Origin of the sequence: Mesorhizobium sp. dw_380, assembly GCF_018588885.1 — a bacterium.
Taxonomy (GTDB): domain Bacteria; phylum Pseudomonadota; class Alphaproteobacteria; order Rhizobiales; family Rhizobiaceae; genus Mesorhizobium.
Map to the genome: position 1 here is coordinate 1 of NZ_JAFFIW010000017.1, position 114,683 is coordinate 114,683.

Genomic DNA, 114,683 nt, shown 5'->3' on the forward strand with positions numbered 1-114,683 from the left:
ATATCATCGCCGCTTTCGCCAATCTTCAGCGATGCAAACAAGGCGCAGCCGGCGAAGCTGCTAATCTCCCCCCTAGAGGGGGAGATGTCCGGCAGGACAGAGGGGGGCGCGACAGAACGCTGCGCGCGCCGATTGGCGCGGTTCATTACGCCATGAACCGCTTCGCCGAACTTCTCGACCGCCTGGTGCTGATGCCATCGCGCAATGGCAAGCTGACCTTACTGACCGATTATTTCCGCAGCGTCGAGGACCCGGATCGCGGCCTGGCGCTGGCCGCCATCACAGGCGACCTGAATATAGCGGCGGTCAAGCCGGCAATGCTGCGCACGCTGGTCACCGAACGCATGGACCCGGTGCTGTTCGGCTATTCCTATGACTATGTCGGCGATCTCGCCGAGACCGTGTCGCTGGTCTGGCCGCAAACGCCGGGGCACATCCCGAACCGCGAGCCGACGCTTGGCGAGGTCGTGGCCAAGCTGCAAGCGGCCAGCCGCTCCGACGGACCGAAGATACTGGCGGGGCTGCTCGACAGCGCCGGCATCTCGTCGCGCTTCGCCATCATCAAGCTGGTCACCGGCGGCCTGCGCATCGGCGTGTCGGCGCGTCTTGCCAAGCAGGCGCTGGCCGATTTCGGCAAGGTCGACGTCGCCGAGATCGAGGAACTCTGGCACGGCCTGTCGCCGCCTTACACCGCGCTGTTCGCCTGGCTGGAAGGCAAGGCCGACAAACCGCGGAACACGGCGATGGCGCTGTTCCGCCCGGTGATGCTGTCGAACCCGGTCGGCGACGGCGATCTCGAAAAGCTCGATCCGGCGGATTATGCGGCCGAATGGAAATGGGACGGCATCCGCGTCCAGGCGGTGGCGGAAGGCGGCATCCGCCGGCTCTATTCGCGCACCGGCGACGATGTCTCCGGCGCCTTTCCCGATCTCGCCGACGCGATGGATTTTTCCGCGGCACTCGATGGCGAATTGCTGGTCGGCGACCCGCGTGAGGCGACGGGAACCTTCTCCGACCTGCAGCAGCGGCTGAACCGCAAGACGGTGACGCCGAAGATGCAGCAGCAATATCCTGCCTTCATGCGCTGCTACGATGTGCTGCAGATGGGTGAGGAAGATTTGCGCGCACTGTCGTTCCGGGAACGGCGCGGCCGCCTCGAAGCCTTCGTGAAGACGCTCGACCCGAGCCGTTTCGATCTGTCGCCCTTCGTCGATTTCGCGGACTGGCAGGCACTTGAGGACCTGCGCCGGGCTCCGCCGCACCCGATCATCGAAGGCGTGATGCTGAAGCGTTGGGACTCGCCCTATGTCGCCGGCCGGCCGAAAGGCCCGTGGTTCAAGTGGAAGCGCGATCCGCACACGGTGGACGCGGTGCTGATGTATGCCCAGCGCGGCCATGGCAAGCGCTCGAGCTTCTACTCCGACTACACGTTCGGCGTCTGGTCCGGGGCCGAGGGCGAGGAGGAACTGGTGCCGGTCGGCAAGGCCTATTTCGGCTTCACCGACGAAGAGCTGAAGCAGATCGACAAATATGTCCGCGACAACACGGTCGAGCGCTTCGGACCGGTGCGCTCGGTGCGGGCGGACCGCGACAATGGGCTGGTGCTGGAAGTCGCCTTCGAGGGGCTCAACCGCTCAACAAGGCACAAATCCGGCGTCGCAATGCGCTTTCCCCGCATTTCACGGCTGCGCTGGGACAAGCCGGCCAATGAAGCCGACCGCATTGAGACGCTGCAGGCGCTACTTCAGGAAAGCTAATCCACGGCCGGAATGGAGTGATGCTCATGCATGAACGTCCACTGGCCGGCGATCTTCTGGAAACAGATGGTCAGGCGGAAATCAAGATCGCTGGACTCGGTCTTCTTCACCACGATACAGCGCATCAGGGCAATCGCGAAAGCGACATCGGCGCCGGCAGTGACTTTGAGATCGACGATGTCGAAGACCGGCCGCTCAGGCGAGGCGCCGAAGAACAGCGGCCAGGTATCCCGATAGGCCTCGATACCGCTGCACTGAAGCGGCGGCGGCACATCGAACATGACAAAGTCCGGCGAATGATGGCGCAGAATTCCTTCCATGTCCTTGCGGCGCACAGCCTCTGCCCACCGCTCGATCAGCTCGCGAACCTGTTTGGCATCTTTCGTCTGCGAAGTCGTCATTCCGCCATGCTCCCGTCGCGGGCCAGACGTCACGGTTCAATCGAGACACGGATCTCGTAGATGTCGACCGCCTTGCCCTGCTTGTCGAAATCGGAATTGATGGCGATGGTTCCAGCCGAACCCGGATGCTTGTCGGGGAACCGCACGTCGAACAGATATTCGTTGCGCTGCTGGCCGACCGCGTAGCGCTTGCGGCCGCAGTCGCCGAGCTCGCCGAAATTGCAATCGACGGAGATCTGCGTGTCCTTGCCGTCCTCGGCGCGGGCGATGATGTCGAACACGGCGTGCTTGCCGGCGAGCTTCTCCAGCACGCCCTGCCCGACGTCGAAGGCGATCGCCGAACCGGAGGCGCCGGACTGGATGCGCAGGAACGGTCCGGTATCGTCCTTCATGACCGCGGCCTTGGCATCCGACGGCGCGGCGACATGCGTCGGGTCGGTCGGCGAGAAGACGTTGATCCAGTCGTGCGACTGGTCGGCAGCACCGGGCTTCGCCGGCGCGTTGGCGCCGTCGGCCGGCGTGAAATCGTCGTCCTCGACGGTTGGCGGTGCCTCCGGGGGCGCCGTATCGAGCTGGGCCGCCGTCTTGAACACGCCGGTCTGCTTGGCGAAAAACAGGCCGATGCCGAGCGCGGCAAGCAGGGTCACGGTGAAGAAAATGGCGGTCAGCGGCAGGCGGCGTCCGCGAATGCGGCGCTCATCGCGGTCGGGCGCCACTTCGGTCGCGGAACCGGGCAGGGCGGGAGCGGACATGTCGATGGCCGGCGCACCGGGGAGCGCAGCGTCCGGCATGATGTCGGGAACGACCGGCAGCACGCGCGAGCGCGGCGTGTCGGATGCGGGCTGCGCTGGCCCTTCGACGGTGACGGCGGGCGACGGCGCCTCCTGGCCGGTCTCGATCGCGGGCGCTGTGCCAGCCGCGGGCTCGCCCGCCGGGGCGTCGACCTGCGGGGCGACATCCGGCACCGCCGGCAGGAACTCGGATTCGATTTCGGTTATCTTCGCCTGAATCGACTTGCGGCGGTTGATGGCCACTTCCACGGTCACGCTGGGATTGGCCTGGAGCGCACGATCGAGCGCGGCAAAGGCCGACCGGTAGACCCTCTCGCGGAACGCGCGGTCCTCGGCATTGCCCTTTTCCAAGGCGTTCCGGATCGCTTTTTCGATCGCGTCCAAGCGAGGTCCCTCTGCAAATCGCCCAATCCTGTGTGATGGTTAGCCGCAGGCGACCAATCAATCAACGGGCGGGCAGCCGCATTCTGCCTCGACGGGCCGTCCAAAGTCCATCTTCGCGATATTCCGGCAAACAAAATCGGATTATGCCGGTAATTCCCGCACTCAAAGTACGCAAACCCGGTTTCGACGAGGGCGAACGCCGCTCGCATGATTTGCCAAGTCGCATCTTGAATTCGCAGCCGGTTGAGTCTATCACCCAGCCATCTTGGAGGCCTTGGCTTCCCGGGCCGCTTTAGCTCAGTTGGTAGAGCACATCATTCGTAATGATGGGGTCAGGTGTTCGAGTCACCTAAGCGGCACCAACGCTTCACCTGTATCTTCGACCGGGAATTGTGCGGAACGCAGCTGCGCATCGACGTGAGACGCGCCACGGAACAGGTGCGCCGCCCCGGCGTTATGGAGTTGCTGAATAGGGGGCGCACAGTGGCTTCCAAGGCGAAAAGAAGCCCACACACGACAGGCGAGCGATCCTCGTTGGTCGACGCAGAAGCAGCCAGTCGCGCCGCATCGATGAGCGAAGATGGCACGGCGAGCCGGAGGTCGCGACGAGCAGACCGGGGTCGCGACGCGGATTGGCCATCACAAATCCCGCGACTCGGCTGGAAAGACATCTTCTGGCGGCTCTGGGAAGAATTCAACAAGGACCGGGTTCTGCTGATCGCGGCCGGCGCCACCTTCTATCTGCTGCTGGCGCTGTTTCCAGCGCTAGCGGCATTCATTTCGATCTATGGTTTTGTCGCGGACCCCGTCACGGTGGCAGACCATGTCGCCTATCTCAACGGATTGCTGCCGTCGGGTGGAATCGACCTTATTCGCGATCAGTTGCAGGCCCTGGCCAGGCAGAAGCCGAGCGCCCTGGGCACCGGTTTCTTCATCGGCCTCGGCATCGCGCTGTGGAGCGCCAACAGCGGCATGAAGGCACTCTTCGATGCGATGAACATCGCCTATGAGGAGCGCGAAAAACGCAGCTTCGTCACGCTCAACCTGATGTCGATCCTGTTCACGATCGGAGCCCTGCTGATCGGCATCGTGCTGTTGCTGACGGTGGGCGTCGTTCCGGCCCTGTTGCGCTATTTCTACCTCGATGCATGGACAGAGACGCTGGTCGCGGTGTCTCGATGGCCGATCCTGATGGCCACCATGCTGACCGGCATTTCCCTGCTCTACCGCTTCGGACCGAGCCGAGAACATGCGAAGTGGCGATGGCTTAGCTGGGGAGCCTCGATCGCCACCGTGATTTTGGTCGCCGCATCGTGGCTCTTCTCATTTTACCTGCAACATTTTGCCAATTACAACGCCACATACGGGTCGCTGGGCGCGGTTGTCGGCTTGATGATGTGGACATGGATCTCCGTCATCATCCTCATCGCCGGCGCGGCAATCAATGCGGAGATGGAGCATCAGACGGCCATCGACTCGACCACAGGCGCACCCCTGCCGATGGGCAAGCGCGGTGCGGTCGTCGCCGACACGCTGGGCAAGATCGCGGATTGATGTGTCGTTACACACCGGTCCGTGCTAACGGCACCCATGGCGTACCGCGTCTGGCGCTGCTGCAATGCGGATGCTGTATGCGGCCTGACTCCACAGCGATATGCAGATGCAAGGCGGGATGGGTAGCTTGTCAAAGTCGTGTTACTTCTTCGCCACGGACGGCAATTACTTCCCGTATGCCTGTCTCGCGGCGCTGCGCGTAGCCGCTGTCTCGGATCCGATCGACGGCTTCATCCTGCAGATGGGCGTCAGCCACAGCGATATCGAAACAGCGCGAAAGCTGCTTGGCGGTCGCATTACCTTTATCGACGTTTCGACCTACCTGTCCGATTTCGCGGCAAACAATGGCAGGCTCGGGCTTTCCACCTACATCCGTCTCTTTGCCGACCAGTTGCCCGAATTCGCGTCCTATGACCACATCGTCTATGCGGACAGCGATGTCCTTTTCAACCGCTCGATCACGGATTTGGCCAATACGGACCTGAAGGCGCCGCTTCTGGCAGCGCATGATATTCCATCTTATTTCGACATGACCTATCGGCGAAGGTTACCGTTGCGGCCGGGTGCGCCCAAATTCAACGCCGGCGTGCTGATGTTCAACATGTCACTGGTGCGCAGCGGTGGGCTGTTGGCCAGTTCCCGGCAATTCGCCGTGGATCACCCGGACATGTGCCAGGCCTTCGATCAGGATGCCTTGAACGTTGTCTTCGAAGGCCAATGGCAAACCATGCATCCTGCCTGGAATGTGATGACCAACTTCAGCGGCCAGATTCCCTTCCACCAAGCCTATGCCCGACATTTCAGCTGGGGAAAGCCATGGTCGGACAAGCCTCTTGGCGTCGAGCCGGAAGCCTTGGCTATCTATCGCGAGATGGCGAGAGCAACGCCATGGTCAAGTCGCTTCGATCGGCCTGCCTCGCACCTCGACAATTTCATCAAGCGATTAGGCCGCAAGTTCGATCCGCTGGTCAGCCTTCTGACACATGACGAAAAGCTGAAACGCCGATCGCGCTTTGATGCCGCCAAGACCAATGATTTGTTCGCATCTCATGCCGATCAGGAGCTCCTCGCCGTGCAGTATCCGGAGAAGGCGGCGGGCTACGTCTAGCAGCACATACAAGGCCGGCAAAGCATGTCCGCCATTGTCGAGACAGGGGTTTGGTGGGAAACTCGTGACGTCAGCATGGGAGGTCCAAATGCCCAATACTTTCAAGACCGGAGACGTCGTCAAGCTGAAGTCGGGAGGCCCGACGATGACGGTCAGCGACGGCGCCGCTTCCGGCATGTATCTGTGCCACTGGTTCAACCGCGAGGGTGATGTGTGGACCCCGCAACATGCGGGCTTCAAGTCGGATCAGTTGGTGGCCGCCGACCAATCGAGATAATCCAAGCCCGTTCGCCAGGAGTGGTGGCCGGCCGGGCATGAATTCGGATGGCGCCGGGCGCTGCGTCACGGACGCGCCCTCGCCGACAATCTGAGGACCGGCACGAGACGACCGACGGATTTCCGCCGTCGCCGCGTTTAACGGTTGAAGCGTGACCATGGCATGGGCCATGGGACGCGCCAACCGGAGACGCTGAAAGCATGATACGCCGTTCTATCCTTGCCACTGCCTTGAGCCTGCTGACCGCTGCTGCGGCTCTTGCCCAGACAGCGACGCAGCCCCCAGTTGCCAAGCCACTTGCCGCCACATCCCCGGCCGCCACGCCGCCAGCCGCCATGTCCCCTGCCGCGGCAAAAGCCAAGTCCGACATCACGCTGGCCAAGTTCCAGAAACGGCGCGAGAAGGCGATCATGGCCGCCGACACAGACGGTGACGGCAAGATCAGCCTGCTGGAATGGGAGGCCTTCCAGGCCAAGCGCAATGCCACGGGCGACGCCGCCCAAGCCTTCGCGCGCATCGATTCCAACCATGACGGCTTCATCGATCGCGCTGAGCTCGACGCGTTCTTCGCCAAGCGCTTCGCCAGGCTGGACAAGAATGGCGACGGCGTCCTGACGGCCGACGAGATGCCAGGCCACAAATCCGCTCCCAAGCCGGAGCAATGACCAAGAGGCTATGACGCGTCATGGATATCAGGGGTGCGCCAGCCGATGAGCGCCGATCCGGACGAGGAGCTGGTTCGTCGGGTCGGCGCTGGCGATCCCGCGGCGGTGCGGACGCTCGTCGCGCGCAAGCTGCCGCGCATCCTTTCGCTTGCCGTGCGCATGCTGGGCGACGCGGCGGAGGCCGAGGACGTCGCGCAGGAAACCTTCGCGCGCATCTGGCGCCATGCCTCGAGCTGGCGGCGCGGCAATGCACGCTTCGACAGCTGGATCCACCGCGTGACGCTCAACCTTTGCTACGACCGGCTTCGCCGGCGCCGCGAATGGGTGACCGACGATTTGCCGGAGGTGGCCGACCCCGCACCGCTTCCCGACTCCCATCCGCGGGAAGACGCACAGCGGGTCGAGCAAGCCTTGCAAGCAATCGCGCCACGCCAACGCGAGGCGATCATCCTGGTCTATTATCAGGAGATGTCCAACATAGAGGCGGCCGCGACCCTGGAGATAAGCATCGATGCCCTGGAGAGCCTGCTTTCGCGCGGCCGGCGGGCCTTGCAGACGATCCTGGCCAGGGATGGCGTCCATGACTGAGAGGAGCGCGGCTATGAATACCGGGCATTCATCGCGCCTTGCGGGCGTCCGGTGGGGGCCGGTTTGCCACGTTTCCAATCCGCGTCGGCACGCGGCGCCAAGGGGCAAGGGGAAAACAGATGGCTGAAGACATCGAGGTCGGCCCGGCAATGGATGCCAAGCGTTTCGCGGCGCTCGCCGAAGCCTATGGCGGCGATTTGCGACGCTGGCCGCACGCGGAGCGCGAAGCGGCCGCGGCCTTTGCTTCGAGCGAGGCAGGCCAGGCCATTTCGCGACATGCCGGCGCGCTTGACGCCCTGCTCGACGGCTACAGTGTCCAACACCCCAGCAAGGCGCTGCATGACGCGATCCTGCGCGTCGCCGACCGGCATCTCGCCCAGCGCCGGCGTCAACGGTTCTGGTGGCTGGGGCTGGGGCTTGCCGGCGTCGGACTGGCTGGCGCCGTCGCGGGGCTGGCCCTGGTGACCGTCGTCACACCAGAGGCTTCGCCCGACCACTACGTGCTCGATGCCAATGCGACGGCATTCGGCGATGCCGGCTCCGATGCCGAGAACAGCGAGGAGAGCCTATGAGCACGCGCTGGATCCGTGGCCTGGTCGTCGCTTCGATTGTGCTGAACGTCTTTCTGGCCGGCGCCCTCGTCAGCGGCGCCGTCTGGCTGAGAAATGCCAGGGCAGGCGCGGGTTACTCGCTGGAATCGGCCGGCGGCCGGCTTCCCGACCAGGACCGCAAGGCGTTCCGCAAGACGCTGCGCCAGGTCCGCATGGACTCCCGTCAGATCATTCTCGATGGCCAGCAGGCAAGGCAAGAGGCAGCGGAGCTGTTGCAGCAGCCCGTTGTGGATGCCGCGGCCTTGTCCGCTGCCCTTGAGCGCGCGCGCAACGCCGACGTGGCCGTGCGCACCCGGCTTGAACAGGCGATTGTCGGCTTCGCGGCGAATACGTCACCCGAAAACCGGAGCGTGCTGGCGCAGGCGCTGCTGCGCCATGTCGAACGCCGCGCCGCCGTCGCGCCAAAAAAATCGCCGTGACGACCGACGGAAAATGCTTGCGACGCCGTTAAACGAAAGGAAGGGCCAAGCCTGGCCGATCGCATGATGCGGGCGGGCTATCTTCCAACTCGAGCACTCGGAGTTCAACGATGAACCGTCTGACAAACTATGCAGCAGCCGCTGTCCTGGCCGTTAGTGGAACCGTCGCGGCAGCCGCGACGTCCAATGCAATGCCGATCGTGCCGGTCGCCAAACCGGCGGCTCCAGCGCTGGTGGAACATGTCCGCTGGGGTTGCGGTATAGGCTGGCATCCGAACCGCTGGGGCCGTTGCGTGCCGAACCGCGTCGTCGTGCGACCCTTTATCGTCGGCCCTGGCTACCATGTCTGGCATCCGCATCGTCATTGGCACCGCTGGCACCGTCACTGGTAGATACGTGCGGGGCCAGGCGGTTTCGCCGCCTGGCCCTCTCCAGCCGAAGAGACTGGATATCTTGGCGGAGCCATGCGCCCCGCGCGTGAAACGAACGATGGAAAGCTCACCATGGCTGTCCCGGCTTCGGATTCCCTTCTGCCAGATCCGGCCCTGGTTGCCTTAAACCGCTTCGGGCTCGGCGCACGGCCTGGTGATCGCGACAAGATTGCCAACGATGCGCGCGGCTCTTTGAAAGCCGAACTCAAACGGCCCGACATTGCCCTTATGTCGCCCGAAGATCCGACCCATGCAGCGCTGATGGGGAGCACATCCGCCATCCAGGCCAGCATGGCGGCGCGCATGGAGCGCAAGCTTGATCGGGAGCAGACAGCCGCGACCGGGCCGCAGGCGCCGATGACCGACCTTCCGGCAACACCGCCGGCGCAGCCAGCCAAACCCGACATTCCCCGGGTCGAGGTCACGCTGTTTCGGGCCGAGGCGCAGGCGCGTCTCGACAAAGCGCTGCAGGCCGATGTCGGCTTCGTCGAACGGCTGGTCTATTTCTGGTCGAACCATTTCTGCGTCTCGGTGGCGAAGAACCCGATCGTGCGCGCCAGCGCCGGCGCCTTCGAGCGCGAAGCCATCCGCCCTTTCGTGCTCGGCCGCTTCGCCGACATGCTGCTGGCGGTGGAACGTCATCCGGCGGTGCTGTTCTATCTGGATAACCAGCAGTCGATCGGCCCGGATTCCCGCGCCGGCAAGAACCGCAAGCGTGGGCTCAACGAGAACCTCGCCCGCGAGATCTGGAACTGCACACGCTGGGGGTCGGCAGCGGCTACAGCCAAGCCGATGTCACCAGCTTCGCGCGCATCCTGACCGGTTGGACGATCGCCGGGCGGGAAGGACGGCTGGGCGAACCCGGCAGTTCCGTCTTCAACGCCAATGCGCATGAGCCGGGCGACGCGGTGCTGCTCGGCAAGACCTATCCGGCCGGCGGCATGGGCCAGGCCGAGGCCGCGCTCAACGATATCGCCCGCCATCCGGCGACGGCACAGCACATCGCCACCGCGTTCGCCCGCCATTTCATAGCGGACGATCCGCCACCCGCGGCGGTTGCCCGCCTTGCCAAAGTGTTCGCCAAGAGCGACGGCGATCTCAGGGCACTGGCGATGGCGCTGATCGATTTGCCCGAGGCGTGGTCGACGCCGATGATGAAACTGCGCTCACCACTCGAGTATGTCGTCGCCGTCCGCCGCGCGGCTGGCCCTGGCCCGACGAATGTGCCCAACCAGTCGCTGGGCTGGCTCAACACACTGGGCGAGCCGCTCTGGCAGCCGCCGGGACCGAATGGTTTTTCCGACCGGACAGACAGCTGGGCGTCGGCCGAAGGCATGAAGGTACGCCTGGACATCGCCTGGCAGGCGGCCCGTCAGGCTGGGGATATCAGCAATCCCAACGACATGCTCGACGCCCTCATCGGCCCCTCCGCCTCGCCGGAAACGCGCCAAGCGATCGCCCGCGCCGAATCCAAGCAGCAAGGCCTGGCGCTGCTGCTGATGGCCCCGGAATTCCAGAGACGATGACGCGAGCGACGATAGTTTTGGCGCCGGCAACTCCCATGGAGACCAAGTCATGAGCCTGCTGTGTGAAACCCCTAATCCTTCTCGCCGCGCGGTGCTGATGACCGGCGGCGCACTGTTTGCCTGGGCCTATCTGCCCCGTTTCGCCCGGGCAGCCGACAATCGCGATCCGCGCCTGATCGTCATCGTCCTGCGCGGTGCGCTCGACGGCCTGTCGGCGGTCGGTCCGGTCGGCGATCCCGACTATGTCAGCCTGCATGGCGACATCGCGCTGTCGCTTGACGGCCCGCACCCGGCGCTGCCGCTCGATGGTTTCTTCGCGGTCAATCCGGCGATGCCGGTGTTCGCCAGGCTGTTCAAGGCAAACCAGGCGGCTGTGGTGCATGCGGCCGCCACGGGCTATCGCGAGCGCTCGCATTTCGATGGCCAGGATGTGCTGGAAAGCGGTTTCGCCGGCCCGGGCCATGTCGCGACCGGATGGCTCAACCGGGCGCTCGAAGGCCTGCCGGCGGGCGATCGCGTGGCGACACTCGGCGGGTTGGCCGTCGGACCGTCGACGCCATTGGTGATCCGGGGCGCCGCTCCGGTGCTCGGCTGGGCGCCGCAATCCCTGCCGGCGCCGGCCGGTGATCTCGCGGCCCGGGTTCTCGACCTCTACCAACATCGCGATCCGATGCTGGCGGTGGCCCTGCAAAAGGGGCTCGACGCCGACCGCATGGCGCTCGATGACCAGATGGACGCTAATGCGATGAAGCCGAAGGGCGGCTTCGACAGCGCCGCCGGCATGCGGCAGGCCGCGCAAGGTGCCGCCAAGCTGATCGCCGCCGATGACGGGCCCCGCGTTGCAGCGCTGGCCTTCGACGGCTGGGACACGCATGTCAACGAAGGCGGCGCGACTGGCCGGCTCGCCACGCTGCTCGGCGGCCTCGACGGCGCCTTCGAGGAATTCGAAAAGGGTCTCGGCGAGCGCTGGAAGGATACGGCGATCGTCGCCATCACCGAGTTCGGCCGCACGGCGCGGATCAACGGCACGGTCGGCACCGATCACGGCACCGGCACGGTGGTGCTGCTCGCCGGCGGCGCGATCAAGGGCGGCCGCGTCATCGCCGACTGGCCGGGACTGAAGCCGGCCCAGCTCTACGAACAGCGCGACCTTGCCCCGACCAGCGATGTCAGGGCAGTGCTGAAGGGCCTGCTCGCCGACCAGTTCGGTCTGTCGGCCGCCGTGCTCGGCGACAAGGTGTTTCCGGAGTCAGGCGCGGTGAAGCCTATGCGGGATCTCGTCGCTTGATCGCTTGAACGAATACCGGCTCCACTGTCGGCCGACGCCTTCGCTGGGCGTCGGCACGGTTTTCACCGCGCGCCATCGAGCATGCCTTGATCAGGCAGCCTCGACCTTGGCGACCGGCACGTCCTCTCCCAGCACGAGCCTGGTCACGCCGGCGAAGTCGAGCTTGCCCGAGCCGAGCACCGGGACTTTGTGGACGACGCGCACTTCGGCAGGCACCATCAGGTCCATGGCGCCATTCGCCTTGGCGAAGGCGAGGAAATCCGCGCGGGTCGCGTTGGCAGCCTCGGTGATCAGAATGAGCTTCTCGCCCTTGCGCGCATCCGCCACCGCTGCGACCGACGACAACGAGCCCTTCCACAATTCACCCGCCAGCGCCTCGACGGCGGCGAGCGAAACCATCTCGCCGCCGATCTTGGCGAAGCGCTTTGCGCGGCCGCGAATGGTGATGAAACCCGCCTGGTCGACGGCAACGACATCGCCGGTGTCATGCCAGCCATCAGGCAGCGGTTCGAGGACGCCTGGTTTGTCGGCGCGCAGATAGCCCGCCATCACGTTGGGCCCGCGTACATGCAGCCGCCCGCCATCCTCGACGCCCGGCACCGGATCGAGGCGATATTCCATGCCGGGCATGATTTTGCCGACGCTGCCGGACCGGTTGTACATCGGTGTGTTGATGGAGATCACAGGTGCTGTTTCGGTCACGCCATAGCCTTCGAGGATGCGCAGGCCGAACTTCTCCATATAGGTAGCGCGCGTCGACGCCTTGACCGGTTCAGCGCCGGCAAAGCAATAGCGCACCGAGCGGAAATCGTACGGGTGCGCGGTACGCGCATAGCCGCTGAGGAACGTATCGGTGCCGAAGATGATCGTCGCGTTCGAAGCGTAAATCAGTTCCGGCACGATGCGGTAATGCAGCGGCGAGGGGTAGAAATAGACCGGCACGCCCGAGATCAGCGGCAGCACCGTGCCAGCCGTCATGCCGAAGGAGTGGAAGATCGGCAGCACGTTGAAGACCTTGTCGCCCGAGTGGAAATCGATGCGTGAGGCGGCTTGCGCGGCGTTGGCCAAGATGTTGCGGTGGGTAAGCACCACACCCTTGGGCGTACCCTCCGAACCCGAGGTGAACAGGATCACCGCCGGGTCAGTGGCCTTTTGAGCGACCCTGGGCGTGCTCTTGCGCAAAAGCCCGAGCAGTTTGTCCTTGAGGCCGATGGTCGTGCGCAAATCGTCGAGCCAGACGATGTCGACTGACCGGCCGAGTTCTTCGACTACGGCGCCGAGCTTTGCCTGTTCGACAAAGGCGCGCGAGGTGAGAACGGTGCGCACCTCGGCGGCCTTGCAGCCGGAGAGGATGTTGGCCACGCCTGCGGTGAAGTTGATCATCGCCGGAACCTTGCCGGCCGACATGACGCCAAGCAGCGTGGCGCAAGAGCCGTTGGCATTGGGCAGCATGATGCCGAGCGTCTGCTGGCCGGCATAGAGCGTCTCGAATTTCTCACCCAGCACAGCGGCCGCCGTCAGCAGCTTGCCGTAGCTCAGCGAACCGGTGACCGGATCCTGCACGGCGAGCTGCTTCATGCCGCGCTCGGTCGCGGTCTGGATGATCTTTTCCAGCACGGTCTTGTCGATATCCTGAGTGCGGAAGACGAGGTCCGACATCACCTGGTAGAGGGCGGACCCGGCCACGGCGCGGCGATTGCGGCCCTTCAACTCCTGCGGCACCGCAAGCTTGACCGGCTCCAGAATGGTCACCTTGACCTTCGGGAACAGCTGGCGGCGAACATGCTGCGCGGTCAGCCGCGAGAAATAGCTCTTTTCCAGCCCGTCGATGCGCACCGGCACCACCATCGAGCCGGTCTTGTCGGCAACCATGGCGGCGCCGTCATAGACCTTCATCAGGCCGCCGGTAACGGTGATGCGGCCTTCCGGGAAGATCACCAACGGATCGCCGCCCTGCACGACCTTGATCAGTGTGCGGGTCGACATGGGCTTCGCCGGGTTGAGCGGCAAGGCACGAGCGAGTTTCATGAACGGCTTCATCCACCAAGCCTGGGCGATCGTGTAATCGATGGCGAAGACCGGCTCCTCATCGGTCAGCGTCAGCGCCAGCGGACCGTCGAGGAAGCTGACATGGTTGAGCGCCAGGATCGGCGCCGGGCCGGCCGCCTTGAGGTTTTCCATGCCCTCGACTTCCAGGCGGTGGAAGGCGCGGAACAGGATCGAGACGAAATCGCGGAAGGCGTTGGTCGGCAAATATTTCAGCATCAGCCAGGCGGCGACGGCGTTGGCCGCGGCGAGGCCGAACAGGATGCCGCCGGTGGAAACGCCAGCCGCCTGAATCGCGGCGACCAGGATGCCGCCGACCGTCATGAAGCCGGCATTGACGATGCTGACGGCGGCGACGACGCGGGCGCGGCGTGCTTCGGGCGACCAGGCCTGCACGGCGGCGAAGGTCGGTACCACGAGGAAGGCGCTGGCGATGGCCATGCCCGCGAGGTCGATCGCAACACGGATCGTGTTCGCCCCGGCGAAGAACAGGCCAAGGGTCTCGGCCTTCGGCGAAGGCTGCATGCTCCAGATGGTCCAGGCCAGGTGGAGGCCGAACAGCGCCAGCAGCGCGGTGCCGACCGGTGCCGGCAGAAGCACGATGCGCCCTTGCGACATCCATGCGGCGATGGCCGAACCGACGGCGATCGAGACGGCGAACACCGCGAGATAGGCAGTGACGGCGATCTCGTTGCCGCCAAGAGAATCCTTGATCAAGGTCGGCAGGATCGAAAGCACGATGGCGCCGATCAGCCAGAACCATGACGTCATCAGTCCGGCGCGCCAGATCCGCTTGTCGCCACGCAATCCGTCGACCTGCCGCCAGGTCGAGCGAAAGATGTTCCGGTCAATGATGAGGTCGGGCGCCGCCGAACCGGTGGACGGAATGTAGCGGCTGACGAACCAGCAGCTGACAGCAAGGGCCATCATGATTGGCCCGAAGACCGTGACGCCTATGCCATCGACCGAGACGACGCCGCCGGCGATGGTGCCGCCGAGGATGGCGGCGAAGGTCGCCGATTCGATCCAGGCATTGGCGCGCGGCAGTTCCTTGCGCTCGAGATGATCGGGCAGGATGCCGTATTTGATCGGCCCGAACAGCGCCGAGATGATGCCGAACATCAGCAGCGCCGTCATCAAGACCGGGATCGACGAAAGCGCGATGCCGACGACGGCGACGGCAGCGGCGGCGATCTCGGTGAATTTCAGCCGGCCGGCGATCAAGGCCTTGTCAAAACGGTCGGCGATTTCGCCGCCAAGGGCGGACAACAACAGGAAGGGGGCCATGAAGACGGCCCCGGCCAAGGTGACCAGTGACGCCGCCTTGTCGGCGGCCAGCGTGAACAGGATAAGGAACACAAGCGTATTCTTCAGGAAATTGTCGTTGAAGGCGGACAGGAACTGCGTCCAGAACAGAGGCGCAAAGCGCCTGGACAACATGAGATGAGTGTTCATGGCGATTTCCATTTGGCGGAACCCTAGAACGGTGTGCCGGTGGGCCCTGCAGGTTAAGGCGCTGTTTCAATCCCGGTGATATCAGTGAGCTGATTAAACTTCCTTACTGCGTTCGACGCTCACCCGTGGCTTTCGGCCTGCCGGAAATGAACATCGTTCACAGCCGCACCCTAGCACATCTTGAACATTGTTCAAGCAGGAAAATGAACGGCGTTCACCGCAACGGAGAACGGGCTGATCGTCAGGCCGGCGACGCCACGGCTAAGCCTCTGGCGCTCCGCGCCCATCAACGGAGCCGTCGCCTGGTGACACCTCAGGAACACCTCAGGATAAGAGCGCTCAGTTGCCGGTTGCCGGATCTGGTCCCAGCGTCGCCACAGTCTTCAGCGCGCCATCGAGCATGTCGCCCCTCTCATCCTTCAACGCTGCCTCGCGCAGGCGGCGGATCCAGTCCGCGGCATCGTCGCGGCCCTTGAGCATGGGAAGTGCCGACAGCACCCGGTCGAATTTCGACTGGGCGCGGACGTGGGTGTCGCTGTAGCCCTTGATCAGCCTGCGGCAGTTGAGGATTTCGACGGCCAGCGCATAGTCGGCCGGCACATGGCCGAGCGCCGATGCGTACCAGCGCTCGAGATGCACGGTCTCGACCCTGTGGCGCAGCAGGCGGCGGCGCCAGCGGCGCAGGCCGCCAATGAACCAGAGCGCTGCAAAGCCGGCAAAGCTGTCCGTGCGGATGCGCCGGCCATGGTTGATGCGGCGGTCGAGGAAGGCGGCGAGTTTCGGCCGGTTCTCGATATAGCTGCCCAGCCCTGCCGGCAGCGTGCCGCAGAATTCCTCGATGCGCGGATGGAAATATTCGGTGACCTGCAGGATCGAGCCGTCCTTGACGCCTACCTCGCGGCGCACGCGTTTGTCACGCGTGGAACGCGTCTTCAGGTCCGCGACGCGGATCATGTCGTCGTAGCACATGGCGTTGGCCAGATGCTTGGCGGCGGCGATGGACAGCGCATGGGCGTGGTCGGCGCTGTCCAGCGCGACGGCCTTGTCCAGCCGGTCGAGATATTCGCGCCCATAGGCGATGTCCTGATAGTCGACCACCTTTCGCAGGCCACGGAGCGCCATGTCGCGCACCGCCAGGGGCATCAGGTCGATGCGGGCGGCGAGAACCTGCCAGCCCTGCAGCAGCTCTTGCGGGCCGCTCACCCGCCCGGCGCCCGAGGCGGATGCGACAATCGCCGGCTCCGCCGGTTTTGGCGCAGGTGCGGCCGTGCCGTGCGCGCGGTCATAGGCGGCACCGAAGGCGGCAAGGCTGGCTTTCACGCCCCGGCCGCCGGCGCCGATCGCCTGCTCGTAGCTTTCGCGCGTGAACGGCAGCGCGTCGGACCCCGCCAGCGCGCCAAGCAAGCTGGCCGAGATCATCGAGCCGTTGTCGGCGGCGATCTTTTCCATGTCGAAGGCGATGAAACGTCTGGACGCCGCTTCAGCCGTCGCATGCACCTTGGAGGACGAGGCCCGGCCATCGCCAGGCTCGATCTTTTCCGACACGGCGGCGATGCGGTGCGACGAGGCGATCAGCGTGGTGCGCTCGGGCGTGACGAAGCCACGGATGATAGCGCGGCCAGCCTCCATCAGCTCGGCGGCGATCAATATGTCGACATCGCCTTGCGAGGGCGACAGCGCGAAGACCGGCAAGCGGCCGGTGTCGCGCGCCATCTCGATATAGTAGATAGTGGCGCCGGTGCGCTGGGCGACGCCGGCGACCGAGGTCGATTGCGCGACATAGAAATTGCGCTCGGCGACGTCGGTGATCCAGTCGGCCAGCACGCCACCGCCCTGGCCGCCGACCGCCAGCACGGCGAGCTTGATGACGCGCTCGCCATCCTGGGCGTCGGGGCGGGCGCGGAATGGCGGGACAGCGTCAAGCATCGGCGAAGGTCAGGCGCCGGCTTTCGCGGCGGCGCTGCAACAGGCTGATGGTGGCGCGGCGCGCGGATTCCAGGAAACGGTCCCAGCGGCTCGGATTGTGCACGACATCGGCGCGGTAGAAAGACGGGCAAAGCACCGCCGCATCGGCGACCTCGCCGCAATTGCCGCAGCCGACGCAGTTCTGGTCGATACTTGCCACCGGATCGTCGCGCAGCGGATCGTCGAGCGACTTCACCGACAGCGACGGGCAGCCGGACAGCCGCATGCAGGCATGATCGCCGGTGCAGATGTCCTCGTCGACGCCGAACTTCGGTTTGATCACGCGCTCGCCGCCCTTGATCGCCTTGTCGACCAGCGGCTTTTCGCGGCGCTGGCGGTTCAGCATGCATTCGGACGAGGCGACGATGACCTTCGGGCCCTTCTCCTCCGTCGTCAGCGCCTCGCGCAGTGTTTCCTGCATCTTGCCGACATCATAGGTGCGGTCGACATGGCGCAGCCATTTGACGCCCATGCCTTTCACCGCCTCGGTAATTGGATGCTTCGTAGACTTGGTCTTGTTGCCCGCGCGCGACGAGAGAATGTCCTGGCCGCCTGTGGCGGCCGAGTAGAAATTATCGACGATGACGATGACGCCGTCGTTCTTGTTGAACACCGCATTGCCGATCGAGGAGGTCAGGCCATTGTGCCAGAAACCGCCATCGCCGACGAAGGAGATCGACCGGCGCTTGGCATCGGGCGAATTGAACGCCGAGGCCGAGGCCGGTCCAAGACCATAGCCCATGGTGGTGGCGCCCAATTCGAAGGGCGGCATGATCGAGAACAGATGGCAGCCGATGTCGGAGGCGATGTGATGCTTGCCGAGTTCCTGCTCGACCAGCTTTGTCGCGGCAAAGATCGGCCGCTCCGGGCAGCCGATGCAGAAGCCCGGCGGGCGGCCCGGCACGACATTGATCAGGTCCGCGGTGTCAACGCCGTCGCCAACCTTATTGGGCGCACGCACCTCGCCCGGCAGAAGATGTGGCGCCTCGGCGCGCAGAAAGGCGCCGATGCCGTCAAGCATCACCTGGCCGGTGTACTCGCCGGCCATCGGCAGATACTCCTTGCCGACCAGCCTGGTGCCGCGCCCGGCCTTGTGCAGCATCGCGGCAAAAGCCTGTTCGATGTAATTGGGCTGGCCTTCCTCGACGACCAGCACGGCCTGCTTGCCTTCGCAGAAGGACAGGAACTCGTCGTCGATCAGCGGATAGACGGCGTTGAGCACATAGAGCGGCACGTCGGTGTCGCCATAGGTGTCGGCGAGGCCGAGGCGCTGGAGCGCGCGGATGACCGAATTGTACATGCCGCCCTGCATGACGATGCCGACCGAACCGTGATCCGAGCCGAAGAATTCGTTGATCCTGTTCTTGCGGATGAAATCCACCGCTGCCGGCCAGCGCTTGGCGACCTTCTCCTTCTCATGCAGGAAGGAGGCGGGCGGTAGCACGATGCGGCCGGTGTCGCGGCGCGGAGCCTCCAGCGCATCGGCCACCGTCATGGGCGGCCGCTTGTTGTCCTTGGCGATGAAATGGCCGTGGACATGGCAGCAGCGGATGCGCACCTGCAGCATGACAGGCGTGTTGGAAATCTCGGAAAGTTCGAAGCCGTCCTCGACCGCCTTGACGATCGACGGCAGGTTCGGGCGCGGGTCGAGCAGCCAGACCTGGCTCTTCATGGCGAAGGCATGGCTGCGCTCCTGCATGATCGAGGAGCCCTCGCCATAGTCCTCGCCGACGATGATCAGCGCGCCGCCGGTGACGCCGCCGGAGGCGAGGTTGGCCAGCGCATCGGAGGCGACATTGGTGCCGACGGTCGACTTGAAGGTCGCGGCGCCACGAATGGGATAATGCACCGAGGCGGCCAGCATGGCGGTGGCGGTGGCCTCCGAGGCGCTGGCCTCGAAATGCACGCCGAGTTCGCCCAGAATATCCTGCGCATCGGCCAGCACGTCCATCAGATGACTGATCGGCGCGCCCTGATAGCCGCCGACATAGCCGACACCGCATTGCAGCAGCGCCTTGGTGATGGCGAGGATGCCCTCGCCGGCAAACTCCTCGCCGGCGCCGAGCCTGAGTTTTTCGACTTCCTTGGCAAAAGACCGTTCAGCCATCTCTGCCTCCTTCCGTTGCCGCCCATAATCGGCGGCGCGTACCTCTAGATATCGTGCTTGCGAATGTTCTTCAGCATCTTCAAAAGCGTGGCGATGAGTGCTGCATATTCAGCGTCATCGATATCGTCGAACATCGCCTCGAACGCGTCATGCATGGCCGGCCAGGCGCGGGTGAATTCGGCGCGGCCCTCGTCGGTCAGGAACACATGGCGGATGCGGCTGTCGGTGACGCCCTGTTCGCGCCGCACGAACCCTTGCCCCTCCAGCGTGTCGAGCGTGCGGCTCAAGGTCGACTGCTCGATGACGGTATAGACCGAGAGGTCGTTGACGGTGACGCCGTCGGTGACCGACAGCACGGCCAGCGTGCGCACCTGCGAAATGGTCAGGCCCTGCTTGCGGAAATCGTCACGCAAGGTGGCGTTGTAGCGGCCCATGATGCGGTTCATCAGATAGGGCGCGAATTGCTGCAGGCCGATCTGGCCGAGAGTCGAAATGCGCTGGCGCTTTTCGGCGATTTTCTGTTCCATCACAGCCTCCCCGCCAGGAGAAAGCCGGAACCGCCGCCGAGACCCGCGCCCGGATGGGTCGAGGCGCCGATATGGTAGAGGTTCTTGATGCCGGTCTGGTGGTTGCGGCTAGTCTTGAACGGCCGCCACAGGAAGGACTGGTCGATGGTGGACGAACCGCCATAAGGATCGCCGCCGACCAGATTGATGTTCATCGCTTCAAGATCGGCCGGAGAATAGGCGCGGCGCGCAATCACGCTGTCCTTGAAGCCGTCGATGTGGCTGGCGAGGATCGCTTCGGCACGGTCGGCATAGGCTTCGCGCAGCGCTTCGGTCCATTGCCCGTCAGCCGGCGCCGGCAGCTTGCCAGCGGCGTCGCCCTTGATATGCCGGGGCGCCTCGGGCAGTTGCAGCCACAGGATCGCCTTGCCTTCAGGGCAACGCGACGGATCGAGCGCGTGCGGCTGGCCGACGCAGATGGTCGGAACCTCCGGCAGCATGCCGCGCGCCGCCTCGTTGCAGGCTTTCGAGACACCGTCGAGCCCCGGCGTCAGATGCAGCAGCGCCACCTTGTCGAGCCCTTCGCCCCGCCATGCCGGCGGCTTGTTCAGCGCATAATGGATCTGGAAATTGCCTTTGCCGTAGCGGTATTTCCGCGTCGCCTCGGCATCCGCCTTGGGAGCATCCGTGCCGAGCAGCCGGCCGTAAAGCTGCGTCGGCGTGACGGAGCAGATGACGCTCTTCGCGGCATGGACCATTTCGCCGGAGGACAGCCGCACACCGGTGGCGCGGCCATCGGCCAGGATGATCGAGGCAACGTCCGATTCGGTGGAGATGACGCCGCCGCGCTCGGTGATCAGCGCCTCGAACGCCGAAAGCAGGTTCTTCGCCCCGCCCTTGACGATCGGCGCGCCGGCCGCTTCCAGCGCGAAGGCGATCACCTTGGCGATCTGGCCGGAGAAGGCGTCCTCGGGTCCAAGTCCGGCATGCAGCACCCAGGGCGCCCACAGCGCCCGGATGGTTTCGGACTGGTAGGTGCTTTCCAACCAGCTGCGCGCCGGCACCAAAGCTTGGCCAAGAAAGGCGCCAAGGCCGCGCGGGCCACGCCGCCAGGCGTCGCCGGCCAGCAGCTTCGCCGTCGGATAGGACCACAGGTTGCCGCCGAGCAGGCCGAAGAGCAGGCCGGCATTGCGTTCGATGCTGCCGACATCCTCCGCGTGGTGGTCGCCGTCGCCAGCAGCGATCGCATTGAAGGCCGCGACATTGGCCGCGCGATCGGTGCTGAGCACGGCATGGCTGCCGTCCGGGCGCAACACCCCTGTCGGCGTCGCCGTGTGGCAGAACTCCAGCCCGTGCCGGGCGAGGTCGGCGCCCAATGCCGCGAAGGCCGGCGAGGTGATGAACAGCACGAAGGTCGTCGCCATCACATCATGGATAAAGCCGGGCGCGGTGATCTCCTCGGTGCGCATGCAGCCGCCGATGCGGTCGTTGCGCTCCAGCACGAGCACCTTTGCTCCCTTGCCGCCCAGCATCGCCGCGCAGACCAGCGCGTTGATGCCGCTGCCGACGATGATGTGATCGGGCGCTTTCATCGGCACGTGTTCCCCAACAAAAGGAGGTGCGCTTCAACTGTGCAGCGTCGCGTTCCTTGGCGCCCCCCTCTGTCCTGCCGGACATCTCCCCCTCTTGGGGGGAGATTGGCTGTCATCGCGGTCTTCGCCAACCTCCAATGTCGCAGGAATGAGCGGGGCGCTGAAGCTGGCAATCTCCCCCCAAGAGGGGGAGATGTCCGGCAGGACAGAGGGGGGCGCTGAAGAGTGGCGGCGTTGCAAGCCTGCCACCACCCCCCACCTGTCACCAACGCATTGCCTTCACGCATGATCTTCTCCCGAAGACCCACCTCATCCTACTGCTTCGGAACCAGCGCCAGCGCGCGGATCGGGCTGCCGGTGCCGTGCTCGATCTTCAGCGGTGCGGCGATCAGGATCGCGCCCTTGGGCGGTAGCTGGTCGAGGTTGCAAAGACTGGCCAGCCCGTAACGGTTGGCCTTGTGCATCAGCGTGTGCGCCGGGAATGGCGGCTCCATGCCGCCGGCCTTGCCGGCATCGGTGCCGATCGTCTCTGAGCCCCAGCCCTTGATGTTCTTGCTGATCAGGAACTGGATGGCTTCGGCCGTCGGGCCGGGCGTATGCGGGCCTGTCTCGTTGGCGTTGAGGAATTCGGCTTCCGAGCCGTTGCGCTTGTACCAGTCGGTGCGCATCACCACCCATTCGCCGGCATTGATCGCGCCATGCTTGGCTTCCCATGCCTTGATGTGGTCGACGGTGAGTAGGAAATCGTGGTCGGCGGCGGCTTCCTTCGAGCAGTCGATGACATTGACCGGACCGACGAAGTTCTGCACCGGAATGGTGTCCGTGGCGCCGTCGGCATAATCCTTGCCGCTGATCCAATGCTGCGGCGCATCGAAATGCGTGCCCGAATGCTCGCCGAGCTTCAGCCAGTTCCACGCCCACCATGGGCCGTTCTTGTCATAGCGGGAGATCGAATGGATCTCGACCTTCGGCGTGTCGACGGCAAGCTCCGGCGGCAGCTTGATCAGCGGTGTGTCGGGTCCGAGCGGCGCCGACAGGTCGACCACCTTGATGGCGCCTGAAAGCAGCTGGCCGGCGACTTCGCCGAGGAGTGTTTGCGTGTCCATGGTCTGTGTTCCCTCTTTTCTGACATGATCAAGGCTCGTCTCGGCCCTTAATATCCTACTAGACGAAAACATATGCATCTGCAATTATCTTTAAGCATAAAGGAAATGGGAACGGGGCGTGAGCGAGTTCGACGCCATCTTTGTCGGGGCGGGCCACAACAGTCTGGCATGCGCCGCGCATCTGGCGCTCAAAGGCTGGAAAACCGGGATTTTCGAGCGCAGTGCAACAATCGGCGGCGCCGTCCAGACCCGCGAGTTCACCCTTCCCGGCTTCCGGCACGATTTCGGCGCGATGAATCTGAGCCTGTTTGCCGGCTCCGCCTTCCACCGGAAATATGCAAATGAATTGAAAGCACAGGGCCTGGAGTTCGCGCCGGTCACCGACTGTTTTGCCAGCGCCTTTCCGGACGGACGCTGGTTCGGCGTCAGCAACGATCTGGAAATGACCGCAGCGCGCATGGCCGCTTTCTCCACCGCCGATGCCGCGACATGGCGCGGGCTGGTTGCCGCCTTTCCGGCGGAGGCCGAGCATCTGTTCCGGCTGCTGGGCTCGCCGATGAGCGCCCGCGCGCTTGCCGGCATCGCGTGGACCCTATGGCGCAAGAAGGGCATTGCCGGCGCGCTCGACACCGGCCGTCTGCTGCTTTCTTCACCCCGCGCGTGGCTGGAGGAAAACTTCGTGTCGCCTCATGTGCGGGCAACGCTCGCCACCTGGGGCATGCATCTCGACTTCGCCCCCGACATCGCTGGCGGTGCCGTGTTCCCCTATCTGGAATCGATGGCCAACCAGAGCTTCGGCATGGTGCTGGGCAAGGGCGGCGCCGACACCATCATCCGGGCGCTGTCCGGCATGGTGAAGGCTGCCGGCGGCACGATCGCCACCGGCGCCGAGGTGGCCGAGATCACGGTTTCCGCCGGCAAGGCGACCGGCGTGCGGCTCGCTTCGGGTGAGAGGCATACCGCCACCAAAGCGGTCATCGCCGGCGTCGCGCCGAAGGAGCTAACCGGCAAGCTGCTGCCCAATGGGTCCGGCGACGCCGGCTTCGACACGGCGATGCGGAAATTCCGCCATGCGCCCGGCACGATGATGATCCATCTGGCGCTGGACGATTTGCCGGACTGGCGCGCGGGATCAGAACTTCGGCAATTCGCCTATGTGCATCTGTCGCCGTCGCTAGACGCCATGTCGCGCACTTATCAGCAAGCGATCGCGGGCATGCTGCCGGACGAACCTGTGTTGGTGGTTGGCCAGCCGACCGCGATCGATCCGTCGCGGGCGCCTGAAGGCAAGCACGTTCTGTGGGTGCAGGTGCGCATGCTGCCAGCGGAAATCCTTGGCGATGCCGCCGGCAAGATCGCGCCCGCACATTGGGATCAGGTCAAGGAGGCGTACGCCGACCGGGTGCTCGACATCATCGAGACCTACGCGCCCGGCCTGCGAAACAAGATTCTGGGCCGGGCGGTGTTTTCGCCCATCGATCTCGAACGCGAGAACCCGAACCTCGTCGGCGGCGACCAGGTCTGCGGCAGCCACCATCTGGCGCAGAACTTTTTGTTCCGCCCGGCACGCGGCCATGCCGGATGGAACACACCGGTGGCCAATCTGCATCTCACGGGTGCCGCGACGTGGCCGGGCGCCGGCACCGGTGCGGCTTCGGGCTTCATGCTCGCGCAACAGCTTGGCGGGAGGTAGGAGCCGAAGATTTTATGGAGGCGACGAGAGGCAAGGCGCTGCTGCCCACGAAGCCTGAACCAATGAACTGACACTGCCGCGCAAAGACAAGAACCAACAAGGGGAACGACCATGACAATCAACAGACGCGAATTGCTGGGATACGGTGCCGCGGCACTTGGGGCGGCCGCTATCGGCCTGCCACGGAGCGCCAAGGCTGCCGGCGAACTGACCATCGCCTACAATGTCAACCTGCCCTCCTGGGATCCGACCACCGGACCGTCAGCCGTCAATCCGACCATCCAGGGCCTTTACCAGTCGGTGTTCGACCAGTTCATCCCGCAGAAGCCGGACCTGTCCTTTGCGCCCGGCCTGCTCACCGAATGGGGCTGGAACGACGACCGCACCAAGGTGATGATGACGGTGCGCGAGGGCGTGAAATGGCATGACGGCTCGCCGTTCACGCCCGAGGACGTCGTCTGGTCGCTGCAGCGGGCGGGCGACGAAAAGACCGGCAACCCGATCCAGTTCGTCTGGAAGAACGTCAACAACTTCAAGATCGACGGCAACAAGATCACGGGCGACGTGGTCCAGTTCGACCCGGTCTATTTCAAATGGATGTCGTTCCTGACCGGCTATATCCTGCCGAAAGCCTATTACGAGAAGGTCGGCGCCGAAGGTTTCGAGAAGGCGCCGATCGGTACTGGCCCCTACATGGTCGAGAAGTTCGAGCGCAACGCCTTCCTGCGGCTGAGGGCCAACCCGAATTACTGGGGCGGCAAGCCGGCTTTCGAGAATGTCACGATCAAGTTCGTCACCGATGCCGCGAGCCGCGTCGCCGAGATCGAGTCCGGCTCCTCGCAGGTGACGCTCGAAATCCCCTACGAGGAATATGACCGGCTGATCGCCAAGGACGGACTTGCCGGCTCGTGCAAGAACGTCTCCGACATTGGCATGATCTTCTTCAACAACAAGGACGCCATGCTGGACAAGAATGTCCGCCAGGCCGCCGTCATGGCGGTGGACAAGCAACTTCTGGTCAAGCGCTTGCTGCGCGGCTACGGCCAGCCGATCGATACGCTGGAAACGCCGGAATATGCGGCCTTCGACCCGTCGATCAAGGTCGAGCACAATACGGAAAAGGCGAAGGAATTGCTGGCCGCTTCCGGCTATTCGCCGAAGAAGCCGGCCAAGATCACCATCCAGACCACCAAGGGCTTCAAGCCCAAGGACTACGAGATGGTGCAGGCGATCGTCGGCATGTGGCGCAAGGTCGGCATCGAGGCGACGATCGAAGTCTACGAGATCGCCAAGCACTATGAACTGCGTGCAGCCCACAAGCTGGCACCGGCCGCCTTCTACAACTGGGGTAATGCGATTGGTGATCCGACCACGTCGACCGGCTTCGCCATGTTCGGGCCTTCCCCGCATTCGTCGTGGAAGACCGACGATCTCGATGCCAAGATCGGTCCGCTCTGGGGCGAAAAAGACGAGGCCAAGCGCATCGCCGGCTGGAAGGCGGTCGACAAATACATCGCCGAGCAGGCTTATGTGCTGCCGCTGCTGCAGTTCGCCCAGCCGATCGTGCATGCCAAGGGCGTCAAGGTGGTGCAGCATATTTCCGGCGCGCTGCTGCCGGCACTGATGACCCCGGCCTGATATCGGCCTGGAATTGCCGCGCGCCGTCGTCGTCAATGACGGCGCGCATTTTCCATTGGGCATTCGGGGCTACGGGCTCCTGCAAAGAATTACATGCTCCTGCAACGATTCCTGATCCGTCTGCTGACGATGCTGATCACGCTGTTCGGCGTGGCCGTCGTCGTCTTCGTCGTGATCCGCGTCGCGCCCGGCGATCCGATCGCCATGATGCTGCCGCCCGGTGCGACGGACGCCGACATTGCCCGGCTGCGGGCGCTCTACGGGCTCGACAAGACCATCGTGCAGCAATTCTTCATCTGGCTGTCCGGCGTGGTCAGGGGCGATTTCGGCACCTCGATTTCGCTCAGGCAGGACGTGCTCGGCCTCGTCTTCAACCGGCTGCCGGCAACGCTGGAACTCGCCATCGTCGCGCTTGTCATGGCGGTTTTGCTCGGCGGCACGACGGCGATCCTCGGCGCGCGCGAACGCGGCACGGCGGTCGAGGCCGGCATCGACATCGCCAGCGGCGCGGCACTTTCCATTCCCGATTTCCTGTGGGGCCTGGTGCTGATCCTACTGTTCGGCGTGCTGGTGCCGATCTTCGACATTTCCGGCCGCGTGTCGCCGCAGCTCGACCTGCCCTTCGTCACGCAGTTCTATTTCTTCGAGAGCTTGCTGCGGCTGCGCCTCGACCTGACATGGGACCTTCTGAAGCACATGCTGATGCCGGCCGTGGCCTTGGCGCTGCCGCTGGCGGCGATCATCTCGCAGCTGCTGAAACAGTCGCTCAAGGAAGTGCTCGACCTCGACTATGTCGTGCTGGCGCGGGTGAAGGGATTTTCGGAAACGCAGGTCATCCTGCGCGAGGCGCTCAAGAACGCCGCTTTGCCGACGCTGACGCTGGTCGGCGTGCAGTTCACCTTCCTCATCGGCGGCACCGTGATCGTCGAGCGGCTGTTTTCCTATGAGGGCCTCGGAAACATGGCGATCGACGCGGTCATCAATCGCGACCTGCCACTGATCCAGGGCATCGTGCTGGTCTTCGCGCTGCTGTTCGTGCTGATCAACCTCGCCGTCGACATGATGTATGCGCTGCTCAATCCGAGGCTGCGCCATGGATAAGGGTCATGCTTCGAGACATGGCGTGTCGCCCCGCTTGTGGCTTGCGGGCGGCTGGCTGCTGCTCGCGCTGCTGGCGGCGATCTTCGCACCGCTGGTGGCGCCGCAGGATCCGCTGGCGCAGGATTTGATGCTGGAGCGGCTGCCGCCCTTCTGGCTCGATGGCGCCGAGCCCGGCTATTGGCTGGGCACGGATAGCCTGGGCCGAGATCTTTTGTCCCGCCTGATCTTCGGCGGACGCATCGCCTTCATCGTCGCCTTCGCGGCGGCCATCGCCGCCTGCCTGGTCGGGTCGACGCTTGGGCTGATCGCTGGCTATTTCGGCGGCTGGGCGGACCGCATCATCTCGCGCGTCGTCGATGTCTGGATGGCGTTCCCGCCGGTGCTGTTCGCCATCCTGCTGGTCGCCGTGCTCGGCACGGGCTTGAGCTCCGTCATCCTCGCAATCGCGATCATCGACTGGACGCGCTTTTGCCGGGTGATCCGCGCCGAGGCGATGGGTCAGTCACGCATGGACTATGTCGAGAACGCCCGCATCGCCGGCTATGGCCGCATCGGCATCATGCTGCGCGAGGTGCTGCCCAATGTGGTGCCCTCGATCGTGGCGCTGCTATCGCTGGAGATGGGCATCGCCGTCATCGTCGAGGCGATCCTGTCCTTCGTCAATCTGTCGATCTCGACCGACGATCCGACCTGGGGCAGCATCATCGCCGAGGGCCGGCTGTCGATCCATCAGGCCTGGTGGGTGCTGGTGTTTCCGCTGATCACGCTGATCCTGACCGTGTTGTCGTTCAGCCAGTTCGGCGAAGCGCTGAAGGCACGCTTCGATCCGGTGCTGCGATGAGCGCTTGCCTCGACATCGCCAATCTGAGCGCCGTGTTGCCGAACGGCCAGCGGGTGCTGCGCTCGGTGTCGCTTGCCGTGCAGCCCGGCGAGGTGCGTGCGCTGGTCGGCGAGAGTGGCGCCGGCAAGACGATGATCGGCAAGGCGGTGCTCGGTGTCCTGCCCCTGAGCGTGCGCATCGTCGAAGGCGACATGCTGCTCGAAGGCGAAGACCTCGGCAAGCTTGAGCCCAAGGCGCGGCGCACGCTGATCGGTGCCCGCACGGCGCTGATCCCGCAGGATCCGCTGACCGCGCTCAACCCGTCGCGCCGCATTGGCCCGCAGATGACCGATCGGCTGGTGCGCATTCTCGGCTGGAGCGGGGAGAGGGCCGATAGCCGTATCCGGCAATTGCTGGACGAGGTGCAGATCCGCGATCCCGACCGCGTGCTGAAAAGCTATCCGCACGAGCTGTCCGGCGGCATGCGGCAACGCGTGCTGATCGCCGCCGCGTTTGCCGCCGAGCCCCGGCTGATTGTCGCCGACGAGCCGACCACGGCGCTCGACGTCACTGTGCAGAAGCAGATCCTGCGGCTGATCGCTACGTTGCAGCGAGAACATGGCACGGCGATCCTGTTCGTCACCCACGATCTCGGCGTCGTCGCCAAGATCAGCCAGAAGGTGTCGGTGCTCTATGCCGGCAAGGTGGTGGAAGAGGCCGACACAGCGGCTCTGTTCGCGGCACCACAGCATCCCTATACGCGGGCATTGATGGCCGCCACGCCACGCTACACCGACCCTTTCGCCTCGCTGAAGCCGGTGGACGAGGCGGTGCTGGCCGGACTTGCTTCGGAGATCGCCGAGACCGACCAGGCCTGGAGACGACCCCATGGCTGAACCGCTGCTTTCCGTGCGCGGGCTCAAGGTCGCGCTGCCCGACATGACGCGCAAGCCGCTGATCGGCCGCGCGCCATTGGCCGAGATTTTGAAAGGGCTGGATTTCGATTTGCCGAGGGGATCGGTGACCGGGATCGTCGGCGAATCCGGTTCGGGAAAATCGACGCTCGGCCGCGCTTTGGTGCGGCTGCTGGAACCAAGCGCCGGCAGCATCAGCTTCGAGGGGCGCGATATCACGCATCTGCCGGATAAAGAGCTGCGGCCGCTACGCCGTCATCTGCAGATGATCTTCCAGGATCCGATGTCGTCGCTCAACCCGCGCCGCACCATTGCCAGCATCATCGCCGCGCCGCTCAAGCAGAACGGCCTCGGTGACAACCTCAGGGATCGCGTCGCAGAGGCGTTGAAGCGCGTCGGCCTGCCGCAGAGCTTCGCAAGCCGCTACCGGCACGAATTGTCGGGCGGCCAGCGCCAGCGCGTCGGCATTGCGCGCGCACTGGCGCTGTCGCCGAAATTCGTGCTGGCCGACGAGATCGTCTCCGGTCTGGATGTGTCGACCCAAGCACAAATCCTGACGTTGCTGGAGAAGCTTGCGGCGGAGATGGGCCTGACCGTCGCCTTCATCAGCCACGATCTGTCGGTGATCCGACGGCTGTGCCGGCAAGTGATCGTCATGCGCGAGGGCGTGATCGTCGAAGCCAGCGCCACCGACGCCTTGTTCGACAAGCCCCAGCAGGCCTACACGCGCGACCTGATCGCAGCCATTCCGCTGCCCGAAATCGATGCGGGCTGGCTGGACATCCCGTCCGCCGGCAAGGCCCCGACATGAATGCATACGCACGCCGAAAAGCGGGCTTCGAACGTGCGACCGCAAATGACCCAGGTCCCGTCAATGGAGAGGACTGACATGAAGACGATACTCCGAAATGCAACACTCGCGGCTGCACTGCTAGGCAGCGTCGACATCGCCACCGCCAGCTCGATTCCCGGCATGCGCGGGCACGACCACACTGGCATCACGGTTCCCGACATGAAACAGGCGGTCGACTTCTTCACCGAAGTGGTCGGCTGCAAGAAGGCGATGTCGTTCGGCCCGTTCGCCGACGACAAGGGCACATTCATGCAGGATCTTCTGGGTGTCAATCCGAAGGCTGTCATCGAGCAGGTCACCATGGTTCGCTGCGGCTATGGATCGAACGTCGAACTGTTCAAATACACCGCGCCCGACCAGAAGGACCTGACGCCGAAGAACAGCGACATTGGCGGCTTCCACATCGCTTTCTATGTCGATGATGTCGCCGTGGCGAAAGCCTATCTCGAGGCCAAGGGCGTCAAGACCAGGATGGGGCCATTGCCGGTCAAGGAAGGACCCGCCGCCGGCCAGACCATTCTCTATTTCCAGGCGCCCTGGGGACTGCAGCTGGAAGCGATCAGCTATCCCACGGGCATGGCCTATGAGAAGGGTGCCGAGACTGTTCTCTGGAGCCCGAAGGACCCGGACAAGTGACTCTGGACGCGCGCTTGCGGAACGACACGCAAGCGCGCCGCCTGATGTTCCATGATGATTTCGACATAAAACTTTAAGCTTGAAATATCTTGCCTCCGGCGCGATACTCGAAGACGCAGCAAGCGAAGAGGAGATCGCACACATGAAGGTTGCGGTTCTCGGCGGCGGACCAGCCGGCCTCTACTTTGCCATTTCGATGAAGCTCAGGGACGCCGCGCACGATGTGACGGTGTTCGAGCGCAACCGGGCCGACGACACGTTCGGCTGGGGCGTCGTGCTGTCGGCCGAGACACTCGAAAACCTCGCCAAGAATGATCCGGTCAGCGCCGTCTGGATCAAGAAGCATTTCGCCTACTGGGACGACATCGCCGTCATCCATGACGGCGTGCGCACGGTCTCGTCAGGCCACGGTTTCTGCGGCATAGGCCGCAAGCGGCTCTTGATCCTGCTGCAGCGCCGCGCGCGCGAACTCGGCGTCAAGCTGATGTTCGAGACCGATATCGCCGACCCCAAGCCCTACATGGAGACGCATGATTTGGTCGTCGCCGCCGACGGCCTGAACTCCAGGGCGCGCAACAGCTTCGTCGATATCTTCAAGCCCGACATCGACACCCGCAAATGCAAGTTCGTCTGGCTCGGCACCAAGCAGAAATTCGACGACGCCTTCACCTTCATCTTCGAAAAGACCGAGCATGGCTGGGTGTGGGCGCACGCCTACCAGTTCGACAGCGACACCGCGACCTTTATCGTCGAGTGCAGCGAACAGACTTGGGCTGCCTTCGGCTTCGGCGCGATGACGCAGCAGGAATCGATCGCCATCTGCGAACGCATCTTCGCAAAACATCTTGGCGGCCATTCGCTGATGACCAATGCCAACCACATCCGTGGCTCCGCCTGGATCAATTTCCCGCGCGTTCTGTGCGAGCGCTGGTCATACAAGAACCTGGCGCTGATGGGCGACGCGGCGGCATCGGCGCATTTCTCGATCGGCTCCGGCACCAAGCTCGCACTCGAAAGCGCCGTGGCGCTGGCCGACTATGTCGAAACCGAGCCGGACCTCGACGCCGCCTTCCGCAAATATGAGGATGCCCGCCGCACCGAGGTGCTGAAGCTGCAATCGGCGGCGCGCAATTCGCTCGAATGGTTCGAGGAGGTCGAGCGCTATCTCGGTCTCGACCCGGTGCAGTTCAACTACTCGCTGCTGACCCGCTCGCAGCGCATCAGCCACGAGAATCTGCGGCTGCGCGATGCCGAATGGCTTGAAAGCGCGGAAGAGTGGTTCCAGCGCCAGGCCGGCGCAGGCGCCAACAGACTGCGCCGGGCGCCGATGTTCGCGCCGTTCAAGCTGCGCGACATGCGGCTCAACAACCGCGTCGTCGTCTCGCCGATGGCGCAGTACAAGGCCGTCGACGGTTGCCCGACCGACTGGCATTTCACCCATTATGCAGAGCGGGCTAAGGGCGGCGCCGGGCTCATCTATATCGAGATGACCTGCGTCAGTCCGGAGGGGCGCATCACACCCGGCTGTCCCGGCTTCTACGCGCCCGAACATGAGGTGGCGTGGAAGCGGCTGGTCGATTTCGTCCACGCCGAGACCGAGGCGAAGATCTGCGCCCAGATCGGCCATTCCGGCGCCAAGGGTTCGACCCGCGTCGGCTGGGAGGGCACCGACGTGCCGCTGGCCTCGGGCAACTGGCCGGTCATGGCGGCCTCGGCGGTCGCATGGTCGCCTGAGAACCAGGTGCCGAAGGCGATGGATCGCGCCGACATGGCCCGGGTGCGCAATGAATTCGTGGCCTCTGCCGAGATGGCCGACCGCTGCGGCTTCGACATGCTTGAGATCCATGCCGCGCATGGCTATCTCCTGTCGTCCTTCATCACGCCGGTCACCAACCGGCGCACGGACGCTTATGGCGGTTCGCTGGAAAACCGAATGCGCTATCCCCTCGAAATCTTCCGCGCGGTGCGCACCGCCTGGCCGGCGGAGAAGCCGATCTCGATGCGTATTTCGGCCAATGATTGGGTCGGCATCGAGGGTGTCACGCCCGCTGACGCGGTCGAGATCGCGCGGCTGCTGCACGAAGTCGGTGTCGATATCTGCGACGTCTCGGCAGGGCAGACTTCGGTGCTGGCAAAGCCGGTCTATGGCCGCATGTTCCAGACGCCGTTTTCCGACCGCATCCGCAACGAGGTCGGCATGGCGACGATGGCGGTCGGCAACATCTACGAGCCGGACCATGTCAATTCGATCCTGATGGCCGGCCGCGCCGATCTCGTGGCGCTGGCCCGGCCGCATCTGGCCGACCCCTACTGGACGCTGCATGCGGCGGTGACGCTCGGCGATCGTGGCGTCAAATGGCCCGATCCCTATCTGCCCGGACGCGACCAGCTCTACCGGCTGGCCGAGCGCGATGCGGCCGCGGGGCTGAAAGTATGATTGTTTTTCGTTTGCCACGTCAGCGCTGTACCCCCGCCCCTAGCCCCTCCCCACAAGGGGGAGGGGGACCAAGTCGCAATTGGCTCTGCCGGAACGGCAGAAGTTTGCAATGGATGGGTGCTGCCGTCGCCTTCTCCCTCCCCCTTGTGGGGAGGGTTTGGGGTGGGGGTACCTGGCGCCAGGTTTCGAGGATACGCGAATGACCCCCGGCAAGCACGCCCTCGTCACCGGCGGCGGCTCCGGTGTCGGCCGGGCCATAGCGCTGGCACTGGCCGATGCTGGTGTTGACGTCACCATATGCGGCCGGCGCGAAACAGCGCTTGTCGAAGTTGTGGAGCAAAGCGACCGTATATTCGGCATTGTGGCAGACGTGACGGATGAGGCGGCGATGGCCTCGCTTTACGAGACGGCGGAGGCTGCGCGCGGGCCCTTCGATATTGTCATCGCCAATGCAGGCATGGCCGGCAGCACGCCGGCGCACAAGACCACGCTGGCCGACTGGCAGCGGACGCTCGACGTCAACCTGACCGGCGCGTTTCTGACCGTGAAACCAGCACTGGCCGGAATGGCCGCGCGCAAGGCGGGGCGGATCGTGTTCATTGCCTCCACGGCTGGATTGAAAGGCTACGCCTATGTCGCGCCTTACGTCGCGGCCAAACATGGTGTCGTAGGCCTGATGCGGGCGCTGGCCGCCGAGACGGCGAAATCCGGCGTCACCGTCAATGCGGTGTGCCCAGGCTTTGTCGAGACTGACATGCTGGATGAGTCTATCCAGCGCATCGTCGAAAAGACCGGCCGCTCGGCCGGCGAGGCGCGGGCAAGCCTCGCCTCGACCAATCCGCAAGGCCGCTTCATCCAGCCGCAAGAGGTCGCTGCCGCCGTGCTGTGGCTGTGCGGCGACGCCGCGCAATCGATCACCGGACAGACGATTTCCATCTCGGGAGGCGAAACATGGTAGCCGGCCCCCTGCCCGCGCCGTCAGGACCCGGCAAGGACCGCTTGCGCCTGTGGATCAGGCTGCTGCGTGCCTCGCGCACGATCGAAGCGGAACTGCGCGAGCGCCTGAAGAAGGACTTCAACACGACGCTGCCGCGCTTCGATGTGATGGCAGCACTCTATCGCGCGCCGGAAGGCATGCTGATGAGCGATCTGTCGCGCTTCCTGCTGGTGTCCAACGGCAATGTCACCGGCATTGTCGACCGGCTGGTTTCGGAAGGTCTGGTGGCGCGCGCGCGCCGCAATGGCGACCGCCGCACCTCGATGGTGCGGCTGACGGACGAAGGCACCAAATCTTTTGCCGTCATCGCCGCCGCGCATGAGAGCTGGATCGGAGAATTGCTGGGCAAAGTCAGCGAGGATGACGCGCGCCGGCTGACCGGCATGCTGACCTCGTTCCGCAGCAACTGGGAGGGACGCGAATGACCGGGATGGCCAGGCTGAAGCCGAAGCATTTCCTATGGGAGGTCGAAGGCCGGATCGCGAAGGTCCGGCTCGACCGGCCGGAGCGCAAGAACCCGCTGACCTTCGACAGCTATGCCGAGTTGCGCGACACATTCCGCGACCTCGTCTATGCCGACGATGTCGACGCTGTGGTGTTCCTCTCCAATGGCGGCAATTTCTGCTCCGGCGGCGATGTTCACGACATCATCGGCCCGCTGGTCAAGATGGATATGAAGCAGCTCCTGGCCTTCACCCGCATGACCGGCGATTTCGTCAAGGCGATGCTGAATTGCGGCAAGCCGATCATTGCCGCGGTCGACGGCGTCGCGGTCGGCGCCGGTGCCATCATCGCCATGAGTTCCGATATCCGCATCGCCACGCCCGAAGCCAAGACCGCCTTCATGTTCACCCGCGTCGGCCTTGCCGGCTGCGACATGGGCGCCTGCGCGATCCTGCCGCGCATCATCGGCCAGGGCCGCGCCGCCGAACTGCTCTATACCGGGCGCACGATGACGGCCGCTGAGGGCGAACGCTGGGGTTTCTACAACAGGCTGGTCGATGCGGCATCGCTCGAGGCTGACGCGCTCGACATGGCGGTATGCATCGTCTCCGGACCGACCTTCGCGCACGGCATCACCAAGACGCAGCTCAACCAGGAATGGTCGATGGGGCTCGACCAGGCGATCGAGGCGGAAGCGCAGGCGCAGGCGATCTGCATGCAGACGGGCGATTTCGAGCGCGCCTACAAGGCATTCGTGGCTAAGGAAAAGCCGGTTTTCGAGGGGAATTGAGGATGAGCGGTTTGATGGAGACGTTGGCGGGACAGCGCCCCCCTCTGTCCTGCCGGACATCTCCCCCTCAAGGGGGGAGATTGGCAGCGTCAGCGTCGGTGCCGTTCCTGCAACGTTGGAGATTGACGAAAGCGTGCGCGACAGCCGATCTCCCCCCTAGAGGGGGAGATGTCCGGCAGGACAGAGGGGGGCGCCGTAGAGCGCAAGGTCTCACTAGCGGAGCCACCCATGCCTGATCGTTCCTTCCTCAACTGGCCTTTCTTCGAAGACCGTCATCGCGAACTGGCCGAACGCCTGGAAGCATGGTGCATAAAAAACCTGCCGGTCGATCACCACGACGTCGATGCCGCCTGCCGCGAGCTGGTGCAAAAACTCGGCCGGGACGGCTGGCTGAAGCCGACGGCGCTCGACACCGACAATCCTGGCCCACTCGACGTGCGCACTTTATGCATCACGCGCGAGACACTTGCGCGGCATGATGGGCTGGCGGATTTCGCCTTCGCCATGCAGGGGCTCGGCACTGGCGCACTCAGCCTGTTCGGCACGCCGGAGCAGCAGCAATGGCTGGCAAAGACGCGCGCCGGAAAGGCGATTTCGGCCTTTGCCCTGTCGGAACCGCGCTCCGGCTCGGATGTCGCCAACACCGAGATGACCGCAACCCGCGACGGCGACAGTTATATTCTCGCGGGTGAGAAGACGTGGATCTCCAATGGCGGCATCGCCGATCTCTATATCGTCTTTGCCCGCACCGGCGAGGCGCCTGGCGCGAAGGGGCTTTCGGCTTTCCTCGTGCCTGGCAACGCCAAGGGCCTTGCCATTGCCGAACGTCTCGAAGTGATCGCGCCGCATCCGTTGGCACGGCTGTCGTTCGACCAGGTCCGCCTGCCCGCATCTGCCCTGATCGGCAAGCCCGGTGACGGCTTCCGCATCGCCATGTCGGTGCTCGACGTGTTCCGCTCGACCGTCGGGGCGGCCGCGCTCGGCTTTGCCCGCCGCGCGTTGGATGAAAGTATCAAGCGGGTGGCCGAACGAAAACTGTTCGGCGCACCGATGGCCGAGCTGCAGATGGTGCAGGGCCATGTCGCCGACATGGCGCTCGACGTCGATGCGGCGGCGCTTCTCGTCTACCGCGCCGCCTGGACCAAGGATATGGGCGCGGCGCGGGTGACGCGCGAGGCGGCGATGGCCAAGCTGTTTGCCACCGACAAGGCGCAGGAGGTGATCGACAAGGCCGTGCAGCTGCATGGTGGCGACGGCGTCCGCAAAGGCCACATCGTCGAAAGCCTGTATCGCGAGATCCGTGCACTGCGCATTTACGAGGGTGCATCCGACGTGCAGAAGGTGGTAATCGCGCGGCAGGTGATGGGCGCGGCCTGACGGCAAGACATTGACGGGCATTCGATTTCGAGAATTGGTTTTTGGAAATGCCGGGAGGCTTGAAATGCACGAGATTCTGCAGCCGGAAGGCTGGGCCAAACCGGTCGGCTACGCCAATGGCGTCGCGGCGCGTGGGCGGCTCATCTTCGTCGGCGGACAGGTCGGCTGGAACGGACAGTGCCAGTTCGAAACCGACGACTTTGTCGGCCAGGTACGGCAAACGCTCGAAAACATCGTGGCGGTGCTGGCCGAGGCGGGCGCCAAGCCGCAGCACATCACCGCGATGACCTGGTATTTCACCGACAAGGCCGAATACCTGGCCAACCTCAGGGGCATCGGCGAAGCCTATCGCGAGGTGATCGGCCGGCATTTCCCAGCGATGGCCGCCATGCAGGTGATGGCGCTGGTAGAGGACCGCGCCAAGGTGGAGATTCAGGCCACAGCGGTTATCCCGGAATAACCTGCTACCATTCCGAAATGAACCGCATGCTTTGGCTATTGGCTAAAACGGCCATCGCTTCGTCATCCTGGGGCGAAGCAAGGAGCGAAGCGATGCGGCGCAGACCCCAGGATCCATGCCGCGACTTCAGAGCGCTGCCCACGGCGTAGAATTCTGCTCCGTTTCGCCCCTCGGCTAGGCCACGGCATGGATCCTCGGGTCTCCGCGACGTCGCTTCGCTCCTGCTCCGCCCGTGGATGACGAAGTTGGGAAGGCTTCGGTCAACCACTACTCGCGAAGCCCACCCTGCCTCAGCAGCGGCAGCACGTGATCGCAGAAATAGGGCAGCTCCTGCGTGTAGTTGACGAAAGACAGAGCGATGCCCTGATAGCCATGTCCGGCAATGGCGGCCATGTCGGCGGCGATCGTTTCGGGGGTTCCAATCAGCGGATAGGTGCCGGCGCCGCCGGCGAAGCGCTGCCGGTAGCGATCGTAGGCGTGCTGGTCGTGCGACTGGGAGAATTCCTTCTTGCCGGCCATATGGGCATCGACCGCGTCGTGATCGGCCAGATCGACGGCATAGCTGTTGTAATAGGCCTGCGCCTCTTCCATCGTCGGGCGGCAGACGACATGCGCGACCGTGTAGACGCCGACATTGCGGCCGACCTTGTCGGCCCGCTCGCTGATATCGGCGACATGCTTGCCAGCGTCAGACATTTCCGAAAAGGTCGTGAACAGATAGTCGCATCTGGCGGCGGCGAAATCGCGGCCAGGTCCGCCGAACGCGGCGTTCATGGTCACCGGGCGCGGAACCTGGAGGCTGGCCGGCCGGCTGACCGCCTCCTTCAGGCGATAGTAGGTGCCCTCATAGTCGAGCGGCTCAGAGAAGGCATAGAGCTTTTCGAGGATTTCGATCCATTCGGCAGCCTGGTCGTAGCCTTTCTCGACCAGCGGCGTGCCGAACATGCCGAATTCCTTCGGGTTCCAGCCGCAGACGATATTGAGGCCGGCGCGGCCCTGGCTGATGTGGTCGACCGTCGCCAGCGCCTTGGCGGCATAGAGCGGATGCACGAGCGGCACATGCACGGTCATGAACAGGCCGATCCGTTCGGTGGCCACGGCAAGCGCCGCTGCCCAGGTGAAGGTCTCGAACGACCATTCGCGCACCTTGTTGCGGCCGCCAAAGCCGCGCCAGCGGGCGATCGGCAGCATAAATTCCAGCCCGGCGCGGTCGGCGATTTGCGCCGCCGTCACATTGTCCTGCCAGCTTGCAGTCCACCGTTCCGGCACATCTGACATGGCCAAGCCGCCATCCGCGTTGGTCGAGAAGACACCGAGCTTCAGTTTGTTGGAGCCGTGCAGGGGATGCGCTTTGATCATTTTGGGAACTCGCGGCGGAAGGGCCCACACGCTAGGCCCGCGCCAAAATATTTCAAGCCTGAAATAGCTTCGCCTCGCCGCCGATTGCGGATATGAAATTGGGCCAGACGAAAGGGGATGAACATGAGCGAGTTCCCCCAGAAATGCATCGGCAAGACGAACCTTGTCGGTTCCTTCGCCGCCATCGGGGCGAGTTTCTTCGTGCTGGCCAGCGACACGATGTTTCTTGGCGCCGGCACTGCGGCCAACTACGCCGCCGCACGCGCCGAACTGGCGTGAGACGAACGCAGCCAGGCAAATACGTATCGGTGACGCAACAGGCCGGGCAAACTTTTTAAGCTTAAAACTTTCGCCTTGAAAAGCGCCTCACTTTGGATAGCATTCAAAGTCGATGGGCGGCAGCGGTGTCGAAGCCGGCCAGTCCATCGTGGTGTTCCGGGTGGGAGGGGTTCCAGTCCTTGTCGTTTCTACCGCCCCAGTTATCATCGAGCGCGCGCTATGCTTTCGGCGTGCGCGCCAGACCCGTGATCCGCATACAAAGACTATCGCCAATCGCGCGCGCATGGTCGCCGCCATGAATTGACGCCCCGCTGGGAGGTGGGACGGCAAGAAACCGTGCGGGGAAATCCCGCCCGATCAACAACCAGAGGGGACACCCCAGAGGGACCACCAATGAAGCTCACCCGTCGCAACCTCATGCTTCTCGCAGCCGCCATTGGTATCGCCGGCGGCCCTGCCACGGCCTACGCCGCCGACGTGCTCAATGTCGGCGCCTACCCGACCAATCCGCCTTTCGAATACAAGAACGAGAGCGGCACCTTTGAAGGTTTTGAAGTCGACATCGTCAACGAAGCGGCCAAGCGCGCCGGCATGACCACCGACATCGCCGACCTCGGCTTCCAGGCGCTGTTCGCCGCCACGACGTCGAAGCGCATCGATGTGGCGATTTCGTCGATCACCATCACGCCGGAGCGGTTGAAGTCGCAGTCCTTTAGCCAGCCCTATTATGATTCCGACATGGGCATCGCGACCAAGACCGACAGCGCGATCGCCACCGAGGCCGATCTCAAGGGCAAGATCGTCGGCGTGCTGTCGGGCTCGACCGGTGAGACCTGGGTCAAGGGGCACCAGGAGGCCGACGGCTTCAGCGACGTGAAGGGCTATGACACGCAGCAGAACCTTTTGCTCGACCTCAGCGCCGGCCGCGTCGATGCCGCCGTCAGCGACATTCCGGGCATGCAGTACTCCTTCACCAAGATGAAGGACCTGGCGGTCAAGCAGCGCATCAAGACCGGCGAACAGTACGGCCTGATGATGACCAAGGATCACCCGCTGCTCGGCAAGCTGAACGACGCGCTGACCGCGATGAAGAAGGACGGCACGCTGGCCGCGATCCACAAGAAGTGGTTCGGCAGCGATGCCCCGGCCGATTCCTCGACGGTGAAGGAAATGCCGCTGCCGAAGGCCTGAGCGGCAATGCATTGACATCGTGCCGGCTTTCACGCCGGCACGATTCATTTCGCGCTCCGGCACCGGCTTCCGCAGACCGTCCCGCTGTCGGGCAAGGCCAACTGGTTTCAACCTGGGCATTCTTTGCTCTGGCGTCACGGGACGCAAAACGGTTCGGGAAAGCTCCCATGTCGCTGATCGACACCTTCTTCAACGCCGACGTCATTGCGTCGAGCCTGCCGGCGCTGCTGCGCGGTTTCCTGAACACGCTGCTGCTTGGCATAATGAGCATCGGCATCGGCATTCCCATCGGGCTGGTGATCAGCCTGGTGCGGCTCTACGCGCCGAAGCCGCTGCGCTGGCTGGCGGTCGGCTACACCGACATCTTCCGCGCTTTGCCGGTGCTGGTCGTGCTGATCCTGATCTATTACGCGCTGCCCTTCCTCGGCATCCGCCTGTCGTCCTGGGCGTCCGCGGTGACGGCGTTCGCCATCATCATGTCGGCCTATTCGGCCGAAGTGTTCCGCTCCGGTATCGAAAGCATTCCGCGCGGGCAGTTCGAGGCGTCGCAGGCGCTCGGCCTGCCGTTCCTTTTGACCTTGCGCAAGGTGGTGCTGCCGCAAGCGGTGCGCGTGGTCATACCGCCAATGACCAGCAACTGCGTCTCGATGTTCAAGGACACCTCGCTCGCCTCGACCGTGGCGCTGCCGGAACTCCTGAAGGAAGCGACCAACGCGCAGTCGCTCTACGCCAACCCCTCGCCGCTGATCGGCGCCGCCCTCGTCTATCTCATCTTCCTCTGGCCGATGGTCCGTCTCGTCAGCCTGCTTGAAGACCGCTTCAAGACCGAGAAGACGCGCTGACATCCCCACTGATCAACCCGCCCAAGTCTTTCTCAGGAGCGTACCCGTGAACAAGCATCAGACCGACAATGCGAACGCCGCAGCGTTCCCCGTCGACACCGTCCGCGCCATGTTCCCCGCCTTGCAGCGGGCCGGCGATTTCATCTTCTTGGACAACGCCGCCGGCGCGCAGATCCCGCAGAGCGTGCTCGACGCGGTGACCAACCATCTGGTTTCGCACAATGTGCAGCGTGGTGGCCGCTATGGCCGAAGCGTCACCGTCGACCAGTCGGTCGCCGATGCCCGGACAAGCGTAGCACTGCTGATCAACGCCTACAGCCCGGCGGAAATCTGCTTCGGCATGAACGCCACCTCGTTCATCCGCCTGGTCAGCCTCGGCATCGGCCAGATGCTGCAGGAGCGCGACGAGATCGTCATCACCGATATGGACCACGACGCCAACATCGCCACCTGGCTGGCGCTGGAGCAGGCGGGCGCCAAGTTCCAGTGGTGGCGCATGCGCGACGACGGCAATCTGCATGTCGACGATTTGCGGCCATTGGTTTCCGAGCGCACCCGCCTCGTCGCCTGCACGGTGACGGCGCATTCGATCGGCTCGATCGTCGACGTCGCCTCCGTGGCTGAAATCGCCCATGCGGCCGGCGCCGAAGTGTTCCTCGACTGCGTGCATTACGGACCGCATGGGCTGATCGACGTGCAGGCCTGGGACTGCGACTATCTCGTCTGCTCCGGCTACAAGAACTTTTCGCCGCATATGGGCTTCCTGTGGGGCCGCTTCGAAACACTGAAGCGGCTGCCGACCTTCCGTGAGGATTTCATCCCCGACGAGCCGCCCTACAAGGTCGAGGCCGGCACCTTCATCTACGAGAATGTGTCCGGCATGGATGCGGCCGTGCAGTATCTGGAGCTGATCGGCCGCAACCTCGCGCCCTCCAACAACCGCTCGCGGCGCGAAAACATCGTTGCCGGCATGGGCGCCATCCGCGACTACGAATTGCTTTTGGCGCGCGAGATGCTTGGCGTGCTGAAGGATTGCGGGGCGACCATCTATGGCGTCGCCGACGAGGCCCGCATCCACGAGCGCGTGCCGACCTTCTGCTTCAACATCGGCAAGCTGTCACCGCAGCGGATCGTCGAGGAAATGGCCGAGATGCAGATCGGCATCCGCGACGGACACATGTACGCGCCACGCCTGATGAAGCGCCTCAACCTCTCAATGGACAGCGGCGCCATCCGTGCCTCGCTGGTCCACTACAACACGGTCGAGGAAGTGCATCGTTTCGGCGAAGCGCTGCGGGCGATTGTTGCGAAGCTGTCGTGAGCTGATCTCTTCGCGAGATGCCGGCAGGACAGAGGGGGCGCGAAGGATCGCCATCTTTCGCGGTATGGCGATCTCCGCGACGGACCTCCTTCGCCCTAGCACGACGACTCTCGAGTCAGGCAGCCTTCTTCGCCAACCTCGCCTTGATCGAGGCGACGTCGGCCCGTGGCGTCGCGGCGAACAGCGTCCTGGTGTAGCTGTGCTTGGGGTCTGAAAAGACCTCGTCTCGCGAGCCGTATTCGACCGCTTCGCCGAAATACATCACCATTACATCGTCGGCGATGTAGCGCACCACGGACAGATCGTGGCTGATAAAGACATAGGTCAGCTGGAACTCGTCCTGCAGGTCCGCGAGCAGGTTGAGCACTTGCGCCTGCACGGACAAATCGAGCGCCGAAACCGGTTCGTCCAGCACCAGAAGGCTTGGGTTGAGCATCAGGGCGCGGGCGATGGCGATGCGCTGGCGCTGACCGCCCGAGAACATGTGCGGGTAGCGATTGTAGTGCTCGTGGCCGAGGCCGACCTTCTTCAGCATCTTCATGGCGAGATCGCGCCGCTCGGCGGCCGGCTTGTCGGTGTTGATCAGCAGCGGCTCGCCCAGCACATCGCCGATCTTCTGGCGCGGATTGAGTGAGCCATAGGGGTTCTGGAAGACGATCTGCACCTTGCGGCGCATCTCCTTGGTCAATCCGCCCCTGGCGATGTCGACCTTGTTGCCGTCGATGAACAACTCGCCGGATGTCGCCGGATCGATCAGCGTGATGATGCGGGCGAGCGTGGACTTGCCGCAGCCGCTTTCGCCGACGATGGCGAGCGTCTTGCCCTTGTCCACCGTAAAGGAGACGCCCTTGACCGCGTGCACCGTGCGCGGTCCGGTGAACAGGCCGCCGCCGATGTGGTAGTCGCGGACGATGTTCTTGCCTTCGAGGACCGTGGTGCTCATGCCGAGGCTCCCGCGGCCGAGGGCGCCGGTTCGAACAGCATGTCGGAAACGGTCGGCAGCCGGTCGCCGACGGCGTTCTCCGGCAGCGCCGACAGCAGCGCGCGCGTGTAATTGCTCTTCGGCGATTCAAACAAAGACAGCACGTCGGCCTCTTCCATCTTGCGGCCCTTGTACTGGACGATGACGCGGTCGGCGGTCTCGGCCACCACGCCCATATTGTGGGTGATCATGATCAGGCCCATGCCGTATTTGGCCTGCAGCGAGACCAGCAGATCGAGGATCTGCTTCTGGATGGTGACATCGAGCGCGGTCGTCGGCTCGTCGGCGATCAAGAGTTTCGGATTGCAGGCGATGGCGATGGCGATCATCACGCGCTGGCACTGGCCGCCCGACATCTGGTGCGGAAACGAGCTCAGCCGCTCTTCCGGGTCGGCAATGCCGACCAGCTTCATCAATTCGATGGCACGCGCCCGGCGCTGGGCGCGATCCATGCCCATGTGGAAGCGCAGCACCTCCTCGATCTGGAAGCCGACCGTGAAGCACGGGTTGAGGCTGGCGATCGGCTCCTGGAAGATCATCGAGATGTCCTTGCCGACGATCTTGCGGCGTTCGGACGGGCTGAGCTTCAACAGATCGACGCCGTCGAAGGCCATGCGGTCGGCCTTGACGGTCGCGGTGTTCGGCAACAGCCCCATCACCGCCAGCATCGCCACCGACTTGCCGGAGCCGGACTCGCCGACTATCGCCAGCACTTCGCGCGGCTCGATCGAAAGGTCGATGCCTTGCACGGCCATGAACGGACCGGCCGCTGTGTCGAAGGAAACGGTGAGGTTCTTGATCTCGAGCAGAGACATACTCACGACCTCTTCAGCTTGGGGTCGAGCGCGTCGCGCAGGCCGTCGCCGATCAGGTTGATGGCAAAGACGGTGATCAGGATGGCAAGGCCGGGGAAAGTCACCACCCACCAGGCGCGCAGGATGAACTCGCGCGCTTCGGCAAGCATGGTGCCCCATTCGGGCGTCGGCGGCTGCGCGCCCATGCCGAGGAAGCCAAGGGCGGCGGCCTCGAGGATGGCATTGGAGAAGGACAGCGTCGCCTGCACGATCAGCGGCGCGATGCAGTTGGGCAGGATGGTGACCAGCATCAGCCTGAGATGGCTGGCGCCGGCGACCTTGGCCGAGATTACATATTCGCGGTTCTTTTCCGCCATCACCGCGGCGCGGGTGAGCCGGGCGAAGTGCGGCTGCAGCACGAAGGCGATGGCGATCATCGCATTGACGAGACCGGGGCCGAGCACCGCCACCAGTACCAATGCCAGCAGCAGCGAGGGGAAGGCCAGGATGATGTCCATGATGCGCATGATCAGCGTGTCGACCCAGCCGCGGCAATAGCCGGCAAGCAGGCCGAGGACGACGCCGGAGATCAGCGCTGATGTGACGACGACGAAGCCGATGGCGAGCGAAAAGCGCGAGCCGTAGATCAGGCGCGAAAGGATGTCACGGCCGACGGCGTCGGTGCCGAGCAGGAACTGCGCATTGCCGCCCGCCTGCCAGGCCGGCGGCGTCAGAAAGAAGTCGCGGAACTGATCGTCCGGCGAATGCGGGGCGAGCAGCGGCGCAAAGAGGGCGATCAGGATCAGCAGCGCGAAAACGAAGAGGCCGATCACCGCGCCCTTGTTGACGGAGAAGTAGTGCCAGAATTCCGCGAACATCTGCAGCCGCGCGTCCTGCGGCTTGACGACGGTCGCGGCTTCGATTGTGGCTGGGCCTTCGTTGGTCATGTCAATTCGCCCGTATGCGCGGGTTGATGACGGCGTAGAGCACGTCGACGATGAGGTTCACCGACATGACGATCAATGCGATCAAAAGCAACCCGCCCTGCACGGTGAAATAGTCGCGCTTGGAGATGGCGTCGATCATCCATTTGCCGATGCCGGGCCAGGAGAAGATGCTCTCGGTCAGGATGGCGCCGGTCAAGAGCGTGCCGACCTGCAGGCCGATGGTGGTAACGACCGGGATCAGCGCGTTGCGGAAGGCATGCAGGCCGATGACGCGGCGCGGCGCCAGGCCCTTGGCGCGCGCGGTGCGCACATAGTCCTCGCCAAGCACCTCGAGCATGGCCGAACGCGTCTGCCTGGCGATGACGGCGAGCGGAATGGTGCCGAGCACGATGGTCGGCAGGATGAGGTGCGACAGCGCCGAGCGGAAGGCGCCCTTCTGCCCCGAGATCAAGGAATCGATGGTCATGAAGCCGGTCACCGGCTTGAAGAAATAGAGAAGGTCGATGCGGCCGGAGACCGGGGTCCAGTGCAGCGTGCCGGAGAAGACGATGATCAGCAGCAGCCCCCACCAGAAGATCGGCATGGAATAGCCTGCCAGCGCCGTGCCCATGGTCAGCTGGTCGAACCAGGAGCCGCGGCGGATCGCGGCGAAGATGCCGGCGGCGACACCGAAGAGGATGGCAAAGATCATGGCGAAGATGGCGAGTTCGACCGTTGCCGGGAACCGCACCAGGAAATCCTTGAGCACCGGCGTCTTGGTGGAAAAGGAGGTGCCGAAATCACCGCTGAGGATGTTGGTCAGGTAGGTCAGGTATTGTTGCCAGATCGGCAGGTCGAAACCGAACTGGTGCATCAGCGCCGTATGGCGTTCGGGCGACAGGCCACGTTCGCCCGCTAGCACCAGCACCGGATCACCGGGCAGGATGCGCACGAAGCCAAAAGCGAGGATGGTTATCCCGATGAAGGTCGGGATGATGAGGGCGAGCTTGCCGAGGATGTAACGCAGCATGGCGGGCGAGGTGGGGCGGCACCGTGCGGCGCCGCCCCGTTTCGCGAACCTTATTCGGCGATATCGACGCCGTCAAAGCGGTGGATGCCGAGCGGATCCATCGCAAAGCCGGAGACGGTCTTCTGCATCGGCATGAACACCTTGGAATGAGCGAGCGTCGCCCACGGTGCCTGCTGCTTGAAGATGACCTGTGCCTGTTCATAGAGCTTGGTGCGCTCGGCCTGGTCGGAAACCGTCTTGGCCTTGTTGATGAGCGCATCGAAGTCCTTGTTGCACCATTCCGCGCGGTTGTTCGAACCGACGGAAGCGCAGCTCAGGAGCACGCCGAGGAAGTTGTCCGGATCGCCATTGTCGCCGGTCCAGCCGACGATGACGGCGCCGTCGTGATCGACCGCGGAAGCGCGCTTGAGGTATTCACCCCAATCGTAGCTGACGATGTTGACGGTGACGCCGACCTTGGCAAAATCGGCCTGGATCAGCTCGGCGGTGCGGCGTGCGTTCGGCATGTACGGGCGCGACACGGGCATGGCCCAGACGTTCATCTTGAGGTCCTTGACGCCGGCCTCTGCAAGCAGCTTCTTGGCCGCATCCGGATCGTACGGATCGTCCTTCACGTCCTTGTTGTAGGACCACATGGTCGGCGGGATCGGGTTGATCGCCACCTGGCCGGCACCCTGGAAGACGGCGTCGATGATGGCCTTCTTGTTGATGGCCATGTTGAGCGCCTTGCGGACGCGCACATCGTCGAACGGCTTCTGCTGGGTGTTGTACATCAGCGCACCGACATTGAGGCCTTCCTGCTCGTCGACCTTCAGGTTCGCATCGGCCTGCAGGCCGGCGATGTCGGCCGGTGCCGGATACGACATGATGTTGCACTCGCCGGCCTTGAGCTTCTGCGCGCGCACCGCCGGATCGGTGGTGATGGCGAAGACCAGGTCGTCGATCTTCTGCTTGCCGCCCCAATAGTCCGGGTTGGCCTTGTAGCGGATGGCGGCGTCGGTCTGGTAGTCGACGAAGATGAACGGACCGGTGCCGATCGGCTTCTGGTTGAACAGTTCAGGCGTCTTGTCGGCCTGCAGCTTGTCGGCATACTCCTTTGAGACGACCGAGGCGAAGTCCATGCCCAGCGTCGGAATGAAGGTGATCGCCGGCTCCTTGAGGGAGAACTTCACCGTCAGGTCATCGACCTTTTCGACCTTGGTGATGTTGTCGCCGAACTGGTCATTGTAATACTGGTAGGCAATGCCCGGAATGTACTGGAACCAGGGGCCGCTCTTGTCGACCTGGCGCTGGAACGAGAACACCACGTCGTCGGCGTTGAAGTCCCGCGTCGGCGTGAAATAGTCGGTGGCGGCGAACTTGACGCCCTTGCGCAGCTTGAAGGTATATTCCTTGCCGTCGTCGGAAATCGTCCAGCTTTCAGCCAGGCCGGGCGAGATCGTGGTCTTGCCGTGATCGAATTCGACGAGGCGATTGAAGACGGTACGCGAGGACGCATCGAATGTCTGTCCCGCGGTGTACGGCGCCGGGTCAAAACCCTCTGGCGAAGCTTCGGCGCAATAGACCAAGGTTTTCGCATTGGCCACGCCGCCCAGGACGCTTGCAGCCAGCAACGCGGCTGCAAAAGTCAATTTCTTCTTCATTGAGCACTCCCTGATGTTCTTCCAAGCCCCTCTATCAGGCTCGCGAAGCGCGCATATAAGCACCGTTTTTCCGGCTTTGGAACACCCCGTTTGCTTACCCCGCGGGAAGCGGGAAAAAAATCCGCGTTTTTGCTAAATGGCAGAAAAAATTAGCAGTTTTTTCCATTCACGGTATTATTAACGACTGCATTTTTTTATTGATCTGGCATCTGGCGACACGGGCGCAGCGTCCGCCTTCATGCGCCCGCGGATGTGGAAAGAGGCTGGTTCCAAGTGTCGCCGCGGGAAAGATTTTCGGCGGCAAATCTTTCGGTGCGTTGCCGCAAGGGCAAGACTTGCACCGCCGCCGATAGAGGCAATACATAGATGGACATGCTGGCGGCAGCGGAGGACGTCCCTGTCAATTCGGGGCGAGCGCGGCACGGGCGTAGAAGAACAAGGATCGTCGAGGAGGAACGGGTGGCAAAAGCATCGAAGGCGTCGGCCAAGGCAGTCTCGAAACCAGCCGCCGCCGACGGGCAAGGCAAAACTGCCAAAGCCGCGACCGCCAAGGCAGAGGCGAAACCCGCCAAGGCGGCAGCAGCAAAGGCGGCCCCAGCCAAGGCCGTCGCGAAGCCAGCGGCGAAAGCCACCCCGGCAAAGACCTCGCCGACGAAGACTTCTCCGGCCAAGACTTCTCCCGCAAAGACGTCTCCCGCCAAGACTGCCCCGGCAAAGGCCACGTCGGCAAAGGCTGGGGCGACGAAGGCCGCCTCGCCAGCCAAGGCGGCATCGACCCCAGGCAAGCGACTGCCGAAGGCGCTCACCGAGCTCGCCGCCGGGCTGCCCGAAAAACCATGGCTGAAAAGCTACCCCAAGAACATGCCGACCGAGATCGGCGCCCTTCCCTACAAATCCATCGGCGACTTCCTTGTCGCCGCCTGCAAGCAGTTTGCCGGCCAGCCGGCTTTCACCTGCATGGGCAAGTCGATCACCTATGCCGAGCTCGAGCGGCTTTCGGCGGCATTCGGCGCCTATCTGCAATCGACGGGACTGCAGAAGGGCGCGCGCGTCGCGCTGATGATGCCGAATGTGCTGCAGTATCCAGTGGCGATGATGGCCGTGGCCCGCGCCGGCTACACGGTGGTCAACATCAATCCGCTCTACACGCCGCGCGAACTGGAACATCAGCTCAAGGATTCCGGGTCGCAGGCGATCGTCATCCTCGAAAACTTCGCGAACACGCTGCAGGCCGTCGTAGCGCGGACCTCGGTCAAGCATGTCGTCATCGCTTCCATGGGCGACATGCTCGGCGGCCTGAAAGGCACGATCGTCAATCTGATCGTGCGCCGCGTCAAGAAAATGGTGCCGGCCTGGTCGTTGCCCGGTCATGTCAAATTCACCGCGGCCTTGAAGGCCGGCCGCGGCATGAATTTCAAACCGGCCACGGTCGCGGCCAATGATGTCGCCTTCCTGCAATATACCGGCGGAACCACCGGGATCTCGAAAGGCGCGACCCTCTTGCACAGCAATGTGCTGGCCAATGTCGCGCAGAATTCGCTGTGGCTGCAGGACGCCTATACCGTCAAGCCCAAACCCGCGCATCTCAACCTCATCTGCGCACTGCCGCTCTACCATATCTTCGCGCTGACCGTGAATGCGCTGATGGGCATGCAGATGGGCGGCCAGAACATACTGATCCCCAATCCGCGCGACATTCCCGGCTTCGTCAAGGAGATGGGAAAGTATCCGATCCACATCTTTCCCGGCCTCAACACGCTGTTCAACGCGCTGCTCAACAATGAGGATTTCCGAAAACTCGACTTCAAGCCGCTGCTGCTGACGCTGGGGGGCGGCATGGCGGTGCAGAAGGGCGTCGCCGAACGCTGGAAGGCGCTGACCGGCTGCCCGGTCAGCGAAGGCTATGGCCTGTCGGAAACCTCGCCGGTGGCAACCGCCAACAAGTTCAGTTCCGGCGACTTCACCGGCACCATCGGCCTGCCGCTGCCGTCGACCGAAATCGCCATCCGCGACGATGACGGCAACAATGTGCCGCTCGGCGAGGTCGGCGAAATCTGCATCCGCGGTCCACAGGTGATGGCCGGCTACTGGAACCGGCCGGACGAGACCGCCAGGGTGATGACCGGGGACGGCTTCTTCAAGTCGGGCGACATGGGCTTCATGGACGAACGCGGCTACACCAAGATCGTCGACCGCAAGAAGGACATGATCCTGGTCTCCGGCTTCAACGTCTATCCGACGGAACTCGAAGAGGTCGTGGCCTTGCATCCCGGCGTGCTCGAGGTGGCGGCGATCGGCGTGCCAGACGAGCATTCCGGCGAAGTGCCGAAGCTGTTCATCGTCAAGAAGGATCCGGCCCTGACCGTTGAAGCCATCACCGCCTTTTGCCGCGAGAACCTGACCGGTTACAAGCGGCCCAGATACATCGAGTTCAGGACCGAATTGCCGAAGACTCCGGTCGGCAAGATCCTGCGGCGGGCGCTGCGGCAATAGGAACGATCTTGGATAGTGATCTTGCCGGCGACACTGGGCCGGATCATGGATTGCGCCTCGACCCCGGCGAATTCATCAAGGCGAACATGCGCCTTGTCCCGGTGCCGGCGCTTCCCGAAATCCAGTTTTATACCGCACACCCGGGCAGCGGATTGAGGCGCCTCGTCGATCCTGAAGATGATGTCAACGAGGCGGAACCGCAGCCGCCCTACTGGGCCTATGCTTGGGCCGGCGGCACCGTGCTGGCACGCTACATCCTCGACCATCCGATCACGGTGGCGGGACGCCGCGTGCTCGACCTCGGAGCAGGTTCCGGCATTGTCGGCATCGCCGCCGCGAAGGCCGGCGCGCGCGAAGTGATCGCCGCCGAGATCGACCGCAACGGCGTCGCCGCGCTCGGCCTCAACGCAGCAGCTAATGGCGTTGCCATCACGGTGGTCGGTGGCGATGTCACCGCGGGTTCGCCGCCCGTGGTCGATCTCGTGCTCGCGGGCGATGTGTTCTACGGCCATGACGTGGCCAGCCGCGTTATGCCTTTTCTCGACCGCTGCCTCGCGGCCGGAATCGAGATCCTGGTCGGCGATCCTGGCCGAGCCTGTCTGCCGCGTTCACGGCTGCGGCTGCTTGCAGAATATACGGTGCCGGATTTCGGCGAGGCGAAAGACGCGGCCCCAAGCCCAAGCGGCGTCTTTCGTTTCAAGACCGAAGCTGGCGGTTAGAGCAATTCCAGGAAAAGTGTGAAACGGTTTTCCGTCCGGAATTGCGTCAAAACAAAGAGCTAGAGCGATTCACTGTTTCCGTGAAACGGTGAATCGCTCTAGACGGTCTCCTTGACCCGTGCCGAAAGGAAATCCGGCAGGTCGGCAACCGAATCCAGGATGATGTCGGCGATCTCGGCCAGCGATTCGCGGGTGCCGGTGCCGGAAAGCACGCCCACCGCTAGGCCGCAGCCACCGGCGCGCGCCATTTCGAGATCGTGGCGGTTGTCGCCGACCATGGCGACCTCTGCCGGCCTCAGGCCGGTGAGATCGCAAAAGGCCTGGATCGTGTCGGGCGCCGGCTTCGGATTGGCCACCGCGTCGTAGCCATAGGCCGCGTCGAACAGCTGGGCAACGCCGAGGGTGACCAAGGTCTTCTCCGCGCCGCTGGTCGAATCGTTGGTGGCGACGCCAAGCCGGTAGGGTCTCCTGTGCAGGATGCCGAGCGTCTCGACGATCCCAGGCAGCGCCACCGCCATCGCGGAGCCCTGGACCGAGGTGATCTCGTTGAAGCGGGCGACGGCCAACATCTGGTCCTCGTTGGACAGCCTCGGAAACCACAATTCGACAACATCGAGATTGGTGCCGGAGGCAAAGATGGAGTCCGGCTTGAAGCGCCGGTTGGCGAAATCGAAGCCGGCGGCCGCGAGCAGCCTGTCGGCCTTCCAGCGATCGCCATCGGCGGCATCCATGGCCATGAAGTCGGCGACGCCGAGCCATGTCGCGTTGAAGTCGACAAGTGTCCCGTCCTTGTCGAACAATATCCCCTTGATGTCTGCCAAACTTTTCACTCCGAACCACGCAATTGGTGGATGTATCCCACAAGGCCAGCGGTCGACGCGTCACGCTTGGCGGCACTTTCCTTGCCCTCAACGACAGGCAGAAGGCCGGTCGCCAGCTCCTTGCCGAGCTCGACGCCCCACTGGTCGAAGGAATTGATGTTGAACAGCGTGCCCTCGACGAAGACGCGGTGCTCGTAGAGCGCGATCAGCCGGCCGAAGGTGCGCGGGTCGAGCTTGCGATAGAGGATGCTCACCGAGGGCCGGTTGCCGGAGAAAACGCGATGCGGGGCTATTCTGTCGACATCGGCCGGCTTCATGCCCTTGGCCAGCATCTGCGCGCGCGCCTCGTCCAGCGTGCGGCCCTTCATCAGCGCTTCCGACTGCGCCAGGCAGTTGGCGAGCAGCAGGTCATGCTGATGCTTGAGGTCAGGCTCGTGACCGACGGCCGCGGCGAGAAACTCGACCGGGATGAGGTCCGTGCCCTGGTGCAGGAGCTGGAAGAAAGCGTGCTGGCCATTGGTGCCGGGCTCGCCCCAGACCAGCGGCCCGGTCGGCGTCGCCACGGGCGTGCCGTCAAGCGTGACGCCCTTGCCGTTCGATTCCATATCGAGCTGCTGCAGATAGGCCGGCAGCCTGGACAGGCGCTGGTCATAGGGGATGACCGCGCGGGCCGGATAGCCACAGATCACACGATGCCACCAGCCGACCAGCCCCAGAAGCGCCGGCAGGTTCTTCTGCAATGGCGCGGTGCGGAAGTGCTCGTCCATTTCGTGGGCGCCATCGAGGAAGGCGCGAAAATTTCGCGGCCCGATGGCGATCATCACGGGCAGGCCGATCGCGCCCCAGACCGAATAGCGGCCGCCGACCCAGTCCCAGAAGCCGAAGACGCGATCCGCTTCGATGCCGAACTTCGCCACCAGGTCGAGCGCCGTCGAAACGGCGGCGAAATGCTTGCCGACCGCTTGCTTGCCGAGCGCCTTCTGCACCCAGTCGCGCGCCGTCTGCGCATTGGTCATCGTCTCGACCGTGGTGAAGGTCTTGGAGGCGACGATGAACAGCGTGGTTTCGGCGGACAGGCCCTTCAGCGTGTCATGGATATGGGCGCCGTCGATGTTGGAAACGTAATGCGCGCGCGGCCCGTCATGATAGGGCGCCAGCGCCAGCGTCGCCATGGCCGGGCCGAGGTCGGAGCCGCCGATGCCGATGTTGACGATGTCGGTGATCTTTTTGCCGGTGGCACCCGTCGCCTTGCCGGAGCGGACGGCATCGGCGAAGGCGCCCATCGCGTCGAGCACGGAAATGACATCCGCCTTGACATCCTGGCCGTCGACCATGACGCCCTTGCCGCTGAGGTTGCGCAGCGCCGTATGCAGCACGGCGCGGTCCTCGGTTATGTTGATCTTTTTGCCAGCGAACATGGCGGCGCGGCGGCCTTCGAGATCGGCGGCGCCGGCGAGCTTCTCCAACAGATCCATGGTGGTCGCGTCGACGGCGCATTTCGACCAGTCGAGCAGCATGTCGTCGTCGGTGGCGGAGAACGTCGCGAACCGCCGCGGATCGGCGGCGAAGGCCTGGCGCATGCTGGCAGGTGCCGCGGCGCGATGATCGCGCAGAGCGGCAAGCTGTTTCTGGAAGGCTGACTGATCCACTGGCGGGGGACTCCTGGCGTTTTGGACGCACCATATCAGACCGGATGTTTCCGGCGCGTGTCGTCGCGCCACAACTATTGAGCCGAATTCCGTCCGGTCAATACGCGGTGATGACGCATCGCATCACGATGCGATGACAGAATGTGTCATCGGCGTGGGCCACCAGGACGGCAACAGCCCCCGATTTCGGCCGAAGGATCACTGGCATAAATCCCAAAGATCAGAAAAATTGATTGGCGCAACCCCTTGTGCCACCGTTACATTTGACTGGTCCAGCTAAACGAAAAAAGCTGGCCATCGAGGAACATCTCCCATGCCACAGAGAAACGACACGGCGATATGGTCCGGCCTGTTCCGGATTTCGGCTGAATCAGGCCAAACCTTGCAGGCGCAGATCCGCCAAGCCATCGTGGCTGCCATTCTCGACCGTCAGATCGCCGCTTCGATGCCGCTTCCATCCTGCCGGATTCTGGCCGAAAAACTCGGTGTGGCACGCGGAACAGTGGTGCTGGCCTTCCAGCAGCTCGTCGACCAGGGCTTCCTTGTGGCGCGCGAGCGGCGCGGCCATTTCGTCAATCCGGACGTGCTGGCGACACCGGCCAAGCCGCACCAGAAGGCGCCCGACCAGGCCAACGAGATCGACTGGAAGGCTCGCCGGCAGATCGCCGCCAGCGACATGCCGCCGCCGGCCAAGCATGAGAACTGGATCAAGTCGTCCTACCCCTTCGTCTATGGCCAGTTCGACCCGGCGCTGTTTCCGACCGCCGAGTGGCGCGAGTGCAACCGCATGGCGCTGGCCGTCCTCGAGATCCGCAACTGGGCATCCGACATGGTCGATCGCGACGATCCGCTGCTGATCGAGCAGATCCAGGCGCGGCTCTTGCCCAGGCGCGGCATCTTCGCCAATCCGGACGAGATCATCGTCACGCTGGGTGCCCAGAACGCGCTCTATATGCTGGCGACACTTTTGATGACCAAAGGCTCGAAGGTGGCGATGGAAGATCCTGGCTACCCCGACGCGCGCTCGATCTTCCGGCTTGCCGGCGCCGACATCCAGCCGGTTCCGGTCGACCAGTCCGGCATCGTAACCTCTTCTATTCCCAATGATTCCGGCTTCGTCTTCGTCACGCCAAGCCATCATTGCCCGACCATGGTGCCGTTGTCGGCGGAGCGGCGGCAGGATCTGCTGGCGCGTGCCAACCGCCACAACCAGATCATCATCGAGGACGGCTATGACAGCCAGCTTCTCGACGAGGCGCCGCAGCAGGCGCTGAAGAGCCTCGACCGCTCCGGCCGTGTCGTCTATGTCGGCTCGATGTCGAAGACGCTGGCTCCGGGCCTCAGGCTTGGCTACATCGTCGCCTCTGCTGGACTGATCGCGGAACTCAGGGCGCTGCGCCGCTTCATGCTGCGCCATCCGCCGGCCAACAACCAGCGCGCCGTCGCGCTCTTCCTGTCGCTCGGCCATCACGAGGCGCTGGTGCGGCGGCTATCGAGCGCCTTCGACGAGCGGCGCAAGCGCCTGGTCCATGCGATTTCCGCTTTCCTGCCGGAATGGCGTTCGACCGACTCGGCCGGTGGCACGTCGCTCTGGCTCGAAGGGCCGCGCGGTACCGATTCCCGCAGTTTGGCCGAGGCGGCCGCCTCGCGCAGCGTCATCATCGAGCCTGGCGACCGGTTCTTCGACCGCACCGAAAAGCCTTCGCGTTTCATGCGGTTGGGCATTTCCTCGATCGCGCTGCAGCACATCGAGCCGGGCATCCGCGAACTCGCCACCGCGGCCGGACGCAGACCGGCCGCCGCCTGATCCATCGTCGATATTTCGTGACCGGAGCCGTTCGCAGCGGCTCCGGTCACTTTAGCTCTGGCACATGCAACTGGGCCAGCTGGCTCATAGGATGGACCAGTGCCGGCGGCATAGTCGGCGTCAGGGGAAGAAGCAGGCCGATGGTGGACCAACCGCCACGAGTTCCTGCCGACGAAGGTGGAGTGCTTCCATGCCAGTGGCTGTCGAACAGCAGGACATGCCGGCGAACCGTCGTCCACAGCGCTCCGGTCTTCGCGAAACAGGACATGCCATGCGATCAGCTCCTCTGACGGAGGATACCAAGCCGCAGCACCAGACCATCGAGGGCGGCAGCTACGGGCCGCTGCGCGGGGATGACTGCGAGCGCATCCACGAGGGCGTGCTGACACTCCTGGAGACGGTGGGCTTCGCCAATGCCATCCCGTCCTGCATAAAGGTGCTGACCAGGGCGGGGGCGATCCATGGCGACGATGGCCGTGTCCGCTTTCCGCGCGCGCTCGTGCTCGACACCATCAAACGGGCGGCACGACATTTCACACTTCATGGCCAGGACGCCAGACACGACATGGTGGTCCAGGGCAAGCGCGTGCACTACGGCACGGCGGGTATCGCCGTGCATCTGGTGGATCTGGAGAAGCGCGAGTACCGCGAATCCAAGCTGCAGGACATTTACGATGCCGCCCGCATGGTCGACGGGCTGGACAACATCCATTTCTTCCAGCGGCCAATGGTGGCGCGCGACATCGCCGACCCGCTCGATATGGATTTCAACACGCTCTATGCCTGCGTGATGGGGACATCGAAGCACGTCGGAACGTCGTTCACCGTGCGTGAGAACGTGAAGCCGGCACTCGAAATGCTCTATGCCATCGCCGGCGGCGAGGAGAATTTCCGCGCCCGGCCATTCGTTTCCAACTCCAACTCGTTCGTCGTGCCGCCGATGAAGTTCGCCGAGGATGCCTGCGGCGTGCTCGAGGCTTGTGTTGAAGGGGGCATCCCGATCCTGCTGCTCTCGACCGGTCAGTCCGGCACGACGGCACCCGCGGCGATGGCCGGCGCCGTCGTGCAAGCGGTGGCCGAGGTGCTGGCCGGCCTGGTCTATGTCAACGCGCTCAAGCCTGGCCATCCGGCGATCTTCGGCGCCTGGCCATTCATGTCGGACCTGCGCACCGGCGCCATGGCCGGCGGGTCGGCCGAGCAGTCGGTGGCAACGGCGGCCTGCGCCCAGATGGCGCAATTCTACGATCTGCCCGGCGGCTCGGCCGCCGGTATGACGGATTCGAAATTGCCCGACATTCAGTCGGGCTACGAAAAGGGCATCACCAATGTGATGGCCGGCCTCTCCGGCCTCAACCTGATTTACGAGGCGGCCGGCATGCATGCCTCGCTGCTCGGCTTCTGCCTGGAAAGCCTGATCATCGACAACGACATGCTCGGTCATTGCCTGCGCTGCGCGCGTGGCATCGAAGTGACTGACGAGGCCCTGTCGATCGACAGCATCGCCGAGGTCTGCCTCAAGGGCCCGGGCCACTACCTCGACAACGAACAAACGCTCAAGCTGACGCAGACCGAGCATTTCTATCCCGCCCTCGGCGATCGCTCCTCGCCGAAGGAATGGAATGAAAAAGGCCGGCCTGATATATTGCTGCGTGCGATCACCGAGAAGAAACGCATTCTTGCCGAACGATTTCCGCGCCATGTGCCAAAACAGGTCGACGACAGATTGCGTGCCCGCTTCGGCAACCTGATCCACCTGCCGCGCGCGCTCATGGGCGGCTGACGGAGACGAGTTCGTGCAGCCATACAGCCACCACCCAGAGCCAATTCCTGTGGGAAAACCGCTTCACACTTTTCCTGGAATTGCTCCAGGACCAACCATCGGGCAGAACGACAAATGAGTGTGCATCCTATCCAGCAAGCCCACACCGACGGCGACGCCATCGATCGGCTGGTGGCGTCTCACCAGCCCGGCCACGGCCTGATGCGTGCCTTCTATCATGACCCGGCGATCTTCGAGCGGGACATGGAACGTATCTTCCGCCGCCACTGGCATTGCCTGGCCCATGCCAGCGTCATTGCGAACCCGGGCGATTTCGAGCTGTTCAAACTGGGCGACGAGGCGGTCATCCTGACGCGCGGCATGGATGGCGCCGTGCACGCCATGCTCAATGTCTGCCGCCACCGCGGCGCCGAAGTCTGCACCAAGGAGAAGGGCAACGCGAAGATGTTCGTGTGTCCCTACCACGCCTGGACCTATTCCAATGACGGGTCGCTGCGCGCTGCCCGCCTGATGCCGAAGGATTTCGACCGCACGGCGCACGGCCTGAAGAAGCTTCATGTCCGCGTTGCCTCCGGGCTGGTCTTCATTTCCTTCGCCGAGACGCCGCTCGATTTCGATCCGATCGAACAGTCGCTGCGCACAAGCTGCGGCCAGTATGGCTGGGGCGACGCCAAGGTGGCGTATCGTCAGTCCTATCCGCTCGACGCCAACTGGAAGCTCGCCGTCGAGAACTATGTCGAATGCTACCATTGCGGCCCGGCGCATCCTGAATATTCGCAGACGCATGCGCTGGAAAAACCGGCCGAAATGATCGAGCAGCTCAACGCGGCGATGGAGCAACGCACCTGCGCGCTCGGCATCGAGATCGGCAGCGCCAACCGCTGGCAGAACTCGGCGGCCGGTCAGGAAGCAATCCACACCTTCCGCTATGCGCTCTATGATGGCGTTTCGAGCGGCAGCCAGGATGGATCGCCGGTGGCTCCGCTGATGGGCCGCTTCACCGACTATGACGGCGGTGTCACCTCCATCCACCTCGGCGGCACGACCTTCCTCGTCTGCTATCCCGATCACGGCATGATCTACCGCTTCATCCCGAAGACGGCAGGCACCTGCGAGATGGAACTGATCTGGCTGGTGCGCGGCGACGCGGTCGAGGGCCAGGACTACGATCTGGAGAAGCTGACCTGGCTGTGGAAGGTCACCACCGAAGAGGACAAGAAGATCATCGAGCACACCGCCCGTGGCGTGCGCTCGCACTATTTCGTGCCCGGCCCGATCGCGCCGATGGAATACAACGAGCTCCGCTACATCGGCTGGTATCTCGAGGAGATCAGCCGGGCCTGATCGGCCCGGCTCCCGTGAGGAATCACGCAGATCTTGCCCTTCGCGTCATTCCGCGCTGAGCCCGTATCGGTCGACGACTTCGGCATTGATCAGCTTGGCATGCAGCGTCATCAGCACGATCTGCGCGTCGAAGCTGTCGCCGGCTTCAAGTGCCGCCTCGATGCGGCGCTCGGCTTCCAGCGTCCGCTCATGGCCATTGGCTTGCTCGAAGGTTTCGGGACCCGCGATGCAATAGCTGCACAATTGTGCCACCGACGCATAGGTGCCCGGCGGCGGCTCATCGGGCCAGCGATCCTTCATAAGATTGACGATGGTGAGCTTCACGCCCTCCGGCACAAGGGCGGGGTGGAGGTCGGCGCCGCGCAAGGCCGCATCGAGCTGCCTCAGATCGCCCGAGCGGCCGAACATGCCGAGGAAGCCGAGGGAAGACCGTCGTTGCGCCATGATGTTCCAGTCCGTTTCCAACCACTTAGGTGGTTGGCAGGCGGATTACAAAGGCAGCGGAAACCTAGCTACTTACCGCCAACAGCAGGACACCGGCCAGAGCCGATCCGGCAAGCGTCGGCAGCATGCCGATCTTAAGCCTCAGGATAGCGATCATGGCGGCCACGGAAAGCAGAGCCGCACGCCAGTCGATCGACGAAAGCACCGGCACATTCATGCCGAGGTCCATCGCCCGCACCTCACGGAAAACGACGTGCAAGGCGAACCACAAAGCGAGGTTCATGATGACGCCGACCACGGCCGCAGTGATCGCGCCGAGCGCGGCCGACAAAGCCTTGTTGCCGCGCAGGGCCTCGATATAGGGCGCACCGAGGAATATCCAGAAGAAGCACGGTGTGAACGTCACCCACAGAGTGAGCAACGCCCCCAGCGATCCGCCAAGTAGCGGGTTCAACGCCCCGGAATGGCGGAACGCGGCGATGAAGCCGACAAACTGCAGCACCAGGATGAGCGGACCTGGCGTCGTCTCCGCAAGCCCAAGCCCGTCGACCATTTCGCCTGGCGCAAGCCAGCCGAAGGACTGGACCGCTGCCTGTGCGACATAGGCAAGCACCGCGTAGGCGCCGCCAAAGGTGACGACCGCCATCAGGCTGAAGAACCTGCCTATCTCGGTCCACACGCTCGCAGAGCCGGTGGACCACCAGATCAGCAGAACAGGCCCGAACCAGATCGGCAGCCAGATCGCGATAGTGCGCGGCGCATGCCACGTCGTTGGGTTGACATGGGCCAATTCGCCACGCTCGAACATCAGGTCGACCGCTCCCTTGCTATCGGCGACGTCGCTTTTGCCAAGCGCGGAGCCGGAAAACAGACCCGGCGCGATGCGGTCTCCCAGCCATCCTGTCAGGCCGGCGAGCAGGATGATGATCGGGAACGGCACGTTCAACGCATAGATGGCGATGAAAGCCGCGACCGCGATCGCCACCATGATCGGGTTTTTCAGGGCACGCCGTCCGATCCGGATCACCGCCTGGACGACAATGGCAAGCACTGCCGCCTTCACGCCGAAGAACAACGCCGCGACGAGCGGTATATCGCCATAGAGCATGTAGAGGCTGCTCAGGATCAGCATGACGAGCGCGCCCGGCACAACGAACAGGGTGCCGGCGACGAGGCCGCCGATCGTCCGATGCAGCAGCCAGCCGATATAGATGGCGAGCTGCTGGGCTTCCGGGCCAGGCAGCAGCATGCAGTAATTCAGCGCATGCAGGAAACGCCGTTCCCCGATCCAGCGCCGCTCCTCGACCAATTCCTTGTGCATGAGCGCTATCTGGCCGGCCGGTCCGCCGAAGCTCAGCAATCCGATTTTCGCCCAGACCTTCGTGGCCTCGGTGAAGGTCGGTGCAGCCGGCGCTTCGACGGGACCCGCCCTCTCTTCCGGGGCAAGAGCGCTCATGACGGTTTGCCTGCAACGGGCCAGTTGTGCGTTTCCTCAGTGGCGTCGCGACACCAACGGAAGAAGGCATCGTAGAGCAGCATGCCGGCCTCCAACTGCTCCAGATCGTCGCGGAACATCCGCGACAGGCCAAGCGAGGCCGCCAGAAAACCAGCCGCCTGGGGCACCAGGTCCAGTCTGGCGGTATCGGCGGCGCGCACGATCAGCGCAAGGCGATCGAGCACCTCGGATTCCAGTCCGAACTCCTCGATCATCGTGTCGAAGGTGCAGCGTTCGCCGCGATGGCTCCAGAACACATCGTCAATGTCGAAGGGCACGGCCTGAAAGCGGTCGGCCACGGCAGGGACTTCGGACGCTTCGACAAACAGGAAGATCGCCTGGGGATCGACGAAACGGCGGATCAGCCAGGGGCAAGCGATGCGGTCGACCTTCGGGCGGGCTCGCGTTACCCATACGGTGCGGCCCTTTTCGTCGCGCGGCGGCAAGGTGTCGGTGCGGACCAGAAGCCCCCCGGCATCCCGCCAGGCTTCGAACCCGCCTTCGAGGTTTTCGGCGGAAATCCCCTCATGGCGCAGCCATGCGGTTACGCCTTGCGAGAGCTTTTGCCCTTTCTGGCAGACGACGGCCACCGGCTTGCCGGCGAAATCGGGCGCCCATTTCGAAACGGTTTTGAAATCGCGCCGGGTCGAGGCCGGCAACAGGCGTGGATCGGCGTCGAAATCCTCGTCGATGCGGACATCGATGATGACAGGCGCGCCCGGCAGACCGATGAGACGGGATAGTTGCGGTACCGTGATAGCGGTTGTTGACGGCATGGCGTCCACCTCCTGATAGAGAAGCCTGGACGCGAACGTTGGGCTGACGCCTCACGGGGTCGTCGCGATGCACCCCTTGCCATGATGGTGGATTTGTTGGGCGCGCTTGTCAAGGATCGTGAGCGGTCTCGACCTGCGGTCGGGACGCGCCCACTAAACGGGAAGACGACTGCCGGCCTGATTGGGCCGCCAGCCGTCGCTCCAGCATCAAATTTTCGGCAGGAATAATCGATGACTGCCCCCGGGAATAATCGATGAGTGTTCCCGGGGCAGTCAGTGATTGTCCCCGGAGCAATCAGTGATTGTCCCTGGGAACGCCGCTGGTATGCGCGACATCCTGGTATTTTATCGCCGGCTTCAGCACCATTCCCTCGGAGAACTGGTCGACCATGCCGCGCTGGATCTCCTGCCATGGCGTCTGGTGCTTCGGATAGTGATAGCCGCCATCGTTCTGCAGCTCGGCGCGGCGCCGCGTGATCTCGTCATCGGTGACGAGGATGTCGGCGGTGCCTTTGCGTAAGTCGATGCGCACACGGTCGCCGGTCTTGAGCAGCGCCAGGCCACCGCCGATCGCGGCTTCCGGCGAGGCGTTGAGGATCGACGGCGAGCCCGACGTGCCCGACTGGCGACCGTCGCCGATGCAGGCCAGTGCATGGATGCCCTTCTTGATCAGATAGGCCGGCGGCTGCATGTTGACGACCTCGGCACCGCCGGGATAGCCGACCGGGCCGGCGCCGCGCATGAACAGGATCGTGTGCTCGTCGATGCCTTGCGCCGGATCGTCGATGCGGGCGTGGTAGTCTTCAGGGCCGTCGAAGACCATGGCGTTGCCTTCGAACGCTTCCGGGTCCTTCGGATTGGACAGGTAGCGCTCGCGGAATTCCGGCGAGATGCCGCTGGTCTTCATGATCGCCGAATCGAACAGATTGCCCCTGAGGTTGATAAAGCCGGCATTGGCCTTCAGCGGCTTGTCGACGCTGCGGATGACGTCGGCGTTTTCGACGACCGCCGCCTTGCAATTGTCGCCGATCGAATTGCCATTGACGGTCAGGGCGTCGGGATGCGGCAGCAGCCCGCCCTTCATCAGTTCGGCGACCACGGCCGGCACGCCGCCGGCGTGATGGTAATCTTCACCCAGATACTCGCCCGTCGGCTGCAGGTTGACGATGAGCGGCACCTTGAGGCCGATATTCTGCCAGTCGTCATTGTCGAGCGGCACGCCGAGATGGCGGGCAATGGCGTTGAGATGGATCGGCGCGTTGGTCGAGCCGCCGATCGCCGAATTGACGACGATAGCGTTCTCGAAAGCCTCGCGCGTCATGATGTCTGACGGTTTCAGGTCCTCATGCACCATGTCGACGATGCGCTTTCCCGTCTCGTAGGCGATCTGTCCGCGCTCGCGGTATGGCGCGGGGATCGCGGCCGAGCCCGGCAGCTGCATGCCAAGCGCCTCGGCCAGCGAGTTCATCGTGGTGGCGGTGCCCATCGTGTTGCAGTAGCCGGTGGACGGCGCCGAGGAGGCGACGATGTCCATGAACTCGTCATAGCCGATCTCGCCGGCCGACAGGCGCTGGCGCGATTCCCAAACGATGGTGCCGGAACCGGTGCGCTTGCCCTTGTGCCAGCCATTGAGCATCGGGCCGACCGACAGCGCGATGGCCGGAATGTTGACGGTGGCCGCCGCCATAAGCAGCGCCGGCGTCGTCTTGTCGCAGCCGATGGTCAGCACGACACCGTCGAGCGGATAGCCGTAGAGCACCTCGACAAGGCTGAGATAGGCGAGGTTGCGGTCGAGTGCCGCGGTCGGGCGCTTGCCGGTCTCCTGGATCGGATGGCAGGGGAATTCGAAGGGGATGCCGCCCATCGAGACGATGCCTTCGCGCACACGCTTGGCGAGTTCGATATGGTGCCGGTTGCAAGGCGAAAGATCCGAGCCGGTCTGGGCGATGCCGATCAGCGGCTTGCCCGACATCAGTTCGGCTCGCGTCAACCCGTAATTCAGGTAGCGCTCGAGATAGAGCGCGGTCATTCCCGGATTGTCGGGGTTGTCGAACCACTCCTGCGAGCGAAATTTCTTCTTTCCTGTGGGGGCGCCAGCCATCATGGTCTCCGTATTTGTATGACAAATCGATATGACAACGCGTGGATGCAGGCAAGGGGCACGCGTGATCTGAATCCAGACTTTGGTGCGATAGACATGTATCGGGCCGCACGCTAGGACCAATGCGACATTGGTAGTCCGGGAGGTTTTGATGGCTTTGGTGATCGAAGGCGAGGAACGCATCGCCGCACCCGTCCAGAAAGTATGGGAAGCCTTGAACAATCCCGCGGTGCTGAAGCAGAGCATTCCCGGCTGCCAAAGCCTGGAGAAGAAATCGGACACCCAGATGGCGGCGACGGTCGTGTTGAAGATCGGCCCCATCAAGGCGACCTTCAACGGCGAAGTGACGCTGAAGAACCTCAAGCCGCCGCACGCCTACACCATCCATGGCGAAGGCAAGGGCGGTGTTGCCGGCTTCGCCAAGGGCGGTGCCGACGTGACGCTGACCGAGGACGGTCCGAATGCTACGGTGCTCAAATATGCAGCCAAGGCCGAAGTCGGCGGCAAGATCGCCCAGCTCGGCAGCCGGCTGATCGAGTCGACCTCGAAGAAACTGGCCGGACAGTTCTTTTCGAGCTTTGGCGAGAAGGTGGGCGAGGCTTAGTCGCGCCTCGCTTGAACGACGCCTGGTTATCCAGCGCTGGTGCCGCCCCTCATTGTCGTGCCGGACATTTCTCCCTGTATAGTGACGGGGAGAAGAGGCCGTTTCCGGTGGTTTCGCCAATTGTCAGCGGTGCTGGAAGAGCGGCGAGATCGCGACAACTCCCTTCTCCCCGTCACTATACGGGGAGAAGGTGCCGGCAGGCGGATGAGGGCAGCGCTGACCGAACGAAATTACTCGAACACGATGCTCGGCACCGCCGCTTCCGCCGCGCCGCGCTCTTCATTGACGCGATCCCAGACTTTTGAAGCTATCTCCCGGTAGATCTTCGCTTCGGCGCTGTCGGGCTTCGATGCCACAACCGGCGAGCCTTCGTCGGAGCTTTCGCGGATACCCATCTCCAGCGGCACTTCGCCGAGGAAGGTGACGCCGAGACGCTCGGCCTCGCGGCGCGCGCCGCCATGGCCGAAAATATCGTAGCGCTTGCCGGTATCCGGCGCCAGGAAGTAGCTCATGTTCTCGACGATGCCGAGCAGCGGCACGTCGACCTTCTTGAACATGTTCAGCCCCTTGCGGGCGTCGATCAGTGCCAGATCCTGCGGCGTCGAGACGATGACGGCGCCAGCCAGCGGCACCTGCTGGGCCATGGTCAGTTGGGCGTCGCCGGTGCCGGGCGGCATGTCGACGACGAGCACGTCGAGCCGGCCCCATTCGACCTCGCGCAGCATCTGCGTCAGCGCCGACATGACCATCGGGCCGCGCCAGATCATCGGTGTCTCCTCGTCGACGAGGAAGCCCATCGACATCACCTTGAGGCCGTAATTCTCCATCGGCTTCAGGATCTTGCCGTCGACCGTCTGCGGCCGGCCGTGGATGTTGAGCAGCCTGGGCATGGACGGGCCGTAGATATCCGCGTCGAGCACGCCGACGCGCAAGCCATTGGCGGCAAGGCCGAGCGCCAGGTTGACGGCCGTGGTCGACTTGCCGACGCCGCCCTTGCCCGAGGCAACCGCGATGATCGCCTCGATGCCGGGCACGCCGCGCTTGCCCTGGCTGTGCGAGGCAGGGGCATGCGGAGCAGCGCGCGGGGCGGAGGGCGGAGCCGGTGGTGCAGGCCTGGGTGCGGGGCGCGACGGAACCGGCGCCTCCATCCCGCCACCCTTCTTTTCCGCCGTCAGCGCGACCACGGCGCCGGCGACCCCAGGGATTGCCTTGACGACCCGCTCGGCGGCGGCGCGCAGCGGTTCCATCTCCTGCGCCCTGGCGGCGGGAACCGTGATCGAGAAGAACACTTTTCCGTCGGCGATGAAAATCTCGGAAACCATGCCGAGGTCGACGATGTTGCCGGTGAAGTCCGGCCCGTTGACCGTTTTCAGGCGTTCGATGACGGTGTCCTTGGTGACGGGCATGATCTTTCCTCGGCGTTTCGCACCTCAGATAATGTAGTTTTCGGGCAGAACCAAGCAGCCGCCTCGACGCACCCCGGCCGCACCGGGTTTCCGCGAGCGAGAGTTCCAGCGGGCACCCGTCGCCAAACAGGGCGCGCGACCTATTTCCATGAGCAGCATGAGGGAAGACAATCAGGGAAGGATATGATCATGCTGGCAAACAGCAACGCAACCGCCAATCTCGCGGTGAAGGACCTGGCCAGAGCAAAGGCCTTTTATGAAGGGACACTGGGCCTCAAGCAGGTCGACGATATGGGTGGCGAACTGATCGTCTACAAAAGCGGCGATACGGTCATCAACGTCTATCGATCCCAGTTCGCCGGAACCAACAAGGCGACGGCGGTGACCTGGACGGTTGGCGATCAGATCGAGACCGTCGTCAAATCGCTGAAATCGAAGGGTGTCGCCTTCGAGCACTACGAAATGCCCGGGCTGACGATCGAGGGCGACATCCATGTCGGCCAGGGCATGAAGGTCGCATGGTTCAAGGACCCGGACGGCAACATCCTCAATCTCGTGAACCGGTAGATCGCAATTGCAGGCTCTCCTGGCGCCGCGATGCTCCCCTTAACCCGCCAGGTTGACGGCGAGATAGGTGAGAGCCGAAATCGCCGCTGTCGCCGGCAAGGTGACGATCCAGGCGATGACGATGTTGCCGGCGATGCCCCAGCGCACCGCCGAAACGCGGCGGGCGGCGCCGACGCCGATGATGGCGCCGGTGATCGTATGCGTGGTCGATACGGGAATGCCGAGCCAAGTGGCGGCGAACAGCGTGATGGCGCCGCCAGTCTCGGCGCAAAAGCCCTGCATCGGGTTCAGCCGGGTGATCTTCGAGCCCATCGTGTGGACGATGCGCCAGCCGCCCAACAGCGTGCCCAGCGCCAGTGCCGACTGGCAGGTGAGGACGACCCACAGCGGCACGTAGAATTTCTCGCCGAGCATGCCTTGCGAATAGAGCAGCACGGCGATGATGCCCATGGTCTTCTGGGCATCATTGCCGCCATGTCCGAGCGAATAGAGCGAGGCGGAAAAGAACTGCAGGATGCGGAAGGTGCTGTCGACGGCGAACGGCGTCTGGCGCACGAACAGCCATGACACCACGAGAATCAGGACGAGCGCCAGGACAAAACCGGTTGCCGGCGACAGGGCGATCGCGGCGACCGTCTTGCCAAGCCCCGACCAGACGATGGCTCCGGTGCCCGCTTTTGCCACACCGGCGCCGACAAGCCCGCCGATCAGCGCGTGCGAGCTACTCGACGGAATGCCGGCGATCCAGGTGACGATGTTCCAGACTATCGCGCCTACGAGAGCCGAAAAGATCACCGCCGGCGTGACGATGTTGACGTCGACAATGCCTTTGCCCACGGTTTCGGCGACATGGAGGCCGAAGAACATGAAGGCGATGAAGTTGAAGAAAGCCGCCCAGAACACCGCATAATGCGGCCGCAGCACGCGCGTGGAGACGATCGTGGCGATGGAGTTGGCGGCATCGTGCAGGCCGTTGAGAAAATCGAAGAACAGCGCGACGGCGACCAGCCCGGCCAGTAGGGGAAAGGCGATGGTGGCTTCCATTGCCTAGACGTTCTCGATCACGATGCCACTGATCTCGTTGGCGACGTCCTCGAAACGGTCGACCACCTTTTCCAGCTGGCCGTAGATCTCGCTGCCAATCAGATAGGCCATCGGGTCGCTGCGGCCATGTTTTCTGAAAAGATCCTTCAGCCCTTGTTCGTGCAGATCGTCGGCCCGGCCTTCCGCATGCATGACCTCCTCGGCAATGGCGTTGAGACGTACGGTGTGCGTGCCGACCTTGGCGAGCAGCGGAATCGCCTCCGCGACCAGCTTGGCGGCAGCCACGATGATGGCGCCCATTTCCTGCATCAGCGGATCGAATTCCCTCTTTTCGAACAGTCTCACCGTCTTGACGGTCTTGTGCATCATGTCGATGGCGTCATCCATCGACTGGATCAGGTCCTTGATGTCGCCGCGATCGAAAGGCGTGATGAAGGAGCGCCGCACGGCAAGCAGGACTTCCGCGGTGATGTGATCGGCCTCGTCCTCGAGATCGATGATCTTCTGGCCCCAGCGATCGATATCCTTGCCCTGGAGGAGCTGCTGCAGCGCCTCCGCGCCGCCGACCACCGTTCGGGAATGCCGCTCGAACAGCTCGAAGAAACGATCTTCGCGCGGCAGCAGCTTGCGGAACCAGCCCAGCATGTCAGTCTCCCATCGCGGCCGGTTCACGACCGTTTCACTGACATAGCGCCGCACGACGCCGCGGGGAACCGTAAGCCGGCTGAAAAGATGTGGATGCGGAGCATTACGCATACGACTTGCAGCAAAGCACAAATTGCCCGAGCCTGCGTGACGACCGGAAAGATGGCATGATCGACAAACTCGAATTCTTCATAGCGCTGGCCAAGGAAGAGCATTTTGGCCGGGCGGCGGAAGTGTGCGGCGTCACCCAGCCGACGCTTTCGGCCGGGATCAAGCAGCTGGAGGGCCAGCTCGGCGTCATGCTGGTGCTGCGCGGCTCGCGCTTCCAGGGCCTGACGCCGGAGGGCAAGCAGGTGCTGGTGTGGGCGCGCCGTATCGTCGGCGATTCGAGGACCATGCGCGAGGAGATGCGCGCGGCGCGCCACGGCCTTGCCGGCCGCATCCGCATCGCCGCCGTCCCGACGGCGCTTGCCATGGTGGCGCGTCTGACGACACCGTTCCGCGCAAAGCATCCCGGCGTCACCTTCTCGGTCCTGTCGCGCACCTCGATCGAAGTCCTGTCGCTGCTCGGCAATTTCGACATCGATGCCGGCATCACCTATCTCGACAACGAACCGCTCGGGCGGGTAACCAGCGTGCCGCTCTATGACGAGCGCTATCAGCTGATCACGGCGGTCGGAAATCCCTATTCCGACCGCGACAAAGTGACATGGGCGGAACTCAGCAGCCTGCCGCTCTGTCTGCTGACGCCGGACATGCAGAACCGCCGCATCATCGACCAGCATCTGGCCGAGGCCGGCGTGCAGATGCGGCCGACGCTGGAATCCAATTCGATGATCGTGCTGTTCTCGCACATCCGGACCGGCAAATGGTCGTCAATCATGCCGCTCAACCTCGCGGAAACATTCGGCTTTTCGGAGCCGATCCGGGCCATCCCGATCGTCGAGCCTGATGCCAGCCACACGGTCGGCCTGGTGGTGGCGCCGCGCGAACCGCACACGCCGCTGGTGCAGGCGCTGCTGGACGAGGCGATGGCGCTGGCAGACGATTTCCGCGCCCATCGCTAGGCTAGAAGTGCTGACTAAAGGCGCTTGATAGAAAATTTCTATCAAACAACGGAACAGCTTTATTGATTCAGCGGGTTTCCTCTGATTTTGTAAAGGCTTAGCGGCAAAAGCCATCGACCAGGGAGGGCGCTGCATGACGATGCAGCCTGCAAGTACCGAGATCGCATCACGCACGGCGGCGATCATCCAGGATCTGAAAGGCCTTGAAGGCCCGCTGCTGCCGATCCTTCACGGCATCCAGGAAGAGTTCGGCCATGTGCCGCAGGACGCCCTGCCCGTCATCGCCGACGGGCTGAACCTGTCCAGGGCCGAAGTGCACGGCGTCGTCACCTTCTATCATGATTTCCGTGCCCGGCCGGCCGGCCGCCACGTGCTCAAGCTTTGCCAGGCGGAAGCCTGCCAGTCGATGGGTTCGGATGCGGTTGCCGCCAAGATCAAGCAGCTGCTCGGCATCGATTTCCATGAGACCACCAGCGACGGATCTGTTACACTGGAGCCGGTCTATTGCCTCGGGCTTTGCGCCTGTTCGCCTTCGGCGATGCTTGACGGCGAGGTGATCGGGCGGCTCGATGACGACAAGATCGACGAGATCGTTGCCGAGGTGCGCTCATGATCCCCCGCATCTACATTCCCGGCGATTCCGGCGCACTGGCGCTTGGTGCCGAAAAGGTCGCCAAGGCTGTTCGCGCGGAACTCGCCGAGCGCGGCATCGAGGCCAAGATCGTGCGAAACGGGTCGCGCGGCGCCTATTTCCTCGAGCCTATGGTCGAGGTGGCGACCGCCAATGGCCGCGTCGCCTACGGGCCGGTCAAGCCCTCCGACGTCAAGAGCCTGTTCGACAGCGGCTTCCTCACCGGCGGCTACCACAAGCGCTGGCTCGGCGCGCCGGACAAGATCCCCTTTCTGGCCAAACAAACCAGGCTGACCTTCGCGCGCTGCGGCATCAACGACCCGCTGTCGCTCGACGCCTATAAGTCGCTCGGCGGGCTGAAGGGCCTGCAGAACGCGGTGGCCATGGCGCCGGCCGAGATCGTCAAACAGGTCACGGAGTCGGGCCTGCGCGGCCGCGGCGGCGCCGGTTTCCCGACCGGCATCAAATGGAAAACGGTGCTCGATACGGCGGGTGAGCGCAAATACATCGTCTGCAACGCCGACGAGGGCGACAGCGCCACGTTCGCCGACCGCATGATCATGGAAGGCGACCCCTTCGTGCTGATCGAAGGCATGACGATCGCCGGCATCGCCACCGGCGCGACCAAGGGTTTTGTCTATATCCGCTCGGAATATCCGCATGCGGTGGCTGTCATGAACAAGGCCGTCGAAATCGCCCGCAAGGCGGGCGTGCTCGGCCTCAACGTGCTCGGCTCGCCCAACGCTTTCGACATGGAAATCCGCGTCGGCGCCGGCGCCTATGTCTGCGGCGAGGAAACCTCGCTGCTCAACAGCTTAGAAGGCAAGCGCGGCGTGGTGCGCGCCAAGCCGCCGCTGCCGGCGATTCAAGGGTTGTTCGGCAAGCCGACGGTGATCAACAATGTCATCTCGCTGGCTTCCGTCCCTGTCATCATGGACAAGGGTGCCGCCTTCTACAAGGATTTCGGCATGGGCCGCTCGCGCGGCACGATCCCGATCCAGATCGCCGGCAACGTCAAGCATGGCGGCCTGTTCGAAACGGCTTTCGGCCTGACGCTGGGCGAGATCGTCGACGATATCGGCGGCGGCACCGCCACCGGCCGGCCGGTGAAGGCCGTGCAGGTCGGCGGCCCGCTCGGCGCCTATTTCCCGCGCGCGCTGTTCGATACGCCGTTCGACTACGAAGAATTCGCCAAGCGTGATGGACTGATCGGCCATGCCGGGATCACCGTGTTCGACGACACGGCCGACATGCTGAAGCAGGCGCGTTTCGCCATGGAATTCTGCGCCATCGAGAGCTGCGGCAAGTGCACGCCCTGCCGCATCGGCTCGACGCGCGGCGTGGAGGTTCTCGACAAGGTCGCCGCCGGCATCGAGCCGGAAAAGAACCTCGCGCTGGTCACCGACCTCTGCAACACGATGAAGTTCGGGTCGCTCTGCGCGCTGGGCGGCTTCACGCCCTACCCGGTGATGAGTTCGATCACCCATTTTCCCGAGGATTTCAAGCCTGCGCCCGCGCGCGTGGCTGCTGAATAGGAGCTGGCGGATGAACATCAAGGCCGACTTCCCGACACTCATCGAAGAACTCGATTACGGAACCCCGGAATCGAAGGCGCAAAAGCAGGTCACGCTGACCGTCGATGGCCGCAGCATCAGCGTGCCGGAAGGCACATCGATCATGCGCGCGGCGATGGAAGGCGGGGTCGAGATCCCAAAACTCTGCGCCACCGACATGCTGGACTCGTTCGGCTCCTGCCGCGTCTGCCTGGTCGAGATCGAGGGGCGCGGCGGCACGCCGGCGTCCTGCACGACGCCGGTCGGCGAAGGCATGGTGGTCAAAACGCAGTCCGAGCGGCTCGACGCCATTCGGCGCGGCGTCATGGAACTCTATGTCTCCGACCATCCGGCCGGCTGGAACGAGAAGGCTGGAACAGGCGCCAGCGAATTCGACGCGGTGGCGAAGTCGGTCGGCCTGGCCGAGAACCGCTACGGCATCGAGGGCCGCAACCACGTCAAGCAGGAAAATGGCGTCGCGCCCGGCCATGGTTCGCTGGCGGTCGATTACATCGCCCGCGATGAATCCAATCCCTATTTCACCTACGATCCGGCCCAGTGCATCGTCTGCTCGCGCTGCGTGCGCGCCTGCGAGGAGGTGCAAGGCACCTTCGCGCTGACGATCGAAGGCCGCGGTTTCGAATCGCGCATGGTCGCCGGCATGCACGAGGATTTCATCGCCTCCGAATGCGTGTCGTGCGGCGCCTGCGTGCAGGCCTGCCCGACCGATGCGCTGCGCGAGAAGACCGTGCTTGCCAAGGGCCTGCCGGAGCGCTCGGCTGTCACCACCTGCGCCTATTGCGGCGTCGGTTGCTCGTTCAAGGCCGAGGTGAAAGACGACGAAGTCATTCGCATGATGCCCTACAAGGAGGGCAAGGCGAACCACGGCCACTCCTGCGTGAAGGGCCGTTTCGCCTATGGCTACGCCACCCACAAGGACCGCATCCTGTCGCCGATGATCCGCGAGAAGGTCAGCGATCCCTGGCGCGAAGTGAGCTGGGAAGAGGCGATCGCCCACACGGCCAAGGAATTCCGCCGGATCCAGTACCAATACGGACGCACCGCGATCGGCGGCATCACCTCGTCGCGCTGCACCAACGAAGAGACCTATCTCGTGCAGAAGCTGGTGCGCCAGGGCTTCCGCAACAACAACGTCGATACTTGCGCGCGCGTCTGCCATTCGCCGACGGGTTACGGGCTCGGCCAGACCTACGGCACCTCGGCCGGCACACAGGATTTCGATTCTGTCGACTACACCGATGTCGCCGTCATCATCGGCGCCAATCCGGCTACGGCGCACCCGGTCTTTGCGTCGCGGCTGAAGAAGCGGCTGCGCCAGGGCGCCAAGCTGATCGTGCTCGATCCGCGTCGTACCGAAATGGTCAAATCGGCGCATATCGAGGCGGATTATCACCTGCCGCTGAAGCCCGGCACCAATGTTGCGGTACTGACGGCGCTGGCGCATGTCATCGTCACCGAAGGCCTGTTCAACGAGGCCTTCATCCGCGAACGCTGCGACTGGACGGAATTCCAGGACTGGGCGTCCTTCGTCGCCTTGCCGGAAAACAGCCCTGAAACCGTCGGCAAATTGTCGGGCGTCGATCCCGAGCTGATCCGTGGTGCCGCGCGTCTCTACGCCACCGGTGGCAACGGTGCGATCTATTACGGACTGGGCGTGACGGAACATAGCCAGGGCTCGACCACCGTGATGGCGATCGCCAACCTCGCCATGGCGACCGGCAATATCGGCCGACCAGGCGTCGGCGTGAACCCGCTGCGCGGCCAGAACAACGTGCAGGGCTCATGTGACATGGGCTCCTTCCCGCACGAACTGCCGGGCTATCGCCACATCTCGGGCGACGCCGTGCGCGACATCTATGAGAGCCTGTGGGGCGTGAAGCTCGACGACGAGCCGGGCCTGCGCATCCCCAACATGCTGGATGCCGCGGTCGACGGCTCCTTCAAGGGCATCTACATCCAGGGCGAAGACATCCTGCAGTCCGATCCTGACACCAAGCATGTCGCGGCCGGCCTCGCGGCGATGGAATGCGTCGTCGTGCACGATCTCTTCCTCAACGAGACCGCGAACTACGCGCATGTTTTCCTGCCGGGCTCGACCTTCCTCGAGAAGGACGGCACCTTCACCAATGCCGAGCGCCGCATCAACATGGTGCGCAAGGTGCTGGAGCCGAAGGCGCGCTATGCCGACTGGGAAGCGACACAGGAGCTTGCGCGCGCGATCGGGCTCGACTGGAATTACCGGCACCCCTCCGAAATCATGGACGAGATCGCCCAGACGACGCCGAGCTTCGCCGGCGTCTCGTTCGAGCTGCTCGACCGTGTCGGATCGGTGCAATGGCCCTGCAACGAGAAGGCCCCGCTCGGCACGCCGATCATGCATGTCGACGCTTTCGTGCGCGGCAAGGGCAAGTTCATCCGCACCGAATATGTGGCGACCGACGAGCGGACCGGGCCGCGCTTCCCGTTGCTGCTCACCACCGGCCGCATCCTCAGCCAGTACAATGTCGGCGCGCAGACGCGGCGTACCGACAATGTCATGTGGCACAGCGAGGATCGGCTTGAGATCCATCCGCACGACGCCGAGAACCGCGGCGTGCGCGATGGCGACTGGGTGCGGCTGACCAGCCGTTCGGGCGAGACGACGCTGCGGGCGCTGATCACCGACCGGGTGTCGCCGGGCGTGGTCTACACGACGTTCCACCATCCGGACACGCAGGCCAATGTCATCACCACCGACTTCTCCGACTGGGCGACCAATTGTCCGGAGTACAAGGTGACCGCAGTGCAGGTCGGCGCGTCCAATGGCCCGTCGGACTGGCAGCGCGACTATGACGAACAGGCGCGCAACAGCCGCCGTATCGCACCGCTGGAAGCGGCGGAGTAGGGCTTTGGTGTCTCGTCGAGGCGCCCGCCGGCCTATCAGCCAGATTTCCCGCCTGGCACACCGCGCCGGCGGCACGGCTGCCGCCGACCGGATGGTGCCGGAAGAAACGCCGGTGGCGTTCTCCTTTGCCGGCACAACGCATGCGGTGATGATGGCGAGCCCCGCCGATTTCGAGGATTTCGCGCTCGGCTTCTCGCTGACCGAGGGGATCATCGCTTCACCCGAAGAGATCGAGGCGATCGACGTCGAGGATCACGGCGCCGGCATCGACATCCAGATCCGGCTGAAGGACCAGGCCAACACACGCTTCGAGGCGCGGCGCCGAAGGCTTGCCGGGCCGGTCGGCTGCGGGCTGTGCGGCATCGAGTCCATCGAGGAAGCGATGCGTTCGGTCGATGCCGTCGGTGCGTCAAAACTTACGCTTGCTGCCGACGATATCGTGCGCTCCGTCAAGCTGCTGTCGAAGGTGCAACCATTTCATGCCGAGACCGGCGCCGTGCATGCCGCAGGTTTCTATGCCCCCGGCAAGGGCGTCGTCATGGCGCGCGAGGATGTCGGCCGGCACAATGCGCTGGACAAGCTGGCCGGTGCATTGGCCAAAGCCGGCATCGACGGCACTTCGGGCGCCGTCGTGGTGACCAGCCGCGTCTCGGTCGAGATGGTGCAGAAGACGGCGGCCATCGGCGCTGCCTTCATTATCGCCGTCTCGGCGCCGACAGCACTTGCCATTCGCACCGCGCAAGAGGCCGGCATGACGCTGGTGGCGCTGGTGCGCGGCGACGATTTCGATGTTTTCACCCACCCCGAGCGGGTGGTCTTGGGAGTTGCCCAGCATGTCGCATGACGAAGACCACATCACGAGCACCAGCGAAAAGCTGGTGCGCATGGCCAACCAGATCGCGGCCTTTTTCCATTCCAGGCCGCGTGAGGAAGGTGTTGCCGGCGTCGCCGAGCACATCAACAAGTTCTGGGAACCGAGGATGCGGCGCCAGTTCTTCGAGATGCTGGACAGCGGCGGCGAAGGCTTCGACGAACTCGTCGTGGTGGCCGCGGCCAGGATCAAGCGGCCGATCACGCCGGCCGAGGCCGATCTCAAGCTCGGGCTGAAGCCCTCCCCGGCCGACATCGCCGCCTCGCAGAAATAGCCGCAGGGCCGCGCGAGCTTATATTCCTGCCTGCTAAAGTTTAAGCTGCCGCTATCGAAGCGGCTCTGCTATGGTCGACGATCAGAAATCGTCAGGCCGGGCGGAAGAACTCGTGAGGCCGATCGAGACCCGATATGCCCTCAGTGGCGAGGTGCGGATCGCCTATCAGGTGGTCGGCCAGGGTTCGTTTGATCTCGTCTTCGTGCCGGGCTTCATTTCCAATCTCGACCTGCATTGGGAAGACGAGGGCTACACCAGGCTCTTGAAACGGCTTTCGGCGTTCTCGCGGCTGATCCTGTTCGACAAGCGCGGAACCGGGCTGTCCGACCGTGTCGATATCCATCACCTGCCCAGCTTAGAGACCCGCATGGACGATGTGCGCGCGGTGATGGATGCGGCCGGCAGCGGCCGTGCCGCAATCCTCGGCGCCTCCGAAGGCGCACCTATGGCGATGCTGTTCGCCGCCACCTATCCTGAGCGGACACGCGCGCTCGTCCTTTATGGCGGCTATGCGCATTTCCACAAATGGGTGATGCCGCCGGAGCGGCTCGAAGCCTTCATCGCAATGGCCGAAACGGCCTGGGGCACCGGCGCCACCTTGCCCAATTTCGCGCCGGGCAGGGTCGATGACGCCCGTTTTTCAAACTGGTGGGCGCGCTTCGAGCGCCTGTCGGCGAGCCCGACCGCGGCAGCGGCCCTGGCGCGGATGAACGCGGAGATCGATATACGCGGCGTGCTGGCGGCGATCGGCGCGCCGACGCTGCTGATCCATCGCCGCAACGATGTGCGGGTCGATCCCGACGCCAGCCGCTTCCTGGCGAGGAAGATCCCCAACGCGCGGCTGGTCGAAATCCCGGGACGCGACCATCCGATCTGGACCGGCGATGTCGACCGGGTGGCCGACCTGATCGAGGAATTCCTGACCGGCGAGCGAGCCGTGGCGGAAGCGGAACGCGTCCTTGCCGCGCTTCTTGTGACCCGAATCTACGATACGGCCCGGCTCGGCGATCGGATGTGGAGCGAACGCAGCCAGCATTTCCATGAGACATGGCGGACAGTTGTGGCGCGCCATGGCGGGCGCTGCGTCGATATGCACGGCGAAATGATGATTTCACGCTTCGACGGCCCCGGCCGTGCCTTGCGCTGCGCGGCGGCGCTGCGTGACGCGGCGCAGCAAATCGGCGTGGCGAGCGCACAGGGGGCGCATGTCGGCGAGATTGAGCTGCGCGGCCCCCCTGCAGGATTGGCAAGCCGCGTGGCGATACAACTCGCCGCTCACGCCGGGCGCGGCGAGATACTGGCGTCACGACTGGTCGCCGATCTTGCAGTCGGCTCGGGACTTCATTTCGCCGATGGCGGGCGTGTCGGCATCGACGAACTGGACGAGCCGCTGGCGCTTGTGTTCGCAATGTCCGAACAGCACCTGGAACCGGCCTGCCGGCCCAAGGTCAAGGCGGCCGAACCGGCTTGCCTGACCGCACGCGAGAGCGAGGTCGTGAATTTGATCGCCGACGGCAAGAGCAATGCCGCTATCGCCGCCGAACTCAGGCTGAGCGAGCACACGGTCAAGCGCCACGTCGCCAACATACTGCTCAAGCTCGACCTGCCATCGCGAGCGGCAGCAGCGGCATTTTCCGCCAGGCAGACTGGCCCGGACGGGCCATGAGAGCCATGGCGCTTTCGGGCGAAGCGGGCCACCGATGTAAGGGCTATCAATTTCCCCATGCAGGCCAAGGCGGATATTGCCGGGAAAGGCGCTGCGAACGGAGGATTAAATGCTCCAGTCAAAACTGAATGTCAGATCGCTTGTGATCGCGGCAGGCATTGGCGCGCTGTTCACGTTCGCTCCGGCGAGAGCCGAGGACGCATCGGCGACGGCTGCCTATAAGGACATCCAGGCGACGCTTGGCTCGGTGCCGGACATGTTCAAGACGCTGCCCGACGTCGCCATCGCCGGCGCCTGGGCCGAGATCAAGGGCGTCCAGCTCAACCCGAAAACCGCGCTCGACGGCAAGACCAAGGAGCTGATGGGGCTCGCCGTCGCGTCACAGATCCCGTGCCAGTATTGCATCTATTTCCACACCGAGGCCGCCAAGCTCAACGGCGCGAGCGACGAGGAGATCAAGGAGACGATCGCGATGGCGGCAATCGTGCGCCATTGGTCAACGATCCTCAACGGCAGCCAGGTCGATCTCGCGACCTTCAAGAAGCAGACCGATGATGTGTTCGCCGCCGTCAAGGCGAAATCGCAGTGAAAACCGCTGCCTGGCGATGAGCGCCGGGCGACATTCATGAGCATCAACCGCCCGATCGTGAAGACGGGCACATGGAGGATAAAATGCTGACCAAGACTCACGCTGTGGATGGCCCGGCGATCAAGAAGGCGATCGAAGCCCGAGATGGAAAGATGCTGTCGAGCTTCTATGCCGACGATGCGCTGGTGCGGGTGATCGACCGCAACAACCCGCCGAGCAAGCCACGCGAAATCCGCGGGCGCGCGGCGATCACGACGTTCTGGGACGACATCTGCAGTCGCGCGATGACCCACAAGGTCGACACCACCATCGCCAGCGGCGACAGCCTCGCCTTCACCCAGGCCTGCGCCTATCCGGACGGCACCAAAGTGTTCGCCGCGGCGATGCTGGAGCTGAAGAACGGGCAGATCGCACGGCAGACCGTCGTGCAGGCCTGGGACGAGTAGATCAACCGCGGAGCCTGTCCATCCCGACGGAATCGGGATGGAGCTCTGTTTCAGTGCTGGAGCATGATCTTTTCCAAAAACCGAACACCACTTTTCGGGACCATGCTTTGGCCGCAACCAGGAGGAGAAGAAGATGTTCAGCGCCAGATGGCAGATCGACGCCAAGTTCGGACAAAAGCAGACCGTGCTCGAACTGCTGAAGAAATGGGAAAGCGAGATCGGCTCGCAGGTCGGCCTCGCCGACCTGCAATTCCAGATCATGACCGGATCGATCGGTGCCCGGGAAGCGACGGTCGAGTCGCATCACCAGGTCGAGAGCCTGGCCCAGTTGGAGGCGTTCTTCGCCAAGATCGCCAAGATCGACGCGCATGCCAAATGGGGCAAGGAGATGGAGCCCTATGTCGTATCAGGCACCAGCCTGTGGCAGATCTACCGCATCGTCGAATAGGTTGATTGTGGAATAGCCGCGGCCGGGCGCTAAGGGGTGGCGGCGGGCACGAGAGAAGGTGGGGCGGCCGCCTTCATCATGCCGTGAACCCCCAGCGCATGATGCCGAAAAGTGCGGCGGTTTTCGGACGACATCATGCTCTATCTCGTCGATTTGGGACGAGAGGGCATGCCCCCACGGCCAGGTCCGAGCTCAGCTTCGGGCCACCCGGCCTATGGCTCTCCCGGGCCATAGGTCAGTGGCCCTTTCGGGCGAAGCAGTGGGGATCGGATCGGTGCAATGTGCTCTTCCTGCACATCCAACGCATCCGTCCGGTGAGGCGGCACAAACGAAGCAACAAAATGCGTCGCCGCGACGCCGCAAGTCGCCGGCGCAATCAAGGGAGCAAACCGATGACCGATGAAACCCATGCGAAACTGCGTGAGGGCCTGCGCGGGGAACTGATCCTGCGTGACCATGCCGGATATGATGAGGCGCGCAAGGTCTACAACGGCATGATCGAAAAGCATCCGCTGCTGATTGCACGCTGCGCCGATGTCGCCGACGTGATCACTGCCGTGAAATACGCGCGCGAAAACAATCTCCTGATCGCCGTGCGCGGCGGAGGCCACAACGGCGCCGGGTTGGGTAGTTGCGACAACGGTCTCGTCATCGACCTGTCGATGATGAAGGGGGTCCATGTCGACCCGAAAACGCGCACTGTGAGGGTCGCGCCCGGCTGCACTTCGGGCGACGTGGACCATGCCACCCATCCTTTCGCGCTCGCTGTTCCGTTCGGCATCGTCTCGACCACGGGTGTTGCCGGCCTCACTCTCGGCGGAGGGACGGGCTATCTCACGCGCAGATACGGTCTCACCATCGACAATCTGATCGAGGCCGATCTGGTGCTGGCCGATGGCAGCGTGGTGAGGGCCAGCAAAAGCGAGAATCCCGACTTGTTCTGGGCGCTCCGGGGCGGCGGCGGCAATTTCGGCGTCGTGACCAGCTTCCTGTTCCAGGCCCATCCTGTGAACATGATCTTCGGGGGCCCGGTATTCTGGGAGGCCAAGGACGCTCTGGCTGTCATGCGTACCTATCGCGACTACCTGCCGGAAGCACCGGAAGATCTCGGTGCCTTTGTCGGCCTGAAGTCCGTCCCGTCGACCGATCCCTTCCCGCGCGAGCATTGGGGCAAGCGCGCCTGCGCCATCATCTCCTGCTACAACGGCACGGAGGAAGACGGTCGCAAGGCCATGGCGCCGCTGTTGGATACCTTGCCGCCGCCGATCTTCAACTGGATGGGCGTGATGCCGTACCCGGCGCTGCAGGCGCTATTCGATCCGCTGCTTCCGAAAGGCTTGCAGTGGTATTGGAAGGGCGATTTCGTCAAGTCGCTTCCTGACGAAGCCATCGCGACCCATATCGTGCAGGCCGCCGAGGCGCCCAGCGAATTGTCGCTCATGCATCTTTACCCGATCGACGGCGCCGTGCGCCGCGTCGGCAAGGACGAGACTGCCTGGAACGCTCGCGACGCAAGCTGGTCAATGGTCATCGCCGCCATCGATCCCGATCCCGGCAAGGCCGCCGACCTCACCAAGTGGGCCAAGAACTATTGGGCGAGCATCCATCCCCACAATGGCGAAGGCGGCTACGTGAATTTCATGATGGAGGACGAAGGGGAAGCGCGCGTGCGGGCGAGCTATGGCGCCAATTATGAGCGGCTGAGCGAGGTGAAGCGGACCTATGACCCATCCAACGTCTTCCGGGTCAACCAGAACATCAAGCCCGCGACATCGGCGGAAGGCAGGACGGCTGCCTAGACTGCAATCTAATGCGGGAACCGCAAATGGTGGAACGGCACGCTGACGACCCCTGCCACTGAAGGGGTCGTCAGCACCGCCCGGCGATGGCCTGCTTGACAGAAAGAGGACAAATTACCCGTGCGCCACCATGACGTGGCGCACTGCGGTGTAGTCCTCCAACGCATAGAGCGACATGTCCTTGCCGTAGCCGGACTGCTTCAGCCCGCCATGCGGCATTTCGTTGGTCAGCATGAAATGGGTGTTGATCCAGGTGCAGCCATATTGCAGGCGGGCGGCCGTCGCCATGGCGCGTGAGACGTCCTTCGTCCACACCGACGACGCCAGGCCATAGTCGCTGTCATTGGCCCAGTTCACCGCCTCGTCGACTTCCGTGAAACGGGTGATCGACACAACCGGGCCGAAGACTTCGCGGCGCACGATCTCGTCTTCCTGCAGCGCACCGGCAACGACGGTCGGCTGGTAGTAGAAGCCGGTGCCCTCGCCCGGCTTGCCTCCGGTGGTGATCTCGATGTGCTTCAGTTCCGAGGCGCGCTCGACGAAGCTCGAGACGCGGTCGCGCTGGCGGCGCGAGATCAGCGGCCCGATCTCGTTCTCCGTATCGTCCGGGCGGTTGAATTTGATGGTCGAGACAGCCGACGAAAGGTCGGCGACCAGTTTGTCGTAGACTTTCTTGCCGGCATAGATGCGGCAGGCAGCGGTGCAGTCCTGACCGGCATTGTAATAGCCGAAGGCGCGCAGGCCTGCGACGACGGCGCCAAGATCGGCGTCGTCGAAGACGATGACCGGCGCCTTGCCGCCAAGCTCAAGATGCGTGCGCTTGACCGACTTGGCGGCCGCCTGCAGCACCTTCTTGCCGGTGGCGACATCGCCGGTGATCGAGATCATGTTGACTTTGGGGTGATTGATCAGCGTGTTGCCGACGCTGTCGCCACGGCCGAGCACGACATTGACGACGCCTTCGGGCAGGATTTCGGCGAGAATCTTCGCCAGCTTGAGTGCCGTCAGCGGCGTCTGCTCCGACGGCTTGAAGACGACGGTGTTGCCGCCGGCGATCGCTGGCGCGAGCTTCCAGGCCATCATCATCAGCGGATAGTTCCAGGGCGCGATCGAGGCGACGATGCCGATCGGGTCGCGCCGCACCATCGAGGTGTGGCCTGGCAGATATTCGCCGGCTACGACACCCGGCATCGAGCGGACAGCGCCGGCGAAGAAGCGGTAGCAGTCGACAATGGCCGGTATCTCGTCATTAAGCACGGAATTGATCGGCTTGCCGCAGTTCAGCGCCTCGAGAGCGGCGAATTCCTTGGCCTCGGCTTCAATGCGGTTGGCGATTTTGAGCAGATAAGCCGAACGCTGCGCCGGCGTCGTGCGCGACCACAAGACGAACGCTTGTTCGGCCGCCGCCACCGCCGCCTCGATCTGCGCCTGACTGGCTTCGGGCAGGTTGAGGATGGTCGCCCCGGTCTTCGGATTGAGGATCTGCTCCTCCGCGTCCGTGCCCTTCTCGAATTTCGAGCCGATCAGCATCTGGGTGTCCATTGGGTTCTCCTTGAGCAGAAGCGAGTAGCGAGTAGCGAGTAGCGAGTAGGGTTTGACCGTCGACGTCCCCTATTCGCTATTGGCTACTCCCTATTCGCCGTTTTTCATTTCCCGCTTCCGGCGATCTGGTCGCCGTCGCGGGTGAGGTAATAGGCAAACAGGATGGGCAGCAGCGTCACCAGCACGACGACCATGGCCACGACATTGGTGACCGGGCGCTGGCGCGGACGGATCAGTTCCTCCAGCATCCAGATCGGCACGGTCTGCTGCTGGCCGGCGGTGAAGGTGGTGACGATGACTTCGTCAAAAGACAAAGCGAAGGCCAGCATGCCGCCGGCAAGGAGCGCCGTGGCGATGTTGGGCAGCACGATGTGCCGGAAGGTCTGGAAGCCATCGGCGCCGAGATCCATCGAGGCTTCGATCATCGAGCCGGAGGTGCGGCGGAAGCGGGCGACCGCATTGTTGTAGACGACGACCACGCAGAAGGTGGCGTGGCCGAGCACGATCGTCCAGAACGAGAAGGGAATGTCGGCGAGCGCGAAGGCTGAGCGCAGGGCGATGCCGGTGATGATGCCGGGCAGCGCGATGGGCAGGATAACCAGCAGCGAAATGGTTTCGCGGCCGAAGAATTTTGTCCGCGACACCGCGGCGGCGCACAATGTTCCGAGCACCAGTGCGATCGCGGTCGAGATGGCGGCGACGCGCACCGACAGCGACAGCGCCTCCCAGACATCGGGGCGGTTCCAGGTGACGGCGAACCACTGCGTGGTCAGCCCGGGAGGCGGCCAGACGAAGCTCTTCTCTTCCGTCGTGAAGGCATAGACGAAGATCAGCAGGATCGGCAGATGCAGGAACAGCAGGCCGCAGGCGGCAGCGATCTTCAGGCTGACAGGGGCCGATTGTGAGCGATCAGAGCGCATCGAAAGCCCCCATGCGCTTGGCGCCCCAGAGATAGAAGCCCATGATGACAATGGGCACCACAGTGAAGGCGGCGGCGAGCGGTATGTTGCCGGCGGTGCCCTGCTGCGAGTAGACGGCCTGGCCGATGAACAGGCGCGAGGTGCCGATGATCTGCGGGATGATGTAGTCGCCCAATGTCAGCGAGAAGGTGAAGATCGAGCCCGCGACAATGCCGGGCAGCGCCAGCGGGAACAGCACGTTGCGGAACGTCTGGCCGGGCGACGCGCCGAGATCGGACGAGGCCTCGACCAGATTGCCGGGCACGCGCTCGAGCGCCGCCTGAACCGGCAGGATCATGAAGGGCAGCCAGACATAGACGAAGACGATGAAGGTGCCGGTGAACGACACCGACAGCGAGTTGCCGCCGACGACCGGCAACGCCAGCCAGGCATCGAGCACCCACAGCAAATGCAGCTTGGCGAGCAGCCAGGTGAGGATGCCTTCCTTGGCCAGGATCAGCTTCCAGGCATAGATCTTGACCAGGTAGCTCGACCACAGCGGCAGCATGACGCCGAGATAGAACAGCGCCTTCCAGCGGCCGCGCGCATAACGGGCGGCATAGTAGGCGATCGGAAAGGCGACGATGGCCGAGGCCAGCGTGACCAGTGCCGCCATCGTCACCGTACGCAGGATGATGTCGAGATTGGAGGCCTGGAGCAGGTCGCCATAGGTCTTCAAAGTGAACTGGCGGTTGATGAGGCCGGAGAACTCGTCGATGGAAAAGAAGCTCTGTGCCAGCAGTGCGAAGAGCGAGCCGATATAGACGATGCCGAGCCACAGCACCGGCGGCAGCAGCATGAGAAGCAGAAGCAGTTGCGGCCTGCGCCAGAAGAGGTCCGACAGCGCACCGCGCATGCCGCCGCTGCCGGGCAGGATGGCGGGGGCGGGATTGGAGTTGAGCGCGGCGATCGTCATGGCGCGCCTACGATGTCGATTGAATCAATGGCGGCAAGGCCGCGCTCTACGTCGCCCCCCTCTGTCCTGCCGGACATCTCCCCCTCAAGGGGGGAGATTGGCAATTTCTCGGCCTCGCCAATTCTGCGACGCTGGAAATTGGCGAAACCGGAGGGGGCAGCCGATCTCCCCCCTTGAGGGGGAGATGTCCGGCAGGACAGAGGGGGGCGCTTAGCGCAAACGTTCATCATGCCGGCTCGTCCATCAGGTGCAGGCTCTCGCGGTTGAAGGTCAGCACCACCGCCTCGCCTTCCTCCGGCAGGGCGGTGCCGGCCGGCACCACGGCGTGCAGCTTCAACCCGTCGGCATCGAGCGCCAGCCTGGTGGTGGCGCCGAGATAGTTGGTCGAGACGAGGCGCGCGGCGACGCCTTCGCCGCTGGCGGCGCGGCCGACGCGGATGGATTCGGGGCGAAGGCTCCCCCAGCGGTGCTGGCCGGAATAGCGCTGGACGAAGTCCGGCGGCAGCACGTTGGAGGAGCCGACGAAATCGGCAACGAAGCGTGTGCGAGGCCGCTGATAGATGTCCTCCGGCGTGCCGATCTGCATGATCCTGCCGTCGTTGAAGACGGCGACGCGATCGGCCATCGACAGCGCTTCGCCCTGGTCATGGGTGACGAAGACGAAGGTGATGCCGAGCGCCTTCTGCAGCGACTTCAGCTCTTCCTGCATGTTCTCGCGCAGCTTGAGGTCGAGCGCGCCGAGCGGCTCGTCGAGCAGCAGCACCTTGGGCTGGTTGACCAGCGCGCGGGCGAGCGCGACACGCTGGCGCTGGCCGCCGGAAAGCTGGCCGGGGCGGCGGGCGCCATAGCCGGGCAGCCGCACCAGAGACAGCGCTTCCTCAGCCGCCTTGTGCCGCTCGGCCTTGCCGACGCCCTTGACCATCAGTCCGTAGGCGACGTTGTCGAGCACATTGAGATGCGGGAACAGCGCATAGTCCTGGAAGACGGTGTTGACGTTGCGGCGATAGGGCGGCACGCCCTCGGCGCGTTCGCCGAAGATCGAGATCGACCCCGCCGTCGGCTGCTCGAAGCCTGCGATGAGGCGCAGGCATGTCGTCTTGCCGGAACCGGACGGCCCGAGCATGGCGAAGAACTCGCCCGGCGCGATGTCGAGATCGACCGCGTCGACGGCACGAACGCTGCCGAAATGGCGCGAGAGTTTTTGGAACGAAACGGCTGGGGTCATGGGCTGTCAGTCTGTTGCCGGGTCAAACGAAGACGAATTCGCGCGCCGCTTCACCTCCCCCTCGATGGGCGAGGTCGCGGCGAAGCCGCGGGTGGGGGTGATTTCACAAGCAAAACCGTGTCAGAGCAGACCCCCACCCCGACGCTGCGCGTCGACCCTCCCCACAAGGGGGAGGGTAAGAGAAATCACCGTCCGCCGATGACGCCGATATAGTCCGACACCCAGCGGTAGTACGGCACGCACTGGTCGTTCTGGGTGACGCATTTCGAGACCGGCGTCTTCCAGAACTTGATCTTGTCGAAATTGTCGTAGCCGTTGGTCTTGCAGCCTTCCTCGCCGAGCAATTCGTTGCCCTTGCAGGCGGCTGGCACGACCGGCAGCGAGCCGAACCAGGCCGAGACATCGCCCTGCACCTTCGGCGACAGCGAATGTTCGAGCCACATATAGGCGCAGTTCGGGTGGGCCGCATCGGCTTCCATCATGGTGGTGTCGGCCCAGCCGGTGACGCCTTCTTCCGGCACGGTCGAGGCGACCGGCTTCTTGGCGGCGACCAGCGTGTTGACCTGATACGGCCACGAGCCCGAGGCGACGACGCCTTCATTCTGGAAATCGTCGACCTGGATGGCGGCATCGTGCCAGTAGCGCCCGACCAGCGTGCGCTGGACGCGCAGCAGGTCGAGCGCTGCCTTGTACTGGTCCTCGTTCAGCTCGTAGGGGTCCTTGATGCCGAGTTCCGGCTTGTGGAACATCAGATAGTTGGCGGCGTCCGCGATGTGGATCGGGCCGTCATAGGCCTGAACGCGGCCCTTGTTGGACTTGCCGTCGGGCAGCTTCATCTCCTCGAAAACGACGTTCCAGCTCTTCGGCGCTTCCTTGAACACCTCGGTGTTATACATCAGGATGTTCGGCCCCCACTGATAGGGAACGCCGTAGTGGACCTTGTCGACCGTGAACCAGGGCGCGTCCTTCAGCCGGTCGTCGACCGACTTCCAGCTCGGGATGAGATCGGTGTTGATCGGCTGCACGCGCTTGCCGGCGACGAGGCGCAGCGAGGCATCGCCCGAAGCCGTGACCAGATCGAAGCCGCCCTCGTTCATCAGCGAGACCATCTCATCCGACGTGTTGGCGGTCTTGACGTTGACCTTGCAGCCGCTTTCCTTCTCGAAGGCAGTGACCCAGTCATAACCCTTGTCGGTCTCGCCGCGCTCGATATAGCCAGGCCAAGCAACGATATTGACCTGGCCTTCGCCCTTGCCGAGTTCCTTGACCTGGGCGATGGCCTGGCCGGAGAAGGTCAGCGCGACCGTCAGCGCAGTGCATGACTTCAGGAATGAATTCATCATCGATCTCCCATTTGAGGGGCCGCGCTGCTGTGGCGGCTTTGTTCCCTGGAGGGAAAGTGCTTTGAAAACTCCGGTTTCGCAAATTCATTTATCAGAAGGGCGGTATCGGTTTTTCCGATAGGTAGCGCTGGATCAGAGGCGCTGACGGACCATCCGTTGCGACTGGGCAAGCCCGATGAAGTCGCGCGCCGCCTGCGGCAGGCCTGAGCCGCGCCGCCAGACCATGCCGACCTGCACCACCGGCAAAGAGCCGGAAATGTCGCGCGATTCGATGCGGTCGCCTTCCAGCGACCATGGTCGATATACGAGATCGGGCAGCAGCGCGACACCCGCACCGGTGGCGACAAGGCTGCGCACCGCTTCCACGGACCGGGTGCGGAAGGCGACATACGGCTTGGCGCCGATAGCCGTCAAAAGCTTGCCCGTATTCTCCTCGATCTCGTCGACGGTGAGCATGATCAGCGGCTCGCCGGCAATGTCGCCAATGCCGATGATGTCGGCGCCGGCGAGCGAATGGCCGAGCGGCAGCCACAGGCGGTAGGCCGAGACCTCGAGGATTTCCGATTGCAGCGCGGTACGGTCGCGCAGATTGGATGTAACCATGACGGCGATGTCCAGCTTGCCGCCGATCAGGAGATGTTCGAGGTAGTCGCCATTGTCCTCGATTGCCGAGACCTCGACGCCCGGATAGGCGCGGCGGTAGCGGGCAAGCAGGTCCGACAGCACATAGCCGGCGACCAGCGAGGTGACGCCGAGCTGCAGCCGGCCACCGGCCGCCGCCTGCTCGCCGGAAAAAGAGCGGCGTGCATCGGAAACGTCGGCGAGGATCTTGGTCGCGTGGCGCAGGAACTGGTGGCCCTTATGGGTGATGTTGAGGCCGCGCGGGTGGCGCTCGAACAGTTCGACGCCAAGATCGCTTTCGAGTTCCTTGATCGCTTCGGTGACGGAGGATTGCGAGATGGAGAGGTTTTGGGCGGCACCCGAGACCGTACCTTGCTCGGCGACGGCGATGAAGAACTGCAACTGGCGGATGGTGAAGGCCATGGCCGGACTAAACACCGGCGCAGCGCCGAAGAAAAGCCGATGATAGAGCTTATCCCGTGACCGGGAGATTTGGCGATCAGCCGAGCATCAGCCCGATCCGCCGCCGCCAGGCGGGGCCGTAGCGCAATGCCAGCATGAAAGCCGTCTCCAGCGCCACGACGATGACAATGATGCGCAAGCCCACCGTGAAGCTGTCCCGGCCACTGCCGCGCAAGAGATAGCCGGTCAGGAGAAAGCCCGTATTCCAGATGATGGCGCCAAGCAGTGTCGCGATCGCGAAGGGCAGAGCGGGCAGACAAAGCGCGCCTGCAGCGATCGGCAGGTAGTTGCGCACGGTCGGAATGAACTGCGCCAGCAATGACACCCGGACATGATTGCGGCGATAGGCCTGGCCGAGCTTGCGGTAGGTTGCGGGGCGCAGGAAGACATATCTGCCAAACCGGTCGACCAACCTGTCGGCGCGGTCAGATCCGATCCGGCGGCCAACCGAATACCAGACCACGCAGCCGGCGAAGGAGGCAAGCGTCGTCACCATCAGCAGGATCGCCACCGTCGCACCATCAGGCGCCGCCGTCATGCCGAGGAACAGCAGCAATACGTGCGAGGGCGGAATCGGCAGGATCTTCTCGGTGAAGGCGAGGCAGAAGACGCCGAACAGGCCGAAGCCGAGAATGGCCGACAATGGACCCGTCATGCGAAGCGCCAGTCGTAGGTTCCAGGTGTCTTGATCCTGGCGAGGCGATAGACCGTCGCCGGCGGGAAATTGCGGAAGGTATGACCGACCCGTGTGACCTCGAGATCGAGCCGGTCGAGCAGCGACTGGTCGAACGGGCAGCGCCGCCCGTACGTGAACTGATAGAGCGCCCCGCCCGGGCGAAGGTTCGCAAAAACGCCTTCGAGAATGGCGAGCGTCTTGCGCGGCGAAATCAGGCGGAACGGCAGCCCGCTGACGGCAGCACCAACCACCGGCCTGTGGAATAGCGACAGATGGCGCAGGCTGACGGCATCCATTTCGAAAATCCGGGCGGCGGGAAAGCGACGCTTGAGCAGGGCTGCGAAATCCGGATCGGATTCGATCAGCGTCAGGTCCTCCTCCCGCACCCCGCGTGACAGCAGCGCCCGTGTGAACGGGCCGGTTCCGGGACCGAGCTCCAGCACGGGACCTGTCTCGGGGCCGATGTCGCGCGTCATCAAAGCCGCCAGGCTGGAGCTGGACGGCGTGACGGAGCCGGTTCTGAACGGCGCCACGGTCCATGCCACGAGAAACGACAGAGCATCATGTGCTGGCATAACAACCTCGATTCCGAACAGCGGTACGCCAAACAGTTTAGCGCGGCCACTTGATTTCGTTTCAACGTCGGACCCGAACCTGTTGCATATTCGGGCCCGACGCCTTGACGCCGGCATGGCGGTTCGTGCCGACCGGCGCTGTTTGCCGTGACTGGATTGCATAGACATTGCGCAATATAGCGGACGCAAAGAAAGCGCTTGTCGACCTCGGTCCGTTCGGCTTTGCCATGTTTGCGCAATGTTGGCGCGGTAGCGCCCGAAGCAATGTCGTTACCTAGGAATGATGGATGCGTATCTTGCTGGTCGAAGACGAACCCGAGATGGTCTCGGCGCTGCGTGCCGCGCTGAAGCGCCACGACATGGTGGTCGATCACGCCGGCACACTGCTGGAGGCGGAGGGCTTCGTTGCCGTCGACAGCTATGACGCCATCCTGCTCGACCGCCAGCTGCCGGATGGCGACGGGCTGTCGCTGGTGCCAAGATTGCGCTCGGCAAGGAACACGACGCCCGTGCTGGTGCTGACGGCGAAGGGCGACACATCGGACAAGGTCGATGGACTGGACATGGGCGCGGACGACTATCTGGCAAAGCCGTTCGCCTTCGAGGAACTGCTGGCCCGCTTGCGCGCGCTGCTCAGGCGCCCGGCACCGATGCAGTCGCAGTTCATTCGCGCCGGCCATCTGGTCCTCGATGTCGGGCATCGCGAGGCCGCGATCCGCGGCGAGCCGCTCAGCCTGCCGCGGCGCGAACTGCTGGTGCTGGAGGCGCTGATGCGGCGCACCGGCCGCATGGTGCAGCGTGAGGCATTGATGGAAGCGGTGTTCGGTCTCGACGACGAGATCCAGTCCAACGCGCTCGACACCCACGTCTCGCGCCTGCGCCGCAAGCTCGGCGATGCGAACAGCGGCGTGACGATCAACGGCATTCGCGGCGTCGGGTATCTCCTGCGCGAAACGACATGAGCTTCAAGCGATGAGTGTCAAGCGCCCGCGTTCGCTCAAATGGAGCTTGGTTCTGCGCATCGCCTTGCTGCAATGCGCGATGCTGACGCTGATCATCGTCGGCATTCTCGGTGCGATGCTCGCCACCGGCCTCATTCCAAACGACTATGAGGACGGCACAATGGACGTGCTGGCGGATGCCGTGGCGCGTGACGCCGGCGGCAAGCTTGTCCTGCGCGAGACCTCCGATCTGGCGAAGCTGCGATTGGATGTCCCCAACCTCTGGTTCATCATCCGCGACAAGCAGGGGCAGCGGCTGCAGGAGGGCATGGTGCCGGCCATCTTCCAGCCTTTCGCCGGGCTGCTGGACAACATCAGCGATGCCCGTATCGACCATGCACTCGGGCAAACGGCGCCGCCGGAGGGCAAGATCCGCTGGACCGACACCGCGGCCGGCAATGTCCAGATCTTCACCGGCACCAAGGGCGGGCTTTCGCTGCTGCGCCTGCTCGGGCAGGCGCCGCAATTCTTCCTGCAGGGCATATTGCCGCTCGCCGGGCTTATGGCGCTGGCCACGCTGTTCGCCACGCCATGGGTGGTGCGCGGCGCACTGTCGGGTCTTGGCCATGCGGCCGCCGAGGCCGAGCGCATCGACATAGACCAGCGTGGCGCGCAGCTGCCGCTTAAGGATGTGCCGAAGGAAGTGACGCCGCTGGTCAAGGCGGTGAACGCCGCCCTCGCGCGCCTCGACAAGGGCTATGAGCGCCACAAGCGTTTCCTCACCGATGCCGCCCACGAACTCAGGACACCGGTCGCCATCCTCAACACGCGCCTTGCCTCGCTGCCGCCAACACCTGAGCGGGCACGGCTGCTGCAGGATGCAGCACGGCTTTCGACGCTGACCGACCAGTTGCTCGACCTGCAGCGCCTCGACCGGCAGGCATCGCCTTTCGAAAAGGTCGACCTCGTGGCGATCGCGCGCGGCGTCATCGTCGATCTCGCGCCGATGGCGTTCTCGGCCGGATACGAGATGTCGTTCGAGCCGGAAAGAGACACGGTCTTCGCCACCGGCGACCGCACCGCGATCGGCCGGGCGGTGACCAACATCGTCCAGAATGCCATCGAGCATGGCGGCCGCACAGGCAAGATCACCGTCGGCGTCACAACGCCCGCCGTCATCGAAGTGCGCGACGAAGGCGACGGCGTGCCGCCCACCGAGCGGGAACGCATCTTCGAGCCCTTCTACCGGCTACGCCCGCAGGATCACGGCGCCGGACTTGGCCTCAACCTCGTGCAGGAAATCATGCACTTGCATGGCGGGCGCATTGATATCCTCGACGGCAAGCCAAGCGGCGCCTGTTTCAGGATGAGTTTTCGCGCCTTGCCGGCATAGCACCGGCGCAAGCCACACTGGCGTGTGCGCCCACCAATCGCTGTATTTGGCTAGAAGCCGGCTGCGTTGCTGGCGATGCTGAGCCGCGCGCCGGCCTGTGCGAGGGCGGCGGCAATGTCATGCGGCGGCGAGCGGTCGGTGGCGAGTTCGGAAAAGCCGTCGAAACCACAGACCTGGACCAGGCCCTGGCGGCCGAACTTCGTGTGGTCGGTGACGACAAGCGAGCGCTGGCCGCGCGACAGCACCATGCGGGCGAATTCCGCCTCTTCGAGATCATAGTCCATGACACCGGTCACCGCGTCGACGGCACCGGTGGATATGACGGCGTGACTGACCGAGAAGCGGCTGACGAACTCGATGGCCGAGATTCCGAAGGCGGCGCCTGAATCGCTGCGCAATTCGCCGCCGGCCATGTAGACCTTATTGCCGTTGATGGTGGCCAGCGTGCGGGCGATGTCGGAAGAGTTGGTGACGACAGTCAGCCGCCGGTGGCCGAGCAGTTCACGCGCCAGGAACGAGGTCGTCGTGCCGGTGTCGAGCATGATCGACTCGCCGTCGCGGATGGTGGCCGCGACCATGCGGGCAATGAGGCGCTTGGCGTCGGCGTTCTCGCGCATGCGCCGTTCGAATGGCGCTTCGCCGATCATCGACGGCAGGCCGACGGCGCCATGCATCTTCAGCACCGAGCCGTCGCCGGTGAGCGGCTTGACGTCGCGGCGCACGGTCTCGAGCGAAACGCCCAGTCGGTCGGCCAGGCTGGCGATGGTGACCGTCCCCTCTTCCTGCAGCAGCCGCAGGATCTCGCCGTGACGCTTGGATTGGACCATTTGGGTTCCCGGGCTCAGCCTTTTGACCGATTCTAAGGTAATTCAAACGCTTTTAAAGCGATCGCCCATGCTTTCGGGCAAAACACCCAAAAAAAGTCACAGCTTTTTGTTGACAGCCGGGCAACCCTGGCGTGAAATCCCAAACGCAAGAGAGTTCGGAGCTGCAACGGGAGGATGATGGCAGAGCCGCAACTCGGCGACCAGGCAGGCTAGAACGTGTCTGGCGCAAGGGATTTTTCAGATCCGCGGGGGCGGATGCCGGGCTCAAAAACCTGGCCAAGGGGCTCGTCGGTGCGGTGCGGGATACCGATCCTGGCATCCCGCACCGACGAGATTTTTGCGTGTTCCCCGCTGTTGTTGCGCTGCCCATGACGCCTTGTCGAAGCCCAGCAAACCAGGCCAGCAAACCGGGGATGTCGCCGTGATTGCCGAGGACCGCATCCGCGCCCTGCCCTGCTGGACCGGCGCCATCGAGATCGCCCCCCTGCCCGGCGGCCTGAGCAACGCCAACTACGTGGTCAGCGACTCCGCCGGCAAACATGTCGTGCGCTTCGGCCAGGACTATCCGTTCCACCACGTCTTCCGCGAGCGCGAGGTAATGACCGCGCGGGCTGCACATGCCGCCGGTTTCGCGCCGGCGTTCCACTACGCCGAACCGGGGATCTTGGTGACGGCGTTTCTTGGCGCCAAAACTTATCTGGCCGAGGACGTGCGTGCCAATATCGGCCGCGTCGCGGCACTGATGCGCGGCTTCCACCGGGAGATGCCCAACCATATCTCCGGCGCCGGCTTCATGTTCTGGGTTTTCCACGTCATCCGCGACTACGCACGCACGCTTGAGGAAGGCGGCAGCCGCAAGCGCAGCGACCTGCCGCGCTTCCTGGCACTGGCCGACGAGCTGGAGCGGGCCCAGAAGCTGCTGCCGATCGTCTTCGGCCACAATGACCTTTTGCCGGCCAACATCCTCGACGACGGCAGCAGGCTGTGGCTGATCGATTTCGAATATGCCGGCTTCAACACGGCGATGTTCGACCTTGCCGGCGTCGCCTCGAACGCCGGCATGAGCGATGAGGAATCCTTCGCCTTCCTGACCGCCTATTTCATGAAGGAGCCGGACGAGGCGATCCGCCGCTCGCATGCCGCCATGCAATGCGCCTCGCTGTTGCGCGAAGCGATGTGGAGCATGGTGTCCGAGCTCTATCTCGACGCACCCGGCATCGACTACGTCGCCTACACCGAGGAAAACCTGGTGCGGCTCGACGCGGCGCTGGAAAACTACCGGACAAAGTACGGGATCCTGAAATCATGACCTTGCCTAGCCAGGCCGCGATCGTCGTTATTGGCGGCGGCATCATCGGCTGTTCGACGGCCTATCATCTGGCGCGCGATCACAAGGCCGACGTGGTGCTGCTCGAACAGGGCAAGCTGACCTCGGGTTCGACCTGGCATGCCGCCGGCCTGGTCGGGCAGTTGCGCTCGTCTGCCTCGATCACCCGGGTGCTCAAATATTCCGTCGACCTCTACAAAGGGCTGGAGGCTGAAACCGGGCTCGCCACGGGCTGGAAGATGACCGGCTGCCTGCGGCTTGCCACCAATGCCGACCGCTGGACCGAGTACAAAAGGCTGGCGACGACGGCGAAGAGCTTCGGCATGGACATGCAGCTTTTGTCCCCGGCCGAGGTCAAGGCAATGTGGCCGCTGATGGAAACCGGCGATCTGGTCGGCGCCTCCTGGCTGCCGACGGACGGGCAGGCGAGCCCTTCCGACATCACGCAGTCGCTGGCCAAGGGCGCGCGCATGCATGGCGCCAAACTTTACGAGGATGTCCGCGTCACCGGCTTCGAGATGAAGGGCGGCCGCATCACGGCAGTGAAAACCAATCAGGGCGATATCGCCTGCGACAAGGTGGTGAACTGTGCCGGGCAGTGGGCGCGGCAGGTCGGCGCCATGGCCGGCATCGACGTGCCGCTGCAGCCGGTCAAGCATCAGTACATCATCACGCAGAAGATCGACGGGCTGGCGACCGACGCGCCGACGCTGCGCGATCCCGACCGGCGCACCTATTTCAAGGAGGAGGTCGGCGGGCTGGTGATGGGCGGCTATGAGCCGAACCCGCAGGCCTGGACGACAGGCCTCCCTGGGGGCGACGTGCCCAACGACTGGGAATTCCGGCTGTTCGACGATGACTACGACCATTTCGAGCAGCACATGGCACAGGCGATCGCGCGGGTGCCGGCGCTTGAAACCGTCGGCGTCAAGCAGATGATCAACGGACCGGAAAGCTTCACGCCGGACGGCAATTTCATCCTCGGCGCGGCGCCCGAATGCACCAACATGTTCGTCGGCTCCGGCTTCAATGCCTTCGGCATCGCGTCGGGCGGCGGCGCCGGCTGGGTGCTGGCGCAGTGGGTGGTCGACGGCGAGGCGCCGCTCGACCTTTGGGTGGTCGACATCAGGCGCTTCTCCAACCTGCACCGCGACCGGCAATGGGTGTGCGAGCGCACGCTCGAAGCCTATGGCAAGCACTACACGATCGGCTTCCCGCACGAGGAGTATCTTTCGGGCCGGCCGCGCATCGTTTCGCCACTTTACGACAGGCTGAAACTGCAGCGCGCCGTGTTCGGCTCGAAGCTCGGCTGGGAGCGGCCGAACTGGTTTGCGCCGGAGGGCGCCGAGCCGCGGGACATCTATTCGATGGGCCGCCAGAACTGGTTCGCGGCGGTCGGTGACGAACATCGCCATGTGCGTGAAAAGGTTGGCATCTTCGATCAGTCGTCCTTCGCCAAATACGAGCTGAGCGGGCCAGATGCAGCCAAGGCGCTGGACTGGATCTGCGCCAACGATGTCAGCAAGCCGGTCGGCAGGCTAACCTACACCCAGCTTCTCAACACGCGCGGCGGCATCGAGGCCGATCTGACCGTGGCGCGGCTGGCCGAGGAGAAATTCTACATCGTCACCGGCACCGGTTTCCGCACCCATGATGCCTCGTGGATCCGCGATCATATCGGCGAGGGCCTCGATGCTGGGCTGACCGACGTCACCGAGGATTTCGGCACGCTGTCGCTAATGGGTCCGCGTGCACGCGACGTGCTTTCCGATGTGACCGACGCGGATGTGTCGAATGCAAGCTTCCCGTTCGGCCATGTGCGCGAAATTGCCATTGCCGGCCACACAATTCGGGCGCTGCGCGTCACCTATGTCGGCGAGCTCGGCTGGGAACTTCATGTGCCGATCGCCGCCACCGGCGAGGTCTTTGATTCACTGATGGCGGCGGGCAAGAAGCACGACATCCGCCCGGTCGGCTACCGCGCGCTGGAATCGCTGCGGTTGGAAAAGGGCTACCGCGCCTGGGGCTCCGACATCACGCCAAACGACACGCCGCAGGAGGCCGGGCTCGGCTGGGCGGTCAAGCTGCGCAAAAACACCGATTTCGTCGGACGGCGCGCACTCGAGAAGATCGGCGGCGCATCACTGAAGAAGCGCTTCGCCGGCTTCACGGTCGACGATCCGGAGATCGTGCTGCTTGGCCGCGAGACGATCCTGCGCAATGGCGAGCCCGTCGGCTATCTGACCAGCGGCGGCTATGGCTACACGGTCGGCAAGAATATCGGCTACGGCTATGTGCGCAACGCCGAGGGGGTGAGCGACGATTTCCTCGCTGCGGGCGACTACGAGCTGGTGGTCGCGATGGAGCGGACGCCGGCAAACATTCATCTGGAGCCGATGTACGATCCGGCAGGCACCAGGGTCAAAGCGTAGATCGATTCACGCGCAGGGCGAGGCCGCGACTGGGGACCGTGTCGGCCTCGCCGGGCATGGAGACGTAGGGACGGGTTTCTTCGACGCGGGTGACGTAGCCTCGCGCCTCAAGCTCGGCGATGCGCGCGGCAAAACCTTGATCCCACAGCGTGTTCTTGACCGTCAGCACGATCACCCCGCCGGGCCGGCAGATGCGGATCAGCTCGTCCAGCCCCTCGGCACCGACATGGCCCGAGGTGAAAACGCCAGCCGAGACGATGCCGGCATAGGCATCGTCGGCAAAGGGCAGCCTGCCGCCCAGCGCCAGGCAATGCAGCGCGGAATAAACGCCCTTGCGGGCGGCCTGATCCAGCATGCCTTGCGAGATGTCGAGCGCCTCGACTTCGGGATAGCCCGCGATATCAAGCCATTCGCCGATCAGCCCGGTGCCGGCGCCGGCGTCGAGCAGCGGGGCTGAGCCGCGCGGCAAATGGCGGGCCAGCAAGGCAAGGCAGATCGTCGGATGACGGTAGCCGGCGGCCGACATGTCGGCGTCATAAGTCTGCGACCAGCGGTCATAGAGTGCCGCCACCTCTTCCGGGCGCTTGGCCGCGTAGGCCTCGCCAAGCGCGCCTCGATGTTTGCTGTCCGCCACGTGTCCACCAAATTCCTTGTCCTGCCGGGATGATAGCCAAACGACGAAATTTGTGGAACCGTTGTGGCGAGAAATAACGGCGTGGGGCGCATGCATGTCGACAGACGAGGCGCGAGCAAAACTAGCCGCCATTCCGGTGCTGGCCGGCTACACCGGGCCGCTGGAACGGCTCGGCGGTCTCACCAACCTCGTCTTCAAGGCCGGCGCGTTCTGCCTGCGCATTCCGGGCAAAGGCACCGAGGAATACATCAATCGAACCAATGAAGCCGTGGCCGCGCGTGAAGCGGCAAAGGCCGGAGTCAGCCCCGAGGTGCTCTATGCGGACGCCGGCACCGGCGTGATGGTGACGCGCTTCATCGCCGGTGCTGAGACGATGTCGCCGGAGAAATTCAGGGAACGGCCGGGCAGTCCGGCCCGTGCCGGCGAGGCCTTCCGCAAGCTGCACAAATCCGGCGCGGTGTTTCCGTTCCGCTTCGAACTGTTCGCGATGATCGACGATTATCTCAAGGTGCTGTCGACCAAGGACGTCGGCCTGCCCGCCGGCTATCACGACGTGGTGCGCGAGGCCGGCAGCGTGCGCTCGGCCCTTGCCGTCCATCCGCTACCGCTCGTCGCCTGTCATTGCGATCCGCTGTGCGAAAACTTCCTCGATACGGGTGAGCGGATGTGGATCGTCGACTGGGAATATTCGGGGATGAACGACCCGCTCTGGGACCTCGGCGACCTCAGCGTGGAAGGCAAATTCGACGCTGCCCAGGACGAGGAGATGATGCGTACCTATTTCGGCGGCGAGGCGAGGCCGGCGGAGCGAGGCCGCATGATCATCTACAAGGCGATGTGCGACCTCTTATGGACGCTGTGGGGGCTGATCCAGCTCGCCAACAACAATCCCGTCGATGATTTCCGCGCCTATGCCGACGGGAGGTTTGCTCGCTGCAAGGCGTTGATGGAGACGCCGGAGTTTTCACGGCACCTGGTCGCGATAGAGAAAGGCTAGTTTACACCCTTCGGCACGTTCTCGGGCGGCACCGAGGTGTCGACCACTTTCTGGCGGTGGAAGATGAACAGGCCAGCCAGAACGACGATGCCCGAGCCGATCAGGATGCGCGGGCCGGGAACGTCGCCGAAGAACACCAGCCCGAACACCACCGCCCACAGGAGCAGCGTGTAGTGCAGCGGCGCCAGCGTCGAGGCCGGTGCCAGCTTGAGCGCCCTGGTGATCATCAGATGCGCGCCGCAGGAGACGATGCCGAGCAGCAGCATGGCGCCGAAATCGAGCGCCGAGGGCGTGCGCCAGGCGCCGATGGTCAGCACGCCGCCGACCACCAGCGTGCCGATCGTCTGCCATGTCACCAGATTGGTGTCGCTGGTGCCGCGCAGCCGCCGGTTGAGGATGATGGCGAAGGCAAAGGCAAGGCTGCCGGCAAGCGCGAAGCCCGACGACAGCGAGAACGCGGCCGAGGAGGGTTTCAGCATGATAACCACGCCGCAGAAGCCGAGCAGGATCGCCACCCAGCGGCGCCAGCCGACCTTTTCGCCAAGCAGGAGGTGCGAGAGTGCGGCGACATAGATCGGCCCGGCCATGTAGAAACTCATGACATCGGCAAGCGGCAGATAGACGACCGCGGCATAGAAGAGCGCGGTGTCGAGCGTGGTCATGATGACACGCAAGACCTGCAGCTCGAGCCGTTCCATGCGGAACAGCTTGGCGGCGCCCTGATGAGCGATCATCGGGCCGAGCACGAAGAAGGCTCCGATGGACCGGATCAGCACTACCTGGCCGACGGAGAAGCTGGCGACCAGCCACTTGCCCATCGCGTCGTTCAGCGCGAACAGGAAGTCGCCGGCCAGCATGAGCAGAATGCCGGCCAGAAGCACGTTCCTGATTGTGGAATTCTGCGCCACGGGTTGTGTCATGCCGATCCCAATTCCTCCCTTTCGTAGCTGCGTCCTAGACGGAAGCGGCCGCTTTGACGAGGAGAATCCGGGAAATCGCGGGACCAGAACCGGGAATCGGCTGGGCCTAACCGGCCTTGTGCCTGCGATTCACCACCGCCGGCCTGCCTGCCATGGAAAGCCTGGTATCCTGCCTTGTGCGTTCCGCCACTACCTTGCCCCTGGCGATGACGCAAATCCGTTCGGCGCGCAGGCGCAGGGCCTCGATCGGATTGCCGGCATCGAGAACCACGAGGCTGGCGCGCTTGCCGACCGCCAGGCCGAGATGGTCGAGACCCATGATCGCGGCATTGACGTTGGTGACCATGTCGAAGCAGCGCGCCATGTCGGCCGGGCTCGACATCTGCGCGACGTGCAGGCCCATGAAGGCGACATCGAGCATGTCGGCGGTGCCCAGCGAATACCAGGGATCGAGCACGCAGTCCTGGCCCCAGCCAACGCGGATGCCAAGCGCCTGCATCTCCTTGACCCGGGTCATGCCGCGTCGCTTCGGGAAGGTGTCGTGCCGGCCCTGCAGCATGATGTTGATCAGCGGATTGGGGATGGCCGAAACGCCGGCCTCGGCGATCAGCGGCAGAAGCTTGGAGACATAGTAATTGTCCATCGAATGCATCGAGGTCAGGTGCGAGCCGGCCACCCTGCCCTGCAGTCCGAGGCGATCGGTCTCATAGGCCAGTTGCTCGATGTGGCGCGACAGCGGGTCGTCGGTCTCGTCGCAATGCAGGTCGACCATCAGGCCACGTTTTGCCGCGATCTCGCAGAGTTCGGTCACCGAGCGCGTGCCGTCGGCCATTGTGCGCTCGAAATGCGGAATGCCGCCGACGATTTCGACGCCCAAGTCCAGCGCCCGAATGGTGTCTTCGCGCGCCTTTGGCGAGCGGTAGAAGCCGTCCTGCGGAAAAGCCACGAGTTGCAGGTCGATGTAAGGGGCGATCGTCTTCTTGACGTCGAGCAGGGCTTCGACGGCCAGCAGCCGGTCATCGCAGACATCGACATGGGTGCGAATGGCGAGCAGGCCCATCGACACCGCCCAGTCGCAATAGGCGAGCGCCCGGTCGCGCACCGCCTCATGCGTCAAAAGCGGCTTCAGTTCGCCCCACAGCGCAATGCCTTCGAGCAGCGTGCCCGAGGCGTTGATGCGCGGAATGCCATAGGAGAGCGTGGCATCCATGTGGAAATGCGGGTCGACGAAGGGCGGCGAGACCAGATTGCCATGGGCGTCAATTTCGGTCCGCGCGGAACCCTGCAGCATGGGCTCGATTGCCGCGATCGTCTCACCGCTGATGCCGATATCGGCAATCCCGCCATCCGGCAGCGTGCCGCCACGAACGATGAGGTCGAAATCCATCTGTCGTCATCCCCTTGAAGAATCAGCTTTCCATCGTGGCCCAAAAGACAGCATGCCGCAGCCGTTTCTTTCCAGAAGCCGCCAAAGGTTCCCTCCGGCCGCAACTCCCTCTATAAGCCGCCTTCGTCATCCCGGCATCAAGGATCAGCCGTTGTTTCGTTTCTTTCGTTCGACGGAAAACCAGCGCCTCGTCGCAAGGCTGCTCAGGGAATCCTTCCGGCAGCATATGTTCGGATATGGCGCCGCAATCCTGTCGATGCTGGTGGTGGCCGGCATGACGGCTGCCAGCGCCTGGATCCTGCGCGAAATCACCAATGAATTCGTGATCGACAAACGGCTTGACCGCGTCAACATGATCGCCGTGGCGGTCGCCGGGATCTTCGTCGTCAAGGGCCTCGCCAATTTCGTCCAGGCATACTTCATGAGCCGGGTCGGCAATGCCATCATCGCCGAACGGCAGCGCAAGATCTACGATCGTATCCTGGCGCAAGGCATCGAATTCTACCATTCGACCTCGTCGTCCGACCTGATCACCCGCATGACCAACAATGCCCAGGCGGCACGCAACGTGCTCGACCTGATCGTCACCTCCTATGTGCGCGATCTGGTGACCTTGGCTGCCCTGATTGGGGTCATGGTCTGGCAGCAGCCGGCGCTCTCGCTGATCTGCTTCGTCGTCGGCCCGGTGGCCATCTACGGCGTCAACCGCATCCTGAAGCGTGTGCGCAAGTTCGCCGCGATGGAGTTCCGCTCGGTCGGCCAGATCGTACAGGTGATGCAGGAAACCGCGATCGGGGTGCGCGTGGTCAAGTCCTTCAACCTCGAAGGCCTGATGCGCAAGCGCATGTACAAGGCGGTAGCCGACGTCGAGGATAGGGCCAACAACATCGCTGCGCTGGAAGCGGTGACCAGCCCGGTGATGGAGACGCTGGCCGGGCTGGCGATCGCCGGCTCCGTCATGGTCAGTGGCTTCCTGGTGCTGCAGGGCGGCCAGATGCCTGGCAATATCATGGCCTTCATCGCCGCGCTGCTGCTGGCCTATGAACCGGCAAAGCGCCTGGCGCGCGTCCGTATCTCACTGGAAAGCGGCATTGTCGGCGTGCGCATGATGTTCCAGTTGGCCGACGAGCCGCTGACGCTGGCCGAGAAGCCGGACGCGACGCCGCTTCGGGGCGGACCGGGCGAGATCCGGTTCGACGCCGTCAGCTTCGCGTACCAGAACGGCCCGCCGGTGCTGGACCGGTTCGACCTGACCCTTGCACCCGGCAAGATGACGGCGCTGGTCGGACCTTCCGGCGGCGGCAAGTCGACGATCCTGAACCTGATCATGCGCATGTACGACCCGAAGAGCGGCAAGGTGCTGTTGGACGGCCAGGATATCTCCCATGCGACGCTCGCCTCGCTCAGGGAAAAGATCGCCTATGTCAGCCAGGACACGTTCCTGTTTGCCGGCACCATCATGCACAACATCCGGCTTGGGCGGCAGGGCGCGACCGACGAAGAGGTGATCGCCGCGGCCAAGGCGGCCAACGCGCATGACTTCATCATCGCGCAGGCGCAAGGCTATGAGACCGATGTCGGCGAAAATGGCGGCCTGCTGTCAGGTGGCCAGCGCCAGCGCATCTCGATCGCGCGCGCCATGCTGCGCAACGCCGAAATCCTGCTGCTGGACGAGGCGACCAGCGCGCTCGACGCCGAATCCGAAGCGCTGTTCCGCGACGCGCTGCAGCAGCTGACCGAAGGCCGCACGACGATCGTCATCGCCCACCGGCTGTCGACCGTGCACCAGGCCGACACGATCGTTGTGCTGGAGGGCGGCAAGGTGGTGGAGAGCGGGGCGCACAAGACCCTGCTCAAGCAAGGCGGGCTTTACCAGAAGCTTTACGAGTATCAGCTGATGCCGTGAGGCGCCTCACCCTCCCCCTTGTGGGGAGGGTCGCTGCGAAGCAGCGGGGTGGGGGCGGCGCCGACCCCCACCCGGACCTTCGGTCCGACCTCCCCACAAGGGGGAGGCAGGGGCTGCTGCTAATTACTCCGGCACGTGCCTCACCGCGCCTTTGTCGGCGCTTGTCGCGAAGGCGGCGTAGGCGCGCAGCGCGGTGGTCACCTTGCGCTTGCGTTTTTCCTCGGGCTTCCAGGCGAGGGCGCCCTTGGCCGCCATCACTGCCCGGCGGCTGGCGAGTTCGGCGTCGCTGACAGCAAGGCGGATGGTGCGGTTGGGGATGTCGATCTCGATCGTGTCGCCCTCTTGCACCAGCCCGATCGTGCCGCCTTCCGCCGCCTCCGGCGAAACATGGCCGATCGACAGGCCGGACGTGCCGCCGGAGAAGCGGCCGTCGGTGACCAGCGCGCAGGCCTTGCCGAGGCCCTTCGACTTCAAATAGCTGGTCGGATAGAGCATTTCCTGCATGCCGGGGCCACCGCGCGGCCCCTCGTAGCGGATGACGACGACATCGCCGGCCTTGATCTCGTTCGACAGGATCGCCTTGACGCTGGCGTCCTGGCTTTCGAACACCCGTGCCGGCCCGGTGAATTTCAGGATGGACTCGTCGACGCCCGCCGTTTTCACGATGCAGCCATCGAGCGCCAGATTGCCCTTCAGCACGGCAAGGCCGCCATCTTTCGAGAACGGCGTCTTCGCCGAGCGGATGACACCCGTTTCACGGTTCGTGTCGAGCTCGTCCCAGCGGCGGTCCTGGCTGAAGGCGACCTGCGTCGGCACGCCGCCAGGTGCCGCCAGGAAGAAGTCGCGGACATTCTGGCTGGTCGTGCGGGAGATGTCCCAATGATCGAGCGCCTCGCCGAGGCTTGATGTATGCACCGTCGGCAGGTCGCGGTTGATCAGCCCGGCTTCGTCGAGCTGGCCGAGGATCGCCATAATGCCCCCGGCGCGGTGGACATCCTCCATGTGGACGTCGGACTTGGCCGGAGCCACCTTGCAGAGCACCGGAACCCGCCGCGACAACCGGTCGATGTCCTCCATGGTGAAGTCGACTTCGCCCTCATGCGCGGCGGCCAGGATGTGCAGCACGGTGTTGGTCGAGCCGCCCATGGCGATGTCGAGTGTCATGGCGTTCTCGAAAGCGCCCTTCGAGGCGATGCGGCGCGGCAGTGCCGTCTCGTCGTCCTGCTCGTAATAGCGCTGGGCGAGATCGACGACGAGATGGCCGGCCTCGACGAACAGTCGCTTGCGGTCGGCATGCGTCGCCAGCGTCGAACCGTTGCCCGGCAGCGAAAGCCCCAGCGCCTCGGTCAGGCAGTTCATCGAATTGGCGGTGAACATGCCCGAGCAGGAGCCGCAGGTCGGGCAGGCCGAGCGCTCGATGACCTTGACGTCCTCGTCGGAAATCTTGTCGTCGGCGGCGGCGACCATGGCATCGACCAGATCAAGCGCCTGTGTCTTGCCGGCCAGCACCACCTTGCCGGCCTCCATCGGCCCGCCGGAGACGAAGACGGTCGGGATGTTGAGGCGCAGCGAGGCCATCAGCATGCCGGGGGTGATCTTGTCGCAATTGGAGATGCAGACCATGGCGTCGGCGCAGTGCGCATTGACCATGTATTCGACGGAATCGGCGATCAGCTCGCGCGACGGCAGCGAATAGAGCATGCCGTCATGGCCCATGGCGATGCCGTCATCGACGGCGATGGTGTTGAACTCCTTGGCGACGCCGCCGGCCTTCTCGATCTCACGCGCGACCAGCTGGCCGAGGTCCTTCAGATGGACATGGCCCGGCACGAACTGGGTGAAGGAGTTGACCACGGCGATGATCGGCTTGCCGAAATCACTGTCCTTCATGCCGGTGGCGCGCCAGAGGCCGCGGGCGCCGGCCATGTTGCGGCCATGGGTGGTGGTGCGGGAGCGATAGGCAGGCATGTTTTTTCCCTGGTGGCTGGCCGCAGCCGAAGAAGGGCGCGGCGGCGCTGAATTCGGATCGCAGGCCTTATAGACGCCATAGCTTGGTCTGGCCACATTTTTGCGCTGCGCCAGATTCTTCCGAAAAACGAGAGCCTTCTGAAAAAATCGCATGCCCGGTGTCGGATCGCGCGGCGCGCGGCCGTCCTTGGGCAGACGGCAAGGAATGGCACCATTGTCGGAGTGAGCCGTTTCACCGCAAGAGCAAAGAGCAACCCGAGGAGCACGACATGCAAAAGATCACTACCTGCCTGTGGTTCGACGGCCAGGCCGAGGAGGCGATGAACCACTATGTCTCCATCTTCAAGAATTCGAAGGTGCTGAGCGTTATGCGTTGGCCGAAGGGCCACGCCGATGAAGGCAAAGTGCTGATGACCACGTTCGAGCTCGACGGCGTGCCGTTCCAGGCGCTCAATGGCGGCCCGCAATTCAAGTTCAACGAGGCGATGTCGCAGTCGATCGACTGCAAGACGCAGGACGAGGTCGACTATTTCTGGGAGAAGCTCACCGAGGGCGGCGAGCCGGGCTTCTGCAGCTGGCTGAAGGACAAGTTCGGCGTTTCCTGGCAGGTCGTGCCGGAGCAATTGCCGAGGCTGCTTCTGGATCCGGACAGGGCCAAGGCCGGCCGGGTGATGTCGGCGATGATGCAGATGGGCAAGATCGACATCGCCAAGATCGAAGCGGCTGCGAAGGGGTGAGAAGCGGTCCGCGGAGCGGACGAAAAGCCAATTGCTTGGCTTTTCGAGCTTCGAACGCCCGGAGCCTGCGACGGGCCGGGCACATGGTCCTTGAGGTCGCCGCTGCCCCTCATCCGCCCTCCGGGCACCTTCTCCCCGTGAACGGGGAGAAGGAAGAGGCCCCCTACGCCGCCTTGTCGCGGACCTGATAGTCCTTGATGGTGGCGAAGCGGATCGCTTTCCAGCGTTCGGCTTCATAGTTGAGCGAGAAGGCGTGCTGGGCGAGGAACACCGGATCGTTGTCGAGATCCCTGGCGATGTCGCCGCGATGCGCTTCGATGAAGCGGAGCACCTCGGCCTTGTCGTCGGCCGATATCCAGCGGCAGACCGAAAAGCGCGACATTTCGAATTCGACCGGCAGCGTGTATTCGAAGTTCAGCCGCTCCTTCAACACGTCGAGCTGCAGCGCGCCGACGACGCCGACGATGGCGGGTGAACCGTCCTCGGGCGAGAACAGCTGCACGACACCCTCCTCGGCCATCTGGTGCAGCGCTTCCTTGAGCTTCTTGGCTTTCATCGCATCGCCGAGGCGCACGCGGCGCAGGATTTCCGGCGCGAAATTTGGCACGCCACGGAACAGGATCTCCTCGCCTTCGGTCAGCGTGTCGCCGATGCGCAGCGTGCCATGGTTGGGAATGCCGACAACGTCGCCGGCAAACGCCTCGTCGGCGGTGACGCGGGTGCGGGCGAAGAAGAATTGCGGCGCCGACAGGCTCATCGGTTTGCCGGTGCGCACCAACTTGGCCTTCATGCCCCGCTCGAGCTTGCCCGAGCAGACGCGCACGAAAGCGATGCGGTCGCGGTGGTTGGGGTCCATGTTGGCCTGGATCTTGAAGACGAAGGACGTCATCTTATCCTCGGTCGCCTCGATCGTGCGGGTGTCGGCCTCCTGCGCGCGCGGCGGCGGGCCAAAGGCGCCAAGCGCCTCAATCAGGTCGCGCACTCCATAGTTGCGCAGCGCCGAGCCGAAATAGACCGGCGTCAGATGGCCCTCGCGAAAAGCGTCGATGTCGAGCGGGCGGCAGGCTTCTCGCGCGAGCTCCAGTTCCTCGATGAACGCTTCGCGCTCGTTCTCCGGCAGCAGCCCGGCGACGCGGTTGGAATCGGGACCGTGGACGGGCGTGCGTTCCTTCTCGTCGTCGCCCTTGCGCACCGCGTTCAGCGCCAGGTGGTAGGTGCCGGAAAAATTTTTGCCACGGCCGATCGGCCAGGTGATGGGTGCCGTGTCCAGCGCCAGCTTCTGCTCGATCTCGTCGAGGATCTCGAAGGGATCGCGGCTCTCGCGGTCCATCTTGTTGACGAAGGTGATGATCGGGATGTCGCGCAGCCGGCAGACCTCGAACAGCTTGAGCGTGCGTGGCTCGATGCCCTTGGCGGCGTCGATGACCATGACGGCCGAGTCGACCGCCGACAGCGTGCGGTAGGTGTCGTCGGCGAAATCCTCGTGGCCGGGCGTGTCCAGGAGGTTGAAGACATTGTCCTCATATTCGAAGGTCATCACCGAGGTGACGACCGAAATGCCGCGCTCGCGCTCGATCTTCATCCAGTCGGACCGGGTCTGGATGCGGTCCTTCTTGGCCTTGACCTCGCCGGCAAGCTGAATGGCGCCGCCGAACAGCAGCAGCTTTTCAGTGAGCGTCGTCTTGCCGGCGTCAGGATGGGCGATGATCGCGAAGGTGCGGCGGCGCGCCACTTCCTCTGGTATTGCTTCGGGCATTCTCTGGGATTTCCGTGTGACAGGCCGGGCTTCTAGCAGCGCAGTGCCGGGCTGTCGACCTGTCCGGCGGCACGGAAGCCGCCGGAAGCCCTGCTTGCATCAGGCCAATTCGGCCGCGCGGCTCGCCTGAACGACCTCAGGGAGCCAATCGGCAATGGCGTTGCCTATCGCATCGGCATGATCCTCCTGCAGATAGTGCGCGCCGCGTCCGAGATTGGTGAACCGGCAGTTCTTCAGCCCGGCCGCGAATTCTTTTGCGGCCTGCGGCGCAATCAAGGCGCCGGGATCACCCGCAAACAGCAGTTTCGGATAGGTGGAGAGCCGAAGTGCGCGATGGTCGTGTTCGCTGATGGCGGCAACGTCGGCGGGCTGGCCCTCGATGGGCAATTCCCGGGGGAGGCGCAGCACCGGCTTGCGCGATTGCGGCGTCGGGAACGGCGCCCGGTAGGCGGCCATCTCCTCATCGCTCAGTGTACGCAGCACCGAGGCCGGCAGCACTTTTTCGACGAAGACGTTGTCGTCCAGGGCCAGCTTCTCGCCGACGCCAGGCGTGCGCAGCGCCTTGAACAATTCGCGGGCTTGCGGGCGCTGGTGAAAATCCTCCCAGCGCTCGAAGGGGCGGATGAACTCCATGAAGGCAAGGCCGAGCACGCGTTGCGGCCGCCGCGCCGCGAGATGGAAGGCCAGGGCCGTGCCCCAATCCTGCGCAACCAGCACCAAATCCCTGATGTCGAGTGCATCGAGGAAGGCGTCGAGATAGCGGACATGGTCGAAGAAGCGATAATCGATATCGGGCTTGCCGGACTGGCCGTAGCCGACCAGGTCGGGCGCGATGCAGCGGCCGAGCGGCGCGACATGCGGGATGATGTTGCGCCAGATATGGGACGAAGTCGGATTGCCATGCAGGAACAGCACGGTCGGGCCGGACGTTCCTGCCTCGACATAGGACATGGTGCAATCGAGCACGGCGACCTGTGAACGTCTCGGTACGGTGGCGCCAGCTTGAGACATATCGGTTTTCGAACTCATGGGGTCGTCTCCCTAGCAAAAACTGTGCTGAAGATGATTTTCTTGAACCGCTCGAGCGGTGCGGCGCTGCGTTCAACTTTCATGCGCAGCATGGCGCCCTGCCAGGACGACAGCAGGAAGTCGGCAAGGTCCTCGGCGTCGAAGGCCTTGGAGATGTCGCCGGCCGCCTGGCCTTCGGCGATGCAGGCCGCAAAGGGCTGGCGCCAGCGTTCGAAGATGGCGACGAGCTGCAGGCGCAGCGGCTCGCTGTGGACCGCGGTCTCGAGGCTGAGATTGCCGATCATGCAGCCACGCGCCCAGTCATGCGCTTCGAGCTTCGAGGTGATGACGTCGAGGTAGCGCCGCAGCCGGCCGATTGGCGGCGTGCCGTCCTGCGCCAAAGCTTTTTCGACCAGTGTGCCGACATAAGCGAAGTAGCGGTCCAACACCTCGCCGGCAAACTCCTCCTTGGAGGCAAAATGATTGGTGAACGAGCCCGGCCGGGCGTCGGCGGCGGCAACGATGTCGCGCACGCCGGCGGCGGCATAGCCTGAATTCCAGATAGTCCGGAAACCGGCGTCGAGAAGCTTTTCGCGGAGTGACTGTCTAGCCATGCCGAGAATAATACGTACGTACGTATTGATGTCAAGATGAATAATTTGCGCTGCCCTATGTTGGCAACCGGCGAACGGGGTGGCACTGGAACAATGTCTTTCAGGGTGACGAATTTGAGGAGCGAACATGGCTGCGGCGAAACACGTCATTGTCATCGGCGCCGGCATCATCGGCGCGTCGATCGCCTGGCATTTGACCAGGGCGGGCGCGCAGGTGACGGTGATTGCCGATAGCGCGCCCGGCGGCGTCGCCACGCCGAACTCATTTGCCTGGATCAACGCCAGCTCGGGCAATCCGGAACCGTATTTCCGGCTGCGTACCTTCGCGATGGCCGAATGGTCGCGGCTGGCGCGGGACCTGCCCGGCCTGTCGCTCGCCTGGTGCGGTGGCCTGCGCTGGGACCTGTCCGCGGACGAGCTCGAAGTCTATGCGGCGGAACATTCATCCTGGGGCTACGGCATCGAGCGCGTCGACCGGGCCGGCGCGGCGCGCATCGAGCCTAACCTTGCCGAGCTTCCCGACTTTGCTCTCTACGTCGCCGAAGAGGGCGTCGCCGAGCCTGTCGCGACCACAAAAGCGCTGCTGGCCGACGCCGAGCTGCGCGGCGCGCGGATCACATCCAGCACGGTCACCGCGCTGGTCCAGAAAGGCAAAATTACCGGTGTGGACACATCGCATGGGCTGATTGCCGCCGATGAGGTGGTGATCGCGGCCGGCGTCGGTGCGCCGGGCATTGCCGCGACCGCCGGCATCAACCTGCCGATCGAGACGCCGCCCGGCCTCATCGTCCACTCGCGGCCCTACAAAAGACTGCTCAACGGGCTGGTGCTGGCCGAGCGCCTGCATATGCGCCAGACGGCGGAGGGCCGCATCATCGCCGGCTCGGATTTCGGCGGCGCCGATCCGGGCATGGATGCCGAAGCCACCGCCCGCGCGCTGTTTGCGGCGACGAAGGCCATGCTGCGCGACAGCGACGGACTGGAGCTGGATTTCCACACCGTCGGCTATCGGCCGACGCCGGTCGACGGCTTTCCGATCATCGGCCGCGCCGAGGGCATGGACGGTGTCTATGTCGCGGTCATGCATTCCGGCATCACGTTGGCACCGGCCGTGGGCCTGTTCGCCGCGAAGGAAATTCTTGATGGCGAGCGCGACCCTCTGCTGGCGCCCTATGGATTGGGCCGGTTCGCTCAATAGCCTGGCGGGCGGCTGAAGCCGCCGGTCAATGGCGTCATCGTCTTGGCAACGCCAAGCAGCCGTGATTCCGACCAGCGTTTGCCGACCAGTTGCAGGCCGATCGGCAGGCCGTCGCTGTCCTGTCCGCACGGCATCGAAAGCGCCGGGTGGCCGCTGTAATTGAACACCGCGCCATAGGCGGGCTGCATCCAGTAGTTTTGGTCCTTGCCGTCGACCTTGATCGGTGCGCCGGGCTCGCAATGCGGAAACGCCGTGGTCATGGCCACCGGGCAAAGCAACGCGTCACAGCTGTCGAAAAACTGCTCCCAGGCGAGAATGGATTTGTCGCGGCGGGCGAGCGCCTCGAACCAGCGCGAGACCGATGTCGGTTGCTCGGGCGGCCCGGATTGCGCCGCCTCCATCATCATGCCGATCAGCGCGCCGCCTTGCTTTAGATCATCATGCAGATCGAGCTTGGGCAGTTTCGCCTCCCCGACGATAGCGCCGGCGCGTTGCAGCTGCCTTGCGAGATTTTCGACCGCTGCGCTGATGGCGCCGTCCACCGGGAAGCCGGGAAAGGATGGCGCAAAAGCGATACGCAATGTCTTGAGGTCGAGCTTCGGCATGTCCTCGACCGGCACCGGCGCGAGATCGGTGTCGCGCCCGTCCGGTCCGGCGATGATTTGATAGATCAAGGACAAATCGTCCACGCTGCGCGCCAGCGGCCCGAGACAGGACATCAGCCGGACGCTGCGCGCGGCACCGCGCGGGTCCGGGAAGGCGCCGGCCAGCGAGACGCGATGCTCCGTTGGTTTCAAGCCATAGACACCGCAAAAGGCGGCTGGCAGACGGATCGAATCCTGCATGTCGGTGCCGACATCGAACGGTGTCATGCCAGCACAAATCGCGGCCGCCGCACCGCCGCTGGAGCCGCCCGCGGTACGCTCGAGATTCCAGGGATTGCTGGTGCGGCCGAACAGCGGATTGTTCGACTGCCAGTCGGACAGCATGCTGGCGACATTGGTCTTGGCCATCAGCACGCCGCCGGCCGCCTTCAGCCTGGCGACGACCGGACTGTCCTCTTTCGCCACATAATCGGCGAAAGGCGGGAAGCCGACCGTGGTCTTCATGCCTGACGTCTCGTGCATGTCCTTCAGCGTGAACGGCACGCCGTGCAGCGGTCGGGGCGCTGCGCCGCGTGCGAGTGCCGCATCGGCTTGTCTGGCGCGTCCGTGCGCGCCTTCCCTGTCGAGCGAGACGACCGCGTTGACCGCCTCGTTGTGACTGTCGATCTGCGCCAGATGGGCGTCGAGTGCTTCGATAGCGGAGATTTTGCGCGCGGCGATGGCGGCGGCGAGGTCGACGGTTGAGGAGAAGGCAATGTCCATGAGGAATGCTCCGGCTTGGCCGCACTCGCCTTGAAGATGGCGGACCGAGGCACGGCTTCAAGCGGAGTTGAGCATTCGAGGATCGGCTGTGCTTGATTGGAATTGCGCCGGTCAAAGCCAATCGGATTTACGGATGTCGACGCTCTCGCTTCATTTCGGCTGCGAAATGTTCCTGCCAGTCATCGACGAGTCCGTGACCTTCGCTATGGCTCCCGTCGTTATTCCCTTGCGGATCATCGATCCCTGCGTCGACAAGCAATTGGCCTACTGGAAATTGAGATTCAGCGCCGGCGGGTATTGCTGCCCGTCGGTGGCGGGCGCGGTTGCACCCGCGGCCGACCTAATCCCGCCTGTCGACGTGTCGTCAAGGGGCGGCCGGGCCAACTGCGCCTTGGCGGCATTGTCCTGCGCCACCACAACTTTCTTCTTGGCCTCCGCTGCTTGCGACCAGACAAGCAGCACGAGCAGCGCTGACAGAACGAGTTTCATGGCAGTTTTCCTCTTTGGCTACAAAGCGCGCCGCATTTTCTGGACAGGCTCATGCGTCGCGCCGAAGTTCCTCTTCATGGATCCATCAACTCCACGTCGCCGCTGTGCGCGGTTTGGCCGCCTCACTGCCTGAAACCGGACTCGTCGAGCAGGGCGACCTGCTTGCCGTCGACGTAGAAGCGAATGGCGTGCGCCTCGTTATCGACGTCGATGCGGGTCGGCTTGGCGGCCACCACCGCCGTTGCGCCCTTGAGATATCTCGAGTGAAAGTCGCCGGTCGGCGCGTATCGAAACAGCAGCACTAGTGCAATGCAGCCTGCGGTAAATACGATGAATGTCAGTCTGGAAGAGGTGTTTGCAGTCATCCGGTCATTCCTTCAATTTGAGGTGGCATTACGGTTCGGTTGCTACCGGGCTTCTCAGCCTGGTTTCGCCGTTGCTCGATTGGAGCGTGTCACAGCTTTGCGAAGGAAAGGGAATGACCTCCTCAGCGCACGCTCAGAACGTTCGCTGACAGTATGCCCCTTGCCCTTCGCGAGCTTAGCGCCGGCCAACAAACCGGGAAGGCAGCACGCGTGGAATGCCGTGGAATTCTCTGGAATTCCTCGAATATTAGCAGGCTGAAAAGTAACGATGGGAGGTTTTGCCGCGGCATGTTATGGCTGAAACCAAACAGCAAAAGGCAGCCGCGTGGCACAGCACATTGCTCAGAAACTACGGCTGACTTCGGCGTTGTTGGGGACCGTAACCCGCAAGGATCTGGCGGCGGCTTTCCGGTCCGTCAATCCGAAGACCTCGTTCGATCTCGGCCGTGCCGACAAATGGCTGCAGGGCCGCGCACAGCCGCGCGAGCATAGCGTTTATGACGACTGGGCGAAGCTGCTTCGCTTGGAACAGTCAGGCGCATGGATCGCCGACTGCGACCTGCCGAACTTCACAGCCGCGATCGCGGCCCGGCACAACATCGATAGCGCAGAGCTCGAACGCCGCGCCGGGACTCAGTTCGAGACCTCGTCCAACCATGAAGAGCGCAGCCTCGCCTTCGCGCTCGCAGGTACCTATGCATGCTATTCGCGTGCCTGGTCGCCCTATTATCGCGGCCAATTCATCAAGGGCATCCTGTCGATGGAGCCAGGGCCTGGCTTGCATGGCCTGACTGCCAGCTATCGCGAAATCTTGCCGACAGGCCAGTTGGAGCTTGGCGGCCCGGTCACGCCGGCCAAGCGCGCACTTTACGTGCATCTGAAGGAAGTCGGCGGCGATGCACGGTTCTTCATCAGCCTGTTCCCACAGTCGCAACCGGGGAGTGTTCTTGGCGGCTATATGTGTGGAACCGCTATTATCGGCCCGGAGGCGCAGCCGTCGCTGACAAGGATCCTCATGGTGCGTCTGCGCGATCGGGCGCCGGGCGCCACTCCGTGGGGCGGATACCTGCCGCCCGATCAGTCGATTTCGGCGGATCTGGTATCGGTCGGCATGTCCCTCGAGCATCCCGAGCAGGTCGACCGGCAGCTCACGCGGTTCCTCGTTGGAGGCAGCGATGGCGGCATCCACCAGATCCCGCCAGCCGAGTTCCGCGCCATCCTCGATGTCTTCGACCGCCACTGGCTGAGACACTCGAGCGCGCAGCAAAGCCCTGACGTGCCAGCCGGCGGGGGTGCGGCGCTGACCAATTTGTAACCTAGACGGCCAGAGCCAGCCTGGCAGATGTGGGCGCAAACGGCCGAATAGCAATGCCATCCCGGGTCATGGTGACGAAGCTCGACGGCGGGATGGCCTGCCAATCGCCGCCCTCGCGATTGAACGGTTCGGACACGATGCAGCGCCCGCCTCCCTTGCGGAAGGTGGAGGTGTAGAGCGTCGGCGCGTGGGCGTCGGTGGCATAGCGTACCGCGTGCAGCGCCTGCCCATCCGAGAAGGCGGCGGTAAGCTTCAGCGCCGGCTCGAGGCCGGCGCGGCGCGAGGCTTCGAGCACGCGGCTGGTGGCGCGCGACACCGCGCCCTGGGGATCACCAGCCAGTCCCTCGTCAATCATCAGCAGGAAAAAGAGTTCCGAGTCGGTGGTGCCTTCGCGCTGGTCGAAGACGGCGTCGGACAGCGAATTCTCCAGCGCGCGGCGGATCTTTTCGAAACTGCCGATCTGGCCGTTGTGCATGAACGACCAGCGCCCTGAGATGAAAGGATGACAGTTCACGCGGCTGGTGGCGCCGCCGGTCGAGGCCCGGACATGGGCGAGAAAAAGGCCGGATTTGATCTGCCGGCACAGGCTCTTCAGATTGGGATCGGACCAGGCCGGCAGGATGTCGCGGTAGAGACCAGGCTCCGGCCGGTCACCGTACCAGGCAAGGCCGAAACCGTCGCCATTGGTCGGCGATTTCGCTTCCTGGGCGCAATGGCTCTGGGCGATCAGCGAATGGCAGGGCGCCGTGAGGATGTCTTCGAGAAAGACCGCTTCACCGAGATAGGCCGCCCATCGGCACATCGCTTCTACCGCCCCTAGGCGCGATCCGGAAGAGCCGCGGGCTCCTTGGTCGCATGCGTGCCTCTGTTGTGAGTCCGCTCATAGAGCTCGCGGACGATTCGGCTGGCGGTAGTCTCAAACAGAAACGGCAAGAAAGCGTGAACGAGCGCGGCGCAAGCCGCGATCAGCAAACGCGAGGAGAACCAGCCGGCAAAGGCCATGTGGCTGAAATAGGTTTCCCCGACCTTGGCCGGATGAGACGTGAAAATCCTTGCGACCGACATGCTGGTTCCCCTTCAGCGTTTCAAGTTCCAATATGGGTATCCTGGCACGCCTCGCCGGTTCATTGGTCCCAAAATGTCCTTGTATTTAGCCCATCCTTGGGACAAATATCCCAACATGGCGTTGGTCATCGACGAAATCGACCGAAAATTGCTTGCCGAATTGCAACGCGACGGCACGCTGTCGGTCGACCAGCTGTCGGAACGGGTAGCCTTGTCGCGCAATGCCTGCTGGCGGCGTGTCAAGCGGCTGGAGGAGGATGGCGTCATCACCGGCCGCGTGGCGCTGGTCGATGCCGACAAGCTCGGGCTTGGCCTGTCGGTGTTCATCCTGATCCGCACCTCGAATCACGATCCGGACTGGTTGCAGAAATTCCGGGCGGCGGTGACAGGCCTTCCCGAGATCACCGGCGTCTACCGCATGTCGGGCGACCTCGACTATGTCTTGCGCGCCCGTGTCGCCGACGTGAAGGCCTACGACCGGCTCTATCAGCGGCTGATCGCCAAAGTGGCGCTGTCCGATGTCTCCGCCTCCTTCGTGATGGAGGAGATCAAGGAGACGACGGTGGTTCCGATGGAAGTACGCTAGCCGCTGCGGGGGAGATGATTTCATCGTTGGTTCGGACCATCCGAGACGTAGCCGAAGCCTCCCCGCGTTCGTCATCCACGGGCGGAGCAGGAGCGAAGCTCCGTCGCGGAGACCCGAGGATCCATGCCGCGATCTCGGCCGAGGGGCGCATCGGAGCAGAATTCTGCACCGTGGTGACGCGTTGGAGTCGCGGCATGGATCCTCGGGTCTGCGCCGCGTCGCTGCGCTCCTTGCTTCGCCCGTGGATGACGACGTTGGGCGTTTTTCGCTAATCGCCACGGCGTACGGTCCTTCTGGCAACGACCGTTGAACCTTCCGCGCCGAGGGACCGCGCCATAGTGATGCCTGAAAGAAAGCCGTTGATAGCGTTGCGGGCGAATTGACCGAATCGGCAATCGCGCCGATAGGATCGGTTTTATGCGCGCAGCCCTCCAAAACTCCTCCGTCATCGGTCCGACTGTCGGCTTCGTCAGGTTGCCGCATGCCGAAGGACTACCTCTCCCCGCCTATGAAAGCACCGGCGCCGCCGGCATGGATCTGCGCGCGGCGGTGCCCGACGACCGGCCGCTGCTGATCCTGCCGGGGAAACGCGCTTTGGTGCCGACCGGGCTGATCCTCGAAATTCCGGAAGGCATGGAAGGCCAGGTGCGGCCGCGCTCCGGGCTTGCCTTCAAGCATGGCCTCACCGTCCTCAATTCACCGGGCACGGTCGACAGCGATTATCGCGGCGAGGTGAAGGTGCTGCTGATCAATCTCGGCGACGAGGATTTTGCCGTGACGCGCGGCATGCGCATCGCCCAGATCGTTTTCTCTGTCGTGACGCAGGTAGCGGTGGAAGAGCGTTCGCTGGCCGGCGGCACGGCGCGTGGCGCGGGCGGGTTCGGATCCACCGGCACCGCCTGATGCAAATTCCAAAGCTGGTCATCTTCGACTGCGACGGGATCCTGGTCGACACAGAGAATCTCGCCAACCGGCGCCTCGCCGAATGGCTGACCGCCGCCGGCTATCCAACGACCTTCGAATATTGCCGCAAGAATTTCTCGGGCCGCAGCATGGCCTCGGTGCAGAAGGAAATCGAAGCCGAGACCGAGGTCAGGCTCGGCGCCGATTTTGTCGAGCGCTGGAATGCCGGCCTGCCGGACCTTTTCGCCCATGGGGTCGAGGCGATCCCCCATGTCCGCGAGTTCATCGAGGCCGTGCGCGCCGCGGGCATTGCCTATTGCGTCGCCACGTCGGCCAGGGTGTCGAAGATGCACATCACGCTTGGCCAGACCGGGCTGTTGCCGCTGTTCGAACATGCGATGTTCAGTTCGACCATGGTCGCGCGCGGCAAGCCGTTCCCCGACCTGTTCCTGCATGCGGCCAAGACCATGGGCTTTCCGCCCGCCGACTGCATCGTCATCGAGGACAGCGTTGCCGGCACGCAAGCCGGCATCGCCGCCGGCATGCGGGTGTTTTCCTATCATGGCGATCCCTATTCCGACCGCGATGGCCTGATCCGGGCCGGCGGCATCCTGTTCGACGACATGCGCGAACTGGCCGGACTGGTGCCAATCCACTGATCTTCGGGGTTGACGGGCAGGCTGGACGCCGTGGGGCGCCGTGGCTACGTTCCGTGCGCCCGACACCCGAGGCGGCCATGCCCACGAATGTATTCCGCGCCATCCTCGATGCGTTCGAGAAATTGTCAGCAGAGAAGGCGAGCCGCTTCTGAGCCAACGGCATTCGTTTGCCCGGGCAAGGCAGGCAGGCTAAAATCCGCGCCATCGCACTGCACAAGATGGGGGAACTACCATGGACAAGGGCAAGATCTTTCGCGACCTGCATGCCTCGACTTTCGTCATGCCCAATCCCTGGGATCCTGGCACGACCAAACTGCTCGGCTCGTTCGGCTTCAAGGCGCTGGCGACGACCAGCGCCGGCTTTGCCTTTTCGCGCGGCCTGCCGGATGGCGCGGTGACCTTCGAGCAGATGATCCATCATTGCCGCGAGGTGACGGCGGCGACCGAGTTGCCGGTCTCCGCAGACCTCGAAAAAGGCAAAGGCGACAGCGCCGAGCAGGCCGCCGAGACCATCTTCGCGGC

At 63.9% G+C, this 114,683-nt stretch carries 102 protein-coding genes, 1 tRNA gene and 1 pseudogene (1 of these 104 running past the window's edge); 60 read left to right on the top strand and 44 right to left on the bottom strand.

Annotated elements, in window-relative coordinates; translation table 11 throughout:
- The first annotated feature begins 152 nt into the window (after window positions 1-152).
- Window positions 153-1,757: a cisplatin damage response ATP-dependent DNA ligase gene (locus tag JT360_RS17720; RefSeq protein WP_214472976.1), complete on the top strand. Its 1,605-nt coding sequence runs from the start codon at window positions 153-155 to the stop codon at window positions 1,755-1,757.
- Here JT360_RS17720 and JT360_RS17725 read toward each other — a convergent pair.
- Both JT360_RS17725 and JT360_RS17730 read right to left on the bottom strand, forming a co-directional pair.
- Window positions 1,754-2,158: a YybH family protein gene (locus JT360_RS17725; protein ID WP_214472978.1), complete on the bottom strand. Its 405-nt coding sequence runs from the start codon at window positions 2,156-2,158 to the stop codon at window positions 1,754-1,756. The two genes, JT360_RS17720 and JT360_RS17725, sit on opposite strands and share 4 nt — an antisense overlap.
- A 29-nt stretch (window positions 2,159-2,187) precedes the next feature.
- Window positions 2,188-3,333 carry a DUF2339 domain-containing protein gene (locus JT360_RS17730; protein ID WP_214472980.1) on the bottom strand — a complete coding sequence of 382 codons (1,146 nt, stop codon included), beginning with the start codon at window positions 3,331-3,333 and terminating at the stop codon, window positions 2,188-2,190.
- Window positions 3,334-3,619: 286 nt separating this feature from the next.
- Between JT360_RS17730 and JT360_RS17735 the strand changes: the two genes are divergently transcribed.
- The 11 genes and pseudogenes from JT360_RS17735 to JT360_RS17785 all read left to right on the top strand — a co-directional run bounded on the left by JT360_RS17735 (window position 3,620) and on the right by JT360_RS17785 (window position 11,800).
- Window positions 3,620-3,695 (top strand) — tRNA-Thr (locus JT360_RS17735).
- Between the two features lie 208 nt (window positions 3,696-3,903).
- The gene (locus tag JT360_RS17740) at window positions 3,904-4,887 is read left to right on the top strand and encodes a YihY/virulence factor BrkB family protein (protein ID WP_214472986.1); all 984 of its coding nucleotides are present in this window, start codon (window positions 3,904-3,906) and stop codon (window positions 4,885-4,887) included.
- A gap of 127 nt (window positions 4,888-5,014) precedes the next feature.
- The gene (locus tag JT360_RS17745; RefSeq protein WP_214472987.1) at window positions 5,015-5,995 is read left to right on the top strand and encodes a glycosyltransferase family 8 protein; all 981 of its coding nucleotides are present in this window, start codon (window positions 5,015-5,017) and stop codon (window positions 5,993-5,995) included.
- 88 nt (window positions 5,996-6,083) lie between these two features.
- Window positions 6,084-6,272, top strand: coding sequence for a YodC family protein (locus JT360_RS17750; protein ID WP_214472988.1), 189 nt, complete (start codon window positions 6,084-6,086; stop codon window positions 6,270-6,272).
- Window positions 6,273-6,472: 200 nt separating this feature from the next.
- Window positions 6,473-6,937, top strand: coding sequence for an EF-hand domain-containing protein (locus JT360_RS17755; protein ID WP_214472989.1), 465 nt, complete (start codon window positions 6,473-6,475; stop codon window positions 6,935-6,937).
- A gap of 45 nt (window positions 6,938-6,982) precedes the next feature.
- Window positions 6,983-7,525: an RNA polymerase sigma factor gene (locus JT360_RS17760; protein ID WP_214472991.1), complete on the top strand. Its 543-nt coding sequence runs from the start codon at window positions 6,983-6,985 to the stop codon at window positions 7,523-7,525.
- A 119-nt stretch (window positions 7,526-7,644) separates the two neighbouring features.
- Entirely contained in the window at window positions 7,645-8,097 is a 453-nt protein-coding gene (locus JT360_RS17765) for a hypothetical protein (protein ID WP_250888882.1), read from the top strand.
- Window positions 8,094-8,555, top strand: coding sequence for a periplasmic heavy metal sensor (locus tag JT360_RS17770; protein WP_214472993.1), 462 nt, complete (start codon window positions 8,094-8,096; stop codon window positions 8,553-8,555). The genes JT360_RS17765 and JT360_RS17770 overlap by 4 nt, the downstream gene beginning before the upstream one ends.
- 110 nt (window positions 8,556-8,665) lie before the next feature.
- On the top strand, window positions 8,666-8,947 hold the full coding sequence (locus tag JT360_RS17775; protein WP_214472995.1) for a GCG_CRPN prefix-to-repeats domain-containing protein: 282 nt from the start codon (window positions 8,666-8,668) through the stop codon (window positions 8,945-8,947).
- A gap of 111 nt (window positions 8,948-9,058) precedes the next feature.
- Window positions 9,059-10,512 (top strand): annotated as a pseudogene (locus tag JT360_RS17780) (DUF1800 domain-containing protein).
- Between the two features lie 49 nt (window positions 10,513-10,561).
- A complete protein-coding gene (locus JT360_RS17785; RefSeq protein ID WP_214472997.1) occupies window positions 10,562-11,800 on the top strand; it encodes a DUF1501 domain-containing protein in 1,239 nt (412 codons plus the stop codon).
- A gap of 90 nt (window positions 11,801-11,890) precedes the next feature.
- On the opposite strand, the gene JT360_RS17790 is transcribed toward JT360_RS17785, so the two are convergent.
- From JT360_RS17790 to JT360_RS17815, 6 genes are all read right to left on the bottom strand, one after another.
- On the bottom strand, window positions 11,891-15,301 hold the full coding sequence (locus JT360_RS17790; RefSeq protein ID WP_214472999.1) for an acyl-[ACP]--phospholipid O-acyltransferase: 3,411 nt from the start codon (window positions 15,299-15,301) through the stop codon (window positions 11,891-11,893).
- Between the two features lie 339 nt (window positions 15,302-15,640).
- Entirely contained in the window at window positions 15,641-17,227 is a 1,587-nt protein-coding gene (locus JT360_RS17795) for an indolepyruvate oxidoreductase subunit beta family protein (protein ID WP_214473001.1), read from the bottom strand.
- Window positions 17,220-19,373 carry a thiamine pyrophosphate-dependent enzyme gene (locus JT360_RS17800; RefSeq protein WP_214473002.1) on the bottom strand — a complete coding sequence of 718 codons (2,154 nt, stop codon included), beginning with the start codon at window positions 19,371-19,373 and terminating at the stop codon, window positions 17,220-17,222. The genes JT360_RS17795 and JT360_RS17800 overlap by 8 nt, the downstream gene beginning before the upstream one ends.
- Window positions 19,374-19,417: 44 nt before the next feature.
- On the bottom strand, window positions 19,418-19,900 hold the full coding sequence (locus tag JT360_RS17805; protein WP_214473004.1) for a MarR family winged helix-turn-helix transcriptional regulator: 483 nt from the start codon (window positions 19,898-19,900) through the stop codon (window positions 19,418-19,420).
- The gene (locus tag JT360_RS17810) at window positions 19,900-21,471 is read right to left on the bottom strand and encodes a phytoene desaturase family protein (protein ID WP_214473006.1); all 1,572 of its coding nucleotides are present in this window, start codon (window positions 21,469-21,471) and stop codon (window positions 19,900-19,902) included. The genes JT360_RS17805 and JT360_RS17810 overlap by 1 nt, the downstream gene beginning before the upstream one ends.
- A gap of 314 nt (window positions 21,472-21,785) precedes the next feature.
- Window positions 21,786-22,577, bottom strand: a complete 792-nt coding sequence (locus JT360_RS17815; RefSeq protein WP_214473008.1) for a cyclase family protein — start codon at window positions 22,575-22,577, stop codon at window positions 21,786-21,788.
- Between the two features lie 118 nt (window positions 22,578-22,695).
- On the opposite strand from JT360_RS17815, the gene JT360_RS17820 reads away from it, so the two are divergent.
- The 13 genes from JT360_RS17820 (at window position 22,696) to JT360_RS17880 (ending at window position 36,737) form a co-directional block, all read left to right on the top strand.
- Window positions 22,696-24,270, top strand: a complete 1,575-nt coding sequence (locus JT360_RS17820) for a phytoene desaturase family protein (protein ID WP_214473011.1) — start codon at window positions 22,696-22,698, stop codon at window positions 24,268-24,270.
- A gap of 111 nt (window positions 24,271-24,381) precedes the next feature.
- Window positions 24,382-25,908 carry an ABC transporter substrate-binding protein gene (locus JT360_RS17825; RefSeq protein WP_214473012.1) on the top strand — a complete coding sequence of 509 codons (1,527 nt, stop codon included), beginning with the start codon at window positions 24,382-24,384 and terminating at the stop codon, window positions 25,906-25,908.
- A gap of 93 nt (window positions 25,909-26,001) precedes the next feature.
- On the top strand, window positions 26,002-27,009 hold the full coding sequence (locus JT360_RS17830; protein WP_214473014.1) for an ABC transporter permease: 1,008 nt from the start codon (window positions 26,002-26,004) through the stop codon (window positions 27,007-27,009).
- Window positions 27,002-27,850: an ABC transporter permease gene (locus JT360_RS17835; protein WP_502845472.1), complete on the top strand. Its 849-nt coding sequence runs from the start codon at window positions 27,002-27,004 to the stop codon at window positions 27,848-27,850. The genes JT360_RS17830 and JT360_RS17835 overlap by 8 nt, the downstream gene beginning before the upstream one ends.
- A complete protein-coding gene (locus JT360_RS17840) occupies window positions 27,847-28,725 on the top strand; it encodes an ABC transporter ATP-binding protein (RefSeq protein WP_214473017.1) in 879 nt (292 codons plus the stop codon). The genes JT360_RS17835 and JT360_RS17840 overlap by 4 nt, the downstream gene beginning before the upstream one ends.
- Window positions 28,718-29,554 (top strand): ATP-binding cassette domain-containing protein, encoded by an 837-nt coding sequence (locus JT360_RS17845; protein ID WP_214473022.1) that lies wholly within the window; start codon window positions 28,718-28,720, stop codon window positions 29,552-29,554. Before JT360_RS17840 ends, JT360_RS17845 begins: the two co-directional genes overlap by 8 nt.
- Before the next feature lie 78 nt (window positions 29,555-29,632).
- On the top strand, window positions 29,633-30,232 hold the full coding sequence (locus JT360_RS17850) for a VOC family protein (protein WP_214473024.1): 600 nt from the start codon (window positions 29,633-29,635) through the stop codon (window positions 30,230-30,232).
- A gap of 142 nt (window positions 30,233-30,374) precedes the next feature.
- Window positions 30,375-32,669, top strand: coding sequence for a bifunctional salicylyl-CoA 5-hydroxylase/oxidoreductase (locus JT360_RS17855; RefSeq protein ID WP_214473025.1), 2,295 nt, complete (start codon window positions 30,375-30,377; stop codon window positions 32,667-32,669).
- Between the two features lie 199 nt (window positions 32,670-32,868).
- On the top strand, window positions 32,869-33,627 hold the full coding sequence (locus tag JT360_RS17860; protein WP_214473027.1) for an SDR family NAD(P)-dependent oxidoreductase: 759 nt from the start codon (window positions 32,869-32,871) through the stop codon (window positions 33,625-33,627).
- A complete protein-coding gene (locus JT360_RS17865; RefSeq protein ID WP_214473035.1) occupies window positions 33,621-34,091 on the top strand; it encodes a MarR family winged helix-turn-helix transcriptional regulator in 471 nt (156 codons plus the stop codon). Before JT360_RS17860 ends, JT360_RS17865 begins: the two co-directional genes overlap by 7 nt.
- The gene (locus JT360_RS17870) at window positions 34,088-34,900 is read left to right on the top strand and encodes an enoyl-CoA hydratase family protein (protein ID WP_214473036.1); all 813 of its coding nucleotides are present in this window, start codon (window positions 34,088-34,090) and stop codon (window positions 34,898-34,900) included. Before JT360_RS17865 ends, JT360_RS17870 begins: the two co-directional genes overlap by 4 nt.
- 228 nt (window positions 34,901-35,128) lie before the next feature.
- Window positions 35,129-36,277 (top strand): acyl-CoA dehydrogenase family protein, encoded by a 1,149-nt coding sequence (locus JT360_RS17875; RefSeq protein ID WP_214473037.1) that lies wholly within the window; start codon window positions 35,129-35,131, stop codon window positions 36,275-36,277.
- A 64-nt stretch (window positions 36,278-36,341) separates the two neighbouring features.
- Window positions 36,342-36,737: a RidA family protein gene (locus JT360_RS17880; RefSeq protein ID WP_214473039.1), complete on the top strand. Its 396-nt coding sequence runs from the start codon at window positions 36,342-36,344 to the stop codon at window positions 36,735-36,737.
- 267 nt (window positions 36,738-37,004) lie between these two features.
- Here JT360_RS17880 and JT360_RS17885 read toward each other — a convergent pair whose 3' ends face one another.
- On the bottom strand, window positions 37,005-38,096 hold the full coding sequence (locus JT360_RS17885; protein ID WP_214473041.1) for an LLM class flavin-dependent oxidoreductase: 1,092 nt from the start codon (window positions 38,094-38,096) through the stop codon (window positions 37,005-37,007).
- A 123-nt stretch (window positions 38,097-38,219) separates the two neighbouring features.
- Between JT360_RS17885 and JT360_RS17890 the strand changes: the two genes are divergently transcribed.
- From JT360_RS17890 to JT360_RS17905, 4 genes are all read left to right on the top strand, one after another.
- Window positions 38,220-38,375, top strand: a complete 156-nt coding sequence (locus JT360_RS17890) for a hypothetical protein (RefSeq protein WP_250888883.1) — start codon at window positions 38,220-38,222, stop codon at window positions 38,373-38,375.
- A gap of 393 nt (window positions 38,376-38,768) precedes the next feature.
- Window positions 38,769-39,566, top strand: coding sequence for an ABC transporter substrate-binding protein (locus tag JT360_RS17895; RefSeq protein WP_214473042.1), 798 nt, complete (start codon window positions 38,769-38,771; stop codon window positions 39,564-39,566).
- Between the two features lie 167 nt (window positions 39,567-39,733).
- Complete coding sequence (locus JT360_RS17900) at window positions 39,734-40,408, top strand: amino acid ABC transporter permease (protein ID WP_214473043.1); 675 nt, start codon at window positions 39,734-39,736, stop codon at window positions 40,406-40,408.
- A 46-nt stretch (window positions 40,409-40,454) separates the two neighbouring features.
- Window positions 40,455-41,729, top strand: a complete 1,275-nt coding sequence (locus JT360_RS17905; protein ID WP_214473044.1) for a cysteine desulfurase-like protein — start codon at window positions 40,455-40,457, stop codon at window positions 41,727-41,729.
- A gap of 115 nt (window positions 41,730-41,844) precedes the next feature.
- On the opposite strand, the gene JT360_RS17910 is transcribed toward JT360_RS17905, so the two are convergent.
- The 5 genes from JT360_RS17910 to JT360_RS17930 form a co-directional block, all read right to left on the bottom strand.
- The gene (locus tag JT360_RS17910; RefSeq protein WP_214473045.1) at window positions 41,845-42,672 is read right to left on the bottom strand and encodes a dipeptide ABC transporter ATP-binding protein; all 828 of its coding nucleotides are present in this window, start codon (window positions 42,670-42,672) and stop codon (window positions 41,845-41,847) included.
- A complete protein-coding gene (locus JT360_RS17915; RefSeq protein WP_140497000.1) occupies window positions 42,669-43,526 on the bottom strand; it encodes an ABC transporter ATP-binding protein in 858 nt (285 codons plus the stop codon). Before JT360_RS17915 ends, JT360_RS17910 begins: the two co-directional genes overlap by 4 nt.
- 2 nt (window positions 43,527-43,528) lie before the next feature.
- Window positions 43,529-44,383 carry an ABC transporter permease subunit gene (locus JT360_RS17920; protein WP_214473125.1) on the bottom strand — a complete coding sequence of 285 codons (855 nt, stop codon included), beginning with the start codon at window positions 44,381-44,383 and terminating at the stop codon, window positions 43,529-43,531.
- Window positions 44,384-44,453: 70 nt separating this feature from the next.
- Entirely contained in the window at window positions 44,454-45,461 is a 1,008-nt protein-coding gene (locus tag JT360_RS17925; protein WP_214473046.1) for an ABC transporter permease subunit, read from the bottom strand.
- A 50-nt stretch (window positions 45,462-45,511) separates the two neighbouring features.
- Entirely contained in the window at window positions 45,512-47,104 is a 1,593-nt protein-coding gene (locus tag JT360_RS17930; protein WP_214473047.1) for an ABC transporter substrate-binding protein, read from the bottom strand.
- 459 nt (window positions 47,105-47,563) lie between these two features.
- Here JT360_RS17930 and JT360_RS17935 point away from each other — a divergent pair, with 459 nt between their 5' ends.
- Together JT360_RS17935 and JT360_RS17940 are read left to right on the top strand one after the other, a co-directional pair.
- Window positions 47,564-49,597, top strand: coding sequence for a long-chain fatty acid--CoA ligase (locus JT360_RS17935; RefSeq protein WP_214473048.1), 2,034 nt, complete (start codon window positions 47,564-47,566; stop codon window positions 49,595-49,597).
- Between the two features lie 8 nt (window positions 49,598-49,605).
- Window positions 49,606-50,316 (top strand): class I SAM-dependent methyltransferase, encoded by a 711-nt coding sequence (locus JT360_RS17940; protein WP_502845473.1) that lies wholly within the window; start codon window positions 49,606-49,608, stop codon window positions 50,314-50,316.
- A gap of 98 nt (window positions 50,317-50,414) precedes the next feature.
- On the opposite strand, the gene JT360_RS17945 is transcribed toward JT360_RS17940, so the two are convergent.
- Window positions 50,415-51,137, bottom strand: coding sequence for an HAD family hydrolase (locus JT360_RS17945; RefSeq protein WP_214473049.1), 723 nt, complete (start codon window positions 51,135-51,137; stop codon window positions 50,415-50,417).
- A 5-nt stretch (window positions 51,138-51,142) separates the two neighbouring features.
- On the bottom strand, window positions 51,143-52,786 hold the full coding sequence (pgi, locus tag JT360_RS17950; RefSeq protein ID WP_214473050.1) for a glucose-6-phosphate isomerase: 1,644 nt from the start codon (window positions 52,784-52,786) through the stop codon (window positions 51,143-51,145).
- Window positions 52,787-53,099: 313 nt separating this feature from the next.
- Here pgi and pdxR point away from each other — a divergent pair, with 313 nt between their 5' ends.
- The 3 genes from pdxR (at window position 53,100) to JT360_RS17965 (ending at window position 57,717) form a co-directional block, all read left to right on the top strand.
- Window positions 53,100-54,593 carry a MocR-like pyridoxine biosynthesis transcription factor PdxR gene (gene pdxR / locus JT360_RS17955; protein ID WP_214473051.1) on the top strand — a complete coding sequence of 498 codons (1,494 nt, stop codon included), beginning with the start codon at window positions 53,100-53,102 and terminating at the stop codon, window positions 54,591-54,593.
- 190 nt (window positions 54,594-54,783) lie between these two features.
- The gene (locus tag JT360_RS17960) at window positions 54,784-56,373 is read left to right on the top strand and encodes a trimethylamine methyltransferase family protein (protein WP_214473052.1); all 1,590 of its coding nucleotides are present in this window, start codon (window positions 54,784-54,786) and stop codon (window positions 56,371-56,373) included.
- Between the two features lie 114 nt (window positions 56,374-56,487).
- On the top strand, window positions 56,488-57,717 hold the full coding sequence (locus JT360_RS17965; protein WP_214473053.1) for an aromatic ring-hydroxylating oxygenase subunit alpha: 1,230 nt from the start codon (window positions 56,488-56,490) through the stop codon (window positions 57,715-57,717).
- 45 nt (window positions 57,718-57,762) lie between these two features.
- On the opposite strand, the gene JT360_RS17970 is transcribed toward JT360_RS17965, so the two are convergent.
- The 4 genes from JT360_RS17970 to JT360_RS17985 form a co-directional block, all read right to left on the bottom strand.
- Window positions 57,763-58,161 (bottom strand): hypothetical protein, encoded by a 399-nt coding sequence (locus tag JT360_RS17970; RefSeq protein ID WP_214473054.1) that lies wholly within the window; start codon window positions 58,159-58,161, stop codon window positions 57,763-57,765.
- Between the two features lie 64 nt (window positions 58,162-58,225).
- Entirely contained in the window at window positions 58,226-59,617 is a 1,392-nt protein-coding gene (gene chrA / locus JT360_RS17975) for a chromate efflux transporter (protein WP_214473055.1), read from the bottom strand.
- Window positions 59,614-60,432 (bottom strand): chromate resistance protein ChrB domain-containing protein, encoded by an 819-nt coding sequence (locus JT360_RS17980; RefSeq protein ID WP_214473056.1) that lies wholly within the window; start codon window positions 60,430-60,432, stop codon window positions 59,614-59,616. The genes chrA and JT360_RS17980 overlap by 4 nt, the downstream gene beginning before the upstream one ends.
- A 295-nt stretch (window positions 60,433-60,727) precedes the next feature.
- Window positions 60,728-62,533, bottom strand: a complete 1,806-nt coding sequence (locus tag JT360_RS17985) for an IlvD/Edd family dehydratase (RefSeq protein WP_214473057.1) — start codon at window positions 62,531-62,533, stop codon at window positions 60,728-60,730.
- A 151-nt stretch (window positions 62,534-62,684) separates the two neighbouring features.
- Here JT360_RS17985 and JT360_RS17990 point away from each other — a divergent pair, with 151 nt between their 5' ends.
- Window positions 62,685-63,137, top strand: coding sequence for an SRPBCC family protein (locus JT360_RS17990; protein WP_214473058.1), 453 nt, complete (start codon window positions 62,685-62,687; stop codon window positions 63,135-63,137).
- Between the two features lie 230 nt (window positions 63,138-63,367).
- Here JT360_RS17990 and JT360_RS17995 read toward each other — a convergent pair whose 3' ends face one another.
- Window positions 63,368-64,546, bottom strand: a complete 1,179-nt coding sequence (locus JT360_RS17995) for an Mrp/NBP35 family ATP-binding protein (RefSeq protein ID WP_352127755.1) — start codon at window positions 64,544-64,546, stop codon at window positions 63,368-63,370.
- 186 nt (window positions 64,547-64,732) lie between these two features.
- On the opposite strand from JT360_RS17995, the gene JT360_RS18000 reads away from it, so the two are divergent.
- On the top strand, window positions 64,733-65,110 hold the full coding sequence (locus JT360_RS18000; protein WP_214473060.1) for a VOC family protein: 378 nt from the start codon (window positions 64,733-64,735) through the stop codon (window positions 65,108-65,110).
- A 39-nt stretch (window positions 65,111-65,149) separates the two neighbouring features.
- On the opposite strand, the gene JT360_RS18005 is transcribed toward JT360_RS18000, so the two are convergent.
- Window positions 65,150-66,154, bottom strand: a complete 1,005-nt coding sequence (locus JT360_RS18005) for an inorganic phosphate transporter (RefSeq protein ID WP_214473061.1) — start codon at window positions 66,152-66,154, stop codon at window positions 65,150-65,152.
- A gap of 3 nt (window positions 66,155-66,157) precedes the next feature.
- The gene (locus JT360_RS18010; RefSeq protein ID WP_214473062.1) at window positions 66,158-66,799 is read right to left on the bottom strand and encodes a DUF47 domain-containing protein; all 642 of its coding nucleotides are present in this window, start codon (window positions 66,797-66,799) and stop codon (window positions 66,158-66,160) included.
- Window positions 66,800-66,966: 167 nt separating this feature from the next.
- On the opposite strand from JT360_RS18010, the gene JT360_RS18015 reads away from it, so the two are divergent.
- The 11 genes from JT360_RS18015 (at window position 66,967) to JT360_RS18065 (ending at window position 79,048) form a co-directional block, all read left to right on the top strand.
- On the top strand, window positions 66,967-67,866 hold the full coding sequence (locus JT360_RS18015; protein WP_214473063.1) for a LysR family transcriptional regulator: 900 nt from the start codon (window positions 66,967-66,969) through the stop codon (window positions 67,864-67,866).
- Between the two features lie 133 nt (window positions 67,867-67,999).
- Window positions 68,000-68,479, top strand: coding sequence for a formate dehydrogenase subunit gamma (locus JT360_RS18020; RefSeq protein WP_214473064.1), 480 nt, complete (start codon window positions 68,000-68,002; stop codon window positions 68,477-68,479).
- On the top strand, window positions 68,476-70,032 hold the full coding sequence (locus JT360_RS18025; RefSeq protein WP_214473065.1) for a formate dehydrogenase beta subunit: 1,557 nt from the start codon (window positions 68,476-68,478) through the stop codon (window positions 70,030-70,032). Before JT360_RS18020 ends, JT360_RS18025 begins: the two co-directional genes overlap by 4 nt.
- A gap of 10 nt (window positions 70,033-70,042) precedes the next feature.
- Complete coding sequence (gene fdhF / locus JT360_RS18030; RefSeq protein WP_214473066.1) at window positions 70,043-72,955, top strand: formate dehydrogenase subunit alpha; 2,913 nt, start codon at window positions 70,043-70,045, stop codon at window positions 72,953-72,955.
- 7 nt (window positions 72,956-72,962) lie between these two features.
- A complete protein-coding gene (fdhD, locus tag JT360_RS18035) occupies window positions 72,963-73,799 on the top strand; it encodes a formate dehydrogenase accessory sulfurtransferase FdhD (protein WP_214473069.1) in 837 nt (278 codons plus the stop codon).
- The gene (locus JT360_RS18040; protein ID WP_214473071.1) at window positions 73,789-74,100 is read left to right on the top strand and encodes a formate dehydrogenase subunit delta; all 312 of its coding nucleotides are present in this window, start codon (window positions 73,789-73,791) and stop codon (window positions 74,098-74,100) included. The genes fdhD and JT360_RS18040 overlap by 11 nt, the downstream gene beginning before the upstream one ends.
- A 70-nt stretch (window positions 74,101-74,170) precedes the next feature.
- Window positions 74,171-75,766 (top strand): alpha/beta fold hydrolase, encoded by a 1,596-nt coding sequence (locus tag JT360_RS18045; protein ID WP_250888885.1) that lies wholly within the window; start codon window positions 74,171-74,173, stop codon window positions 75,764-75,766.
- Window positions 75,767-75,875: 109 nt separating this feature from the next.
- A complete protein-coding gene (locus JT360_RS18050; protein WP_214473072.1) occupies window positions 75,876-76,355 on the top strand; it encodes a carboxymuconolactone decarboxylase family protein in 480 nt (159 codons plus the stop codon).
- Window positions 76,356-76,438: 83 nt separating this feature from the next.
- Complete coding sequence (locus tag JT360_RS18055) at window positions 76,439-76,801, top strand: nuclear transport factor 2 family protein (protein WP_214473073.1); 363 nt, start codon at window positions 76,439-76,441, stop codon at window positions 76,799-76,801.
- 133 nt (window positions 76,802-76,934) lie between these two features.
- Window positions 76,935-77,249, top strand: coding sequence for a hypothetical protein (locus tag JT360_RS18060; RefSeq protein WP_214473079.1), 315 nt, complete (start codon window positions 76,935-76,937; stop codon window positions 77,247-77,249).
- Between the two features lie 392 nt (window positions 77,250-77,641).
- Window positions 77,642-79,048: an FAD-binding oxidoreductase gene (locus JT360_RS18065; RefSeq protein WP_214473081.1), complete on the top strand. Its 1,407-nt coding sequence runs from the start codon at window positions 77,642-77,644 to the stop codon at window positions 79,046-79,048.
- A gap of 114 nt (window positions 79,049-79,162) precedes the next feature.
- Here JT360_RS18065 and JT360_RS18070 read toward each other — a convergent pair whose 3' ends face one another.
- From JT360_RS18070 to JT360_RS18105, 8 genes are all read right to left on the bottom strand, one after another.
- Window positions 79,163-80,590, bottom strand: coding sequence for a gamma-aminobutyraldehyde dehydrogenase (locus JT360_RS18070; protein ID WP_214473083.1), 1,428 nt, complete (start codon window positions 80,588-80,590; stop codon window positions 79,163-79,165).
- Between the two features lie 104 nt (window positions 80,591-80,694).
- Window positions 80,695-81,510 (bottom strand): ABC transporter permease, encoded by an 816-nt coding sequence (locus JT360_RS18075; protein WP_214473084.1) that lies wholly within the window; start codon window positions 81,508-81,510, stop codon window positions 80,695-80,697.
- The gene (locus tag JT360_RS18080) at window positions 81,500-82,465 is read right to left on the bottom strand and encodes an ABC transporter permease (RefSeq protein WP_214473085.1); all 966 of its coding nucleotides are present in this window, start codon (window positions 82,463-82,465) and stop codon (window positions 81,500-81,502) included. Before JT360_RS18080 ends, JT360_RS18075 begins: the two co-directional genes overlap by 11 nt.
- 226 nt (window positions 82,466-82,691) lie before the next feature.
- Window positions 82,692-83,690: an ABC transporter ATP-binding protein gene (locus JT360_RS18085; RefSeq protein ID WP_214473086.1), complete on the bottom strand. Its 999-nt coding sequence runs from the start codon at window positions 83,688-83,690 to the stop codon at window positions 82,692-82,694.
- A 185-nt stretch (window positions 83,691-83,875) separates the two neighbouring features.
- The gene (locus JT360_RS18090) at window positions 83,876-85,030 is read right to left on the bottom strand and encodes an ABC transporter substrate-binding protein (RefSeq protein WP_214473087.1); all 1,155 of its coding nucleotides are present in this window, start codon (window positions 85,028-85,030) and stop codon (window positions 83,876-83,878) included.
- A 135-nt stretch (window positions 85,031-85,165) separates the two neighbouring features.
- The gene (locus tag JT360_RS18095) at window positions 85,166-86,077 is read right to left on the bottom strand and encodes a LysR family transcriptional regulator (protein ID WP_214473088.1); all 912 of its coding nucleotides are present in this window, start codon (window positions 86,075-86,077) and stop codon (window positions 85,166-85,168) included.
- A 76-nt stretch (window positions 86,078-86,153) separates the two neighbouring features.
- Window positions 86,154-86,771 (bottom strand): DedA family protein, encoded by a 618-nt coding sequence (locus JT360_RS18100; RefSeq protein ID WP_214473089.1) that lies wholly within the window; start codon window positions 86,769-86,771, stop codon window positions 86,154-86,156.
- The gene (locus JT360_RS18105) at window positions 86,768-87,367 is read right to left on the bottom strand and encodes a class I SAM-dependent methyltransferase (protein ID WP_214473090.1); all 600 of its coding nucleotides are present in this window, start codon (window positions 87,365-87,367) and stop codon (window positions 86,768-86,770) included. Before JT360_RS18105 ends, JT360_RS18100 begins: the two co-directional genes overlap by 4 nt.
- Before the next feature lie 287 nt (window positions 87,368-87,654).
- Here JT360_RS18105 and JT360_RS18110 point away from each other — a divergent pair, with 287 nt between their 5' ends.
- Both JT360_RS18110 and JT360_RS18115 read left to right on the top strand, forming a co-directional pair.
- Window positions 87,655-88,329, top strand: coding sequence for a response regulator transcription factor (locus tag JT360_RS18110; protein WP_214473091.1), 675 nt, complete (start codon window positions 87,655-87,657; stop codon window positions 88,327-88,329).
- 10 nt (window positions 88,330-88,339) lie between these two features.
- Window positions 88,340-89,701 carry a sensor histidine kinase gene (locus JT360_RS18115; RefSeq protein ID WP_214473092.1) on the top strand — a complete coding sequence of 454 codons (1,362 nt, stop codon included), beginning with the start codon at window positions 88,340-88,342 and terminating at the stop codon, window positions 89,699-89,701.
- 50 nt (window positions 89,702-89,751) lie between these two features.
- Here JT360_RS18115 and JT360_RS18120 read toward each other — a convergent pair whose 3' ends face one another.
- Entirely contained in the window at window positions 89,752-90,528 is a 777-nt protein-coding gene (locus JT360_RS18120; RefSeq protein WP_214473093.1) for a DeoR/GlpR family DNA-binding transcription regulator, read from the bottom strand.
- A gap of 421 nt (window positions 90,529-90,949) precedes the next feature.
- On the opposite strand from JT360_RS18120, the gene JT360_RS18125 reads away from it, so the two are divergent.
- Window positions 90,950-91,837: a phosphotransferase gene (locus tag JT360_RS18125; RefSeq protein WP_214473094.1), complete on the top strand. Its 888-nt coding sequence runs from the start codon at window positions 90,950-90,952 to the stop codon at window positions 91,835-91,837.
- Window positions 91,834-94,287: a GcvT family protein gene (locus JT360_RS18130; protein ID WP_214473095.1), complete on the top strand. Its 2,454-nt coding sequence runs from the start codon at window positions 91,834-91,836 to the stop codon at window positions 94,285-94,287. Before JT360_RS18125 ends, JT360_RS18130 begins: the two co-directional genes overlap by 4 nt.
- Here the strand turns inward: JT360_RS18130 and JT360_RS18135 are convergent.
- Window positions 94,277-94,921, bottom strand: coding sequence for a class I SAM-dependent DNA methyltransferase (locus JT360_RS18135; protein ID WP_214473096.1), 645 nt, complete (start codon window positions 94,919-94,921; stop codon window positions 94,277-94,279). The genes JT360_RS18130 and JT360_RS18135 overlap by 11 nt on opposite strands.
- 94 nt (window positions 94,922-95,015) lie before the next feature.
- Here JT360_RS18135 and JT360_RS18140 point away from each other — a divergent pair, with 94 nt between their 5' ends.
- The gene (locus JT360_RS18140) at window positions 95,016-95,918 is read left to right on the top strand and encodes a phosphotransferase family protein (RefSeq protein WP_214473097.1); all 903 of its coding nucleotides are present in this window, start codon (window positions 95,016-95,018) and stop codon (window positions 95,916-95,918) included.
- Here the strand turns inward: JT360_RS18140 and JT360_RS18145 are convergent.
- Both JT360_RS18145 and JT360_RS18150 read right to left on the bottom strand, forming a co-directional pair.
- Window positions 95,915-96,838, bottom strand: coding sequence for a DMT family transporter (locus JT360_RS18145; RefSeq protein ID WP_214473098.1), 924 nt, complete (start codon window positions 96,836-96,838; stop codon window positions 95,915-95,917). The genes JT360_RS18140 and JT360_RS18145 overlap by 4 nt on opposite strands.
- Window positions 96,839-96,944: 106 nt before the next feature.
- Window positions 96,945-98,225: an amidohydrolase family protein gene (locus JT360_RS18150; RefSeq protein ID WP_214473099.1), complete on the bottom strand. Its 1,281-nt coding sequence runs from the start codon at window positions 98,223-98,225 to the stop codon at window positions 96,945-96,947.
- Between the two features lie 151 nt (window positions 98,226-98,376).
- On the opposite strand from JT360_RS18150, the gene JT360_RS18155 reads away from it, so the two are divergent.
- Window positions 98,377-100,131, top strand: a complete 1,755-nt coding sequence (locus JT360_RS18155) for an ABC transporter ATP-binding protein (RefSeq protein ID WP_214473100.1) — start codon at window positions 98,377-98,379, stop codon at window positions 100,129-100,131.
- A 123-nt stretch (window positions 100,132-100,254) separates the two neighbouring features.
- On the opposite strand, the gene ilvD is transcribed toward JT360_RS18155, so the two are convergent.
- The gene (gene ilvD, locus JT360_RS18160) at window positions 100,255-102,099 is read right to left on the bottom strand and encodes a dihydroxy-acid dehydratase (protein ID WP_214473101.1); all 1,845 of its coding nucleotides are present in this window, start codon (window positions 102,097-102,099) and stop codon (window positions 100,255-100,257) included.
- 269 nt (window positions 102,100-102,368) lie between these two features.
- On the opposite strand from ilvD, the gene JT360_RS18165 reads away from it, so the two are divergent.
- Window positions 102,369-102,836: a VOC family protein gene (locus tag JT360_RS18165; protein WP_214473102.1), complete on the top strand. Its 468-nt coding sequence runs from the start codon at window positions 102,369-102,371 to the stop codon at window positions 102,834-102,836.
- Between the two features lie 163 nt (window positions 102,837-102,999).
- Here JT360_RS18165 and JT360_RS18170 read toward each other — a convergent pair whose 3' ends face one another.
- The 3 genes from JT360_RS18170 to JT360_RS18180 form a co-directional block, all read right to left on the bottom strand.
- Complete coding sequence (locus JT360_RS18170; protein WP_214473103.1) at window positions 103,000-104,592, bottom strand: peptide chain release factor 3; 1,593 nt, start codon at window positions 104,590-104,592, stop codon at window positions 103,000-103,002.
- A 99-nt stretch (window positions 104,593-104,691) separates the two neighbouring features.
- Entirely contained in the window at window positions 104,692-105,621 is a 930-nt protein-coding gene (locus JT360_RS18175; RefSeq protein WP_214473104.1) for a haloalkane dehalogenase, read from the bottom strand.
- Window positions 105,618-106,214 carry a TetR/AcrR family transcriptional regulator gene (locus JT360_RS18180; protein ID WP_214473105.1) on the bottom strand — a complete coding sequence of 199 codons (597 nt, stop codon included), beginning with the start codon at window positions 106,212-106,214 and terminating at the stop codon, window positions 105,618-105,620. Before JT360_RS18180 ends, JT360_RS18175 begins: the two co-directional genes overlap by 4 nt.
- A gap of 127 nt (window positions 106,215-106,341) precedes the next feature.
- Between JT360_RS18180 and JT360_RS18185 the strand changes: the two genes are divergently transcribed.
- Complete coding sequence (locus tag JT360_RS18185; protein WP_214473106.1) at window positions 106,342-107,412, top strand: NAD(P)/FAD-dependent oxidoreductase; 1,071 nt, start codon at window positions 106,342-106,344, stop codon at window positions 107,410-107,412.
- Here the strand turns inward: JT360_RS18185 and JT360_RS18190 are convergent.
- The 3 genes from JT360_RS18190 to JT360_RS18200 all read right to left on the bottom strand — a co-directional run bounded on the left by JT360_RS18190 (window position 107,406) and on the right by JT360_RS18200 (window position 109,633).
- Entirely contained in the window at window positions 107,406-108,779 is a 1,374-nt protein-coding gene (locus tag JT360_RS18190; protein ID WP_214473107.1) for an amidase, read from the bottom strand. The genes JT360_RS18185 and JT360_RS18190 overlap by 7 nt on opposite strands.
- A 264-nt stretch (window positions 108,780-109,043) precedes the next feature.
- Complete coding sequence (locus JT360_RS18195) at window positions 109,044-109,268, bottom strand: hypothetical protein (RefSeq protein ID WP_214473108.1); 225 nt, start codon at window positions 109,266-109,268, stop codon at window positions 109,044-109,046.
- Window positions 109,269-109,390: 122 nt separating this feature from the next.
- Entirely contained in the window at window positions 109,391-109,633 is a 243-nt protein-coding gene (locus tag JT360_RS18200) for a hypothetical protein (RefSeq protein WP_214473109.1), read from the bottom strand.
- Between the two features lie 325 nt (window positions 109,634-109,958).
- On the opposite strand from JT360_RS18200, the gene JT360_RS18205 reads away from it, so the two are divergent.
- Window positions 109,959-110,948 carry a hypothetical protein gene (locus JT360_RS18205; RefSeq protein ID WP_214473110.1) on the top strand — a complete coding sequence of 330 codons (990 nt, stop codon included), beginning with the start codon at window positions 109,959-109,961 and terminating at the stop codon, window positions 110,946-110,948.
- Between the two features lies 1 nt (window position 110,949).
- Here the strand turns inward: JT360_RS18205 and JT360_RS18210 are convergent, their stop codons facing one another.
- The gene (locus JT360_RS18210; protein WP_214473111.1) at window positions 110,950-111,750 is read right to left on the bottom strand and encodes a class II glutamine amidotransferase; all 801 of its coding nucleotides are present in this window, start codon (window positions 111,748-111,750) and stop codon (window positions 110,950-110,952) included.
- 14 nt (window positions 111,751-111,764) lie between these two features.
- Window positions 111,765-112,013, bottom strand: a complete 249-nt coding sequence (locus tag JT360_RS18215) for a DUF6356 family protein (protein WP_214473112.1) — start codon at window positions 112,011-112,013, stop codon at window positions 111,765-111,767.
- Window positions 112,014-112,128: 115 nt separating this feature from the next.
- Here JT360_RS18215 and JT360_RS18220 point away from each other — a divergent pair, with 115 nt between their 5' ends.
- The 4 genes from JT360_RS18220 to JT360_RS18235 all read left to right on the top strand — a co-directional run.
- The gene (locus tag JT360_RS18220; protein ID WP_214473113.1) at window positions 112,129-112,599 is read left to right on the top strand and encodes an Lrp/AsnC family transcriptional regulator; all 471 of its coding nucleotides are present in this window, start codon (window positions 112,129-112,131) and stop codon (window positions 112,597-112,599) included.
- A 417-nt stretch (window positions 112,600-113,016) separates the two neighbouring features.
- Window positions 113,017-113,502 (top strand): dUTP diphosphatase, encoded by a 486-nt coding sequence (gene dut, locus JT360_RS18225; RefSeq protein ID WP_214473114.1) that lies wholly within the window; start codon window positions 113,017-113,019, stop codon window positions 113,500-113,502.
- Window positions 113,502-114,161, top strand: coding sequence for an HAD family hydrolase (locus tag JT360_RS18230; protein WP_214473115.1), 660 nt, complete (start codon window positions 113,502-113,504; stop codon window positions 114,159-114,161). Before dut ends, JT360_RS18230 begins: the two co-directional genes overlap by 1 nt.
- A 232-nt stretch (window positions 114,162-114,393) precedes the next feature.
- Window positions 114,394-114,683 carry the 5' portion of an isocitrate lyase/PEP mutase family protein gene (locus tag JT360_RS18235; protein WP_214473116.1) on the top strand. 514 nt of this gene lie beyond the right edge of the window, so 290 of the gene's 804 nt are visible here — the first part of the coding sequence; its start codon is at window positions 114,394-114,396; its stop codon lies beyond the right edge, outside the window.

What these genes read in the sequence shown, in the direction of transcription:
- JT360_RS17720 (WP_214472976.1), top strand. Translation starts at nt 153, where the DNA reads ATGAACCGCTTCGCCGAACTTCTCGACCGCCTGGTGCTGATGCCATCG.
- JT360_RS17725 (WP_214472978.1), bottom strand. Translation starts at nt 2,158, where the DNA reads ATGACGACTTCGCAGACGAAAGATGCCAAACAGGTTCGCGAGCTGATC.
- JT360_RS17740 (WP_214472986.1), top strand. Translation starts at nt 3,904, where the DNA reads ATGAGCGAAGATGGCACGGCGAGCCGGAGGTCGCGACGAGCAGACCGG.
- JT360_RS17750 (WP_214472988.1), top strand. Translation starts at nt 6,084, where the DNA reads ATGCCCAATACTTTCAAGACCGGAGACGTCGTCAAGCTGAAGTCGGGA.
- JT360_RS17755 (WP_214472989.1), top strand. Translation starts at nt 6,473, where the DNA reads ATGATACGCCGTTCTATCCTTGCCACTGCCTTGAGCCTGCTGACCGCT.
- JT360_RS17760 (WP_214472991.1), top strand. Translation starts at nt 6,983, where the DNA reads ATGAGCGCCGATCCGGACGAGGAGCTGGTTCGTCGGGTCGGCGCTGGC.
- JT360_RS17765 (WP_250888882.1), top strand. Translation starts at nt 7,645, where the DNA reads ATGGCTGAAGACATCGAGGTCGGCCCGGCAATGGATGCCAAGCGTTTC.
- JT360_RS17770 (WP_214472993.1), top strand. Translation starts at nt 8,094, where the DNA reads ATGAGCACGCGCTGGATCCGTGGCCTGGTCGTCGCTTCGATTGTGCTG.
- JT360_RS17775 (WP_214472995.1), top strand. Translation starts at nt 8,666, where the DNA reads ATGAACCGTCTGACAAACTATGCAGCAGCCGCTGTCCTGGCCGTTAGT.
- JT360_RS17785 (WP_214472997.1), top strand. Translation starts at nt 10,562, where the DNA reads ATGAGCCTGCTGTGTGAAACCCCTAATCCTTCTCGCCGCGCGGTGCTG.
- JT360_RS17790 (WP_214472999.1), bottom strand. Translation starts at nt 15,301, where the DNA reads ATGAACACTCATCTCATGTTGTCCAGGCGCTTTGCGCCTCTGTTCTGG.
- JT360_RS17795 (WP_214473001.1), bottom strand. Translation starts at nt 17,227, where the DNA reads ATGCTTGACGCTGTCCCGCCATTCCGCGCCCGCCCCGACGCCCAGGAT.
- JT360_RS17800 (WP_214473002.1), bottom strand. Translation starts at nt 19,373, where the DNA reads ATGGCTGAACGGTCTTTTGCCAAGGAAGTCGAAAAACTCAGGCTCGGC.
- JT360_RS17805 (WP_214473004.1), bottom strand. Translation starts at nt 19,900, where the DNA reads ATGGAACAGAAAATCGCCGAAAAGCGCCAGCGCATTTCGACTCTCGGC.
- JT360_RS17810 (WP_214473006.1), bottom strand. Translation starts at nt 21,471, where the DNA reads ATGAAAGCGCCCGATCACATCATCGTCGGCAGCGGCATCAACGCGCTG.
- JT360_RS17815 (WP_214473008.1), bottom strand. Translation starts at nt 22,577, where the DNA reads ATGGACACGCAAACACTCCTCGGCGAAGTCGCCGGCCAGCTGCTTTCA.
- JT360_RS17825 (WP_214473012.1), top strand. Translation starts at nt 24,382, where the DNA reads ATGACAATCAACAGACGCGAATTGCTGGGATACGGTGCCGCGGCACTT.
- JT360_RS17830 (WP_214473014.1), top strand. Translation starts at nt 26,002, where the DNA reads ATGCTCCTGCAACGATTCCTGATCCGTCTGCTGACGATGCTGATCACG.
- JT360_RS17835 (WP_502845472.1), top strand. Translation starts at nt 27,002, where the DNA reads ATGGATAAGGGTCATGCTTCGAGACATGGCGTGTCGCCCCGCTTGTGG.
- JT360_RS17840 (WP_214473017.1), top strand. Translation starts at nt 27,847, where the DNA reads ATGAGCGCTTGCCTCGACATCGCCAATCTGAGCGCCGTGTTGCCGAAC.
- JT360_RS17845 (WP_214473022.1), top strand. Translation starts at nt 28,718, where the DNA reads ATGGCTGAACCGCTGCTTTCCGTGCGCGGGCTCAAGGTCGCGCTGCCC.
- JT360_RS17850 (WP_214473024.1), top strand. Translation starts at nt 29,633, where the DNA reads ATGAAGACGATACTCCGAAATGCAACACTCGCGGCTGCACTGCTAGGC.
- JT360_RS17855 (WP_214473025.1), top strand. Translation starts at nt 30,375, where the DNA reads ATGAAGGTTGCGGTTCTCGGCGGCGGACCAGCCGGCCTCTACTTTGCC.
- JT360_RS17860 (WP_214473027.1), top strand. Translation starts at nt 32,869, where the DNA reads ATGACCCCCGGCAAGCACGCCCTCGTCACCGGCGGCGGCTCCGGTGTC.
- JT360_RS17865 (WP_214473035.1), top strand. Translation starts at nt 33,621, where the DNA reads ATGGTAGCCGGCCCCCTGCCCGCGCCGTCAGGACCCGGCAAGGACCGC.
- JT360_RS17870 (WP_214473036.1), top strand. Translation starts at nt 34,088, where the DNA reads ATGACCGGGATGGCCAGGCTGAAGCCGAAGCATTTCCTATGGGAGGTC.
- JT360_RS17875 (WP_214473037.1), top strand. Translation starts at nt 35,129, where the DNA reads ATGCCTGATCGTTCCTTCCTCAACTGGCCTTTCTTCGAAGACCGTCAT.
- JT360_RS17880 (WP_214473039.1), top strand. Translation starts at nt 36,342, where the DNA reads ATGCACGAGATTCTGCAGCCGGAAGGCTGGGCCAAACCGGTCGGCTAC.
- JT360_RS17885 (WP_214473041.1), bottom strand. Translation starts at nt 38,096, where the DNA reads ATGATCAAAGCGCATCCCCTGCACGGCTCCAACAAACTGAAGCTCGGT.
- JT360_RS17890 (WP_250888883.1), top strand. Translation starts at nt 38,220, where the DNA reads ATGAGCGAGTTCCCCCAGAAATGCATCGGCAAGACGAACCTTGTCGGT.
- JT360_RS17895 (WP_214473042.1), top strand. Translation starts at nt 38,769, where the DNA reads ATGAAGCTCACCCGTCGCAACCTCATGCTTCTCGCAGCCGCCATTGGT.
- JT360_RS17900 (WP_214473043.1), top strand. Translation starts at nt 39,734, where the DNA reads ATGTCGCTGATCGACACCTTCTTCAACGCCGACGTCATTGCGTCGAGC.
- JT360_RS17910 (WP_214473045.1), bottom strand. Translation starts at nt 42,672, where the DNA reads ATGAGCACCACGGTCCTCGAAGGCAAGAACATCGTCCGCGACTACCAC.
- JT360_RS17915 (WP_140497000.1), bottom strand. Translation starts at nt 43,526, where the DNA reads ATGTCTCTGCTCGAGATCAAGAACCTCACCGTTTCCTTCGACACAGCG.
- JT360_RS17920 (WP_214473125.1), bottom strand. Translation starts at nt 44,383, where the DNA reads ATGTTCGCGGAATTCTGGCACTACTTCTCCGTCAACAAGGGCGCGGTG.
- JT360_RS17925 (WP_214473046.1), bottom strand. Translation starts at nt 45,461, where the DNA reads ATGCTGCGTTACATCCTCGGCAAGCTCGCCCTCATCATCCCGACCTTC.
- JT360_RS17930 (WP_214473047.1), bottom strand. Translation starts at nt 47,104, where the DNA reads ATGAAGAAGAAATTGACTTTTGCAGCCGCGTTGCTGGCTGCAAGCGTC.
- pdxR (WP_214473051.1), top strand. Translation starts at nt 53,100, where the DNA reads ATGCCACAGAGAAACGACACGGCGATATGGTCCGGCCTGTTCCGGATT.
- JT360_RS17960 (WP_214473052.1), top strand. Translation starts at nt 54,784, where the DNA reads ATGCCAGTGGCTGTCGAACAGCAGGACATGCCGGCGAACCGTCGTCCA.
- JT360_RS17965 (WP_214473053.1), top strand. Translation starts at nt 56,488, where the DNA reads ATGAGTGTGCATCCTATCCAGCAAGCCCACACCGACGGCGACGCCATC.
- JT360_RS17970 (WP_214473054.1), bottom strand. Translation starts at nt 58,161, where the DNA reads ATGGCGCAACGACGGTCTTCCCTCGGCTTCCTCGGCATGTTCGGCCGC.
- chrA (WP_214473055.1), bottom strand. Translation starts at nt 59,617, where the DNA reads ATGAGCGCTCTTGCCCCGGAAGAGAGGGCGGGTCCCGTCGAAGCGCCG.
- JT360_RS17980 (WP_214473056.1), bottom strand. Translation starts at nt 60,432, where the DNA reads ATGCCGTCAACAACCGCTATCACGGTACCGCAACTATCCCGTCTCATC.
- JT360_RS17985 (WP_214473057.1), bottom strand. Translation starts at nt 62,533, where the DNA reads ATGGCTGGCGCCCCCACAGGAAAGAAGAAATTTCGCTCGCAGGAGTGG.
- JT360_RS17990 (WP_214473058.1), top strand. Translation starts at nt 62,685, where the DNA reads ATGGCTTTGGTGATCGAAGGCGAGGAACGCATCGCCGCACCCGTCCAG.
- JT360_RS18000 (WP_214473060.1), top strand. Translation starts at nt 64,733, where the DNA reads ATGCTGGCAAACAGCAACGCAACCGCCAATCTCGCGGTGAAGGACCTG.
- JT360_RS18005 (WP_214473061.1), bottom strand. Translation starts at nt 66,154, where the DNA reads ATGGAAGCCACCATCGCCTTTCCCCTACTGGCCGGGCTGGTCGCCGTC.
- JT360_RS18010 (WP_214473062.1), bottom strand. Translation starts at nt 66,799, where the DNA reads ATGCTGGGCTGGTTCCGCAAGCTGCTGCCGCGCGAAGATCGTTTCTTC.
- JT360_RS18015 (WP_214473063.1), top strand. Translation starts at nt 66,967, where the DNA reads ATGATCGACAAACTCGAATTCTTCATAGCGCTGGCCAAGGAAGAGCAT.
- JT360_RS18020 (WP_214473064.1), top strand. Translation starts at nt 68,000, where the DNA reads ATGACGATGCAGCCTGCAAGTACCGAGATCGCATCACGCACGGCGGCG.
- JT360_RS18025 (WP_214473065.1), top strand. Translation starts at nt 68,476, where the DNA reads ATGATCCCCCGCATCTACATTCCCGGCGATTCCGGCGCACTGGCGCTT.
- fdhF (WP_214473066.1), top strand. Translation starts at nt 70,043, where the DNA reads ATGAACATCAAGGCCGACTTCCCGACACTCATCGAAGAACTCGATTAC.
- JT360_RS18040 (WP_214473071.1), top strand. Translation starts at nt 73,789, where the DNA reads ATGTCGCATGACGAAGACCACATCACGAGCACCAGCGAAAAGCTGGTG.
- JT360_RS18045 (WP_250888885.1), top strand. Translation starts at nt 74,171, where the DNA reads ATGGTCGACGATCAGAAATCGTCAGGCCGGGCGGAAGAACTCGTGAGG.
- JT360_RS18050 (WP_214473072.1), top strand. Translation starts at nt 75,876, where the DNA reads ATGCTCCAGTCAAAACTGAATGTCAGATCGCTTGTGATCGCGGCAGGC.
- JT360_RS18055 (WP_214473073.1), top strand. Translation starts at nt 76,439, where the DNA reads ATGCTGACCAAGACTCACGCTGTGGATGGCCCGGCGATCAAGAAGGCG.
- JT360_RS18060 (WP_214473079.1), top strand. Translation starts at nt 76,935, where the DNA reads ATGTTCAGCGCCAGATGGCAGATCGACGCCAAGTTCGGACAAAAGCAG.
- JT360_RS18065 (WP_214473081.1), top strand. Translation starts at nt 77,642, where the DNA reads ATGACCGATGAAACCCATGCGAAACTGCGTGAGGGCCTGCGCGGGGAA.
- JT360_RS18070 (WP_214473083.1), bottom strand. Translation starts at nt 80,590, where the DNA reads ATGGACACCCAGATGCTGATCGGCTCGAAATTCGAGAAGGGCACGGAC.
- JT360_RS18075 (WP_214473084.1), bottom strand. Translation starts at nt 81,510, where the DNA reads ATGCGCTCTGATCGCTCACAATCGGCCCCTGTCAGCCTGAAGATCGCT.
- JT360_RS18080 (WP_214473085.1), bottom strand. Translation starts at nt 82,465, where the DNA reads ATGACGATCGCCGCGCTCAACTCCAATCCCGCCCCCGCCATCCTGCCC.
- JT360_RS18085 (WP_214473086.1), bottom strand. Translation starts at nt 83,690, where the DNA reads ATGACCCCAGCCGTTTCGTTCCAAAAACTCTCGCGCCATTTCGGCAGC.
- JT360_RS18090 (WP_214473087.1), bottom strand. Translation starts at nt 85,030, where the DNA reads ATGAATTCATTCCTGAAGTCATGCACTGCGCTGACGGTCGCGCTGACC.
- JT360_RS18095 (WP_214473088.1), bottom strand. Translation starts at nt 86,077, where the DNA reads ATGGCCTTCACCATCCGCCAGTTGCAGTTCTTCATCGCCGTCGCCGAG.
- JT360_RS18100 (WP_214473089.1), bottom strand. Translation starts at nt 86,771, where the DNA reads ATGACGGGTCCATTGTCGGCCATTCTCGGCTTCGGCCTGTTCGGCGTC.
- JT360_RS18105 (WP_214473090.1), bottom strand. Translation starts at nt 87,367, where the DNA reads ATGCCAGCACATGATGCTCTGTCGTTTCTCGTGGCATGGACCGTGGCG.
- JT360_RS18110 (WP_214473091.1), top strand. Translation starts at nt 87,655, where the DNA reads ATGCGTATCTTGCTGGTCGAAGACGAACCCGAGATGGTCTCGGCGCTG.
- JT360_RS18115 (WP_214473092.1), top strand. Translation starts at nt 88,340, where the DNA reads ATGAGTGTCAAGCGCCCGCGTTCGCTCAAATGGAGCTTGGTTCTGCGC.
- JT360_RS18120 (WP_214473093.1), bottom strand. Translation starts at nt 90,528, where the DNA reads ATGGTCCAATCCAAGCGTCACGGCGAGATCCTGCGGCTGCTGCAGGAA.
- JT360_RS18130 (WP_214473095.1), top strand. Translation starts at nt 91,834, where the DNA reads ATGACCTTGCCTAGCCAGGCCGCGATCGTCGTTATTGGCGGCGGCATC.
- JT360_RS18140 (WP_214473097.1), top strand. Translation starts at nt 95,016, where the DNA reads ATGTCGACAGACGAGGCGCGAGCAAAACTAGCCGCCATTCCGGTGCTG.
- JT360_RS18145 (WP_214473098.1), bottom strand. Translation starts at nt 96,838, where the DNA reads ATGACACAACCCGTGGCGCAGAATTCCACAATCAGGAACGTGCTTCTG.
- JT360_RS18150 (WP_214473099.1), bottom strand. Translation starts at nt 98,225, where the DNA reads ATGGATTTCGACCTCATCGTTCGTGGCGGCACGCTGCCGGATGGCGGG.
- ilvD (WP_214473101.1), bottom strand. Translation starts at nt 102,099, where the DNA reads ATGCCTGCCTATCGCTCCCGCACCACCACCCATGGCCGCAACATGGCC.
- JT360_RS18165 (WP_214473102.1), top strand. Translation starts at nt 102,369, where the DNA reads ATGCAAAAGATCACTACCTGCCTGTGGTTCGACGGCCAGGCCGAGGAG.
- JT360_RS18170 (WP_214473103.1), bottom strand. Translation starts at nt 104,592, where the DNA reads ATGCCCGAAGCAATACCAGAGGAAGTGGCGCGCCGCCGCACCTTCGCG.
- JT360_RS18175 (WP_214473104.1), bottom strand. Translation starts at nt 105,621, where the DNA reads ATGAGTTCGAAAACCGATATGTCTCAAGCTGGCGCCACCGTACCGAGA.
- JT360_RS18180 (WP_214473105.1), bottom strand. Translation starts at nt 106,214, where the DNA reads ATGGCTAGACAGTCACTCCGCGAAAAGCTTCTCGACGCCGGTTTCCGG.
- JT360_RS18185 (WP_214473106.1), top strand. Translation starts at nt 106,342, where the DNA reads ATGGCTGCGGCGAAACACGTCATTGTCATCGGCGCCGGCATCATCGGC.
- JT360_RS18190 (WP_214473107.1), bottom strand. Translation starts at nt 108,779, where the DNA reads ATGGACATTGCCTTCTCCTCAACCGTCGACCTCGCCGCCGCCATCGCC.
- JT360_RS18195 (WP_214473108.1), bottom strand. Translation starts at nt 109,268, where the DNA reads ATGAAACTCGTTCTGTCAGCGCTGCTCGTGCTGCTTGTCTGGTCGCAA.
- JT360_RS18200 (WP_214473109.1), bottom strand. Translation starts at nt 109,633, where the DNA reads ATGACTGCAAACACCTCTTCCAGACTGACATTCATCGTATTTACCGCA.
- JT360_RS18210 (WP_214473111.1), bottom strand. Translation starts at nt 111,750, where the DNA reads ATGTGCCGATGGGCGGCCTATCTCGGTGAAGCGGTCTTTCTCGAAGAC.
- JT360_RS18215 (WP_214473112.1), bottom strand. Translation starts at nt 112,013, where the DNA reads ATGTCGGTCGCAAGGATTTTCACGTCTCATCCGGCCAAGGTCGGGGAA.
- JT360_RS18220 (WP_214473113.1), top strand. Translation starts at nt 112,129, where the DNA reads ATGGCGTTGGTCATCGACGAAATCGACCGAAAATTGCTTGCCGAATTG.
- dut (WP_214473114.1), top strand. Translation starts at nt 113,017, where the DNA reads ATGCGCGCAGCCCTCCAAAACTCCTCCGTCATCGGTCCGACTGTCGGC.
- JT360_RS18230 (WP_214473115.1), top strand. Translation starts at nt 113,502, where the DNA reads ATGCAAATTCCAAAGCTGGTCATCTTCGACTGCGACGGGATCCTGGTC.